The sequence below is a fragment of the Citrobacter sp. BDA59-3 genome (assembly GCF_015167655.1).
Lineage (GTDB): Bacteria > Pseudomonadota > Gammaproteobacteria > Enterobacterales > Enterobacteriaceae > Phytobacter > Phytobacter diazotrophicus.
In genome coordinates this window covers 4,365,700-4,481,042 of record NZ_CP063427.1, presented here as the reverse complement: position 1 = coordinate 4,481,042, position 115,343 = coordinate 4,365,700, and the positions used below count along the sequence as shown (strand labels likewise).

Genomic DNA, 115,343 nt, shown 5'->3' with positions numbered 1-115,343 from the left:
GCTCGCAGGTTTTGTTTTGCTGACTGCAAGCAGCGTAACGTCTTCTGGAGCACGGCCGCAGGACGTTGCAGCGGCTGAGATTTTGTCCCTGACCTGTGCCAGGTTATGCGCAATATCGTTCATGTTCCCAGGTGGCTTTATGGATATGGAAAAAATAGTGGAGCTTAGTGTAAAGCATAATGTCTCGGATCTACACCTGTGCGATCGCCGTCCCCCACGGTGGCGAAGGCAAGGACGGCTGGAAGCCGCACCGTTCGACGCGGTGGATATTCACGCGCTGCTCGCCGAAAATTTAAACACGCAGCAGCAACAGCAGTGGCAGGCGTGCGGACAGATAGATTTTGCCCTCAGTACCCCAGGGCTTCAACGCCTTCGCGCCAGTGCGTTTTTACATCACGAAGGGGTGTCGCTTGCGCTGCGCCTGTTGCCTGACACCTGCCCGACGCTGGATATGCTGGACGTGCCCGCCGTTATCCCTGAGTTACTAAGGCGCGATAACGGTCTTATTCTGGTTACGGGGGCGACGGGCAGCGGTAAATCCACCACGCTGGCGGCGATGGTGGATAACCTTAATCACCATCTCGACGGGCATATCCTGACCCTGGAAGATCCCGTGGAGTTTATCCATACGAGTAAACGTTGCCTGATCCAACAGCGGGAAATCGGCCCGCACTGCGCCTCGTTTGCGGCGGGGTTACGCGCGGCATTACGCGAAGACCCGGATGTCATTCTGCTGGGGGAATTGCGTGACAGCGAGACCATTCGCCTGGCGTTGACCGCCGCCGAAACCGGGCATCTGGTGCTGGCGACGTTACATACACGCGGCGCACCGCAGGCTATTGAACGGCTGGTGGACAGTTTCCCCGCCGAGGAGAAAGAGCCGGTGCGTAGCCAGCTTGCCGGAAGCCTGCAGGCCGTATTGTCCCAGCGGCTGGCGGCAGACAGGCAGGGCGGACGTGTGGCGCTGTTTGAGCTGCTTATCAACACACCTGCGATAGCCAACCTTATCCGTGAAGGGAAAAACCACCAGTTGCCCGGCGTGTTACAGACCGGGCAGCAGGCGGGAATGCAGACCTTCGACCAAAGCCGCCAGCAACGGCAGGCTCAAGGGCGACTTTAGCGGATATTCAGCGCGTAAACCGCCGGTAAAGCGCCTGCTGTGGCAATGATCTCCAGACGTACATTTTGCGCGGTAATGGGGATAGATAACCTGTGTTCACGCACGGAGTGGTGGTTATTTGTTTCCTCGGCCAGCAGGGTGTCATCGGCCCACAGACAATAGTGGGTGATGCAGTGCGGCGTCACCGGCAGGAAATGGCCCATCTGCACGGTTTCCATGGCGTTATCGAAATCGTTGTCCTGTACCAGTGTCAGGCTGGTGAAGGTTTGTGGCGCATCCCAGTGCCAGCGTAATACCGGTTTGACGTCATCGGCGGCAGGTACCCAGGCATTGGCCTGCTGCTCGGGGCGCAGGCGGCCATTAAGCACATTGTCGGCGCGATAGCAGCTTAACGGCTGGCTAAAACGCAACGCAGGCATTACCTGATGTGGGCGACGGCGCGGCAACCAGAAGTCAAACTCATCGACGCCATAGTCGCCATCCACCACCTGGCGGGTATGTTTGGCGACGCGGGCATTCAGGCTATTAAACACGGTCATAATGCCGGGCAGGTGGGTGTCGGTGAGGGCAATGTCCACCTGTTCACACGCTTCAAAGGCGATAAAGACATACTGATCGCGCTCGCTTTGCCACGGGAAATGGACCGTCTGCGCCTGCTCGCCCTCAATGTGCAGCGTTGTGCTGGCGTACTGATAATCGGGCGTGAAATTACCGCTGCGCGCGCTGCCCAGAAGCGAGACCTCAAGTGGCTGCTGAGAAGCGGAACGCAGGGTAAAGGTCATGTCGGGCAATGACTCCCCGGCTTTAACAGGCAGCAGCAGCGCCATTCTTTCGCCGAGCGAATGCCAGTGGCCGTTAGGGGCAAGCGTACTGAGGGCGTATTCACTGCTGGCGGTGACCGACGCGCCGAGTGTCGGGTCCTGTAACCACTGACGGGGAATGTAGCAGCCGCTGGCCTGCAACCGCTGTTGCAACTGGCCGACATTATCCCGCTGGGCCAGCTCTGCCGGGGTGATGTCGTGCGTTTTACACAGCGCGGCAGCGCGGCCGACAACTTCGCCCAGCAGACCGCAGGTGCACATCACCCGGGCGCTACCAAAGGCAACGTGAGAGGCGGAAATGAGCCGTCCGGTCAGGAAGAGATTATCCAGCGAGCGGCTGTAAAGGCTTCGCAGCGGGATGGTATAGGTGCCTTTACTGTGAAACTGGCGACAGCCATCATGGGTGCTGTAGACCCCGTCCGCCGGATGCAGGTCGATAGACCAGCCGCCGTAGGCCACGGCATCATAGTGGTCGCGCTGTTCTATGATGTCCTGCTGGCAAAGCAGGTGATCGCCCATAAAACGACGGCTTTCGCGTTTACCGGGAATGACGCCAACCCATTCGATGGTCATGTTGGCCGCTTCCGGGAACTCGCCGGAGTTTTTAATGTAATCCCACACGCCCCAGACGATTTTCCACAGCTCCCATTTAATCTCTTCACTCTGGTGAATGGTGTCCAGCCGTCCGCCCCATTCCAGCCACCACAGGTCGCAACCATTGAGGGTGGATGTCAGGCGTTTGTAGCGGGGAATAGCGGTAATATCTTTTAATGCGAACGAAGGGGGAACAAAATTCACCGGGCCGTTCGTCTGTTTGGTGTAGAAATAGATCGAGTGCCCGAGCTTGTGGCCGAAGTTGTCGCCGGGGGCCATTTTTTCCCCCAGTTCGTCCATCTCTTCGGCACCTTCGCGGTACTCTGCCCCTGCCAGAAAGCCCAGCACGCCATCCCCTGTTGCGTCGCAAAACTGGTCGGCGGTGACGATATAAAATGTCTCGTTGATGGCGTTAAAGGCGCTGACCTGGGTGAGGGTTCGCTGGTTTTTCTCCAGTTCGTAAATCGTGGTATTGAGCAGCAATGTCAGCCCTGGCTGGCTTTTTGCCATATCCAGCAGCACCAGGTCGAACATAACCGGGTTGCCCTCTTTGTTGCGCCAGAGATTCTCTTCGAGGATTTCTCCCATGATGCCGCCTTCACGCGCCCAGCGGTTATTGTTGCCCATATGCGATGTGGCGCCGTTGGCCCACAGGCGAACTTCGCTGGACGCATTGCCGCCGAGTACCGGTCGGTCCTGGATCAACACGACCTGTAACCCGTCCCTGGCGGCGGCGAGCGCAGCGCAAAGACCCGCGAGGCCACCGCCCGCTACCAGCAGATCGGCATGCAACTGTTCAGAGGGAAAGGTTCTGGACGCAGTTTGCGGATAGATGTTCATACCTTGTATCCTTCTTTACTGAACTGACGGTAAAATCGAAAATTCCTGCCACCTGAGAGATAAAGCCTGTTATGTCCTCACAACCGAACCAAAGCCTGATTGATGGCATTCGCTGCCTGCAGTACCTGGTCTCCAGCGGCCGCGCGATTGGCTGTCGCGAACTGGCGCGTCTGATGGGCATAAATACCACCCGTGTAAATCGGTTGCTGATGACGATGGCGTCCATCGGCCTGACGATGCAGGATGAGCAGCGTCGTTACCTTCCCGGCCCCGGCATTCATGCGCTCGCGGCGCAGGCGATACGCGGCTCGGCACTCTTTTCCCAGGCGCTCCCTCTGCTGGAAAGCTACGCGCCCAAAGATATCGTGGTGGCGATGGGCGTGCTCTGGGAGGATCAGGTGATTTATATCTATCACTCTGAACCCGGTAGCCAGATGAGCCAGGCGCTGGCTGGTTTTCATATGCTTCCTGCATGGCAGTCGGTCATCGGTATGTCGCTTCTGGCGGCAGAGAGCGATGAAGAACTGCAAAAACGTTTTGTCGACGAACAGTGGCAGCAACTTGCGCCGCATATCGCCCAACAACGTGAGCTTGGACGCGTGGTCTGGCATCACGATGACGGCGAGGTATCCATGGCGAAGCCTCTTGGCGCGCACTCTGCCGCGCTGGCGTTTGCCGGAATGTGGCAGGTTGACGACGCTGTCATTGATGAACGCCTGAGCGAACTTCACACCCTGGCACGGCGGCTGACACAGAAACCCTGACGCATTTAATTCCTGAACAATGTTTCTTTTATAGAAACATTAGTGAAAAAGCAAAAAGCACGCCCTGGAAATGTGAGGGGGATCGGGGGATTGCGTTTTGGGGAAGGGAGAAGGCAAAAAAGGCTGAGCGGCGCTCAGCCTGAGAATCACAGATGCTGCTCGAAGTAGCTTTCGAGGATGATAACCGCAGAGGCAGAATCAACACTGCCTTTATTCAATGCACGAAAACCGCCGCGCTCAAACAGACCCGCACGGGCTTCTACCGTACTCAGCCGCTCATCATGCAAAATAATTTTTGCGCCGAAGCGGCCATGGATTTTATTGGCGAAGTTGCGCGCACGCGCGGTCAGGGGCTGCTCTGTGCCATCCATATTCAGCGGCAGGCCGACAATAACGGCTTCCGGCTGCCACTCTTTTAACAGCTTCTCGATAAGTTTCCAGTCCGGCGTCCCGTCTTGCGCTTTCAGAGCATTCAGCGGGCGCGCCGTACCGGTCACGCGTTGTCCGATGGCGACGCCAATACTTTTGGTACCAAAATCAAAGGCCAGCAGGGTTCCGCTCATCAGGCATGTCCCGCCACGCCCGGCATGGTCGAAATATCAATGCCGATAAGTTTTGCCGCTTCCCGCCAGCGGTCAGCGATAGGCGTTTTAAACAGGATATTTTGATCCGCAGGAGCGGTAAGCCAGGCGTTATCCAGGATCTCCTGTTCAAGCTGGCCTTTTTCCCATGAGGAATAGCCCAGCGCGACCAGCACGTTCTTAGGTTGATCGGCAGTGCCCAGTGTCTCCAGAACATCGCGCGAGGTAGTAATTACGGTGTTATCCGAAACGCGAATGCTGGAAGAGAAGCTGGCAGGCGGCGTGTGCAGAATAAACCCACGATCTTCCGCCAGTGGGCCGCCAAGCAGCACGGGTTTATCCAGACGAATGGCCGGATCGCGTGCTTCCGGGTTAATTTTCAGTTTCTCCAGGACGCTTTCAACTTTCAGGTTTTCCAGCGGCTTATTGATGATAAGCCCCATGGCACCGTCTTCGTTGTATTCGCAAATATAAACCACCGATCGCCGAAAAAGGGGATCATGGAGAGCAGGCATGGCAATAAGAAAGTGATGCTGTAAATTCATTGTCAGAGGTTCTGTTTCCTGGTTCAAAAAAGCAGCAGCCTAGTATGAGGGGAAAGCTGCACGCTGTCACTAGCCAGACTTTGGAGTTTATGAGCGGGTTCCCTCCCGCCATCCCTTTATCTGCAATAATTCGCGCTGTCTGTGCCCTGGCACCATTGAGCAACCCGAATTATCGAGGGTAAATATATTTATTATTTCGCCAGGCGTTTTTCGATTGCGTCCATCAGCATGCCGGTAATAGAGATCGGGAACTCCGCCTCGATCTCGCGCACGCAGGTGGGGCTGGTGACGTTAATTTCGGTCAGACGGTCGCCAATGATATCCAGACCGACGAAAATCAGCCCTTTGGCTTTCAGCGTCGGGCCGACGCGGCGGGCAATCGCCCAGTCGCTTTCGGTCAGCGGACGCGGTTCGCCGCGGCCACCGGCGGCCAGATTACCACGCGTTTCGCCACCCTGCGGGATACGCGCCAGGCAGTATGGAACCGGCTCGCCATCCACCACCAGCACACGTTTGTCGCCATCTTTGATAGCCGGCAGATAGTTCTGCGCCATGCAGTAGCGGGTGCCCAACTCGGTCAGCGTTTCGGTGATAACCCCCAGGTTCGGATCGCCCTCTTTGACACGGAAAATCGAGGTGCCGCCCATGCCGTCCAGCGGCTTGAGGATGATATCGGTATGCTTTTGCCAGAACGCTTTAAGCTGCGCTTTATTGCGCGTCACCAGCGTTTCCGGGGTCAGGTCAGGGAACCAGGCGGTAAACAGCTTTTCGTTACAATCGCGCAGGCTCTGCGGCTTATTGACGATCAGCGTGCCTTTTTCTTCCGCACGTTCAAGGATATAGGTGGCGTAGATAAATTCGGTATCGAACGGCGGGTCCTTACGCATCAGCACCACATCCAGCGAGGCGAGTTCGATATCCTGCTCGTCGCCAAACTCGTACCATTTGTCGTAGTTTTGCTCGACGGAAAGCAGACGGGTACGCGCACGGGCTTCGCCGTTGATCAGGTAAAGATCCGCCATTTCCATATAGTGCAGTTCGTAGCCACGACGCTGCGCTTCGAGCAGCATGGCGAAGCTGGTGTCTTTTTTGATATTAATCTGCGCGATGGGGTCCATCACGATGCCGAGCTTAATCATAGGCTTCTCCGTTTAACCCAGATCGCCAAAACGCACCTGCAGCGCGGTAATGGCGGTAAGGGCAGTTGTCTCTGTGCGCAATACGCGGGGTCCCAACAGAATATCAGTAAACTGGTAGCGCGAGGTCATGGCGATTTCGTCTGTCGTCAACCCGCCTTCCGGGCCAATCAGTAATCGTACGCGTTCCACTGGCAACGGCAGAGTATTAATGCTCTGGCTGGCGCGCGGGTGAAGATTCAGCTTAAGGCCGTTCTCTTCTTCTGAACACCACTGTTCGAGATCCATTGCCGGGCGAATCTCAGGAATACGGTTACGACCACACTGTTCACAGGCGGCGATGGCGATCTTCTGCCACTGCTGAATCTTTTTATTCAGGCGCTCGGCATCCAGTTTAACGCCGCAGCGCTCAGAAAAAAGTGGCGTAATGAGGCTTACACCCAGTTCGATCGATTTCTGGATAGTAAATTCCATTTTCTCGCCGCGAGACATCACCTGGCCCAGATGAATATGCAGCGGTGACTCCCGATCGTCCACCTCTCCCTGGGTTACCTTAACGATAACGCTCTTTTTATCGGCGCGGGTGATTTCGGCGTCAAACACCTGGTTCGAACCGTCAAAGAGCTGAATAGCCTGGCCCTGGCCCATACGTAATACGCGGCCAACATGGTTTGCCGCATCGTCGGCGAGGGCGATTTCAGTGCCAGTCTGGATGAGTTCAGGGTGGTAGATGCGTGGGACGCGCATAGTTCAGATTTCCGTGTGAAGTGTGGCGCATTTCCCCCTCACCTTAACAGGTCGCGATTTGCGGCCTCTCCCTTGTAGAGAGAGGGGTGGGGTGAGGGGCAATACACCTGCAAAATTTACAATTGCCGCTAGTGTAGGTTAGCTCTTTCGCGCCATGCAAGCGCGCTGCACGTAAGGGTTATGATTCCCCTGGACCTGAGCGATACGCGACTCACGCGTACATTCCCAGTCGGTCACCGGGTAGAGTTTATCCCAGGCGGTAAAAAGCTGTGTCTGCTGGCGCGACAGGGTGAGCTGATACTGATCGCGCATATAGAAGTAGGTGCGGGCAATCACACCACGGGCGCTGGCAGGCGGCTCGGCCAGTTTGGCCTTGAAGTCGATCTTCATTTCACAGCGCCCGTACTGGCCTTCGCCACCGTTCCACTGGCCGTACATAAAGTTGCCGCGATCGGCATTCACTTCACCCACGGCGGGTTGCAGGTTGTGCATATCGCTTTCCATCTTGCGATAAACAGGGTCTTTGGCGCAGTTTTTCCGCCCGCCATCCTGCCAGCACTGACGCTGATGGCCGAATTGCCAGGCCGGGACAACATGCTCCCATTCAATACGGCTGGCGCGGTTTTCATTTTTGCGCACCTTATAACCGCAGGAGGCCAGATCGACCACCCCTTTTTTTCCCTGCCACTGAATTTTACAGCCGCAATAAAAGTCGCCCGGAACGTCGGCGTTGACTTTAACCCCGGCGGCTTTGGCCTGCGCGAAGCTATTGATGCCGTCCGCCAGTACCGGCGCGCTGAGGATAAGCAGTAAAGATGAGATAACGCGTAACATTGCAAACTCCCTGTCAACTGGAGTGCGCAACGTAGCGGAAGCGATTGTCAGATGCAATCAGTTGGCGCGGAAAACATTCTTAATGGTTCATGTAATTAGCGCTCAGGTACCAGCGTTTCGCCGCACTGTACACAGCGATAGGTAGTCTCACCGCGCACCACACGATTATGTCGCCGCACGGTCAACTGATGCTGCTGGCACTTGCAGCGGTAGGAAAAGGTATTTGGCCGCACCGACTCCAGTTCAAACTGGTGAGTACGGCGCGCAGGGACGCCGAGCACGCTTTCCATCATCCATTTCCACTCTTTACCGTGTGGCGGAACGCGGCCGAAATGTTTCCACACCAGCAAATGCGCCAGCTCGTGCGGCACCACCTCGTCGATAAACGCCTGTTGATTTTCCATCAGCAACACGGGGTTCAGGCGGATTTCATACGTATTGAGCCAGGCCGTGCCTGCCGCTGTGCCCCGTTGCTGATAAACCAGTTTGGGTTCCGGATAGTTACGCTCAAGTTTCTGATTGGCCAGGGCAAGTTTTTCCCGCAGGCTGCGCATTACTGCCTGCTGTATAGCGATGGGGAGACGGGAGGTTTTCATAATCGCAGAGGATAGGGCGGGTAGCGGGGGAGCGCAAGAAAAAGCCTCCTCCGGACAGGGAGCGAGGCTTCATTCTGGTTTACAGCGATTGCAGGAAGGTCAGCAGATCGTTGTTCAGTTGATCCTGATGGGTCACCGCAAAACCGTGCGGCGCGTTGTCATACACTTTTAACTGCGCGCCCGGGATCATTTCTGCAGCCACTTTTCCGGTCGATTCGAACGGTACGATCTGGTCGTTGCTGCCATGGATCACCAGCGTCGGCACGTCAACTTTGGCAATATCCGAACGGAAGTCGGTCTCGCCGAAAGCCGTGACGCAATCAATGGTCCCTTTGAGTGAGGCCAGCAAAGCAATGTTCAGCGTCTGGGTCAGTACGCCCTGGGAAACCGTCTGTCCGGCGTTAATGCCGTAGAACGGCGTGGCGAAATCGCTGATAAACTGCGCCCGGTCTTTGCGCAGCCCGTCGCGAATGCCCTCGAAAACGCTGGCATCGACACCCTGCGGGTAGTCCGCCGTTTTGCCGAAAATCGGTGTCACCGCACCCAGCAGGACCAGCGCTTTAACGCGCGCCGTGCCGTAACGACCGATATAGCGCGACACATCGCCGCCGCCCATGGAGAAGCCCACCAGCGTCACATCCTGCAGATCAAGCGTGGTGATGAGATCGTTAATGTCGGAGGCGAAGGTGTCATAGTTGTACCCTTCCCACGGCTGGTCGGAGCGGCCAAAACCGCGGCGGTCAAAGGCGATGACGCGATAGCCGCGCTCGGCCAGGAAATTCAACTGGCTGTCCCACATATCGCCATCCAGCGGCCAGCCGTGGCTAAACAATACCGGTTTTCCCGCGCCCCAGTCTTTGTAATAAATCTGCGTACCGTCCTGCGTTTTGATTGTGCTCATACGTAAATCCTCACTGTCGCTCTTGCTTGGGTTGATGTGGGTAACTGTTACATTATGGGTGCTATCAGATAACGTGCTTCGGGAAGATGTCCGCCGCGATGGAAGGCCTGTACCTTACTTTGAATCAGCAGGTCATTTACCGTGTGGCGCTCCAGTTGGCGTAGATGTTCAATCCAGGTGCCGACCACGAACGACTCCACGAAGACGCCGGGGCGCTGGATATCCTCATACACAGACCAGCTCAGTGCGCCGCCGCGTACCCGCACCCGGCGAATCTCCTGGATACAGACGACGAAGCGGGAGACATCCTCGGGATCGATCAGATATTCATACATCACCATGACCGGGCCACGTTCATGTGAGATATCGAGCGCCTGGGCATTACTGTCGATATCACGAATGTCCAGATTGAGGTCAGGATCTTTATTCAGTTGCCAGCGCAGCACTGTCAGGCTTGCCAGCAGCATGCCCACCGTTGCCACGCACAATGAGGCAGGAATACTAAAGTGCGATGCCAGTTGGCCCCAGATGGCGCTACCGAGCGTCATCGAACCAAAAAAGACGGTCAGATAGACCGCCAGCGCGCGGGCTTTTACCCATTTGGCGGCGCTACGCTGCGCCCCGACATTGAGGGTGGAGAGCACCGCAATCCAGGCGAAACCGGTTAAGAATTCAAACGCATTGAGCAGCCAGAAATGACGGATAAACGCCAGCGCCAGCATGCTGATCGCGAAAATCACGCTGTTAATAACCATCAGCCGGTCCGGGTTGAAGCGCTTGCGTAAACGCGGTAGCACAATCGCACCGCAAATCGCCCCCAGGCCGATACAGGCCAGCATGATGCCGTAACCGCCAGGCCCAAGGCCCAGTTCACGGCGGGCCACCAGCGGCAACAGCGCCCAGCCTGCACTGGCGAAGGTGAAGAACGCCACGGTACGCACCAGCACGTTACGCAGTACCGGAGCGGCATGCACATAGCGCAGCCCGGCGCGAACGGCGGGGAAAAAGTGCTCCGGCGGCAGGCGTTGAATCAACGGTTCTGCTTTCCAGCGCCACAGCACCCAGGCGACGCCCAGCACTGATGTCGCATTGAGGGCAAATACCACCCACGGTCCGGCAAAAGAGAGGATCAGCCCGCCCAGCGCCGGGCCGATGGCGCGGCTGATATTGATGCCGAGCGAGTTCAGCGCGATGGCCGGGGCCAGTTCGTGTTTTTCCACCAGGTCCGGCACGATGGCCTGAAACGGCGGAGAACTCATGGCCGCGCCAGTGCTTAATAAGAAGGCCGCAACCAGCAGCACCGTTGGCGTTACTAACCCGGCTAAAGAGAGCAGGGTGAGCCCGCTGGCGGCAATAAACACCCACAACTGGGAAAACAGCAGATATTTGCGTCGGTCGACAATGTCCGCCATCACCCCGGAGGGGAGGGCGAAGAGAAACATCGGCAGACTACTCGCCGCCTGAACCAGCGCCACGGAAAGCGGGTTGGCGCTTAACGTCAGCATGGTCCAGTTCACCCCCACATCGTTCATCCATGAACCGATGTTGGAGACCACCGTGGCAATCCATAGCATCCGAAATACCGGCTGGCGCAGTGGCTGCCAGGAGGACGCGCCAGCGGATGCGGCCGACGGGGTTTGTACCGTCGCCGCGTGAACATCATTGACTTGCGCCATGCCTGAACTCCTGGTTGCCCGGCATATTTACCCGCCATTTACCCGGGCCGGTTAATGCCAGCGTGGTGAAGATGATGAGCAGCAGCCAGCCAAATTGTCCTTCCGCGATACTCCATTGCGGGTGCACAGCCAGCATGGCAACCAGCAGCACGCCGATAATCGGCAGACAGGCCAGCCGCGTGCCAACACCGAAAATGATGAATATCGGACATACCACCTCTGCCAGAATGGCAGGTAGCAGGCTGAACCAGGGGCCAAAGCCGAACGGATCCTCAATGCGGGTGAGCTCTTCATGAAAATTCAGCACCTTCGGCAGACCATGCACATAGAGAAGCAGCAGCCCGCCGGTCAGGCGCAGAAAGAACAGCCCCGCATCAATACGGGGCGACATCAGCGTTGTATTTTTCATAGGCATCAGAACGCAAAGCAGCTACAGCCGAGCGCGCCCCAGAAGGCGTTATCGTCTGAAACCGGAATGGAAGATCCGCGTGCCACACCGTGCTGGTGGTTATGCACGCCGCAGGGGCCGCTACAGTGGTGTGCGGCGGGCATCATGCCGACACGTGTTTGCTGTGGCGGCGCGCTGCGGTAGTGACCCGGCACGTTGACCACCGGCGACCACTCCGGCAGCACCGGAATTGCAGGCGGGGCTTCTGAGCTGAAACCGCCCGCGGCATAGACGATATTGCCATTGACTACCGTCAGCACCGACTCAATGCCTTTGATCTCCTCTTCCGGTACGCGGAAATAGTCCTTGCTCAGCACGGCGAGGTCAGCCAGTTGGCCCACTTTAATCTGGCCTTTTTTGCCCTGTTCGCTTGAGAACCAGGCGCTGCCCTGTGTCCAGAGCATCAGCGCGGTGTCGCGATCCAGGCGCGCATTAACGTCGTACATCTGCATACCGCCGACGGTACGCCCGGAGACCAGCCAGTATAACGCGGTCCACGGATTGTAGCTGGCCACGCGGGTCGCGTCGGTTCCCAGCCCGACCGGTACGCCGGTTTCGAGCATTTTCGTCACCGGCGGCGTGTGGCGCACCGCGTCCATGCCATAACGTTCCGCGAAGTACTCACCCTGAAATGCCATACGGTGCTGCACGGCAATACCGCCGCCCAGCGCTTTGATGCGGTCAATGTTTTGCTGGGTCACGGTTTCTGCGTGGTCAAAGAACCAGTGCAGGCCATTAAACGGAATATCGCGGTTCACGCGCTCAAACACATCGAGCATGCGACTGATGGATTCGTTATAGGTGGCGTGCAGGCGGAACGGCCAGCGGTGCTCGACCAGATGGCGCACCACGCGTTCCAGCTCATCTTCCATGCCAGGCGCGAGGTCCGGGCGCGGTTCAAGGAAATCTTCAAAATCCGCGGCAGAGAACACCAACATTTCACCCGCGCCGTTGTGACGGAAAAAATCGGTGCCCTGACCCGGTGTCAGCATGTCGGTCCATTTCTCGAAATCTTCCAGCTCATGGCCGGGGCGCTGGGTAAAGAGGTTATAGGCGATGCGGATGGTCATCTGCTCTTTGGCGTGCAGTTCGCTTATCACTTCATAGTCTTCGGGGTAGTTCTGGAAGCCGCCGCCCGCGTCGATAGCGCTGGTGAGGCCCAGACGGTTTAGCTCGCGCATAAACTGACGGGTGGAGTTAACCTGCTGTTCCAGCGGCAACTTCGGCCCTTTGGCCAGCGTGGCATAGAGGATCATGGCATTTGGTCGCGCAATCAGCATGCCGGTGGGATTGCCGTTGCTGTCGCGCTGGATCTCTCCCCCTGGCGGGTTCGGCGTATCTTTGGTGTAGCCGACAACGCGCAGGGCGGCGCGGTTGAGCAGGGCGCGGTCATAGAGATGAAGGATAAAGACCGGGGTATCCGGCGCGGCGTCGTTGATCTCCTCGAGTGTCGGCATCCGGCGTTCGGCAAACTGGAATTCGCTCCAGCCGCCCACCACGCGTACCCATTGCGGTGAGGGGGTGCGCAGCGCCTGTTCTTTCAGCATCCGCAGGGCGTCCGCCAGCGACGGTACTCCTTCCCAGCGCAGTTCGAGGTTATAGTTGAGACCGCCGCGAATCAGGTGCAGGTGCGAGTCGTTAAGCCCTGGAATGGCGGTGCTGCCTTTGAGATCCACCACTTTGCTGCCGTCGCTGTGATATTCCATTACTTCGGCCTGGGAGCCTACCGCCAGGAATTTGCCGTCACGGATGGCGACCGCTTCTGCAACCGGGTTTTCCCTGTCTACCGTATGAAATTTGCCGTTGAGTAATATCAGTTCAGCTTTGCCGGGCGAGACCATAAATCCTCCTGTCTGAGACATCCGAAGCAGGCATGACGCCGCCGGACGATAAGATGCGATGCTCCGTCAGAACAGAGCGTGGAAGTGGGAGGGATTATGGTGAGCTGGCGAAAACGGCGTCTAGTTATACGAAGGTATACCTATACGAACGTATAGTTATACACAGAGATAATAGTTCTCATTTCTGACAACTCTTACTATCCGTCCCGACAGCAGCGTCCGGGACGAACCGCATTTCGCCTGTCTGAGCAGCGCGAGAATACCCCGGTCACTGTCAGCAAAACGTCCGCTCCCCTTTCACGGGAAACTGCTACTTAACGACAACGGGTATTCTTATGACCAACGCTAAGCTTGAAGTACTGACTCCCCAGAATTGCCAGATTATTTTTATCGATCAGCAGCCGCAGATGGCGTTTGGCGTGCAGTCTATTGACCGCCAGGTGCTGAAAAACAATGTTGTTGGCCTGGCGAAAGCGGCAAAAGTTTTCAACATTCCGACCACTATCACCACCGTTGAGACGGAAAGCTTCTCCGGAAATACCTTCCCTGAACTGCTGGACGTATTCCCCGAGCACGACCTTCTTGAGCGCACATCTATGAACTCCTGGGATGACCAGAAAGTGCGTGATGCACTGGCAAAAAATGGCCAGAAAAAAGTGGTGGTATCCGGCCTGTGGACGGAAGTGTGCAACAACACGTTCGCCCTGTGTGCCATGCTGGAAGGCGGCTATGAAATCTATATGGTGGCTGACGCTTCCGGCGGTACCTCGAAAGAAGCGCATGATTACGCGATGCAGCGCATGATTCAGGCGGGTGTGATCCCGGTGACCTGGCAGCAGGTGTTGCTGGAGTGGCAGCGCGACTGGGCGCATAAAGAGACCTACAACGCGGTGATGGATATCGTCAAAGAACACTCCGGCGCTTACGGGATGGGCGTTGATTACGCTTATACCATGGTGCACAAAGCGCCAGCGCGTGCCAAAGGGGCGCACCGTACTCTGGCGCCGGTGCCAGCCAATAAATAATAAATAATAAATAATGTGCAGGGGCGGCGTGTCAGCGTCGCCCGGCTATGAACCCGATAAGGGGAGAATGACCATGAGTACAGCGCTCATTTCCCTCGGCGCAGGTGTGTTTATTGGGCTGGTCTATGCTTTGCTGAACGTCCGTTCGCCAGCCCCGCCGGCGGTAGCCCTGGTGGGGCTGCTAGGCATGCTGGCGGGAGAGCAGGCGGTCTCAGCGCTGCGCTCACACCATGAACCCCAGGCTGCCATTAGTCAGCCAAAGGCCGCAGTGCAAACGGCGGACCGCCATCCAGAGGCAGGCTAACCATGTTGAAATCGTACGCAATTTCCCTGGCAACGGGCCTGTTAGTGGGTGTTATCTATGGCGCAATACAGGTTCACTCACCCGCACCACCGATCGTCGCCCTGCTGGGCCTTTTTGGTATGCTGGTCGGCGAACAACTGATTCCGCTCGCCCGTCGACTTCTGCGCCGCGAGCCGGTGACAATGGCCTGGTTTCGTCATGAATGTGTGCCCAAAATCAGCGGCACGCCACCTCCTGACGACAAACGCGCCCCTTAGCCTGAGGGCAGACAGAGGAGTACGGCATGAGGCTGTCACCGCGCATTGTCATTATTGATGATGAACGTTCCGTCCGTAGTGGATTAAGCAACCTGCTCCAGTCGGAGGGGTACGACTCTGACGCCTTCGACTCTGCAGAGGCATTTCTTCATCATGAATCTGCGCTGTCTGACGCATCTCTGCTTATTATTGATATCAAGCTCAAAGGCATGAGTGGCCTGGACCTGTATCGCTGGGTAGCTCAACTTGCCGCACCGCCGCCGGTGATTTTTATCTCCGGACATGAAGATGAAAACCTGTCGCGTTATGCTCCGGACTTCGGGGGCGTTACACTGCTGCGTAAGCCCATTAAAATCGAAACGCTGCTGGAACAGATCCGCCGCGAACTCTCTGTGTGAGGAGCGCTAATGAGCGAGAAACTTTCTGCTGCCGGTAAAATGATGGATGGTGAAGTGGTCACCTTAACCGATGACATCATTTTCACTCCGCTGACGCAGGAGGGAGGGATCGCCTGGACGCTTTGCCAGCCGCTACACTCCGGCAGCAGTTTTATTCTTGCCTGCGCGGCCGTCTCAAGTGATGAAGCCGCGTTTCATACCACCCAACGCTTAAAAAATGAATTTGCGCTGCGCAGGCGACTCTCTGGCGCATGGGCGGTAAAGCCGTTCAGCAGTACCAGTTACCATGGCCATTACGCGCTGGTCTATACGCCATTTCCTTTCCGCACGCTTGCACAACTGCCCCGCCTGCGCACCCGAAGCATTGCCGATTTTCTTTCCGTTGCCATTGGCCTGTGTGCCCCGCTACGCCAGATGCATGCGCAGGGATTAATGCACAGTGATATCAAACCCGGTCACTTTTTTATCGACCCCGGCGGCGCTTACCGTCTGGGCGGTTTTGGCCTCGCCAGCGAAGGGACGGATGCCTTTGACCCGTCTCGCCTGACGGAGCCTGGCGGTACGCTGGCATATATGTCGCCGGAGCACACCTCCCGTACGCCGGACAGGGTCGACAGCCGAAGCGATCTCTATAGCCTTGGCATTGTGCTCTACGAGTTGCTGACCGGCGAGCTGCCTTTCGATCTCAGCGAAGGCGGGCAGGCGGAATGGGCCCATCACCATATTGCCTCCGCTCCCAGACCACCCCGACAGGTACGCTCATCGGTTCCGCCAACGCTGTCGGATATTATTTTGCGACTGCTGGAAAAATCCCCGGACAATCGTTACCAGACGGTCGACGGGTTGATTGCCGACCTGCGTCGCAGCGAGGCTTCGCTGGCCAGAAATGGTGAAATTACGCCGTTTATTCCCGGCTTGCAGGACCGGATAGCCGCGCGTTTGCAGCCGGACCCGCTTTTTCTCGACCATCCGCAGCACCATCAACTGCTGACGGTATTTGACCGGGTGGTGGAAAGTGGCGCGCATGCCCTGGTCACGATCGGTGGACCGCCGGGCTGCGGTAAATCTTCGCTCATTGCCTCGGCGCTCAGGAAGCTGCAACAGCGGCAGGCATTACTCGCCGTGAGTAAGGCAGACCAGTATTCGCCGGTGCTACCTTATACGGTCATTGCCTCTGCGTTTCGCGCACTGACCCTTTGGTTACTCGGTCAGGGGGCGGAAGAGGTGGCCCGCTGGAAAATGCGTTTAACACGGGCGCTTGGCGTTCATGCCGCGCTGGCGGTCAATCTGGTGCCGGAGTTAGGTCTACTGCTTGAAAACCCACCCCTGGCTGTTGTGAATACCCAGGCGGCGGATAGCCGAATGCGTTTCAATATGATGGCGCATCGGCTGGTTGAGGCGTTTGCCAGTCCGGACCGACCGCTGGTTCTGCTGATTGATGATATTCACTGGATAGATCAGGCCAGCCTGCATCTGCTGGAGCACCTTATCAGTTGCAGCGAGTCGCTGCCGCTGCTGCTGGTGGTTTCGTACGCTGACAGCGGTGTGTTTGCGGATGCCAGCGAACAGGCGCAGTTGTCGACACTGCGCGTCGGTGCCCGCTATACCGTCGAGCTGCGGCCTGAGCCGTTGAGCGTGAAAGCGGTGTCGCGATGGCTGGCGGAACTGTTGCAGACGCGGGCCGCCTGCCTTGGCGAACTGGCGGCGCTGATCCACGAAAAAACCGGCGGTAACCCGCTCTTTACCCATGAGTTTATTCAGCGCATCGTCAAAGACGGGCTGATTACCCATCACAAACAGCACGGCAAGTTGCACTACGACGCACAGGCGATCCGTTCACGTAATTACACGGAAAATGTGGCAAGCCTGGTCCTGCAACAACTGGCGGAGATGCCCTCCCTTACGCGCAGACTGCTGGGCTGTCTGGCCTGCGTGGGGGGAAACGGTAATCCCGCGCTGCTCAGCGCGATGCAGAAGATAGCGCCGGAGCCGCTACATGAACATCTGCTGCCTGCGGTTACCGCCCGACTGATCAGCCGCAGCGGCGACCAGTATGCCTTTACCCATGATCGGGTGCAGAAGGCGGCCCAGGAATTTCTCGAAGCGGATGATATTTGTCATCTCAATTTTGCTGCCGCGCGGTTCTTTACTGAGGCCGTGTCACAAAATGACAGCAATGAAAATCTGTTTCTGGCGGTCCACCACATTGCGTCATCCATCGACTGTATTCGCGTATCTCCCGAACGCGACGATTATCGTGCGGTCTGCCGTCTTGCCGCTCAGCGCGCCCGGTTGACCGGGGATTACGCCTCGGCGGTGCGCTATCTGCGTACCGCGCGGTTATTGAAAGAAGACGCCTTGATTACCGCGCCTGATGAGGATTTCGCGCTCGCTTTTGAAGAGGCGGAGTGTGAGTTTTTGCAGGGTAATCTTCCATCTGCGCTGACCCTGTGTCATCAACTCCTGCGTGCGCCCGGCAGCCTGCAACAAAAGGCGATTACCGCAGGCATGATGGCAGAAGTGCAGATGCGACAGTCGGATATGAGCCTTGCGCTGGAGACCGCCCTGGCCTGGCTTGCGGTGTTCGGTATTCACCTGAGCCGTGCGCCGACAGATGCGGAGTGCGACGAGGGCTGGCAAATCATTGAGGCTCGTCTTGGGGATGAGCCGGAGAGCCATTTTCGCCAGCTTGCGCGGATTAATAACCCCGAGGCAGAAGCCGTCATCAACCTGATGCTCAGCGCCAGTATGTTTGCCGCGTTTACCGCTCCGCGCCTGCATTTTCTTTTACTCTGCCGGGTCATACTGATGACCCTTGAGCATGGCATTAGCGGCGCGTTTACCACGGCGATTGCCTGGTACGGCGTCATGATTGGTTGTCGCTATCACGCCTACGAAAAGGGGTACAGGTATACGCTGCTGGGGCGCGATTTGGTTGAGGAACAACCTCTAAACCCCTTTATGGGCCGTACCTTTCTGGCGGTGGATTTGTGCAGTGCCTGGGTGAAGCCGCTTAGCGTTGCGGTGGATCACGCTAAAGCGTGCTTTACGGCGGCGGTCGAGCACGGGGATTTAACCGCCGCCTGCTTTATTATCCGCCATCAGACCATGAACTTCCTGATCCGTGGCGATCACCTCGACGGGGTGCTGACGACCATTGAAGGTGGGCTGAGTTTTATCCGCAAGCTACGTTTCCCGGATGTCGAGGTCATGCTTCTCATCCAGCGCCTGTACGTTAACCATTTGCGTAGCGCCGGTTCGGGCAATTTAAGTGGTCATAACCTCTATTCCGAGGCGCTCCTGAACGCGACCAATAAGCATGAGAGTCAGCCGATACCGCTGACCATTTTCTGGTTCTGGCTCTATCAGGGAATGGCCCATTTTATGGCGGGTGAGTATGACGATGCTTTCCGTTGCCTGGAAAAGGCGGCCCCGGTAGCCGATATGGTGCCGGGCTATCTGCATCTGCTGGATTACCATTTCTACAGCGCCCTCTCGCTGGCACAGAGGGTGACGCCGACAACCGTGACGCCCGCACAGCAGGGAACCCTTGTCGCCCATTATGACGTTATCGCACGCTGGGCGGAGCATAACCCGACGACCTTTGCCGACAAAGCGGCGCTGGTGCGTGCGGAGCTGGCGAGACTGGAGCAGACCAACGATATCGCCATCGGCTGGTACGAAAACGCGATAGCCCTTTCCGCAGAGACTGAATGCCACCCGGTGAATGGGCTGGCGTGTGAACTGGCCGGGGGTTTTGCCAAAGCGATGGGCTGGCATGTCGCCGCAGACGGCTATTTCAAAAATGCTTTCTCCGCCTGGCGGCGCTGGGGGGCGGTGGCAAAACTGCGTCAGCTTGAACGCCTGTACCCCCATCTGGCCTCCTCAGGGCCACGTTCGCCTTATGACACTATCACTTTCGCGCAAAACGAAATGATGCACGATCTGGAAAGTGTTTTGCGGGCGGTACGTGCCATGACCGAGGAGATTGACCTCGACCGCCTCGTCCATACGTTGATGACGATGTTACTGGAGCGGGCGGGGGCGCAGCGTGGGCTCTTGATTCGCATCCTTGATAATACCATTCCCGAAACCCAGGCGTGGGCGGAAACATCCTCGGAAGGGGTGAAGGTACAGATTGTCCGGGAGCGCCCCTTGGCTACCGATATGCCGCTGTCGGTACTGGCGGCGGTAATGCGTACCGGGCAGGAGATTCGTATCAGCAAGTCTGAGTTGTTCGGCCCGTTCAGTCAGGATCCCTATTTGGTAACATCCGGCGCGGGCATTATGTGCGTACCGATGCATAAACAGGGCAAGCTGGTGGGGGTGCTGTATCTGGAAAATCGGGTGATGCCGGAGATTTTCACCGCCGGGCATTCGCGTATCGTCAGGATGCTGGCGGCGCAGGCGGCGGTTTCGCTGGAGACTGCGCGCCTTTATGCCGAGCGGGTCGAAGAGAACGTGCAGCGTCGCCGGGCGGAAAAAGAGCTACGCGCCAGCCAGACTTCGCTGATGCTTGGGGAGAAAATCAGCAATACCGGCACCTGGCGCTGGGAACTGGAACAGGATGTGATGTTTGTTTCCGACGAGTATGCGCGCATTCTTGGCCTGCCCGACCATCAGCGTACGTTATCAATGGCCGACTTTATGACCCTGGTGCATCCGGAGGATTTCCCACGGATCAACACGCTGGTTAACGATAGTGTGCGTAATGGCGTCTCGATGCGGGCGGAGTTTCGTATTTTCCGCCCGGACGGCGAATGCCGTTATATTCTGGGCGTAGGCAACCCGGTGGAATATGAGGCTAACGTCGCGGAGTACTTTGGCGTTATCACGGATATCACGGCACGTCGTCAGTCTGAGGATGCGGTTCGCGTGGCGCAGGCCGATCTCGCCCGTGTTTCCCGCGCGACCACCGTTGGTCAACTGACGGCCTCTATTGCCCATGAGATTAACCAGCCGCTGATGTCGATTGTGGCCAATGCGGGCGCCAGTCTGCGCTGGCTGAGCCGCGAGCCTGCGATGCTCGGTAATGCGCGCGCAAGCCTTGAGGAGATCATCAGCGAGGGCGAGCGGGCGGGTAATATTATCCGTGGCCTGCAGGCGCTGACGCGCAACCAGACCTCTGCCTGCACGCGCATTAACCTGCATCACCTTGTCTACCATATTGTGGCGCTGTCGCGCAGCGAGCTGGAACGTCAGGAGATCGCGTTGCATTACCATCTTGCGGCGCAGGATGCTGAGATTTTTGGCGATAGCGTACAAATACAGCAGGTGCTGTTAAACCTGATCGTCAATGCGATCGATGCCATGGCGGGGATAGATGATCATCCGCTAATGCTGACGGTGAGTTCAGAGAATCCGCAACCCGGTAAAATTCGCCTGGCCATCGCCGATACCGGCGTAGGCTTTACGCCCGAAGTGCAGAAGCGTCTGTTTGACCCCTTCTATACCACCAAGGAGCAGGGCATGGGGATGGGGCTGAGTATCAGCTACGGCATTATTGAAAAGCACGGCGGTAAATTGACGGCGGAACCTCGCCAGCCTTGCGGCAGTGTCTTTACCTTTACCTTGCCGACACACCCCGCTGAAGCCTGAACCTGGCGGCTATCGCCCGAGGGTTTTTTGAATATTCAGACGGTCTGCAGCCCTGACCAGATCGGTCAGGGAACGGACCTGCATTTTCTCCATCACCCGCTTTTTATGTACTTTGGCGGTGATCTCGCTGACGCCCATTTCGGTGGCGATCTGTTTATTCAGCAGGCCACCAATGGCCAGTTGAAACACCTCTTTTTCGCGCGGCGTCAGTGAGTCATAACGCGTGGTCAACGCCTGTATCTCTTGCGTTTCGTCGAGGGTTTTCTCCGCCAGTTTCAGGGCATCGGCAACGGCCTGGAGCAACAAGCCGGGGACTGCGGGTTTGGTCATAAACTCATATGCCCCTGCCTTCATTGCTTTGACCGAGAGTGGAATGGTGCCAAAACCGGTCAGGAAAATAACCGGAATTACATGCCCAAGCCGGGAAAGGGCGTCGGTGACGTCGAAACCGCTGGCGCCGGGCATATTCATATCCAGAATCAGACAGCCTGGCTGTGAGGTAAAAGGGTGGGACAGAAACGCTTGCGCTGAGGAAAAGTCGGCCACCCGATAATCCTCTGCTCGCAGCAGGCTGACCAGCGCCTGCCTGACGGAATTATCATCGTCCACAACGTAAACAATGTGATCCATGCGTGTTCCTGGCTATTAAAGAATATGCCTGTGCAAGGAAAAGACGGACGGGAAGCGACACCCGACATGTTCCTTACATTACAGTGACATACATATGTTTTTACTAAAGAATAACTGAATGTTAACACAATAATTATCATTATCATGTTTCAAATGAAAATAATAAAAATGAATGGCGTAATAACTCACGTTTCACTCTTCGGGGGCGTTGGCAGATAAAAAATGGCGTATTGGCCGCAGCAAGCGCAGGGCGGCGGAAATTTTTGCCGATATGAATGTCACCGTAGCGGGGGAGAAAATTCAGATTATTCTGCCAGAAGGTGAGCAGGCCAGCCGTCGGATGAGGACTGGCCTGCGATATCGCATGTGGAAGAGCGTGTCTGTGATTTACAGGCACACCATCAATTTAATTATGGGAACCGATTTCGCGCAGCGGGCGACCTTTCATCAGATTACGCTCGATATGCTCCAGCGAAATATGTTTAGTTTCCGGAACCAGCCACAGCGTCAGGATAATAAACAGGACGTTCAGGCCACCATAGACCCAGAAGGTATTGGCGTTGCCAAGGGAGTCCAGCATGGTGAGGAACGTGGCGCCGACAATCATGTTCGCTATCCAGTTGGTTGCTGTTGAGCAGGTGATACCAAAATCACGCCCTTTCAGCGGCTGAATTTCGGAGCACAGCACCCAGATGACCGGACCGGCACTCATGGCAAACCCGACAATAAACATCAGCAGCATGGCGACGGCAAAGTATTGTGCGCCCTGCGAGTGAATGCCCAGATGCAGCATAGTCCCCAGAACCCCCATGCCGACAGCCATCACCAGGAAGCCAAGCACCAGCGTGGGTTTACGGCCCCAGCGGTCAACAACGCCGATCGCGATAAAGGTGGCCAGGACGTTGGTCAGACCGACGATGACCGTCCCCCACATTTGCTGCGTGGTATTACTGTAGCCTGCCAGTTCGAAGATTTTCGGCGCGTAATACATGATGACGTTCATACCGGTGAACTGCTGCATCACCTGCAACAGTACGCCAAGAAAGACCGCGCGACGGAAATTGTTGTTCTCTTTAAACAGCGCCCAGCCGGTCTGTTTCACTTGCAGGCTTTCGCGAATTTCATCCAGCTCGTTTTTGGCTTCGGCGCTCGTATCACGCAGGCGTAACAGCACGCGTTCCGCGTCATGGAAACGGCGTTTGGCGGCATACCAGCGCGGGCTATCCGGCAGGAAGAACACGCCGATAAGCAGCAGGATCGCCGGGATAACAATCACGCCGAGCATCCAGCGCCATGCGCCGCTATAGCTAAATGCCGTATCCGACAGATAAGCACCGAGAATACCGATGGTGATCATCAACTGGTACATCGAAATCATACTGCCACGGATTTTTTCCGGCGCTATTTCGGACAGATAGAGCGGGGCGGTATAAGACGCGATTCCCACAGCAAGACCAAGAATAATACGGGAAATAATCAGTACTTCGACGTTAGGGGCAACGGCAGAACACAGAGAACCAATAACAAAGAGGATTGCGCCGATCATCAGGCTTTTTTTACGCCCGAGTTTCCACGACATCCATCCGCTACCCACGGCGCCGACGGCGGCACCAAACATCATTGAACTGACCACCCACTCCTGTACGTGGGAGTCAATTTTAAAGTCATTGGTGATAAAGGGCAGCGCCCCGGCGATAACACCAATATCCAGGCCAAAGAGAAGTCCTGCCAGTGCAGCAAGGAAGCAGACAAAAAAGGTCATCGCCTTGTTTGAATGTCCCTGTTTTTTATTGTCAGGCATGATGCCCTCCATTCGTTATATCAGTTTTTGCGATGGTAAACGTAGGTCAATGCCGGGCTGTTTTTTGTGATGAATGTCACGCAAGTGTAATCGGTTACATTCGACCAAAAACGGGCAGGCAAATAAAACTGATAAATATTATAGATATAAGAAATAGAGGCGAGAGGGGATGATGGTAGTTTCGGACTAAACCGAAAGGGGGATGTAACAGCGGGTCTTTAATTAATGAAGACCGGGTAATAAGCAGTATCGATAAAAGCAAAGCGGCTGTGTAATCGTTATCATTAACGTATTGAAAACGCTTTAGAAGTTTAGTCGATTTTTGTAAAAGCGCGGGATTACCGGGCTCTGAAAAGCAGCAGGCCAGCACAAGGCTGGCCTGCTAATCTCTGTCGCATCCGGGGAAACACCCCTGACGCTTAGCGGGGCTACGCCGTCCTGTTAGTTCAGGCCGGCAGCTTCGCGCAACTGAGCCGCTTTGTCGGTTTTTTCCCATGGGAAGGTTTCGCGACCAAAGTGACCGTAAGCAGCCGTTTGCTTATAGATCGGGTGCAGCAGGTCCAGCATCTGAATCAGACCATACGGACGCAGGTCGAAGAATTCGCGTACCAGCAGGATCAACTGTTCAGCAGGCACTTTCTCAGTACCGAAAGTTTCCACCATGATAGAGGTCGGTTCTGCCACGCCGATAGCGTAAGAGACCTGAATCTCACAACGGTCGGCCAGGCCAGCCGCTACGATGTTTTTCGCCACATAACGGGCTGCGTAGGCTGCGGAACGGTCAACTTTAGACGGATCCTTACCAGAGAACGCGCCGCCACCGTGACGCGCCATGCCGCCGTAGGTATCAACGATGATTTTACGACCGGTCAGGCCGCAGTCACCCATCGGGCCACCGATAACGAAACGGCCAGTCGGGTTGATAAAGAATTTGGTGGATTCGTTCAGCCACCCGGTCGGCAGGACCGGTTTGATGATCTCTTCCATTACCGCTTCTTTCAGCGATTTCTGGTCGATATCTTCTGCGTGCTGAGTAGAGAGAACGACCGCGTCGATGCCGACGATTTTGCCGTCGTCATACTGGAAAGTGACCTGGCTTTTCGCATCCGGGCGCAGCCACGGCAGGGTGCCGTTTTTACGCACTTCTGCCTGACGCTCAACCAGACGGTGTGCGTAGGTGATCGGCGCTGGCATCAGCACGTCGGTTTCGTTGGTCGCATAACCGAACATCAGACCCTGGTCGCCTGCACCCTGCTCCAGCGGATCGGCACGGTCAACGCCCTGGTTAATATCAGGAGACTGTTTACCAATTGCACTCAGTACCGCGCAAGAGTTGGCATCGAAACCCATATCAGAATGGATATAACCAATTTCACGAACGGTGTTACGGGTGATCTCTTCGATATCCACCCATGCGCTGGTAGTGATTTCACCACCGACCAGCACCATGCCGGTTTTTACATAGGTTTCACAGGCAACACGCGCTTTCGGATCCTGTTCGAGGATCGCATCAAGCACGGCGTCGGAGATTTGGTCAGCAATTTTGTCAGGATGCCCTTCTGAGACGGACTCGGACGTAAAAAGGTGTTTTGCCATATTGTGTTTTCACCCTGGAATAATACGGTTGGCTTAGACACTGTGTCAGGATGCCTTCACGGTTGTTCCGCGAGGACGTGCAGGTAGCGACACGGACTGTCTAAGTGTTAATCAGTATAGATGGATTAACATCTGGATGGCTATTCTAGGTTAATTCTTAATCCCATTGCCAGCGTTTTTTGAGCCTCCACAGGTTCTGTCTGAATTGGTTACAGAAATTTTCCCTATGGATGGCGCCAACGTAATTTTTTATTTTGCATTTTCACCCCGTTATCGGTATAAAACGCCGCGCGCGGCTCATATTAAAAGCGCACGGGACTTCTCGTGTTGCCACTTCCAGCCGGGTTAAGCAATTTATGGCTTTGGCTTGTCGCAGGTCGCAAGACGTGTGTGGAGGTGATACGAGATAATGAACCGTTGCTTTCAGCAGAATCCGTTGCGTCGTTCTGACGCGCGTTTATTCCCCGCAACCCGCATTTCAAATCTGCAAACCTGCCGATGTTATACCCATTTCGGCGCTTCTCAGGACTCCCGGGCCGGTATGGCACAGTGATGACTGAACAAGGGCTCTCCTGTTGATTCAGGGGTTTTCTCGTGGTTTCGCCGAACCGTCATATTTCGTTCGGTCACGTGTTTTACAATGTTATGAACAAGAAACCGGTCGCACAGTCGGCGTTTCAGCATCTTATGCTGCATAGCCAGACTGTTTATGGGTTGTTATCGCAACGTAACGTTGTGATAGTAGTTAACTGTTTTACACTTAATACAAAGAGTTGAGGTTCGCTATGTCTGACGACATGTCTTCATTTTCGCCTTCGTCAGCAGGCGAACACGGTGTACTACGTTCCATGCAGGAGGTTGCGATGAGCTCCCAGGAAGCCAGCAAGATGCTTCGTACTTACAATATTGCCTGGTGGGGCAATAACTATTATGACGTCAACGAACTGGGCCATATCAGCGTATGCCCGGATCCTGATGTCCCGGAAGCCCGTGTTGACCTGGCTCAACTGGTAAAAGCCCGTGAGGCGCAAGGCCAGCGTTTACCTGCGCTGTTCTGCTTCCCGCAGATCCTGCAACATCGTCTGCGCTCTATTAACGCCGCCTTTAAACGCGCGCGCGAATCCTATGGCTATAACGGCGATTACTTCCTGGTTTACCCGATTAAAGTAAACCAGCATCGTCGCGTTATTGAGTCGCTGATCCATTCCGGCGAGCCGCTGGGTCTTGAGGCCGGTTCGAAAGCCGAATTAATGGCGGTTCTGGCCCATGCGGGCATGACCCGTTCGGTGATTGTCTGTAACGGCTATAAAGACCGTGAATACATCCGCCTGGCACTTATTGGCGAGAAGATGGGCCACAAGGTCTATCTGGTCATTGAGAAGATGTCGGAAATCGCGATTGTGCTGGAAGAAGCCGAGCGCCTGAATGTGGTGCCGCGCCTGGGTGTGCGTGCGCGTCTGGCGTCGCAGGGCTCCGGTAAATGGCAATCCTCCGGCGGCGAGAAATCCAAATTTGGTCTCGCGGCGACGCAGGTTCTGCAACTGGTGGATATTCTGCGTGATGCCGGTCGTCTGGACAGCCTGCAACTGCTGCATTTCCACCTTGGTTCGCAGATGGCCAACATTCGCGATATCGCCACCGGCGTGCGTGAATCGGCACGTTTTTATGTTGAACTGCATAAGCTGGGTGTCAACATTCAGTGCTTCGACGTGGGCGGCGGTTTGGGTGTGGACTATGAAGGTACGCGTTCTCAGTCAGATTGCTCGGTGAACTATGGCCTGAATGAATATGCCAACAATATTATCTGGGCGATTGGCGATGCCTGCGAAGAGAATGGTCTGCCGCATCCAACAGTGATTACCGAGTCGGGCCGTGCGGTGACAGCACACCATACTGTGCTGGTGTCTAACATCATCGGCGTGGAGCGTAACGAATATACCGACGCGACACCTCCGCCAGAAGACGCTGCCCGCCCCCTGCAAAGCATGTGGGAAACCTGGCTGGAGATGCATGAGACCGGCAACCGCCGCTCGTTGCGCGAATGGCTGCACGATAGCCAGATGGACCTGCACGATATTCATATCGGTTACTCCTCCGGCACCTTTAATCTTCAGGAGCGCGCCTGGGCAGAGCAACTGTATCTGAACATGTGCCATGAAGTGCAGAAGCAGCTCGACCCGAGTAACCGCGCGCATCGTCCGATTATTGACGAACTGCAGGAGCGTATGGCGGATAAGATTTACGTCAACTTCTCCCTGTTCCAGTCAATGCCAGATGCCTGGGGTATCGATCAACTCTTCCCGGTGCTGCCGCTGGAAGGTTTGAATCACGCGCCGGAACGTCGTGCGGTGTTACTGGATATTACCTGCGATTCCGACGGCGCTATCGATCATTATGTGGATGGCGATGGTATTGCGACCACGATGCCGATGCCGGAGTACGACCCGGAAAACCCGCCGATGCTGGGCTTCTTTATGGTTGGCGCGTACCAGGAAATTCTCGGCAACATGCATAACCTGTTTGGCGATACCGAAGCGGTGGACGTCTTTGTCTTCCCTGACGGCAGCGTGGAAGTTGAACTGTCGGATGAAGGCGATACCGTGGCCGATATGCTGCAATATGTGCAGCTCGATCCGAAAACTTTGCTGATTCAGTTCCGCGATCAGGTGAAACAGACCGATCTGGACGATGCGCTGCAACAGCAGTTCCTCGAAGAGTTTGAAGCAGGGCTCTACGGGTATACCTACCTCGAAGACGAGTAATCAGGACTCACTTTTAACTGACCGGTTTAATCATCTAAATCGGTCAGTTTTTCATTTATAGCGTCCTGGAAAGCATGGAACGCCTGTTCGGCTTATGGATAGTGTGGAGAAGGATGTGACCGACGCGCGTAACTCGTCGCCCCGGTAAGCGCAGCGCCACCGGGGATGTTATATGTCAAATTATTTAATACCGTCCGCCGCCAGGCGATCGCGGATATGTTGCGCACGTTCAGCCGAGGCCGGGTGATCGTCAAACATGGAGCTCTGGCGACCCTCTTCGAGTTTTGCTAATTTTTCGAAGCTGGTGGCCAGCCCAATCGGGCTAATTCCGCGTTTGCGCAACAGATCATAGGAATAATCGTCCGCTTCGGACTCCTGACGCTGCGAGAACTGCGAATTCACCAGTTTTTCACCCAGGTCACCCAACTGGGATTGCGACAAATTGCCTACGACGCCGCCCGCCGATGCGGCAGCGGCACGCACGGCATTGGTGCCAAGCGCCACCTGCATGCCTTTCTTCACGTGACCGAGCGCAACGTGGCCCATTTCATGACCAATTACCGCCTCGACCTCGTTGTCATTCATCATATCCATCAGACCGCTATAAACACGGATACAGCCATTCGCCATGGCAAAGGCGTTAACATCTTTTGCTACGTAAACCTTGTAGTTCACCGGCTGGCCGTTGATATTATCGCCCAGCGCGGCGGCAATCTTGCTAAGTCTCTGATTATACTGACTGCCCGCTGGGGCTATCGTTGCTTTACTGTCCATCTGCTTACAGGCTTCGTCACTCAGGCTTTTAACCTGAGCGTCGCTCAATGTGTAGGCCTGAAAAGCTTCTGCACCGGAGGTCATAAAACCGTTGGAGTCCATATTCTGGCAACCTGCCAACAGGGTCGCTGTCGTCAGAGCAAGCAAAACCGGGCGAATTTTCATCTCTTATCTTCCACGCAGGTTAATTCATAATTCTGATAATGCGCCGCGCACAAACGAGCCGGTGCAGTTGCACAAGTATAAAGAATAGAAGGATTACGGGGCGAGTCCATTGCGCAACGACCATACACCTTCCAGAGATTTCTTAATCCTCAAAAGGATGCTCCATGTACATGACTTGCCGCTTGGGTTACATTGTTGGCACTTTTTTCCGGCGTAGCCCATAACGCGCTGTAGTCAAGTCGTTCCGGGCATGGCCTTTAACAGTCCGATCTGGAGTCAAAATGTCCTCACGTAAAGAGCTTGCCAATGCCATTCGTGCGCTGAGCATGGACGCGGTACAGAAAGCCAAATCCGGTCACCCGGGTGCCCCGATGGGTATGGCTGACATCGCCGAAGTCCTGTGGCGTGATTTCCTGAACCATAACCCGCAGAACCCGGCATGGGCTGACCGCGACCGTTTCGTGCTGTCCAACGGCCACGGTTCAATGCTGATTTACAGCCTGCTGCACCTCACCGGTTACGACCTGCCGATTGACGAGCTGAAAAACTTCCGTCAACTGCATTCAAAAACCCCGGGTCACCCGGAAGTGGGTTACACCGCAGGTGTGGAAACCACCACCGGCCCGCTGGGTCAGGGCATTGCCAACGCTGTGGGCATGGCGATTGCGGAGAAAACCCTGGCGGCGCAGTTTAACCGTCCGGGCCATGACATTGTTGACCACTTCACTTACGCGTTCATGGGCGACGGCTGCATGATGGAAGGTATCTCTCACGAGGTATGCTCCCTGGCCGGTACCCTGAAACTGGGCAAACTGGTTGCGTTCTACGACGACAACGGTATCTCCATTGACGGCCACGTTGAAGGCTGGTTTACCGATGATACCGCCGCACGCTTTGAAGCCTATGGCTGGCACGTAGTACGTGGGGTTGACGGTCATAACGCTGACTCCATCAAACGTGCAGTAGAAGAAGCGCGTGCAGTCACCGACAAACCGTCCCTGCTGATGTGCAAAACCATCATCGGCTTCGGTTCGCCGAACAAACAGGGTACTCACGACTCCCACGGCGCGCCGCTGGGCGACGCGGAAATCGCACTGACCCGCGAAGCGCTGGGCTGGAAACACCCGGCATTTGAAATCCCGTCTGAAATCTATGCTCAGTGGGATGCAAAAGAAGCAGGCCAGGCGAAAGAATCCGCCTGGAACGAGAAGTTCGCAGCCTACGCCAAAGCCTTCCCGCAGGAAGCCGCAGAGTTCACCCGCCGTATGAGCGGTGAGCTGCCGTCTGATTTTGACGCAAAAGCCAACGAATTCATCGCGAAGCTGCAGGCGAACCCGTCCAAAATTGCCAGCCGTAAAGCGTCCCAGAATGCGATTGAAGCCTTCGGCCCGCTGCTGCCTGAGTTCCTCGGCGGCTCCGCAGATCTCGCGCCTTCTAACCTGACCATCTGGTCTGGCTCTAAAGCGATTAACGAAGATACTGCCGGTAACTACATCCACTACGGCGTGCGCGAGTTCGGTATGACCGCTATCGCTAACGGTATCTCCCTGCACGGCGGTTTCCTGCCGTACACCTCCACCTTCCTGATGTTTGTGGAATATGCCCGTAACGCGGTGCGTATGGCGGCCCTGATGAAACAGCGCCAGGTGATGGTCTACACTCACGACTCTATCGGTCTGGGCGAAGATGGCCCGACTCACCAGCCGGTTGAGCAGGTGGCAAGCCTTCGCGTAACCCCTAACATGAGCACATGGCGTCCGTGTGACCAGGTGGAATCTGCGGTGGCATGGAAATACGGCGTTGAGCGTGCCGATGGCCCGACCGCGCTGATTCTGTCCCGTCAGAACCTGGCGCAGCAGGAGCGTACCGCTGAGCAACTGGCAAACGTGGCCCGTGGTGGTTACGTGCTGAAAGATTGCGCTGGTCAGCCAGAGCTTATCTTCATCGCCACCGGTTCTGAGGTTGAACTGGCGGTTGCCGCATGGGAAAAACTGACTGCCGAAGGCGTGAAGGCGCGCGTGGTTTCCATGCCGTCCACCGACGCGTTCGACAAACAGGATGCCGCCTATCGTGAATCCGTACTGCCGAAAGCCGTTTCTGCACGCGTGGCAATTGAAGCGGGTATCGCCGACTACTGGTTCAAATACGTGGGCCTGAACGGCGCTATCGTCGGGATGACCACCTTCGGTGAGTCTGCACCGGCAGAGCTGCTGTTTGAAGAGTTCGGCTTTACCGTAGACAACGTGATCGCTAAAGCGAAAGCGCTGCTGTAATTGCTATTGGATTGAGGGCTGATGCCCTCAATCTGCCCCTTTCCCGGTGGGAGAGGGGACGGATACTAAAACGGTAACCGACAGGTTACCGTTTTGTTTTTTACCTCGACGTATTCCCGCCAAAAATGTGACGCAAGTCAGATAAATGGTCGTCAGGGCTGGACATGGATTCCTTTTGTTCTGTGTTTCGCTTATTCTAGCTGAAGCGTTTCAGTCGCTTAAATGTTCGACAATTAATCAATCAAACGCAGTTTGTGACAGGCGAGGTTCCCCTGTAAAGGTTGCTGCATTACTCTGTGAGCCACCTCAAATTGGGTAACCTTGCAGGAGATCTATGAGCGTACGCATAGCGATTAATGGCTTCGGTCGCATCGGGCGCAACGTGGTTCGTGCTTTGTATGAATCCGGGCGTCGGGCGGAAGTCACCGTGGTGGCAATCAATGAACTGGCAGATGCGGCAGGCATGGCCCATTTATTGAAATATGACACCAGCCACGGGCGTTTCGCATGGGATGTACATCAGGAGCGCGAGCAGCTGTTTGTCGGTGAAGACGCGATTCGTATTCTTCACCAGCGCGATATTGCCGCGCTTCCCTGGCGTGAGCTGGGCGTTGATGTAGTGCTCGATTGCACTGGCGTGTTTGGCAGCCGTGCCGATGGCGAAGCGCATCTGGCTGCGGGGGCGAAGAAAGTGTTGTTCTCGCATCCCGGCGGTAACGATCTCGACGCGACGGTCGTTTTTGGCGTCAACCAGGATGCCTTAAAGCCTGACGATCGTATTGTGTCCAACGCCTCCTGCACCACGAACTGCATTATTCCGATTATTAAGCTTCTCGACGACGCCTGGGGAATTGAATCGGGTACTGTCACCACGATCCATTCCGCAATGCACGATCAGCAGGTGATTGACGCCTATCACCCTGATTTACGCCGTACGCGTGCAGCCAGCCAGTCTATTATTCCTGTGGACACGAAACTGGCGGCGGGTATCACCCGTATTTTCCCGCAATTTTATGACCGGTTTGAGGCGATTGCGGTACGCGTACCGACCATAAATGTGACGGCCATCGACCTGAGCGTGACGGTGAAAAATCCGGTAAAAGCGTGTGAAGTCAATGCTTTGCTGCAAAAAGCAGCACAGGGAACATTTCATGGTATAGTTGACTATACGGAATTACCGTTGGTCTCAACAGATTTTAACCATGATCCGCACAGTGCCATTGTTGATGGCACGCAAACACGGGTCAGTGGCGCGCACCTTATTAAAACCCTGGTATGGTGCGATAACGAATGGGGCTTTGCTAACCGAATGCTCGACACGACGTTAGAGATGGCCGCAAAAGGTTTCAGGTAGGGCGCACATTGCGTTCGCAAAACTTTATGAATCATTGAGAGGATTCACCATGTCTGTAATTAAGATGACCGATCTGGATTTGGCAGGTAAACGCGTTTTCATCCGTGCGGATCTGAACGTACCGGTTAAAGATGGCAAAGTGACCAGCGATGCGCGTATCCGTGCTTCTCTGCCGACCATCGAGCTGGCGCTGAAACAAGGCGCGAAAGTGATGGTTACCTCCCATCTGGGTCGTCCGACCGAAGGCGAGTACAACGAAGAGTACTCTCTGCTGCCGGTTGTTAATTACCTGAAAGACAAACTGTCCAACCCGGTACGTCTGGTTAAAGACTACCTGGATGGCGTTGAAGTTGCTGCAGGTGAACTGGTTGTTCTGGAAAACGTTCGCTTCAACAAAGGCGAGAAGAAAGACGACGAAGCGCTGTCCAAAAAATATGCTGCACTGTGCGACGTATTTGTGATGGACGCTTTCGGTACTGCTCACCGTGCACAGGCTTCAACTCACGGTATCGGTAAATTCGCAGATGTTGCGTGCGCAGGCCCGCTGCTGGCTGACGAACTGGAAGCGCTGGGTAAAGCGCTGAAAGAACCTGCTCGCCCGATGGTCGCTATCGTTGGTGGTTCTAAAGTTTCCACTAAACTGACCGTTCTGGACTCCCTGTCTAAAATCGCTGACCAGCTGATTGTCGGTGGCGGCATCGCCAACACCTTCGTTGCTGCTCAGGGCCACAACGTGGGTAAATCCCTGTACGAAGCTGACCTGGTTGACGAAGCAAAACGCCTGCTGGGCACCTGCGATATTCCGGTTCCGACAGATGTTCGTGTTGCTACCGAGTTCTCCGAAACCGCGACCGCTACCCTGAAATCTGTTTCTGACATCAAAGACGAAGAGCAGATTCTGGACCTGGGCGATGTTTCTGCGCAGAAACTGGCTGATATCCTGAAAAACGCGAAAACCATTCTGTGGAACGGCCCGGTTGGCGTGTTCGAATTCCCGAACTTCCGCAAAGGTACTGAAATCGTTGCTAACGCCATCGCTGACAGCGAAGCGTTCTCCATCGCAGGCGGCGGCGACACTCTGGCGGCTATCGACCTGTTCGGTATCGCTGACAAAATCTCCTACATCTCCACTGGTGGCGGTGCGTTCCTTGAGTTCGTGGAAGGCAAAGTGCTGCCGGCAGTCGCAATGCTCGAAGAGCGCGCTAAGAAGTAAGTATTCAATGGGCAGGGAAACCTGCCCAATTTTCAGCGCGCGTCATGCTCGCGAACTTTTTTCCAACGGTCGAAGATACAGATACAGGACTCGAAAACATGTCTAAAATTTTTGATTTCGTAAAACCGGGCGTCATTACCGGTGATGACGTACAGAAAGTGTTTCAGGTAGCGAAAGAAAATAACTTTGCGCTGCCAGCAGTTAACTGCGTGGGCACCGATTCCATTAACGCCGTTCTGGAAACCGCTGCGAAAGTGAAAGCACCGGTTATCGTTCAGTTCTCCAACGGTGGTGCTGCATTCATCGCGGGTAAAGGCGTGAAAACCGACATTCCTCAGGGTGCTGCTATCCTGGGTGCGATCTCTGGTGCGCATCACGTACATCAGATGGCAGAGCACTACGGTGTTCCGGTTATTCTGCACACTGACCACTGCGCGAAGAAACTGCTGCCGTGGATCGACGGCCTGCTGGACGCGGGTGAAAAACACTTTGCTGCTACCGGCAAACCGCTGTTCTCTTCTCACATGATCGACCTGTCTGAAGAGTCCCTGGAAGAAAACATTGAGATCTGCTCCAAATATCTGGCGCGCATGTCCAAAATCGGCATGACGCTGGAAATCGAACTGGGTTGCACCGGTGGCGAAGAAGATGGCGTGGACAACAGCCACATGGACGCTTCTGCACTGTACACTCAGCCGGAAGACGTTGATTACGCGTACACCAAACTGAACGCAATCAGCCCGCGTTTCACCATCGCCGCTTCCTTTGGTAACGTGCATGGCGTGTACAAACCGGGTAACGTGAAACTGACCCCGACTATCCTGCGCGACTCTCAGGAATATGTTTCTAAGAAACATAACCTGCCGCACAACGCCCTGAACTTCGTTTTCCACGGCGGTTCCGGTTCTACTGCTCAGGAAATCAAAGACTCCGTCAGCTACGGCGTTATCAAAATGAACATTGATACCGACACCCAATGGGCGACCTGGGAAGGTATCCTGAACTACTACAAAGCCAACGAAGCGTATCTGCAAGGTCAGTTGGGCAACCCGAAAGGCGAAGACCAGCCGAACAAGAAATACTACGATCCGCGCGTATGGCTGCGTGCAGCGCAGTCTTCTATGATTACCCGTCTGGAACAGGCTTTCAAAGAGCTGAACGCGGTTGACGTTCTGTAATCTGAGTTAGCATTTATGCCTAAAGCCCGCCTTCAGTGCGGGTTTTTTTTATTGTCTTCGGTTTTACTGATTCATAGTGTTCACAAATAGTTAATTTTGAGCAGGCTGAAAAATTGTGTTAGTTTTTTAGGTAAAGTGTTTATGATTATTCTAAAGGTGACGTTTTGTTCTGCTCTTGTGTTAAATTAATATTGTGAAATCAAAAAGTTAACTTTATGAGTTTTTTTTCAGCTAATGCTTCCAACCTAAAAAAAAGTATAATTTATTTTCTTGATACCTCTGCGCCTTTATAGTTTTGTACCATTGTTCACTAATTTTTTTGATATGGGTTGGGATGCTTTAGAGTACGCCAATTTCATTTTCATAGCTTAAAGGCCAGTGTCATGGATGAAACATTACGGAACTATTATTTAACTTCGTTGTTTTTTATTATTTTAACGATGCTAAGCAGTAAGGCATTTGCTTTTGAATGTAAAACAGCAAGCTATGCGCCGTCAAAGAATACCTCTGCAACATTTACATTTACAACGAATCCTGGGGGGGTGAATAAGGGAACCACCAGTTTAACTTTAATCGATATTGGTCCTTATATTAACTGCTTTGGTAATCCTGGTGATAGCTGGAATGATGCTCTGGGGGTAGAGTCGATAACTTTGATGTCCACTGAATTAAAAAATCTTGGGTTTCAGGCATTCGTTCAGATAAATAATGATGGAGTAGATCATACTCAAATTACTCCACAATCAATCTGTATGTGGTGGAATGCAAATTGTGGGGCTGGGCCAGGAGGTGAAAAATGGCGAACTACACTATCTACTAAAATTGGCATTAAACGGATAGTTAACTCCGGCGCATGGCGAGAGGCGATTACAATCCCTGCTGGCACCGAATTGGTCAGATTAACGGCTAGAATTCGAACGGCAGGCTGGATTAATGCGATTTATACATTTCCAATAAAACTCTCTGCCGATTTGGTTATTCCAGCGTATACCTGCAACATAGACAATTACAACAAAAAAGTGACGCTTCAGAATGCAAAACTTAGCGATATCCTTAGTCATGGTTCTGGGCGTTATACAGGAACTGTGACTGAATTTAGTTATTTATTAACCTGCGATACTGCCACCTCCGTATCCGTGAAGTTTGAAGGAACACCTTTAAGTTCTTCCTCCGGCCCTATTAGTAATGTGCTGGCGAACACTATTGCTGCAACAAAGAATATCGGCATCCAGGTGCTGTTTAACGATACGCCAATAAGCGTTTTAGCCACCGATCCGGCGATGACGGTAATCAATAGTGCTCAGACCAATGAAACGCTTAAATTTAAGGCATATTACTATTATAACGGCGACAGCGGCAGCGGCACATCTGCCGGACCTGTAAAGGCATTGGCGACAATCACTTTTGATTATTTTTAAGCGAGTATTGTACAAACCATTGAATAATGGTCTGGGCTGTGGGCTCAGGCCATTACGCTTTTCTTTAGGCTGATTCTCCCTCTTGACGAAATGTTGGCATAGCGCTGACTTTATGTTTACCCTTTAATAACCTACCGTTCTCGTGTGGGGTGGTTTGTTTTATCTGCGTTTGGCAAACATAAGGAAAAAAGAATGGAAGATCTTCACGTCGTCGACAGCATCAATAACGCAGGCTCCTGGCTGGTGAATAACCAGGCGTTGTTGCTGAGTTACGCTGTTAACATCGTTGCCGCTATTGCCATCATTATTGTGGGTATGATCGTTGCCCGCATGATTTCAAACACCGTCAATAAGCTGATGCGGGCGCGGCACATTGATGCCACCGTTGCCGATTTTCTCTCTGCGCTGGTGCGCTACGGCGTCATTGCATTTACCCTGATAGCCGCACTGGGGCGCGTGGGGGTACAAACCGCCTCAGTCATCGCGGTACTGGGTGCCGCAGGTCTGGCAATCGGTCTGGCACTACAAGGATCACTCTCAAACCTGGCCGCCGGGGTACTGCTGGTGACATTCCGCCCGTTCCGTTCCGGGGAATATGTTGATCTGGGGGGCGTCGCCGGTACCGTTCTGCAGGTGCAGATTTTCTCCACCACGCTGCGCAGCGCTGATGGCCGCATAATCGTGGTTCCCAACGGTAAAATTATCGCCGGGAACATTATCAACTTTTCCCGCGAGCCGGTGCGTCGTAACGAATTTATTATTGGCGTTGCGTACGACTCCGATATCGATCTGGTTACGAAATTGCTGACCGATATCATCCAGGCTGATGATCGTATTCTGAAAGACCGTGAAATGACGGTGCGTCTGAATGAACTCGGGGCGTCTTCCATCAACTTTGTGGTACGCGTCTGGAGTAACAGTAGCGATCTGCAAAACGTTTACTGGGATGTGCTGGAGAAAGTGAAACGTAGCTTTGATGAGCACGGTATCAGTTTCCCTTATCCGCAAATGGATGTGAATTTCAAGCGGGTAAAAGAGCCTGTCGAAGGGTAAAGAATCAGGTCGGCACTGCCGGCCTTTTTATTGCTTTCTATTATTAGCTTAGCTTATTACTCATTAAAATATTCAATTTCCGCTAATGATTCTCGCACGTTATAGTCTGCATCCAGAAAAATATGAGTGAGAATTTATTGTGCTAACCTATTATTTTCAAGGACTTATATTGGGTGCGGCATTGATTTTGCCCCTGGGGCCGCAAAATGCCTTTGTCATGAACCAGGGGATCCGTCGCCAGTACCACATCATGACGGCTTTGTTGTGTACGCTGAGCGACTTGCTGCTGATTTGCGCCGGGGTCTTCGGCGGCAGCGCCTTGTTGATGCAATCTCCCTGGCTGCTGGGGCTGGTCACCTGGGGCGGCGTCGCTTTTTTGCTGTGGTATGGCTATGGCGCGCTGAAAACCGCGTTCGGCAGTCATATAGAGCTTGCCAGCGCCGAAGCGATGAAGCAGGGACGCTGGAAAATTATCGCGACCATGCTGGCGGTGACCTGGCTTAATCCTCATGTCTATCTGGATACCTTTGTTGTACTCGGCAGTCTCGGCGGGCAACTGGAGGCAGAGCCGAAGCGCTGGTTTGCGATGGGGACGATCAGTGCGTCTGTTATTTGGTTTTTTGGCCTGGCGATGCTGGCGGCCTGGTTTGCCCCGCGTCTGCGTACGGCAAAAGCGCAACGTATCATCAATCTGATCGTCGGGGCGGTAATGTGGGTTATTGCCGCGCAACTGGCAAAAGAGGGCGTGGCCCATATGCAGGCGTTATTAAACTAAGTCTGGTCTGATAGACAAACCAACGGTATCCGCTAAGCTGTTGCCTGGCGTGCCGTTTTGTTACGGACGTAATAAGCAACATGGAGGAGCAACCGTGAAATTCAAAGTGATGGCCCTGGCGGCATTAGTGGGACTGAGTGTCATGTCGGTACAGGCAAGTGAACTGCCTGATGGCCCGCACATTATTACCTCGGGTACGTCGAGCGTGGACGCAGTGCCGGATATTGCCACCCTGGCGATTGAAGTGAACATCCAGGCGAAAGATGCTGCAACCGCCAAGAAACAGGCAGACGACCGCGTCGCCGAGTATCTCTCCTTCCTCGACAAGAATGGCGTAGCGAAGAAAGACATCAACTCCGCCAACTTGCGCACCCAGCCGGATTACGATTACCAAAACGGTAAAAGCGTGCTGAAAGGCTGGCGCGCCGTACGTACGGTGGAAGTAACCCTGCGCGATCTGGAGAAGCTCAATTCTCTGCTGGATGGGGCACTGAAAGCCGGTCTGAATGAAATCCGTTCCGTTTCGCTGGGCGTTGCGCAACCGGATTCTTACAAGGATAAGGCGCGCAAAGCCGCCATTGATGATGCGGTTCATCAGGCCGAACAACTGGCAGCCGGTTTCCACGCGAAGCTTGGCCCGGTGTATAGCGTGCGTTACCACGTTTCCAATTATCAGCCGAGCCCGATGGTTCGCATGATGAAAGCAGATGCGGCGCCGGTATCCGCACAGGAAACGTACGAACAGCCGACCATTCAGTTTGCCGATCAGGTGGACGTTGTGTTCCAGCTTGAGCCAACGCAGAGCCAGACTCAGCAGCCAGCAACAACGGACAAAACGCAGTAGTTTCAAATGAGTGGGATATATGGCCGCATCTGGGAAATCCCCGATGCGCCACGCTTACCGGGGCTACATTTTTCACGATATGTCGCCCCGGTAAGAGAATGTTTTAATCTTGCCTTAACACCTTGTGGCCGTACGCCAGCAGTGCGTCGGTGACGTTGCGCATCATGCGGCTTTCTGGCGCAAACCGGTGCCAGAACAGCATCCGGCGCTGGAAGAGACCCGGCGTCAGATCGATCAGATCTCCGGCATTCAACTCTCTTTCGATTTGCAGATGCGGGATCATACAGCAGGTCGTTCCCTGTCTTGCCAGTTGCACAAATGCTTCCGACGAGTTAACGATGTGGCAGGGTACGCTGCCCGGCGGCAGATCGAAGTTTTGCTGTAAGAAGGCCTGGTGCATATCGTCGAGATGATCAAACGCCACGGCAGGCGCTTTAAGTAACGCCGAGCGGGTTACGCCATTCGGGAAGTAACGTTCAGCAAAGGCTTTTGAACCGACAAACAGGTAATCAAGCGCGCCAAGCTGGTCAACGAGACAACTTGGCAGAGCCTGCGGCTGAATACTTACCGCACCGACCACTTCACCGCGACGCAGACGCTCCTGTGTGCGGGTTTCGTCTTCAACCTGTAAATTCAGACGAATTGGCGAGTCGGCCAGTACCGGTGCCAGCGCGGGCAGCAGCCATGTTGCCAGACTGTCGGCGTTCACCGCCAGCGACAGCAGGAGTGGGGTGGAGCCGGTTTGCTCATCACCCAGCCACTCTTCTTCCAGCAGTTCTACCTGGCGCAGCAGTGCCAGCAATTTTTGCCCTTGTTCAGTAGGGCGCGGTGGGACGGTGCGCACCAGCAGGGGCTGACCAAACATATTTTCGAGCTGTTTAATACGCTGCGATACGGCGGACTGAGTGATACACAGCTTCTGCGCGGCGCGCTCAAACCCACGTTCCCGAATGACCGCATCGAGCGCCTGTAACGTTCTGTAGTCCGGACGTTTCATCTGACTGACATACTCCTGCAAAATAATTACTCAGCACTATGACATAATTTTTTGTCTCTTACAGACGAAAATGTACCTGCTGGTAATGTGACACAGCTCACAGGGACTTTTCCCCCTTCCATGTTCTATAATGCGCTTCGAATTCCACACCATTCTCACCACAGGCGAACGACGATGACGCAGGACGAATTAAAAAAAGCAGTGGGTTGGGCAGCGCTGAAATATGTTGAACCGGGTACTATCGTAGGTGTTGGTACCGGCTCCACCGCTGCGCACTTTATTGACGCGCTCGGTACCATGAAAGGTCAGATTGAAGGGGCGGTTTCCAGTTCCGATGCCTCGACAGAAAAACTGAAAGGCCTGGGTATCACTGTATTCGATCTGAACGAAGTCGATCGTCTGGGAATTTATGTTGATGGCGCGGATGAAATCAACGGCCAGATGCAGATGATCAAAGGCGGCGGCGCCGCGTTAACGCGCGAAAAGATCATTGCCTCGGTAGCCGATAAATTTATCTGTATTGCCGATGCGTCCAAACAGGTCGAGATCCTCGGTAAATTCCCGCTACCGGTGGAAGTGATCCCGATGGCACGAAGCGCCGTAGCGCGTGAACTGGTGAAGCTGGGCGGTCGCCCTGAATATCGCCAGAATGTGGTCACCGACAACGGCAACGTGATCCTCGACGTCTTTGGCCTGGAAATTATCGATCCTGTTGCGCTGGAAAATACGATTAATGGCATTCCGGGCGTGGTGACCGTGGGCTTGTTCGCCAACCGTGGCGCGGACGTGGCTTTGATCGGCAGCGCCGATGGCGTCAAAACCATCACAAAATGATCTATATGGGGGACGTGTTCCCCCATGAAAAAAATCTCAAAGAGCAAATTTGGTGACATCTGTCACGCTTCTGGATTCGCCCTGATAATCCTTCCGCCGCTGTGGCTATTTCCAGCATATTCCTCTGCCATTTCTCACTGTATGACATTCCTTCACAGTGCCGACGCAAACGTTCATATTGCTGCAATAGTTTTTTTTGATATGTTGACTACAGCGGATGAATATCCACACAACATCAGTTATGACAAAAAACAGGGTCGGGTAAATGGCAAAGGTATCACTGGAGAAAGACAAGATTAAATTTCTGCTCGTCGAAGGGGTGCATCAGAAAGCACTCGATAGCCTTCGTGCGGCAGGTTACACCAACATCGAGTATCACAAGGGCGCGCTCGACAGTGAGCAGCTCAAAGAGTCTATCCGTGATGCCCACTTCATTGGCATTCGATCCCGTACTAACCTGACCGAAGATGTTATTGCCGCCGCTGAAAAACTGGTTGCGATTGGTTGTTTCTGTATTGGTACCAACCAGGTCAATCTGGATGCGGCGGCACAGCGCGGTATCCCGGTATTTAACGCCCCGTTCTCTAACACGCGTTCCGTGGCGGAACTGGTGATTGGCGAGCTGTTACTGCTGATGCGCGGTATTCCGGAAGCGAATGCCAAAGCGCACCGCGGAATCTGGAACAAACTGGCCGTGGGCTCTTACGAAGCGCGCGGTAAAAAATTGGGCATCATTGGCTATGGCCACATCGGTACCCAGCTTGGCATTCTGGCTGAGTCACTCGGTATGCACGTTTATTTCTATGATATTGAAAGCAAACTGCCGCTGGGTAACGCGACCCAGGTTCAGCACCTGTCCGATTTGCTCAATATGAGCGATGTTGTCAGCCTGCACGTGCCGGAAAATGCCTCGACCAAAAACATGATGGGCGCGGAAGAGCTGGCGCTGATGAAACCGGGATCACTGCTGATCAACGCCGCACGTGGTACGGTTGTTGATATTCCGGCGTTGTGCGATGCGCTTAAACGTAAACACCTGGCGGGCGCGGCAATCGACGTGTTCCCGACTGAGCCTGCAACCAACAGCGATCCGTTTAATTCACCGCTTTGCGAATTCGATAACGTGATTTTGACGCCGCATATTGGCGGTTCAACCCAGGAAGCGCAGGAAAACATCGGCCTGGAAGTAGCGGGTAAGCTGATTAAGTACTCTGATAATGGCTCAACGCTCTCTGCCGTTAACTTCCCGGAAGTGTCGCTGCCGCTGCACGGTGGTCGTCGTCTGCTGCATATCCACGAAAACCGTCCAGGCGTGCTGACCGCAATCAACCAGATCTTTGCTGGCGACGGTATCAACATCGCGGCTCAGTATCTGCAAACGACGCCCTATATGGGCTATGTGGTTATCGATATTGAAGCCGAAGAAGATGTGGCGCAAAAAGCGCTGCAGAGCATGAAGGCGATCCCGGGTACGATTCGCGCACGCCTGCTGTATTGATTTTGCAGTACTGGTGGATGGCGAGATAGATGCAAAACGGCAACCTGAGGGTTGCCGTTTTTATGTGTTCTCACTCATCCTGTGGTTTCACCAACTCCACAACCTCGACGGCGTCACCACCGCAGGGAGCGGAATATCCCACTCTTCCACTGGAAGCATATCAACATGCTGGCAATCATGTGCATAACCCACTGGCTGTAACCCGTACTGTTGCCAGTTTTGCAGCGTTCTGTCGTAAAAGCCACCGCCCATTCCCAGCCGTTGCCCCTGGCTGTCAAAGGCAACCAGCGGGGTTATCAGGACATCTAACTGCGCAAGCGGTAAAACATCTCGCACGTCCAGTTTCGGTTCCTGAATTTTCAGGCGATTGATAACCAGTTCGCTATGCGGATGGTATTGCAAAAACAGCAGATTGCCCGGGCTGAACGGATGCAGAACCGGCAGATAAACGCGTTTGCCGCTGCGCCAGAGCTGTTCGATAAGCGGTTGGGTGTCCAGTTCGCCATCGAAGGAGAGAAAAAGGGCGACGGTATGCGCCATCACGACTGGCGGATACGCCATCATGCGCGCTGCCGCTGCAATTGAAAAGTGTTCCTGTTGCCCGGCGGTAAGGGCGCGGCGACGCTGCCGTATGATTTTACGGATTTCCTGACGTGATGGGGGAAGAGCAGAAAGTTGTGTCATGGTACCAGGTAGAAAGAAGGGAATCTCCGAGATGCCGCCGCAGGCTGTAACCCTTGAACCCTTGGTTCAAGGTGAATGTGTCGTCATAGTTTTAAGGCTTCTCGGACGGACCGAGCATGCTCACCAACCATGGAGCGCCACATTCTTGTGGTATGAAATATCGGCTCAGGGGACTGGCCCGCTTGCGAACATCTCAGAGAAATTTTTTCTTCACGGTCACTCTACCATAGTTAACCTTGAAGTGTTATTCAAACTTCGGCCCCGGTCTTTCGGATATGCGACCCTGATCAAGCAATGCCTGTTCGATGGTCTGTTGTAACATCCGAATACGCTGTTCCATGCTGGATGCGTAGTCACGGGTTTTTGCCTTTTCCTGAGTCAGTTCATAGCTGATATTCAGCGCTGCGATAAAGACTAACTGCTCAGTATTTGTGACTCTAGTGCGAACTTTCAGATCTTGCAACCGCTGATTCAGATCCTCCGCGGCCTGATTCAGAGCATCTCTCTGTTCAGGCGGGCAATTCACTCGCAGTGAACGGCCAAAAATTTGGATATCGACGGGTTGTGCAGACATGCCACCTTCCTGCTGTTTGACTGCGCTCTGCCTTCACACCCGAGTCCTGGCTGCGAAGGGGCGTCACTATAGCCACCCTGGTGAGAGGATTCAAGCTCTTTGCTATACCTTAATTCACTCATAGCGCATGCAAAGGCATGTAACGTGAAGCATGACGGGTATATCACCAGGGTCCAAAGTGGTAGCATACCATGAATATTCTCCCCAACGACGATGAATGCGCATGTCTATACAGAACGAAATACCTGGTTACAACGATGTAGGCCAGTTGCTCAATCAGCAAGGTGTTGGACTGATTCCTGCGGAAATGCACGGGCTTATCGCGGGGATGCTTTGTGGCGGCAACAACGACAGCTCCTGGCAGCCGCTGTTGCATGACCTGACTAACGAAGGGCTGGCATTCGGCCATGAGCTCGCTCAGGCGCTGCGCAGCATGCATGCCGCCACCAGCGACTCACTGGAAGATGACGGTTTCCTCTTCCAGCTTTATCTGCCGACCGGCGACGACGTGAGCGTGTTTGACCGTGCCGATGCGCTGGCAGGCTGGGTTAACCACTTCCTGCTTGGGCTTGGCGTCACGCAGCCGAAACTCGACAAAGTGACCGGCGAAACCGGTGAAGCGATTGACGATCTGCGTAACATTGCTTTGCTCGGTTATGACGAAGATGAAGATCAGGAAGAGCTGGAGATGTCGCTCGAAGAGATCATCGAATATGTGCGCGTTGCGGCGCTGCTGTGCCATGACACATTTACCCGCCCGCAGCCAACGGCACCCGAAGTGCGTAAGCCAACCCTGCATTAATCTATTCCGCTCAAAGGAGATGTCATGACACAGCTTGAGTTTCTCCGACGCCGTCAGGCGTTGCTGGCGCAGATGGCGCCAGCCAGCGCGGCGCTTATTTTCGCGGCGCCGGAAGCGACCCGCAGTGCCGACAGTGAATACCCGTATCGTCAAAACAGCGACTTTTGGTATTTCACCGGTTTTAATGAGCCGGAAGCGGTGCTGGTGCTGATTAAAAGTGATGATACCCATAACCACAGCGTCCTGTTTAACCGGATCCGCGATAAGACGGCGGAAATCTGGTTTGGCCGACGCCTGGGGCAGGAAGCGGCGCCAGAAAAACTGGGTGTAGACAGGGCGCTGGCGTTTCCGGAAATAGGTAAACATCTTTATCAATTGCTCAACGGCCTGGACGCGGTCTATCACGCCCAGGGCGAATACGCGTATGCCGATGAGATTGTCTTTGCCGCGCTGGATAAACTGCGTAAAGGCTCTCGACAGAATCTCACGGCCCCGGCTACGGTGACCGACTGGCGGCCTATCGTGCATGAAATGCGTCTGTTCAAGTCAGCCGAAGAAATCGAGATAATGCGTCGCGCCGGTGAGATTTCGGCGCTGGCACATACCCGCGCCATGCAAACCTGCAAACCCGGGATGTTTGAATACCAGCTTGAAGGCGAAATCCACCACGAGTTCAACCGTCACGGCGCCCGTTTTCCGTCCTATAACACCATCGTCGGCGCCGGGGAGAACGGCTGTATTTTGCATTACACCGAAAACGAAAGCGTGATGCGTGATGGTGATCTGGTGCTGATCGACGCAGGTTGCGAATACATGGGGTATGCCGGCGATATTACCCGTACCTTTCCGGTAAACGGCAAGTTCAGCCCGGCGCAGCGTGAAGTGTATGACATTGTACTGGAATCACTCGAAACTGCCCTGCGCCTGTTCCGCCCCGGCACCTCGATTCATGAAGTGAACGGGGAAGTGGTGCGCATCATGGTAACCGGGCTGGTGAAACTGGGCATTCTTAAGGGCGAGGTTGACACGCTGGTTGCTGAGAATGCGCATCGCCCTTTCTTTATGCATGGTCTGAGCCACTGGTTGGGGCTGGATGTCCATGATGTCGGCGTCTATGGTCAGGATCGCTCGCGCATCCTTGAACCGGGGATGGTATTGACCGTTGAGCCTGGTCTCTATATCGCCCCGGATGCCGACGTACCAGAAGCCTATCGGGGGATTGGCATTCGCGTGGAAGATGACATTGTGATCACCGAAAACGGTAATGAAAACCTCACCGCCAGCGTCGTCAAAAAAGCCGATGACATCGAGGCGCTGATGGCAGCGGCACGTCGCTTATGAGTGTGATTATTGTTGGTGGCGGTATGGCAGGCGCGACGCTCGCGCTGTCGATTTCGCATTTAACCGGTGGTCGCCTTCCTGTTCATCTGATCGAAGCGACCGAACCGAGTTCTCAGGATCACCCAGGCTTTGATGCGCGCGCTATCGCGCTGGCGGCGGGAACGTGCCAGCAGCTCGCGCGAGTGGGGATCTGGTCACACATCGTCGAGAAAGCCACGCCGATTACCACCGTGCATGTCAGCGATCGCGGCCATGCCGGTTTCGTGACACTTGATGCTGATGATTATCACATTGAGGCGCTTGGCCAGGTGGTGGAACTGCACGATGTCGGTACCCGTCTTTTTAGTCTTCTGAAAAAAGCGCCTGGCGTGACGCTCCATTGTCCGGCACGGGTGAGTTTCTTCTCCAGGGATGAAGACCGCGTGGCGGTCGCACTGGAAAGTGGGGAGACGATTAACGGAACCCTGCTGGTCGCCGCGGATGGCTCCCGCTCTGCGCTGGGTGCGCAATGTGGTATTAGCTGGCAACAGGCGCCCTATCAGCAGGTTGCGGTGATTGCGAACGTTACGACATCGGTGGCGCATCAGGGGCGCGCGTTTGAGCGTTTTACCGCTCACGGCCCGCTGGCAATGCTGCCGATGTCGCACGGACGTTGCTCGCTGGTGTGGTGTCACCCGCTCGACAGACAGGAACAGATCCTGAACTGGAGCGATGAGACCTTCTGCCATGAGCTGCAAAAAGCCTTTGGCTGGCGACTGGGCCGAATCATGCAGGCGGGAGTCCGTAACGCTTATCCGCTTTCTCTCTCCACCGCCTCCTCGCCTATTTCGCATCGTACTGTGCTGGTTGGAAATGCCGCCCAGACGCTTCACCCGATTGCCGGGCAGGGCTTTAACCTGGGGATGCGCGATGTGATGAGCCTGGCCGAAACGCTGGCTGATGCCTGGACACAGCAGCAGGATGTTGGCGGTTATGGCGTGCTGACACGCTATCGCGATCGTCGCCGTGATGATAAGTGCGCTACGATTGGCGTGACAGATGGTTTAGTGCATCTTTTTGCTAATCGCTGGGCGCCGCTGGTTGTCGGGCGTAACGTCGGTTTGATGGCAATGGAATTATTTACCCCGGCGCGTGATGCGCTGGCGCAGCGTACTCTGGGCTGGGTGGCGCGTTAAGGTCTTCAGGAGCTATTTGTGCAAAACGTTGATGTGGCAATTGTAGGCGGCGGCATGGTGGGACTGGCGCTGGCCTGTGGATTACAGGGCAGTGGCCTGCGAGTGGCGGTGCTGGAACAGCATGCGCCCGTCCCCCTGAAAGAGGATGCCGCTGCACAACTGCGTGTTTCGGCGATCAACGCCGCCAGCGAAAAACTGCTGACGCGCCTGGGCGTCTGGTCATCGATTATTGCCCATCGCGCCAGCTGTTATCACGGCATGGAAGTGTGGGATAAAGACAGCTTTGGCCGCATTGCCTTTGACGATCAGAGTATGGGTTACAGCCATCTCGGTCATATTATTGAAAACAGCGTCATTCATCAGGCGTTGTGGAACAAAGCCAGGCAGTGTTCGGATGTGTCAATCCTGGCACCAGCGGAACTGCAACAGGTGGCCTGGGGTGAGAACGAAGCGTTTCTTACCCTCAAAGATGGCAATATGTTAACCGCCCGGCTGGTCGTCGGGGCCGATGGCGCTAACTCATGGTTACGCAATAAAGCCGATATTCCGCTGACCTTCTGGGACTATAATCATCATGCGCTGGTGGCGACCATCCGTACCGATGAGCCGCATCAGGCTATCGCGCGGCAGGTTTTCCACGATGAAAGCATCCTCGCGTTTCTGCCGCTGGCCGACCCGCACTTGTGTTCAATCGTCTGGTCGCTGCCGCCTGAGCTGGCTGCACAAATGCAGCAGGCAGACGAAGAGGCCTTCAACCAGACGCTGTGCATCGCATTTGATAATCGCCTGGGGTTGTGTCACGTGGAAAGCGAGCGGCAGGTCTACCCGCTGACCGGACGTTACGCGCGTCATTTTGCCGGGCATCGTCTGGCATTGATGGGCGATGCGGCGCACACCATCCATCCTCTTGCCGGGCAGGGCGTTAACCTGGGCTTCATGGACGCGGCAGAACTGGTGAGTGAACTCAAGCGGCTGCACGCTCAGGGCAAAGATATTGGCCAGCACATGTATCTGCGCCGCTACGAACGCAGCCGTAAACACAGTGCCGCGCTGATGCTGGCCGGGATGCAGGGTTTCCGGGAATTGTTTTCCGGCACCAACCCGGCAAAAAAACTGTTCCGGGACATTGGCCTGAAACTGGCGGACAGATTGCCTGGGGTAAAACCACAGTTGTTGCGTCAGGCGATGGGACTGAATGACCTCCCTCAGTGGTTGCGTTAACTGCGTCACACTTTCCCTTCCCCCTCGCGGGAAGGGATACCCTGCCTCATTTGAAAAATTCTAATTTCACGTCATTTTTCAGATTAGTTTTTCTCATCTCTCGTTTTTTTGCTGTCGGGAAAATTATCTCTTTTGTGGTGGTAAATATCGCTATCTGCGATACCTGCTATGCGGGATTGATTCTTTATGCGCCATTTTACGCTTAAGCATGGTGTAATATTCTGTTGGGGTTTTTGTGAAAAATGGTCATAAGCTAATGTGATGACCCATTTTCTCTTATGGTTAAGTGCCGCTTTCGGTGATAAGTTCAGGCGAAAGTGAACGTTTGCGTCGGCGACCGGGATCGGTGTCGACGTCTTGTCATGCGATGATTTTTTCACCGCTGAAAACGTGAAAGCCCCGCTTATTCGACGAGGAAAAGATGGCCCAGCAGACTCCTTTGTATGAACAACACACGCTTTGCGGCGCACGCATGGTGGATTTCCATGGCTGGATGATGCCGCTGCATTACGGCTCGCAAATTGACGAGCACCACGCGGTGCGTACCGATGCGGGTATGTTCGATGTATCGCACATGACGATTGTCGATTTGCGTGGCAGTCGAACCCGGGAATTCTTGCGCTATCTGCTGGCAAATGACGTAGCGAAACTCACCAAACCCGGCAAGGCGCTATATTCCGGCATGCTAAATGCGTCGGGCGGTGTCATTGATGATCTCATCGTCTACTACTTCACCGAAGACTTCTTCCGCCTCGTTGTAAACTCCGCCACCCGCGAAAAAGACCTCTCCTGGATTACCCAACACGCTGAACCTTTCGCTATTGATATCACCGTCCGTGACGATTTGTCGTTGATTGCCGTCCAGGGGCCAAACGCGCAGGCTAAAGCCGCGACTCTGTTCACTGACGAACAGCGTCAGGCAGTAGAAGGCATGAAGCCCTTCTTTGGCGTTGAGGCCGGCGATCTGTTTATCGCGACCACCGGCTATACCGGCGAAGCGGGTTATGAAATCGCGCTGCCGAACGAACAGGCAGCCGATTTCTGGCAAAAGCTGGTGCAGGCAGGCGTTAAGCCTTGTGGCCTGGGCGCGCGCGACACTTTACGCCTTGAAGCGGGCATGAACTTGTACGGTCAGGAGATGGACGAGGGCGTTTCGCCGCTCGCCGCCAATATGGGCTGGACCATTGCCTGGGAACCGGCGGACCGTGATTTTATCGGTCGCGAAGCGCTCGAATTACAGCGCGAGAAAGGCACCGAACAATTAGTCGGTCTGATCATGACCGAGAAAGGCGTGCTGCGTAACGAATTGCCGGTGCGGTTCACAGATGCCCATGGTAACGCGCAAGAAGGCGTGATCACCAGCGGTACGTTCTCGCCGACGCTGGGCTACAGTATTGCACTGGCGCGTGTGCCTGCGGGCATTGGCGACACGGCAATCGTTCAGATCCGTAATCGGGAAATGCCGGTAAAAGTGACGAAACCTATTTTTGTACGCGCTGGCAAAGCCGTCGCGTGATTCATTCTTATTTGGAGATTTAGTGATGAGCAACGTACCTGCAGAACTGAAATACAGCAAAGAACACGAGTGGCTGCGTAAAGAGGCGGATGGCACGTACACCGTCGGTATCACTGAACATGCTCAGGAACTGCTGGGTGACATGGTGTTTGTTGATCTTCCAGAAGTGGGCGCAACCGTTGCCGCTGGTGATGATTGCGCCGTCGCGGAATCCGTGAAAGCGGCTTCCGATATTTATGCGCCGATCAGCGGCGAAATCGTTGCTGTTAACGAGGCACTGGGCGATGCGCCGGAGCAGGTTAACAGCGAGCCGTACGGCGAAGGCTGGATTTTCAAAATCAAAGCCAGTGATGAATCGGAAGTTGCTGCGTTGCTGGATGCGACCGCTTACGAAGCCTTACTCGAAGACGAATAACGGTTTTCTCCCTCTCCCTCACAGGGAGAGGGGCGGGGTGAGGGAATATTCGCGCTTTCACCTCAAACCTCTTCCTGACGAAGAGGCAATTTTAAAATCACCGCACGTTTCAGGAACCATCGCTCATGACACAGACTTTAAGCCAGCTTGAAAACCGTGGCGCTTTCATTGAACGTCACATTGGGCCGGATGCTCAGCAACAGCAGGAGATGCTGAAAACGGTTGGCGCGGATTCGTTAAACGCACTGATTGCCCAGATCGTGCCGAAAGATATCCAGCTTGCCACGCCGCCACAGGTAGGTGAAGCCACGACCGAATACGCCGCACTGGCGGAGCTGAAAGCGATTGCTGGTCGCAACAAGCGCTTTAAGTCTTACATTGGCATGGGTTATACCGCCGTGCAATTACCGCCGGTTATCCTGCGTAACATGCTCGAAAACCCAGGCTGGTACACTGCCTATACGCCGTATCAGCCGGAGGTGTCACAAGGACGCCTTGAAGCCTTACTGAATTTCCAGCAGGTGACGCTCGACCTGACTGGTCTCGACATGGCCTCGGCTTCTCTGCTGGATGAAGCTACCGCCGCTGCCGAAGCGATGGCGATGGCAAAGCGCGTCAGCAAACTGAAAAATGCCAACCGTTTCTTTGTTGCCGCCGACATTCATCCGCAAACGCTCGATGTAGTGCGCACCCGTGCCGAAACCTTTGGTTTTGACGTCATTGTTGATGATGCCAGCAAGGTGCTGGATCATCAGGATGTGTTTGGCGTGCTGTTGCAGCAGGTGGGCACGACCGGCGAAGTGCATGACTACAGCGCACTGATTACCGAGCTGAAAGCCCGTAAAATTGTGGTCAGCGTAGCCGCCGATTTTATGGCGCTGGTGTTGTTGACCGCGCCGGGCAAACAAGGGGCAGACATTGTCTTCGGTTCTGCGCAGCGCTTCGGTGTGCCGATGGGCTACGGTGGCCCGCATGCGGCATTCTTTGCCGCAAAAGATGAGTTCAAACGCTCAATGCCGGGACGTATTATCGGTGTCTCCAAAGACGCGGCGGGCAATACCGCACTGCGTATGGCGATGCAGACCCGCGAGCAGCATATCCGTCGCGAAAAAGCGAACTCCAACATCTGTACTTCGCAGGTACTGCTGGCCAACATCGCCAGCCTGTACGCGGTGTATCACGGTCCGGTTGGTCTGAAACGTATTGCGAGCCGTATCCATCGTCTGGCCGATATTCTGGCGGCCGGCCTGCAGCAAAAAGGGCTTAAGCTGCGTCACGCGCACTACTTTGACACACTGTGCGTGGAAGTGGCCGACAAAGCCGCCGTGCTGGCGCGTGCGCAAGCGGCTGAAATCAATCTTCGTAGCGACATTCTGAATGCCGTGGGTATCACGCTCGATGAAACCACCACGCGTGAAGATGTGCAGAAACTTTTTGCCGTCGTGCTGGGCGATACGCACGGACTGGACATTGACGTGCTGGATAAAGAGGTGGCGCTCGACAGCCGCTCAGTGCCTGCCGCCATGCTGCGTGATGATGCGATCCTGAGCCACCCGGTCTTTAACCGTTATCACAGCGAAACCGAGATGATGCGTTACATGCACTCTCTGGAGCGCAAAGATCTGGCGCTCAATCAGGCGATGATCCCACTGGGATCTTGCACCATGAAGCTGAACGCCGCAGCGGAAATGATTCCGATCACCTGGCCTGAATTCGCCGAACTGCATCCGTTCTGCCCGGCAGAACAAGCCGAAGGCTACCACCACATGATCAACCAGCTTTCCGACTGGCTGGTGAAACTGACGGGTTACGATGCCCTTTGTATGCAGCCGAACTCTGGCGCGCAGGGGGAATATGCGGGCCTGTTGGCGATTCGTCACTACCATGAGAGCCGCAACGAAGGCCATCGCGATATCTGTCTGATCCCAAGCTCTGCACACGGTACCAACCCGGCATCCGCACAGATGGCAGGTATGCAGGTGGTGGTTGTGGCCTGTGATAAAAACGGCAACATCGATCTGGCCGATCTGCGCGCGAAAGCGGAACAACATGCGGCAAATCTCTCTTGCATCATGGTGACCTACCCGTCCACCCACGGCGTCTACGAAGAGACTATCCGTGAAGTGTGCGAAATTGTGCATCAATTTGGCGGGCAGGTTTATCTCGACGGCGCGAACATGAATGCTCAGGTGGGGATTACCTCTCCGGGCTTTATCGGTGCGGATGTGTCGCATCTCAACCTGCATAAAACCTTCTGTATTCCGCACGGCGGTGGCGGACCGGGTATGGGGCCGATTGGCGTGAAAGCGCATCTGGCACCGTTCGTACCGGGCCACAGCGTGGTGCAGATTGAAGGCATGCTGACCCGTCAGGGCGCGGTATCTGCCGCCCCGTTTGGTAGCGCGTCGATTCTGCCAATTAGCTGGATGTACATCCGTATGATGGGCGCCGAAGGGCTGAAACAGGCAAGCCAGGTGGCAATTCTGAATGCCAACTACATTGCCAGCCGTCTGAAAGAGGCATTCCCGGTTCTGTATACGGGGCGTGACGGTCGCGTGGCGCATGAATGTATTCTCGACATTCGCCCGCTGAAAGAAGAGACCGGCATCAGTGAACTGGATATTGCGAAGCGCCTGATTGACTACGGTTTCCATGCACCGACCATGTCTTTCCCGGTTGCGGGTACCCTGATGGTTGAGCCGACGGAGTCAGAAAGCAAAGCGGAACTGGATCGCTTTATTGACGCGATGCTGGCCATTCGTGGCGAGATCAACCGCGTAAAAGCAGGCGAATGGCCGCTTGCCGATAACCCGCTGGTGAATGCGCCACATACGCAGAACGAGCTGGTGGCGGAGTGGCATCACGGTTATACCCGTGAGCAGGCGGTCTTCCCGGCGGGTGTAGCGAACAAGTACTGGCCGACGGTAAAACGTCTTGATGACGTTTACGGCGACCGCAACCTGTTCTGCTCTTGCGTGCCGATGAGCGAATACCCGTAATTAGCGCTACGCTTCTACAGGCCGGGTGAACGTTCGCGTTACCCGGCCTTTTTATTGGGAGGAATTCAGATTGGCAATTGCACTGGTCACTGGCGGTAGCCGGGGAATAGGAAAGGCGACGGCGCTGCTGCTGGGCGCAGAAGGATACACGGTCGCGGTTAATTATCAGCACAATGTGCAGGCCGCGCAGTCAGTGGTTGAAACCATTATCGCGGCGGGCGGAAAAGCGTTCGCGGTTCAGGCGGATATTGGCGAAGAAGAGCAGGTCACCGCGATGTTCGCGCGCATTGATGAGGCGGATGAACCGCTGACCGCGCTGGTGAATAACGCCGGGATCCTGTTTACCCAAAGCCGCGTGGAAGCAATGACGGCGGAGCGCATCAACCAGGTTCTGCGGACTAACGTGACGGGTACCTTTCTTTGCTGTCGGGAGGCCATCAAGCGTATGGCGCTGCCCCACGGCGGAAAAGGCGGTGCGATAGTAAATGTCTCTTCGGCCGGGGCGCGTCTGGGGTCGCCCGGCGAGTATGTTGATTATGCCGCGTCAAAAGGGGCGATGGATACGCTTACCACGGGCTTGTCGGTGGAAGTCGCGGCGCAGGGTATTCGGGTTAACAGCGTTCGACCAGGCTTTATTTATACGGAAATGCATGCCTCTGGTGGTGAACCCGGGCGGGTCGAACGGGTGAAGTCGATGCTGCCGATGCAGCGTGGCGGTCAGCCGGAAGAAGTGGCGCAGGCGATAGTCTGGCTACTGAGTGATAAGGCATCCTACGTAACGGGAAGCTTTATCGAACTGGCGGGGGGTAAATAATCGACTCCCCCTCTGCCCGTCCCTTCTCCCCGATAGGGAGAAGGGCCGGATGAACAGTATCCCGGTTAGATATTCTCGCCGTTGCTGGCAATTACTTCTTTATACCAGTTAAAACTCTTTTTACGGGAGCGTGACATGTCGCCGGTGCCGTCATCATGCTTGTTCACGTAGATAAAGCCGTAGCGTTTGCTGTACTGGCCGGTGGTAAACGAGACGCAGTCGATACAGCCCCAAGGTGTGTAACCCATCAGGTCAACACCATCATATGTGACCGCTTCAACCATCTCTTTAACGTGAGCACGCAGATAATCGATACGATAATCGTCGATAATACTGCCATCTTCTTCTACTTTGTCGTACGCGCCAAAGCCATTTTCAACAATAAACAGCGGCTTCTGATAACGCTCATACAGTTCGCACAGCGCATAACGCAGACCTACCGGGTCAATCTGCCAGCCCCAGTCGGACGCTTTTACGTGCGGGTTCGGTACGCTGCCCTGGAAGCCGGAAATGGCATCACCGGTGCCGCCTTCGGCTTTTACCGCATTAGTCATGTAGTAGCTAAAGCCGAGGTAATCACAGGTCCCTTCACGCAGAGCCTGCTCGTCGCCCGCTTCCATTTTGATGTTGAAACCACGGCGTTCCCATTCGTTCAACACGTAAGACGGGTAGTAACCACGCAACTGAACATCGGTAAAGACATAGCGCTCACGCATGGATTCCTGTGCAAACATCACATCTTCTGGCTTACAGGAGAACGGATACAGCGGCACCATGGCCAGCATGCAACCGATTTTCATTTCCGGATTGATATGGTGGCCTATTTTCACCGCCAGCGCGCTGGCCACGAATTGATGGTGCAAGACCTGATACATGGTCTCTTCCGGATTTTCATGGTCGGTATAGACCACGCCAGAGCAGCAGTAGCCGAACAGTGGCGCGCGCCAGTTACGCTGGTTGTTGATTTCGTTGAAGGTCATCCAGTATTTAACCTTCGCTTTGTAGCGCTCAAACACCACTTCGGCGAAGCGGACAAAGAAATCCACGACCTTACGGTTGGTCCAGCCGCCGTACTCCTGCACCAGGTGCAGCGGCATTTCGAAGTGAGACAGGGTAATTACCGGTTCGATGTTATATTTGAGCAGTTCATCAAACATATCATCATAGAATTTCAGGCCTTCTTCGTTAGGCTGCAATTCGTCGCCCTTCGGGAAGATGCGTGTCCAGGCGATAGACGTACGGAAGCATTTGAAGCCCATTTCGGCGAAGAGTTTGATGTCTTCTTTGTAGTGGCCGTAAAAATCGACCGCTTCATGGTTCGGGTAGTATTTCCCTTCGATGACCTGCCGGGTGATTTCGCGTGGAACGCCGTGCGCGCCACCGGTGAGCACGTCACAAATGCTCGGGCCTTTTCCGCCCTGATTCCAGCCGCCTTCAACCTGATGTGCGGCAACGGCGCCGCCCCATAAAAAGTCTTTCGGTAAGGTCAATTTTTTCATCGTTGCTACTCTCGCCCTGGTAATAAAATCTGCGCCCGAGTCTAGCAAAGGGAATAAAAATGTCACGATATAACAAATTACCCTTAAGGTGATTTGTTACACCAATAAAACAATATGTTTTTTTATGCTATTTTCTTCGCCAGTTTCCGGCCAAGTGATTCCAGAATATAGATTACCGGAATTTGCGTCGTAATATCATAAACACCGGCAATGCGTGTTTGCGGGACATGCCAGGAAAGATTGAAATCCGCCAGTTTTGCCAGGCGCGAATGCTCATGGCTGGTGATGGTCAGAACTTTGCAGTGATGGAGGCTGAACTGGCTGGCGAAACGCAGGATCTCCTCGGTTTCCCCGGAGACAGACAACACGATAGCCAGTGCATTTCTGGCCATGTCATTTGTGACCGGAAAATAAGGGTCATCGATATGATTACTGAATTTTCCGACATTGGAAAAGAAGCGTGCGCCATATTTTGCCAGAGCACCGGATGTGCCTGCACCAACAAAAATAATACGCTCCGACGATAAAATAATGTCGACCGCTTTATCTAATAATGTGTCGAATTCGTCGTTATTTACACTTTTAAAAAAACTGATAATTTCGCTGGCGCCAAAATTAGCCTGCTGGGGTTCGTTTTGCTCTAAATATAATTTAAAGCGGACGCGAAATTCTGAATAACCTTCACATTGCAGTTTGCGGCAGAAACGCAGCACCGTGGTGGTTGAGACTCCAGCGCCGTCGGCCAGTTCGCGGATGGTCATGTACATCACTTTGTCACGATTTTTGACGACATAGTTGTAGACCATCATCTCAAGATTGTTGAGACTGGCGATAGCGGCGTGGGAGAACATACTCACTGTGTCAACGACTCACTTATCAGATTTATCATCAGGGAATAATAACATGCAGCCGAACGACATCACTTTTTTTCAGCGCTTTCAGGACGACATTCTGGCAGGCCGCAAAACAATTACTATCCGCGATCAAAGTGAATCGCACTTTCGCGTCGGGGATATCTTGCGCGTGGGACGTTATGAGGATGACGGCTATTTTTGCACCATCAAGGTGATTGGTACCTCAACGACCACCCTTGACAACCTGACAGAAGAACATGCGCAGCAGGAGAACATGTCCCTGCCTGAGCTCAAAAATGTCATTACCGATATCTACCCCGGACAGAACCAGTTTTATGTGATTGATTTCAAGGTTCTTTAGAAAAACAGTAACGCCTGTTAGTTTAAATTCTTATATAACTAATTGATATTTATCTGTTCATGTAAATATCATGATTTATTTAAGCGAACATGTGTGCACTGGAATCATTCTCAGTTACTCTATAGGCGCGACGTTTTATTTTGAGTTCTCCCGGAGTTAACTATGGTGGATAGACCATTAATCGCACAGGGATATACGCTGGCTGAGGAAATAGCCAACAGCATCAGCCATGGCATCGGGCTGGTGTTTGGTATTGTTGGACTGGTGCTTCTGCTGGTGCAGGCCGTTGACAGTAATGCCGGCACGCTGGCGATCACCAGCTACAGTCTCTATGGCGGCAGCATGATTCTGCTGTTTCTCGCCTCCACGCTTTATCACGCTATACCGCATCAGCGGGCAAAAGTGTGGCTTAAGAAATTCGACCACTGCGCAATCTATCTGTTGATTGCCGGAACCTATACGCCTTTTCTGCTGGTGGGACTGGATTCGCCGCTGGCACGGGGATTGATGGTTGTTATCTGGGGCCTGGCACTGCTGGGGATCCTGTTCAAGTTGACCATTGCCCACCGTTTCAAAGTGCTGTCGCTGGTGACCTACCTCACCATGGGTTGGCTGTCGCTGATTGTGGTTTACCAACTGGCGACCAAACTGTCGATTGGCGGGGTGACGTTACTGGCCGCGGGTGGGGTGGTTTACTCGCTGGGCGTGATATTTTACGTTTGTAAGCGTATTCCCTATAACCACGCTATCTGGCACGGCTTCGTGCTGGGCGGCAGCATATGTCACTTCCTGGCGATTTATCTGTATGTCGGACAGGCTTAAACGCTGAAATGCTCGCCAAAAATTCCCCGGCGGCGTGGCGCTTGCCGGGGCTACGGATAGCTGGGGTTTGGCAGCCTGGACATCAAACAGGGGGAGCGCAGCAGGCGCTCCTGTCCGTTACTCTTCTTCCAGCGAATAAGGCAGCGGCTCGATAGCCAGAGTGTTCGCATCATCACGCACGCGAAACACGCTGTCTGGTTCCATATCGTTGTTCATCACAACCTGCACCAGCAGTTTGCCGTCATCCAGTTGCGCGGCAGCCAGCACTGTACCGGTACGACGCCAGTTTTCACCCATTTTCAGTTCCAGATCTTCACCGGCTTCCGGCACCCGGCTGGCTTTCCCCGCCAGATACCACAGTGCGCGTTTATTCGCGCCACGGAATTTCGCGCGGGCGACCATCTCCTGGCCGGTGTAACACCCTTTCTTGAAGCTGATACCGCCCAGTGCCTGAATATTTGTGGCCTGGGGAATAAATTGCGCGCTGTTAACGGTGTCAATGACAGGGAGTCCCGCTTCGATATTGAGCGCCAGCCACTGCTGGCTGTTGTTAAGTTGGGCTTCGCCACGCAGGGCTTCTGTCACTTTTTCTGCGGTGGCGACATCGGTCACCAGTAAAAAACGTTCTGCCGGATGGGCAAACCAGAGAAGGGTGGTTTCACCCTCATGAACAAGCTGTTTGTCTGCATCCGGCAGGGCCGAAAACAGATTGGCCAGCGCGGCGCGAGCCTGGAACCCTGCGACACCCAGCAGGACATGTTCGTTGTCTGCTTCGATAGTGACTTTGGAGAACACGGCGTATTTTTTCAATTCTTTAAGCTGAGACTCCGCGACGCTGCGGCGTAAAATCCAGCTAAAACCCTCAGCGGTGCGGAACAGACGCAGGTTGCTCCACATTTTGCCTTTTGCATCGCAGTGCGCGGCCAGCAAATGTTGATCGTCAGTCAGTTTCGCCACATCGGCTGTAACCTGGCCTTGCAGGTATTTCTCACTGTCTGCGCCCTTGATAGTCGCCAGTGACCAGTCATCGAGAGTCATAAGCGTCAGCGGCAGTCGCGCTGATGCGATCGGCTGGCGCGGAGGAAACGGAGTAAAAGCCATAGTATTGTCCTGATTAGCCTGATGCGTATTTTCACTTAATGGTAAAAGAGCCGTTGCCCAATGCAAGCGATAAAAACAGGCGATTTGTGCCTTATAAAGAGTATGGGAAAAAGCACGCAAAATGGCTGTAATGGTTGCAATGCATGGGATTTATTCTGGAAGTCTCCTCGTAAACATAAATATTCCGCCGATGGATGATTAAAAACACGTTACAATGGCAACCCATCGTGGCTATGCAGGTTTCAGAACATGGATATTAACAACAAAGCCCGTATTCATTGGGCATGTCGGCGCGGAATGCGTGAGCTGGATATTTCCATCATGCCTTTCTTTGAACATGAATATGATTCGCTGAGTGATGATGACAAACATGTGTTTGTGCGTCTTCTGCAGAGCGATGACCCGGATTTATTTAACTGGCTGATGAATCACGGCAAACCTCAGGACGAGGCGTTGCAGCGAATGATCCAGTTAATTCAGACACGGAATCGGGAACGTGGTCCTGTGGCAATCTGATATACGCGTCTCATGGCGCTCACAGTGGCTCTCACTTTTACTCCATGGCTTGATGGCGGCTTTCGTGTTGCTGTTACCCTGGCCATTGAGCTATACGCCGCTTTGGTTACTGCTTTTGTCACTGGTGGTGTTCGATAGCGTACGGAGTCAGCGCCGCATTAATGCCTGTCAGGGAGAGATCAAACTGCTGATGGATGCACGTTTGCGCTGGCAAGGCGTGGAGTGGGAAATCGTCGGTACACCGTGGATGCTGAATATTGGCATGATTCTGCGTTTGCGTCGGGAAAAAGATGGTCGCCGACAGCATCTGTGGCTGGCCGCAGATAGCATGGATGCGCAAGAGTGGCGTGATTTGCGCCGACTGATTTCGCAACAATCGGCGCAGCGTCAGCACTAAGCTCAGGCGAACTGTCCGGCCATTTCTACCAGAATCTGTTCGCACCAGTTCTGGATACGTTCATCGCTCAGGTCATATTGATTGGTTTCGTCCAGCGCCAGACCCACAAACAACTGTCCATCGGCAATGATCGGTTTGGTGCTGGTGAATTCGTAGCCTTCTGTTGGCCAGTAACCAATGAATTTTACTCCACGCGGAGCCAGCTTATCGTGCAGCATCCCGAGCGCGTCGAGGAACCACTCGCCGTAACCGAGCTGGTCGCCCATACCGTACAGTGCGACGATTTTTCCGTCGAGATTGAGTGTATCGAGCTGATCCCAGATGGCTTCCCAGTCTTCCTGCAATTCACCAAAGTCCCAGGTGGGAATGCCAAGAATCAGAGCATCGTACTGCTCCATTAATACGGGGGCGTCGTCTTTCAGGTTGTGTAACGTCACCAGCTCCGTGCCAATGATATCGCGGATTTTTTCTGCCGCCATTTCGGTGTAGCAGGTACTGGAACCATAAAACAGGCCGATGTTCATAACGTAAACGTCTCAATTCCGGATGTGTCTTTGCGAGCAGTGTACCAGAATCACACCGCAATCAGGCATAATGCAACGATTCGAAGCAAGGAGGAGCACTGGTGGAACAAGATTTCGCACGTATCGAACAATTTCTTGATGTCCTCTGGCTGGAGCGGAACCTGGCGGAAAATACCCTCAGTGCCTATCGTCGTGATTTGCAGGGGCTTGTGGAATGGCTACATCATCAGGGGCTGTCGCTGGAAAGCGCACAGGCGGATGATTTGCAAAACCTGCTGGCGCAAAGGATGGACGGCGGCTACAAGGCAACCAGCTCAGCACGTTTGCTCAGCGCGATGCGCCGTTTCTTCCAGCATCTGTACCGGGAGAAGTTTCGTCAGGACGATCCCAGCGCATTACTTGCTTCGCCAAAACTGCCACAACGTCTTCCGAAAGATCTCAGTGAAGCGCAGGTTGAGCGGCTATTAGCGTCGCCAGCCATTGACCAGCCGCTGGAGTTACGCGATAAAGCGATGTTGGAAGTGCTTTATGCTACCGGGCTTCGCGTCTCGGAACTGGTAGGACTGACGATGAGCGATATTAGCTTGCGCCAGGGAGTTGTGCGCGTCATCGGTAAAGGAAATAAAGAGCGTCTGGTTCCGCTGGGAGAAGAGGCGGTGTACTGGGTAGAGAACTATCTGGAACATGGACGCCCCTGGCTGTTGAATGGCGTCTCAATTGATGTGCTGTTTCCGAGCCAACGTGCTCAGCAGATGACACGGCAAACATTCTGGCATCGCATCAAACATTATGCGCAACTGGCGGGTATCGACAGTGAAAAACTCTCGCCGCACGTTTTGCGTCATGCGTTTGCTACCCATTTACTGAATCACGGTGCAGACTTACGTGTGGTCCAGATGTTGCTTGGCCACAGCGATCTCTCTACGACCCAGATTTATACGCATGTCGCGACGGAGCGGCTGCGACAGCTTCATCAGCAACATCACCCGCGGGCGTGATCGTTGTTTTTTAAGGATACGTTATGAAAAAAGGTTTTATCATGTTCACCCTGCTGGCGGCAGCGCTGACCAGCACCGCACATGCGGACGATGCCGCTATCAAGCAATCGCTGGCAAAATTGGGTGTACAGAGTTCTGATATTCAGCCTGCGCCAGTTGCCGGAATGAAAACCGTGCTGACCAATAGCGGCGTGCTGTATGTCACCGATGACGGCAAATACATCATTCAGGGGCCGATGTACGACGTCAGCGGCGCCCAGCCGGTAAATGTCACCAACCAGTTGCTGACAGCGCATCTCAACGCACTGGAAAAAGAGATGATTGTCTATAAAGCGCCGCAGGAAAAGCATGTGATCACCGTCTTCACGGACATCACCTGCGGTTACTGCCACAAACTGCATGAAGAGATGGCAGACTACAACGCGCTGGGTATCACCGTGCGTTATCTGGCTTTCCCGCGCCAGGGGTTGCAGAGTCAGGCCGAGCAGGATATGAAAGCTATCTGGTGTGCGAAAGACCGCAACAAAGCCTTTGACGATGCGATGGGCGGTAAGGGTGTTAAGCCAGCCAGTTGCGATCTTGATATCGCCGATCACTATGCGCTCGGCGTGCAGTTTGGCGTGAACGGTACGCCAGCCATTGTGTTAAACGATGGCTACCTTGTGCCGGGATATCAGGGGCCGAAAGAGATGAAAGCCTTCCTCGACGAACATCAAAAACAGACTGGCGGTAAGTAATTCACGTGAAAGCCGAAATTCGACTTCGCCGCCGCGAGGCAAACGACGCGGCGGATTTACCTGCCGATCTTCCCCCACTTCTGCGTCGCCTTTATGCCAGCCGCGGTGTTTGTAGCGCGGCGGATCTGGAGCGCGGGGTGAAAGGCATGCTGCCCTGGCAGCGGCTGCATGGCATCGATAAAGCGGTAGAGATCCTCTATAACGCCTTGCGCGAGGGGTTGCGTATTGTGGTTGTCGGTGATTTTGATGCCGACGGCGCAACCAGTACCGCACTGAGTGTGCTGGCCTTACGTGCGCTGGGCGGCACTAATATCGCCTACCTGGTGCCGAACCGTTTTGAAGACGGCTACGGGTTAAGTCCGGAAGTGGTGGATCAGGCACACGCACGCGGCGCGCAACTGATCCTGACCGTGGATAACGGTATTTCGTCACATGCCGGGGTTGAACGGGCACATGAGCTGGGCATTCCGGTGGTGGTCACCGATCACCATCTTCCCGGCGAAACGTTGCCTAACGCCGAAGCCATCATCAACCCGAACCTGCGCGAATGCGATTTTCCGTCGAAGTCACTGGCGGGGGTGGGTGTGGCCTTCTACCTGATGCTGGCACTGCGAACTTTTTTACGCGACAAAGGCTGGTTTGATGAGCGCGGGCTGGCTATCCCTAATCTGGCGCAATTGCTCGATTTAGTGGCCTTAGGTACCGTTGCCGACGTCGTGCCGCTGGATGCCAACAACCGCATTTTGACCTGGCAGGGCTTAAGCCGCATTCGTGCCGGAAAGTGCCGCCCTGGCATCAAAGCGCTCCTGGAAGTCGCCAATCGCGACGCACAAAAACTGGCGGCCAGCGATTTAGGTTTTGCGCTTGGCCCACGTCTGAATGCCGCAGGTCGACTGGACGATATGTCCGTTGGCGTGGCGCTATTGCTCAGTGACAATCTTGGCGAAGCTCGGGTGCTGGCCAGCGAACTTGATGCGCTAAACCAGACGCGTAAAGAGATTGAGCAGGGCATGCAGGCAGAGGCGTTGACGCTGTGCGAGAAGCTGGAACGTAGCCGCGATACCCTGCCGGGCGGTCTTGCTATGTATCATCCCGAATGGCACCAGGGGGTAGTGGGGATTCTGGCGTCGCGCATTAAAGAGCGTTTCCACCGTCCGGTTATCGCGTTTGCGCCTGCCGGGGATGGCACTTTAAAAGGCTCAGGACGCTCAATCCAGGGCCTTCACATGCGCGATGCGCTGGAGCGTCTGGATACGCTCTACCCAAGGCTGATGCTCAAATTCGGCGGCCATGCCATGGCGGCGGGGCTGTCGCTTGAGGAGGCTCGCTTCGAGGAGTTTCAGCGCTACTTTGGCGAGCTGGTCACCGAGTGGCTGGATCCGGCACTGTTGCAAGGTGAAATCGTTTCTGATGGCCTGTTAAAACCTGATGAAATGACCCTCGATACAGCCGAAATGTTGCGCGATGCCGGCCCCTGGGGGCAGATGTTCCCGGAACCGCTGTTTGATGGCGAATTTCGTCTTCTGCAACAACGGCTGGTGGGGGAGCGCCATCTGAAAGTGATGGTTGAACCGGTCGGCGGCGGCCCGCTGCTCGACGGTATCGCTTTTAATGTCGACACCACCTGCTGGCCTGATAACGGCGTGCGCGTCGTCAATATCGCTTATAAACTGGATGTGAATGAGTTTCGCGGCAATCGCAGCGTGCAATTAATCATTGATCACCTGTGGCCAATTTAACGCCAGTATTCTCTACTAATAAGGGCTGAAATCCGGTAAAATTCCGCCCTTATGACCGCATTTTGACAAGTCCATCTAAAGAAATCAGACCATGTTTGAAATTAACCCGGTAAAAAATCGCATTCAGGACCTCACGGAGCGCTCCGACGTTCTTAGGGGGTATCTTTGACTATGACGCCAAGAAAGAGCGTCTGGAAGAAGTAAACGCCGAGCTGGAACAGCCGGATGTCTGGAACGAACCTGATCGCGCACAGGCGCTGGGTAAAGAACGTTCCTCCCTCGAAGCCATTGTTGAAACGCTCGACCAAATGAGTCAGGGGCTGGAAGATGTTTCCGGTCTGCTGGAGCTGGCTGTCGAAGCCGATGACGAAGAGACCTTCAACGAAGCTGTCGCTGAACTCGATACGCTGGAAGAGAAGCTGGCACAGCTTGAATTCCGCCGTATGTTCTCTGGTGAATACGACAACGCCGATTGCTACCTGGATATTCAGGCCGGTTCCGGCGGCACCGAGGCGCAGGACTGGGCGAGTATGCTGGAGCGTATGTATCTGCGCTGGGCAGAAGCGCGCGGCTTTAAGACCGAAATCATCGAAGAATCCGAAGGTGAAGTGGCGGGTATCAAATCCGTTACCATCAAGATTTCCGGCGATTACGCCTATGGCTGGCTGCGTACCGAAACCGGCGTGCACCGCCTGGTGCGTAAGAGCCCGTTCGATTCCGGTGGCCGTCGCCACACCTCATTCAGCTCTGCATTCGTGTACCCGGAAGTGGATGACGATATTGATATCGAAATCAACCCGGCGGATCTGCGTATCGACGTTTATCGCGCATCCGGCGCGGGTGGTCAGCACGTTAACCGTACGGAATCTGCGGTACGTATTACCCACATTCCGACCAACACGGTAACCCAGTGCCAGAATGACCGTTCACAGCACAAGAACAAAGACCAGGCCATGAAGCAGATGAAAGCGAAGCTTTATGAACTGGAAATGCAGAAGAAGAACGCTGAGAAACAGGCGATGGAAGACAACAAGTCCGACATCGGTTGGGGTAGCCAGATCCGTTCGTATGTCCTTGATGATTCTCGCATTAAAGACCTGCGCACCGGAGTTGAAACCCGTAACACGCAGGCGGTGCTGGATGGCAGCCTGGATCAATTTATCGAAGCAAGTTTGAAAGCAGGGTTATGAGGAACCAACATGTCTGAACAACAAGCACAGGGCGCTGACGCGGCAGTCGATCTTAATAATGAACTGAAAACTCGCCGCGAAAAGCTGGCATTGCTGCGTGAACAAGGCGTGCCGTTCCCGAACGATTTTCGTCGTGACCACACCTCAGACCTTCTGCACGCTGACTTCGATGCAAAAGAAAACGAAGAGCTGGAAGCGCTGAACATTGAAGTGGCTGTCGCTGGCCGTATGATGACCCGCCGCATTATGGGTAAAGCTTCTTTCGTCACCCTGCAGGATGTGGGGGGCCGTATTCAACTTTACGTTGCCCGTGACGATCTGCCGGAAGGGGTTTACAACGAGCAGTTCAAAAAATGGGACCTGGGCGATATCCTGGGCGCGAAAGGTAAGCTGTTCAAAACCAAGACCGGCGAGCTGTCCATTCACTGTACTGAACTGCGTCTGTTGACCAAAGCCTTGCGCCCGTTGCCGGACAAATTCCACGGCCTGCAGGATCAGGAAGCCCGCTATCGTCAGCGTTATCTGGATCTGATCTCTAACGAAGATTCCCGCAACACATTCAAAGTGCGTTCCAAAATCATGGCCGGCATTCGCCAGTTCATGGTGAATCGCGACTTTATGGAAGTGGAAACCCCGATGATGCAGGTGATTCCTGGCGGTGCGTCTGCACGTCCATTTATCACCCACCATAATGCGCTGGATCTGGACATGTACCTGCGTATTGCGCCGGAACTGTATCTGAAACGTCTTGTGGTTGGCGGCTTCGATCGCGTATTCGAAATCAACCGTAACTTCCGTAACGAAGGTATCTCTGTTCGCCACAACCCTGAGTTCACCATGATGGAACTCTACATGGCGTACGCGGATTACAAAGATTTGATCGAACTGACTGAATCCCTGTTCCGTACCCTGGCGCAGGATATTCTGGGTAAAACCGAAGTGCCTTATGGCGATGAAGTGTTCGATTTCGGCAAGCCGTTCGAAAAACTGACCATGCGCGAAGCAATTCAGAAATACCGCCCGGAAACGAACATGGCGGATCTGGATAACTTCGACTCAGCGAAAGCCATCGCAGAAAGCATTGGCATCAAAGTTGAGAAGAGCTGGGGCCTGGGCCGCATCGTGACCGAGATCTTCGAAGAAGTGGCCGAAGCACATCTGATTCAGCCGACCTTCATCACCGAATATCCGGCTGAGGTGTCTCCGCTGGCGCGCCGTAATGACGTGAACCCGGAAATCACTGACCGCTTCGAGTTCTTTATCGGTGGTCGTGAAATCGGTAACGGCTTTAGCGAACTGAACGATGCGGAAGATCAGGCGCAACGCTTCCAGGATCAGGTTAACGCCAAAGATGCAGGCGATGACGAAGCGATGTTCTATGACGAAGACTATGTGACCGCGCTGGAACACGGTCTGCCGCCGACTGCGGGTCTGGGCATTGGTATCGACCGTATGGTTATGCTGTTTACCAACAGCCACACCATTCGCGACGTGATCCTGTTCCCGGCGATGCGTCCGGTAAAATAAGTCGCTAAGAAGTCAAAAAGCCCCGGCGTGCAAACACGGGGCTTTTTTATTGCCTGACGCTGGCGGCAAACTCTCTGAGTTGCGCGTTTGCGTTTTCTGCCTCCAGCACCATCCACGGACTAAATGCCCAGGGTGTTGCCACCAGCGAATGGCAGAGGGCATCAAGTTCTACCCACTGGTATGCCATGACTTCCTCTGCATTGATATTCAATGGCGTGATGATTTGTGCGGCGAAGACCGGGCAAATTTCGTTTTCGACAATCCCGGATGGATCGGTCTCGCGGTAGCGGAAACCCGGAGCAATAGACGTGATGTCGATAATATCCGCCCCTATTTCATAGCGACAGCGACGAACCATTGCCTGCTCAGGCGTTTCCCCCTCTTGCGGATGCCCGCAAACGGAGTTAGTCCACACGCCCGGCCAGGCTTTTTTGCTCATGGCCCGGCGGGTCACCAGACATTCGCCGCGTGAATTGAAAAGCCAGGAAGAGAAGGCGAGATGTAGCGGGGTGTTATGGTGATGTGCGGTATACTTTTCTTCCATGCCGATGGGTGAGCCGTGCTCATCCAGTAAAATGACATGTTCTTGCATGCTTATGATTTCTCCGGATCGATATAAAACCGTATGACGCGACGCCAGTGTGACTACGGCGCAACTCCGTAGCCGGACCGGTGGCGTCGCGCCAACGGTTAAACATTATACCCGTTCTCAGGCAAACAGTTTGGCCCAGAGGGCGGAAAAGGGCATTACCAGCAAAAGGCCGGGTAGCATATTGGCAACCGGAAACGGTTTTATATTGCAGATACGCAATCCCGTTGCCACCATAATAAGGCCACCCGCACAGGAGAAATCCGCCATCATATCGGGGGTGATCATATGCAGAATGTAAACGGCAATTGTCGCCAGTGCGACCTGCACAATGATCAGCGGAGCACCAATGGTCATTACCGAAAAACCGAGCATGGTGGCAAAAATCGCAGCGGTGAAAAGATCCAGTACTGTTTTGATATACAGAATAGACGGATCACCGGTCATCCCTTCATGCATCGCTCCAAAGATCCCCGTGCCACTGGCGCAGAAGAGCACCAGAATGGCGACGAATTTTTCCGTAAACTCGTCATGCGTTAGCCCTTGTACCGGTGGGAAAACACGGTTGATCAAACCGCGCGTTGTGCCAGCCGCTTTGCCAATTTGTTTTTCCAGGAATAAGACCTCCCCAATAACCGCGCCCAATACCATGGCCAGTACGACGGCTGGCATAAATTTCACTTTAATAACCAGATTGATGCCCAGGCCAATTGAGCACAAACCAAAGGTCAGCGGTAGCGCGACTTTGACGCGATCCGGAATGCGGCTGCCAACAAGGGAACCGAGCAGGCCGCCGATAACGACAGCCGCGCCATTAACATAAGGTCCAATTAACATAGAAATTCCTGCGAAATTAAGCGCGATAAAGCAATTTTCCTTCGCCCCAGCGCGGAATGTTTTTAACATCGATATCGAACAGATCCAACGCGCGGCTGACACTATGTGTGATGATTTCGTTGGTCGTTTGCGGGCGCTGATAGAGTGCGGGAAGCGGCGGGAAAATAATCCCGCCCATCTCCGTAACAACCTGCATATTGCGAATGTGGCCCAGGTTCAGTGGCGTTTCGCGTGCCAACAGTACCAGGCGGCGACGCTCTTTAAGCACCACATCGGCCGCTCGGGTCAGCAGATTATCGGTGAGACAGTGCGCGATGGAGCCCAGGGATCGCATTGAACATGGGGCGACTATCATCCCCAGCGTCTTAAACGACCCGCTGGAAATAGAAGCCCCAAGGTTTCCGATCGGATGCACCACATCCGCCAGCGCCATTACCTCATCCAACTGATAATCCGTTTCCAGTTCGCAGGTTTTTTCCGCCCCTTTTGTCACGACCAGATGGACTTCGAGATCCTGCCCACGTAAAAGCTCCAGCGCTTTCACGCCATACTGAAAACCGGAAGCACCGCTGATGCCGACAATGATGCGTCGTGATATGGTCACCTTCATCCCCTTATTCGAAGTCTGGCAGAAAACGTTTCACATCCACCTCTTTGAACTTCGAACGTTCAAAGTGGCTTTTCAGATGGAACGGTACAGTACAGTCGAAGATCGTTTTGCAGGATGTGCCCTGTTGCAGAATGCTCGGGCTGTATTCCGGGATCTGTGACGGATCGAGCGGGTGGCAGCGAACGCCGGGGATAGTAATCGTATCCACATCGCCCTGGTAGCGGGTTTGCATCGCCCACAGCACGTCGTCACTGTCGAAGATGTCCACGTCTTCATCCACCAGAATCACATGTTTCAGCTCAGGGAACGCAGCGAACGCGAGCAGTGCAGCCTGGCGCTGACGGCCTTCATCCACTGCAACCGCTTTCTTAAATTGCATCATGGCCAGTAGCTTGCCGCCGCCTGCGGAGTGCGCAAACACATTCAGTAATTTGCCCGGCATTGCACGGCCCACCATATCCAGGATGCTGGCTTCGGTCGGGATGCCCGCCATGTTGACGTGTTCTTCGCCTGGCCCTACGGTAGTGCGCCAGATAGGGTTGTAGCGATGGGTGACGGCTTTCACTTTGATAACCGGCAGGGCGTTTTTGGCTTCGCCGGTATAGCCCGGGAATTCAGGCATCGCTTTACCGGTATTGGTATTCTGGTCTTCGCGAAGACGCACGTTTGGCAGCAGTTCGCCTTCAATGACGATTTCTGCATGGGCGATGGCTTTTTCGTTGATGGTTTTACACTGCACCATATCCACTGCATGGCCACGCAACGCACCCGCAACACTCAGTTCGTCATAGCCCAATGGGGTTGTTGGCGGCTCGAAGCAAGCCGCGATTTCGATGGCCGGGTCGACGCCAATGCTGATAGATATTGGCAGTGGTTGGCCTGCGGCTTCTGCTTTCATGCGGAACGCATCGATATGACGGCCCGGGGTCAACCACATAGATAACTCATCACGGCTCTGTACACACAGGCGGTGAATGGTAATGTCGGATTCTCGGGTTTCCGGATCGGAGGCATAGCACAGCCCCATCGTGATGTACGGGCCTGCATCCTCTTCGGTATTGGTTGGTGCAGGTAATAATTTGCGCAGATCGAAATCAGCGTCGCTGGCGAGATGTACAACCTGCTGGCAGACGGCATCATCCTGGCTCAGTACCGGCGGAATCGGGTTTTGCACGGAGTCTTTCAGCAGGTGGCCAAGTTTTTCCTGCGGGCAGTTGAGAAAGTGGCTGACGCGTTTGCGTGAACCATTGAGACCAATTGCCACACTGATATCGTGAAAGCCTTTAATTTTGTTAAATACCATAACCGGGCCGTTTTTACGCGTCGGGCGCTGGCAGGTACCGCCCGCACCAACGTAGCGATACACGCCGGACAGCTCGGCATGTGGATCTACCTCAGTATCAGTTTCCACATATTCGCCGGGTAAGGTTTTTAATAATTCAAGCGCTGAACGTAAATCGTGAACGTTGCTGGTAGGTTTTTTTTCTCTATTTGACATAGCCTGTTCCATCTCAGGAAAGATAATTAAGGTCTGCACCTACCTTATTTTCCTGATGCTTTTTAAACAAATACCGTTTTCCTGATTCTCTCCATATCAAAAAAGTACTCTTTACACAGTTGTTAAATATTTAAGTCAAAAGTGAAATAATTAACGCGCTTTTCCTTTGGTTCGCTAAGTGTGATACTGAGTGCCTGAATGCTGCGGAGTATAATTGTATGGATTTGAAAAGATTGCGTTATTTTTGTCGCGTGGTGGAACAAGGCTCCGTAAGCCAGGCTGCAAAAGTGTTGAATATGGCACAACCCCCGCTCAGTAAACGTATACAGGAACTTGAAGAAGAACTGAATGTGTCATTGTTTACACGGCAGGGAAATCGCATTGAACCTACTGATGCAGGTTATTTTCTTTATCGTAAAGCTTGTGAGATATTACGGCAGGTAGAAGATACTGCCCGAGAAACAGTGGCGATTGCTAATAAAGAAAAATTCCAATTAAGAATCGGCTTAACTCATCTTTTTCAATCCTATTTTAAACCGCTGCTTCTCGAGTTATATAAGCGTCATCCGCAGGCTGAAATAAATATCTCTGTTACCGATTCCAGCCATTTAGAGACGATGCTCAATGAGGGGACTATCGATCTGGCGCTGATTCAACGTCCTTATCGTAGCGAAGGGTTCGATTTTGTCTCTTTCGACCCGGTCAGGCTGGTGGCGGTGATCAGTAAAAAATGTCTGCCGCTGGTACCGCAAAGTCCCTTTGATTATCAGGCACTGGAGACATTCCCGCTGGTGCTGTTGCACCGGGCGAAAGATTCCGGCACCTATGAAATGTTGATTGATTTATTCCGCAAAGCCGGGGGTAACCCGAAGGTCATCATGCATATCACCCAGCCGGGAGTCATCCTGGAATGGCTGGAGTCCGGGCTGGCGGCGGCAACGTTACTACCCTCCTCGGAGGTGGACGCATCGAAGCTGACAAACTGTCACGTGGTGGATGTTTTTCCCTCGCCGCAGGTCTTTTACCCGGCGCTGGTGAAAATCCCGGCAACGAACTGGCTACCTGAAATCATGGAGATTATTGCTCACGGCTACCCCTTTATCGCCAGTGAGCGGTAAGTGGTTGGCATCCTGGCGTTGCCTGCCTAGAATAAGGGGTCATTCATTTTTACAGAGGATCTGTTTTGCGTGCAGGAAGCCTGACAAGAAACCCATTCCACATTGTCATTTGCCTGGCCGTGGCGTTATTGCTGGCGGGGTGTTCTGGCAGCAAATCGTCTGATAGCGGCAATGTTTACACGGTAAAACGTGGGGATACGCTATACAAAATTTCGCGCCAGACGGGCACCAGCGTGAATGACCTTGCCCGGCTTAACGGGATTTCCCCGCCGTACACCATTGAGGTCGGTCAACGTCTGAAACTGAATGGCGCGTCGAAATCGTCCTCTGCAAAAGGCGGCACCCAAACGGCTAAAGTTGTGCCTTCATCGGCTGTGCCGCTCTCTTCCTGGCCGCCCGTTGGGCAGCGCTGCTGGCGCTGGCCGACCACTGGCAAGGTGATCAGACCCTATTCCACATCCGAAGGCGGTAATAAGGGGATTGATATCGCAGGCTCTCGCGGGCAGGCGGTTTACGCCGCCGGAGCAGGGAAGGTGGTCTATGCCGGGAACCAATTGCGCGGTTATGGCAACCTGATCATGATTAAGCACAGCGACGAGTACATCACGGCCTATGCGCACAACGACACTATCCTCGTTAATAACGGGCAGAGTGTGAAGATTGGGCAAAAAATTGCCACGATGGGCAGCACTGATGCAGACGGAGTACAGTTGCACTTCCAGATCCGTTATAAGGCAACAGCTATTGATCCGCTGCGTTATCTGCCGCCACAGGGTAGCTCACCTAAGTGTTAAGATTTGCGCTAAGCGATTAATTTATGGTCAGTTAGTCGTTTAGCGTCTTGCCAGTCGGTGTTTAAGGTTTATAATGCCTGTCACACCACAAGGCGGGTGTAGTTCAATGGTAGAACGAGAGCTTCCCAAGCTCTATACGAGGGTTCGATTCCCTTCACCCGCTCCAGACTCCTTTCTTTCAGATTCAGCTTAGTTTACCTCTATAACACTAAAAGCGATGTTTTATAGAGAATATCCCTATAATCCTACGGCTCATCAATCAGAAAAAGCCGGGCTGCAACACAAGTTTTAGCGGCTTATGAATGCGATTCCACATGAATAAGAATTGTTTATGGTCTGGATTGAGCCGTAATGAGGCCACGTTAATAAGCACTTCATTTCGTAGAGCGCTGATGAATGAGAGATAATGATAAATCCTGGCCTCTGCCCCGGCGAAAATCGCCAGGGCAGAGGCCGCAGAACTGCTTTCCTGGCGTTAAATCATAAAGAAAAGCACTCTTTTGGGTGTTTAATTTTAGTATATTAAATCTCGAACCCTAATTCCTTGACAAGGTTACAGAGTTTTTTCGCACCATTAAAATTTAAATGGTCCGAATCATAAAAATCTTCTGGGGTAAATGCTTTATGTGTGGACAAATCAGTCATGAAAACATTATTGTCATTAACAATGCTTTTAATATATGCCAGCGTTTCATTTTTAAGGGTTTTATCGAAGTTTTCAACGTAAAACTGAGTGAACGGCATAACGATAAAATGAAGGTTTGAATTTGTTTCATTAATTAACGATAGTAAAGAGGAGAGGATTTTTTTATTATTTTCATAGCTATGCTTTCTTTGGCAATTCTTTGCCAGCGCTTTTACGCGCTTGAGAATATCAACTGATGAATAAAAAAAGTCAGTGGAATAGTTTCTTGTGTTAATAAATTCGACGGATTTTTGCACTGTTGCTTCATCAAGCAATAAACTGTTTAACCTTGATAACTCTTCATCATTAAAATAATGAGGATGGTTTTTTTTACAGATCTGCTGAACGAGTAAATCCAGAGGCCCCAGGATAGAATGATTGTCCGTTTCGCTTTTCGGCTTTTCAACTTTGCTTCTGAAATTATATTCAATATTATGGCTTTTGCAGAAATAGCGAGACACTGGAAATGTTGTTGCTTCGCCCATTGAAAGTTCGAAAAAAACATCATAAAGGCCAATGCATACAATAAAGTTTCTTGTGTTTGTTATTTCGGTTATTTTTTTAATTAGACTATAAGATAAAGTAAAGTCACCCGAAAATAGTGATAGATTTACGCTGTTCGCTAATAGTTCCTGAGGGAACCCCTGGTATGCATATGATGAACCTAATATTACACTCTTAATATCTGGTTCATTGATGAGCTTTTCATAACGCGAGTTGAGAAGCGGAATATATCCAATATCTGTATGAAAACGGCTTGTGTTTTTTTCCGGGAATTGAAGCGCCGTCAGTATATCAGGGAATTGTATGTTATTCCTTTTGAGGAAGTTAAATCCAATATAATCGGTGACAACTATTGGCACTAATGTATCGTCATCCAGATCCACATGTATGTCTTCTGGATCTGTTTCCATATTAACCACAAATGAGGTGACTCTTTCCATATTGAATGGAAGGAAAAGTGCGTTGCGTTGATATGAATTCCAGTCTTCACCTACAAAAATAACGTGAAATGATTGTGTTGAAAAATAGTGTATAAAAAAGGAATTTAAATGCGATAGTAGTTTTTCAACATCTTCTGGCGTGACGTTTTTTTCAGCACAATAAATAAGCTCATTGATAAAAGATGCAGTATTCTCATCGTCATGCAAAAGACCACTATTTGTAATAAACAAATCCTTCAACTCATCAATGACCGAATCACTTTCAATCCAACTGAGTTTTTGTGCAAGGAAATGAATGTTTTTAAGGAAAAGAGCTGTGTTATTCATTATTTTACCTGGTAGCCAATAAAAATAATCAAATTATAACGAGCGCATTTGTTTTACTTGGTTGTGAAGTATACAGGAGGCGATCGGATATGGAAATATTGAAGAATTAACTATAGTATGTTTGGAAAAAGGAAAGTTGTATATAATAAGCGTGCTATTTAATCAAAGGGTCCACATGAGGAACTGATACGCCATTATGGGGAGCGCTGCTATGTAACGGCAACGTGCGATTGCGGGTCCGATTGCGGAGCAAGTTTGCTGTTGCTGATGCGTTCAACAAAGTTAGTTGAATGTCGCGAGATATCTGTCTGGTTAAAATAACAGGCAATAAAAAACCGGGGTGCATATACAAACCCCGGTAAAAGGTGGATCGATTATCAGGCTACACGTGCTCCCGATCAGTTTCTTATTGCTTTAAATTGCCTTGTGGTCTCAGTTAATGCTATTTCAGTCGGCAGACGCTCCATAGAGCTGGCGCCATAGAAGCCGTTACACTCCGGGCAGCTCTCTAAAATGAATTTCGCATCCTCTGGTGTCGCAATGGGGCCGCCGTGACAAAGGACGATAACATCCGGACGCACTGCTTTTGCCGCTTTCGCCCAGTCATTAATTAATGGCACGCAGTCTTTCAGGGTGAGAGCCGTTTCCGCGCCGATATTCCCCCCTGTGGTTAACCCCATATGCGGCACAATAATGTCTGCACCAGCTTCGGTCATCGCAATGGCATCATCGCGGCTAAAGACATAAGGCGTCGTGAACAGGCCTTTTTCATGCGCCAGACGAATCATATCCACTTCTAAGGCGTATCCCATTCCGGTCTCTTCGAGGTTGGCACGGAAATTACCGTCGATCAGCCCCACGGTTGGGAAGTTTTGTACGCCTGCAAAGCCAATCGCTTTAATATCATCCAGAAACTTATCAAACTGGCAGAAGGGATCGGTACCGTTTACACCCGCCAGGACAGGCGTTTTCTTGGTGACCGGCAGCACTTCTTTTGCCATATCCATAACAATTTCATTGGCGTTGCCGTAAGCCAGCAGACCGGCTAATGAACCACGGCCCGCCATGCGATAACGACCAGAGTTATAGATAACAATCAGATCGATGCCCCCGGCCTCTTCGCATTTTGCCGACAAACCTGTGCCCGCTCCGCCGCCGATGATGGGTTCCCCCCGGGCAATCATCTGATGAAATTTTTGCAATAATCCTTCACGCGTATGTTTCATGGCTTTAATTCCGTCTTTAGTGGATTAATTCTTTATGTAAATTTATAAGTAGCTGATTAAATTCGGCAGAATTGATGTGGTGTGGGCTGACGATCAGTTTACGGTGCGGCGTTTCGATAAATGTTGCCTTAAACGCATCGAGAAAAGCCCGATCTGCTTCTGGATCCCAGAAATCCCCGCCAACGTTGTCCAGGGCAGAAAAACCGCCCATGGGGATAACAAATCTGACTTCTCCTTCACATCGATTTAAACGCTCGGCAATCCATATCCCCATCTTGCCGTTTTCCTCTGGTGTTGTGCGCATCAATGTTACTTGTGGGTTGTGCTGATAAAGCCGACGACCCCGATAGTGCTCGGGTACCGAAGATCGGGACCCAAAATTAACCATATCAAGTGCCCCGCAAGAGCCGATATACGGGATTTTAGAGCGGGCGATCGCGCCGAAGCGGTCATCACTACAGGCCAGAACGCCGCCAAATAAGAAGTCGCATACTTCGGTGGTGCTGATATCCAGTACGCTGTGTAATAAGTGGCTATCTGCCAGCTTTTCCATGGCCTTACCCCCGCTACCGGTGGCATGGAAAACCAGACAGTCATAATCGTTTTCTAATTTTTGTGTGATTTGCTGTACGCAGGGCGTGGTGACGCCGAACATCGTCAGACCAATGGCGGGTTTATCCGTGACGGCTTCGCTGTCGTCCTGATAGAACACCACCGCACCGGCAATCTGGTTAGCTGCGCTTTTTAATACTTTGCGGGATATTCGGTTTAAGCCTGAAATATCGGTGACGGAGTTCATAATGGCGATATCGCTGGCACCGATATAACCGGACACGTCTCCGGATGCCATGGTTGATACCATCAGTTTGGGAACGCCAATGGGCAGGGCCTGCATGGCAGGCGTAATTAACGCGGTATTGCCAGACCCTCCTAAGCCGATTATCCCAAGCACATCTTCACGGCTTTTTAAGAACAGTTCAAAGGCGAGAGACATTGCGGTGATAGCTTTTCCTCTGTCACCACAAAAGACAGCACTTTCTCCCTCAGGGTGAAAGCGGGCCACGGTTGTTGCTGAAATATCCGCACCCCTTGCGGAGCTATCAGCCACTGTCGTCAGGTCAACGATAAGGGCATCGGCGCCTGTTTTTTTTATTAACGACTTAACGTAAAAAGCTTCCGTGCTTTTCGTGTCAAGAGTTGTTACGACGTATATGTAGCCATTGTCTTTGCTCACGTGTTCTCCTTAACTAAACTCACTTTTGTAACGAGTATTTCAGATTCGGAAGAGTGAAATGCATTTGGTGTGACAACGATTGAGACTGCCGTCTCAAAAAATGTAGCAGTGATTGAGACTGTCGTCTCAAAAAAACTAGCATAAATGAGACGGTTGTCTCAAATAATTTTCAGTGTTAAAATTAACCACATGTTTTTAAAGGTAATTAATTTCTTAGCCGATCATGATTTTGCATTTCGCACCGCCTGGATGGGCGAGTGTTGATTTGCTATGTTTGTGTTACAACGGGTGTGGTTGGGAAAGTCATGATGTATGGAGAGGAAGCTTTGGAGCCATCTGTAACACGCAAGAAAACGTATGATTTGCTAATGAATAAAGCGTTATTTTTGTTTGAAAAAGGGGAGATCCCCTCCATTTCAAGACTAGCCACCGAAGCAGGTGTTTCACGGGCGACGGCTTACCGTTACTTCCCCACGCAAAGCGATCTTATTGCCGCTGCCGTTGGCGCGAGTCTGGAAACCATTCGGGAATGGAAACCCAAAAGCGATGATAAAGTTGGTGAGCGTATTGCCGAGTTGTTTGATTTCGCGTTCCCGGAAATGTTTCGCCATGAAGGTGCTTTGCGCGCCGCGCTGCTTGTTTCATTGCAGCAATGGGCGCTTGAGCGTCACTCCCCGGATAAAATGGAAAAAAAGCTGGTCCGTGGTAATCGTAAAGCGACGCTCGCTCGCGTAATGGAACCGGTGAAGGACAAATATTCCCCCGAGATGTATCGCAAAGTTATTGCCGCCTTTTCGTTATTGTACGGTTCGGAAGTCTTTCTGGTGATGAAAGATATCTGGGGCATGGACAATCAACAAGTCATTGATAACGTGCAATGGATGGCAAAAGCTATTATAAATCAAGCGAATATCGAATCCTCTCATGAGGATCATGCCGGGTAAAACTGGTTTATCTCGCCGCTTGCCTTATAAGTAAGGGAGCAATAGCCCCCTTACTTAACCAAAATAACCCACCGCTAATTGAAGCGTATATAAAAATGCAATTCAGCATCTCTAAAATATCAATTTAAAATAAGCATTATAATTTGCATTAAGGTTTGATTTTATTTTCTCTAGGTCTGGATGCTTCTGTTAATTGATGCTCAGAATGATAAGCAATCTTAGTTTTTTTAAATGAAAATAATTGTCGTAGATTATAGAACTAGCATTTTCTGGTGATAAAATCTGTTTGTGAACTATGCTGAGATCAATGGCTATTTTATTTCAATAGCATAATTTTATTGCGTTTATCTCGATTCTTTCAACATAACGACAGGCCTTCAATATAAATTAAACTCTCTTAAGCTTTATGGGGAATACATTCTATGCGTGAGAATCACCCTGTAACACAGCAAGAACGCATTTTTGATAATGATGCGACGTTAATGTCTACAACAGATCCTGAGAGTTATATTAATTACGCTAATGATGCCTTTATTGAGGTGTCTGGTTTTTCGCTCAGTGAACTTGAGGGGCAACCGCATAATCTGGTTCGTCATCCTGATATGCCGCAGCACGCATTCGCAGATATGTGGTTTACCCTTAAGCAGGGAGAACCATGGAGCGGACTGGTAAAAAACCGCTGCAAAAATGGCGATCATTATTGGGTTCGCGCCAACGCAATCCCGATCATCCGCAAAGGGAATGTGAAGGGATATATGTCGGTACGCACCAGGCCTGATGCCGACGAAGTCGCCAGTGCAGAAACGCTGTATCGTCAGTTTCGTGAGGGTGGGACAAACAGTAAGCGCCTTTTCAAAGGGTTGATCATTCGCAAAGGATTTATGCGCTGGCGCTCGTTGTTTGTGACTATGCCATTACGCTGGCGGCTTCGATCGGCGTTAATGACGACCTTTTTATTGAGTATTCTCGTCGGGATGTTATGTCAGTTAGCGCCCGGACAAATGGGCATGTTTACCGGGGCGATGGCCGTCCTGCTTCTGGCGTTGATGGCATGGCTGGAAAGACAAATTGTGCGCCCCGTCGAGCGTTTGTGTCATCAGGCCCTGCAGGTGGCAACGGGGGAAACGCAGCAGGTTGAACAACCGAAACGCATCGACGAAGTCGGCGTTACTCTGCGGGCTATCGGCCAGCTTGGGCTGATGTTCCGATGGCTGATCAACGATGTCAGTAGTCAGGCCGTGAGCGTGCTGAATGCAGCGGATGCCTTATGTAAAGGAAACGATAGCCTGAGTCGCCAGACGGATCAGGCAGCGGCGAATGTGCAGCAAACAGCCGCGACAATGAACGAACTGGCGGCCACCGTAAAAAGCAATACCCTTACCGCCGCAGAAGCCAGTGCCTTATCGCAGGGGGCGCGTGAAGCGGCGGAGCAGGGCGGCAAAGTGATGAGCGGCATGATAGAAATGATGGGCAACATTGGCTCCAGCTCCGATCAAATCGCCAGTATTACCAGCATTATCGACAGTATCGCCTTCCAGACGAACATCCTCGCACTGAATGCCGCAGTGGAAGCCGCCCGCGCGGGGGAGCAGGGAAAAGGTTTTGCCGTGGTCGCTGGCGAAGTACGTATTCTCGCCCAGCGTAGCGCCAGCGCAGCCAGCGAAATCAAAGCGCTGATAGAGTCCAGTGTGACGCAGGTTCGCTCCGGTAGTCAATTGGCCGATGATGCAGGGAAAGCAATGCAGGAGATTGTCGGTAAGGTTAAACATGTCACCCAGTTGATCGAGCATATCAGTCAGGCGACATCTGAACAGGCGTCGGCAATAAGCCAAATGAGCCTGGCGGTAGAAGAACTCGATAAACTCACCCACCAAAATGCCGACCGTGTTCAGGAGGGCGCAGAAGCGTCAGATCGGTTGAACAGTCAGGTGACACGCCTGGCGGAAGCCATTTCTGTATTCCGCTAATAACCACAATGTCCGCCCCGCCAGGTGAGGCGGGGCTTTTAAACGCAAGATCAAAACTGGCACTCATCTGTCGAAATCAGCGTAACGAACGGGCCGCTGAGCGTTCTGTTGTGATGATCAGGATTGTGTTGTCGCATTAAACGTTTCATACAGCGACGTTATAAAAATTTGCTAGCGCATTAACGGGATAAGTATTGAAGACCCAGGGGAACTCAGAGACGGAGAAGGTCATCTGCCGCAAGGGGCGCTACCCTTCTACGCCACCTTTGCGAGAGAGGTCAGGCAAAGACCGCCAGGTGTTCCAGCAAAATGGTGCAGCCGATGCCGATCAGCACTACGCCCCCCATCACTTCGGCCCACTTACCCATCGCGGCACCCAGAAAACGGCCCAGCAGCATCCCTGTCGTGGCCATAATGGTGGTGGCGAGACCTATCAGTAAGGCGGTGGTGACAATGTTCACCTCCAGAAAAGCCAGCCCCACGCCGACAGCCATAGCATCCAGGCTGGTGGCGATAGCGGTGGTGACCAGTAACCAAAAGCCGTGCCGTCTGGGCGCATTTACCGGTTCCTGCCCGTCTTTTTTCATCCCCTCAACTACCATACGCACGCCGAGCAGCATCAGCAGAGCAAAGGCAATCCAGTGATCCCAGCGCAGAACATACTGGCTGGCGGCCAGGCCAATCCCCCAGCCAATCACCGGAGTGATGGCTTCGACCACGCCAAAGATGATGCCAGTGCGCAGCGCTTCTCTCAGCGGCGGGCGATAAAGTGCCGCCCCTTTACCGATGGATGCCGCGAAGGCATCCATAGACATCCCAAATGCCAGAATGAGGAGTGCGTAGAAACTCATGTGCGTACCTTTCAATACCCGTCAGTGTCGAAACGGGTCAAATGCATCAAATATCAGAGAGTGTCATGCTGCCATGTAAATATTATAAATGCAAAAAAATCTTATAAATCAATAATATATAGTATTGGCTATGTTTTATTGCACTGGCTATGTTTGGTTTTATCGTTGCAGAATGAAGGCGTTGCGTTGGGCTGATGTGACGTAAGCTCGTGGTGTCGTGCCGCTTCATTTATGTGGATGTATTCGGGATGTGAATGTTCCTTTCTTGCCTCCCGGCAAAAAACATTGAACAATGCATGCAAGGTGATGGCGTTCCACCTTACCCAACCGCTTCCCAGCGAAGCTGATGACGCCTGGTATGACTCTTTTAATGGAGGCATGTCGGGCGCTTATCTTTTTCCCTCCTGCATGCCTCGGACACTTTTATTTTGTTGAGGAAAACATGCTGAAATCTCTCATTGCCGTCATTTTCGGTGGTTCGGCTGGCTGCGTGATCCGCTGGCTGCTCTCAGTGCGCCTGAATGCGATCTTTCCGAATCTGCCGCCCGGCACGTTGCTGGTGAACCTGACTGGCGGGTTTATTATTGGCGGGGCGCTGGCGTTCTTTACGCGACAGCCACATCTGGATCCGACCTGGCGATTATTGATTACCACCGGGCTGTGCGGGGGAATGACCACGTTTTCAACATTTTCGCTGGAAATTTTTTCTCAGCTACAGATGGGCAATTATCTGTGGGCCATCACGTCGGTGATGGTGCATGTGTTTGGCTCATTGCTGATGACCGCACTGGGGTTCTTTGTCATCAACATGCTGTAAAAAAGCCCGCAGGTTTACGCCTGCGGGCCTTGTATGAATCACTATGGATTAACGCACCATGCAAGGACGTTTGTTGTCGAACGTCCAGCCGGGGATAAGGTACTGCATCCCCATTGCATCGTCGCGCGCGCCCAGACCGTGTTTCTGATACAGCTCGTGCGCCTTCATCACCTGATCCATATCCAGCTCCACGCCAAGACCCGGCGTTGTCGGCACCTGCACCATCCCGCCTTTAATCTCAAACGGCTCCCGGGTCAGACGCTGGTTGCCTTCCTGCCAGATCCAGTGGGTGTCGATGGCGGTGATTTTACCCGGCGCCGCGGCCGCCACGTGGGTGAACATCGCCAGCGAGATGTCGAAGTGGTTGTTGGAGTGGGAGCCCCAGGTCAGGCCGAACTCGTGGCACATCTGCGCCACACGCACGGAGCCCTGCATGGTCCAGAAGTGCGGGTCCGCCAGCGGGATATCCACCGACTGCAGGGAGAGCGTGTGCCCCATCTGACGCCAGTCGGTGGCAATCATGTTGGTGGCGGTCGGCAGGCCGGTGGCGCGGCGGAACTCCGCCATCACTTCACGCCCGGAGAAGCCCTGCTCCGCACCGCACGGGTCTTCCGCATAGGCCAGCGAGCCTTTCAGGTACTTACCGATTTTGATGGCTTCGTTCAGGGACCATGCGCCGTTCGGGTCGAGGGTGACGCGGGCCTGCGGGAAGCGCTTCGCCAGGGCGACAATGGATTCCGCTTCTTCTTCGCCGGCCAGTACGCCGCCTTTCAGTTTGAAGTCATTGAAGCCGTATTTTTCATACGCGGCTTCCGCCAGACGCACCACGGCATCCGGGGTCATCGCCTCGTCATGACGCAGGCGGTACCAGTCGCATTTGTCATCCGGCTGGCTCTGGTAGGGCAGCGGCGTCGCCTTACGGTTGCCGACGAAGAACAGGTAGCCGAGCATTTCCACTTCGCTGCGCTGCTGGCCGTCACCGAGCAGGGAGGCGACGTTGACGCCCAGGTGTTTGCCCAGCAGGTCGAGCATTGCGGCTTCAATGGCGGTGACCACGTGGATGGTGGTGCGCAGGTCAAAAGTCTGCAGGCCGCGGCCCGCAGCGTCGCGGTCAGCAAAGGCGCAGCGCACCTCATTGAGGACATTTTTGTAGGCGCCGAGGGTTTTGCCGACAATCAGCGGCGTCGCGTCTTCCAGAGTCTGGCGGATTTTTTCGCCGCCGGGGACTTCGCCGACGCCGGTGTTGCCGGCGTTGTCGGTGATAATAACGATGTTACGGGTGAAGAACGGCGCATGCGCACCGCTCAGGTTCATCAGCATGCTGTCATGCCCGGCGACCGGGATCACTTTGACGGATGTTACGACTGGAGTTGAAGACTGGCCTGACATAATTCCTCCTGCGGATAGATGGTAACCGAATACCGACGTCATAAACGGTCATCTGCCATGGATATAAAACGTGGCGCTGAATTGCGTGTTGCCAGGATTCTATGACTTTCATTCCAACAAAAATAGACTGACTGAGTGCTTTGTTAATTCAATAATTGAATCAATAAAAATGAAGTAATTCTTTAATTATTAAAAGGTTATATTATTTTCAAACTGTGTAGTGTCATTAAAATGTGATCATGTGCAGATAGGGAAAGAAATGAAAATGAACGTGGTTGAGGGGATAAAATTTGCCGTAAAACATCGGCAAATTAACCAAATTATAGGTATTTTTATGCGCTTTTTCGCTGTGCTTTTGCCTGTTTTTATACCCTGGAATAAAGGTATTTTTCTGTCTTTTGCCCAGTTTAGCGCGACGGTATTCACGAAATACAACGCCAAAGTAATATTTGCGTTAAAACAGGCGCTGGTGAGCCCCTCAGATCATTCACAAATGGTCATAGATGCTTTGGGTTATCTTCTTGATGAAAATCTGAAAGCAGAACTTTCCCGCCGTGTACATGGCCGAAATAGCAGGGCTTATAAAAGCTGCCATTTTGGAAAACAAATGCGAAAGGAGTCACGAAATTTTCGTTTTGGGAGGCTGGTTGCCCGAACGGAACGGGCGGTAAAGGAGGGAAAACGCACATCAGCGCTCGCGAATTGTTGCTCTGCAAAACTCCCGGCATCTTTTTGAACCGAAAACGTTTCTTCACGGGCGTTAAATGCCTCGGCACTAGCAGGATGGGTGAAAAATCGTCTGCGTAGCGAAATTGTGCTTGAGTAATAGCTTAGCGTTTACGCTCAGTCTGTTTCGCCTGTGAATAAACACCATCAGGATATATCACCTGGTGGTGTTTATTTTTATGCCGTTATTAAAAGCAAGATCAACTGATGTATTTTAGTATCAGTAATAGCAAACAAAATCCCAGCACACCCCAGGACATATGACGACCAGAACGATATACAGGATTCGCGCTGGTGGTTTTACTTTGACTATTCTCGATACCCATTAGAATTTACTTTCAGATTAGCGTTAATAAATCGTAACCACCGCAAGGGCTTGCGGTGAGCCAAAAGAACGGATAGGAATATAAATCCGCTGTGGATACCGGGTGGGTTAATCAACAAAACGTCTTTCTCTGAATGTTCGACGGACTAAATACAAATTGTTGACTAAACCTAAACTGGATAATAACCGTTGAAATCGAAAAATCCATGAGAAAAAAGATTTTCTTTAAATTTATTTATATAAACAGATGCTATCTATCATTAATAAAGAGGTGGGTAGGTTTGTATAAATAAATTGATGGCTGAATAAGAGAGACAATGAAATAATAGTTGAATTGGTGGTGGTATTCATTCAAAAAAAGAGGGTAAATTTTCGTTTACCCTCGTGATAAGTGCTTATACTCCGGCGAGCTATGAGTTTTCGCTGGATTTATGCGCCTGCGTCGGGTTTAGCGGCGGTTTTTTTCTTTCCAGATACATCACGTGCTCGCTGTTGTTCATCATCTCCAGCAGGTTGCCGTGTCTGTCCGGATCGTACTCCACGATGCCGTAAGAATAGTGTAGCCGGAAATTTTTCATTGATTTTTCATTAAGATCATCAATTTTTGACTGCAAGCTGAACAGGAAGGTGTCCACATCCCGATCATCGTCATGGCCCAGCAGGATGACAAATTTGCCTCCTTCCAGACGTGCGGCAACGTCATTCTTTTTCAGGCAGCGCAGAAGCACCGAGGCAAATTTTTTGAGCGTATTGTCGCCTTCGTTATGACCGAAAAATTCATTAATAGCGGTGATGTTTTCAACATCTAAGTAAATAAGGCTAAACGATCGTTTATTATCAGTTAACCATGAGAAGCGTTTATCACCCAGTTTGTAAAAACCACGCTTATTGGGCAATTCGGTCAATGTGTCCGTCATCGCCATGCTGATGATATGGAACTCGTCCTCGACAATGGCACCCAGATCGAGCAACGCGTTGATATTTTCCGGCGTAAAGTCGCGCGGTTTGTCATCAATAATACATATTGTTCCGGCGATCGAGCCATCTGGCAGGCGGACCGGGCAGCCTGCGTAAAAACGTATATGCGGCTCACCAATAACAAATGGGTTATCGTGAAAACGCTCATCCACGCTGGTATCTTTCACAATAAAAATCCCCTGTGCCAGGATCGCATGTGCACAGAAGGATATATTGCGAGATGTCTCACGGACTTTCACTTCGCCGCTGCAGGAAACCAGCCATTGCCGATCGCGATCTAACAAGCTGATTATGCCTATTGGAACGTCAAACGCCGTTTTTGCCAGACGAGTCAGGCGATCTAAGCGCTCGTCATCCTTTTTATCGAGCAGGTCCATCATATAAAGAGATTTAAGACGCTCGGTTTCGTTTTCTGGTATTTCAGGAAATTTCATAGTGAGGCCTCATTAGCTATAGATTTACTATATCAGAGGTTTCTTATTTAGGTAGCGCCTCAAGACTCACCTTTACGTTGTATGAGAAATATTCTCCTCGTGTAGCATGGCACAGATTACGCTGTTGCCTCTGGCGGCGCCGTCCTACAATGTGTTCACTTATCACCCAGGAGGTATTCCATGTCTCAACCCACGCTTACTTATCGTCTTGGCGACCGCGAAGTTGGTCGTCTTGGCTATGGCGCAATGCAACTGGCCGGTCCCGGCGTGTTCGGGCCGCCGGCTGACGAAGCGAAGGCGATTCAGGTGCTTCGTGACGCCGTGTCGGCTGGTGTTAATCATATCGACACCAGCGATTTCTATGGTCCGCATATCACTAACCAGATCATCAAAAAAGCGCTGCACCCGTATCCGGCCGATCTGTGCATCGTGACTAAAGTTGGGGCGCGTCGGGATGACAAAGCCAACTGGCTGCCTGCGTTTAGCGCCGAAGAACTGACGCGCGCGGTAGAAGATAACCTGCGTAATCTTGGCCTCGACGCTATAGAAGTGGTCAACTTGCGCAGTATGCATGGTGTGCACGGGCCTGCGGAAGGTTCGCTGGAAGCTGAACTGGAAACACTGATTACCCTTAAAGAGCGCGGACTGATCCGGCATATCGGGCTGAGTAATGTGACGGCGAAGCAGGTTGCTGATGCGCAGGCGATGACGCCGATTGTCTGCGTTCAGAATATGTATAACGTGGCAAACCGTGAAGATGATGCGCTGATTGATGTGCTGAACGCACAGGGCATTGCCTATGTGCCGTTCTTCCCGCTGGGTGGCTTTACGCCGCTGCAATCCGGGGAACTGAACGCGGTGGCGCAACGTTTAAATGCCACACCAATGCAGGTTGCGCTGGCATGGCTGCTGCAACGTTCGCCCAATATCCTGCTGATTCCGGGCACCTCGTCGCCTGCGCATCTGCAGGAAAACCTGGCCAGCGCGCAACTGACACTGCCAAATGATGTGCTGGATATCCTCAACGGTATCGATAAGCGCTAAGTCGTATTGCCCCTCACCCTGAGCCTCTCCCTCAAAGGAGAGGCGTTGTAGCCCCGGTCAGCGCAGCGCCAACGGAGAAGGTCAATGCCGTTACGCCAGCGCCTGCTGCCAGTCGGCAATCAAATCATCCGCCCCTTCGATGCCCACTGATAACCGAATCAACTGCGGCGTAATGCCATTCGCCAGCCGCTGCTCCAGCGGAATAGAGGCGTGCGTCATGCTGTAGGGCTGGCTCACCAGACTCTCCACACCGCCCAGACTCTCGGCGAGCGTAAACAGTTTTAGCTTACTGATAATCGCAGTGGCGTACTGGTCATCGCCTTTCACTACCACCGAAATCATCCCGCCGGGCAGCGCCATCTGCTTACGCGCCAGCGCATGATGCGGATGCGAGGACAACCACGGGAACCACACTTTTTCCACCTGCGGCTGCTGCTCCAGCCACTGGGCGAGGGCCAGCGCGTTACTGCTGTGGCGCTCAATACGTAGCGCCAGCGTGCGGATCCCGCGTAGCGTCAGGAAACTGCTGAACGGGTCAAGCACGCCGCCAACGGCATTTTGCAAATAGCCCAGTTTTTCTGCCAGCGCCGGGTTATCACCCACCACCGCCAGCCCGGCCACCACGTCAGAGTGCCCGTTCAGGTATTTGGTGGCGGAGTGCACCACAATATCGAAACCCAGTTCAATCGGGCGATGAATCACCGGCGAGGCAAAGGTGTTATCCGCCACGCTCAGGATCTTATGCCGTTGCGCGATGGTCGCAATCGCTTCCAGATCTGCCAGCTTAAGCAGTGGGTTTGTCGGTGTTTCAACCCAGATCATTCGCGTGTCCGGGCGGATGGCGGCCTCCAGCCCTGCCAGATCGTCGGGCTTCACCCAGCTCACCCGCAGGCCGGTGCTGCGCTTACGCACATTTTCGATAAGCCGGTAAGTGCCGCCGTATACATCATCAACCGCGACAATATGGCTATCCTTATCCAGCAATTCCAGCACCGTGGAAATCGCCGCCAGCCCGGAGGCAAAGGCATAACCACGCGTGCCGCCTTCGAGTTCGGCAATCGCGGTTTCCAGCGCGTGACGAGTCGGGTTACCGCTACGGGAATATTCATAACCGGTATGCTGACCGGGCGCAGGCTGTGCAAAGGTGGACGTGGCATAAATCGGCGGCATCACCGCGCCGTGCTGGTCGGTAAAGGTGCCACTGTGCACGCTCAACGTATTCAACGTTTTCATCTGTACTCCTTTATTGTTCCAGGCGGTTACGCCAGGTGGTCAGAACATCGCTGCGGGTAATCAGGCCAAGAAAGCGGTCATTGTCGGCAATCACAGCCACCAGGCCCCGGTCAAAAATGGCTTTCAGTGCGCTTTCCGGCGCGTGCTTGTCGAGGGTTTCCACGTTGCGGGTCATCGCCTCTTTCACCGGTGATGAAAAACGCGCGCTATCACCCTGTACGTGGCTTATCAGATCCCACTCATCGACAATGCCGACGACCCGGCCATTTTCCAGCACGGGAAGCTGCGAGAAATCATACAGGCGCATGCGCGCCAGCACGGCGGCCAGGGTGTCATCCGGCGCGGCGGTGACGGTGGCCCCTTCGTCGTGGCGCAGGGCAATGAAATCGGTCAGGTCGCCGCGTGTCGGGCGGCTTAACAAGCCTTGCTGGCGCATCCAGTCATCGTTAAACATTTTGGAGAGGTATTTATTGCCGCTGTCGCAGGCGAGCGTTACCACTCGTTTGGCGGTCGTCTGCGCCTGGCAATAACGCAGCGCGGCACTGAGCAGCGTACCGGTTGAAGAACCGGCCAGCACGCCTTCGGTTTGTAGCAGAGCACGCGCGGCGGCAAACGCTTCAGCATCGGTAACCCGGTAGGCCTTATGCACGCCGTCGATATGCGCCAGCGGTGGGATAAAATCCTCACCGATGCCTTCGACCAGCCAGGAGCCGGGCTCACCGTATTGCCCGGTTTCAACCTGATCGGCAAGAATGGAACCTGCCGGGTCGGCGAGGATAAATTCGGTTTTCGGCGAGTGTTCGGCAAACCATGCCTGCAACCCCCCCAGCGTGCCGCCGGAACCGACGCCAACGACAATCGCGTCGATATCACCATCAAGCTGGGCGTAAATTTCCGGCGCGGTGGTACTAAAGTGCGCCAGCGGATTGGCTTCGTTATTAAACTGGTCAATATAAAACGCACCCGGCGTCTCTTGCGCCAGGCGGCGGGCATAATCCTGATAATAGGCCGGGTGCCCTTTGTTGACATCAGAGCGCGTTAAAACCACTTTCGCCCCCAACGCCCGCAGGTGGAAGATCTTCTCCCGGCTCATTTTGTCCGGCACCACCAGAATCAATGAATAGCCTTTTTGCGCGGCAATCAGCGCCAGACCAAGGCCAGTATTGCCCGCCGTCGCCTCTATGATCGTTCCGCCTGGCTGTAAATGGCCCAGCCGTTCGGCTTCGTTAATCATCGACAGCGCAACGCGGTCTTTGATAGAACCACCAGGGTTCTGGTTTTCCAGCTTCAGAAACAGGCTGCAGGGGCCAGTCTCCAGTTTATGCAACTGGAGGAGCGGAGTCTGGCCGATAAGTTCACTAATCGAATGCAATACTGACATGCTTAATCACCCACAGATAAACGTGACGAGCGGATGATAGGTCTGTCAATTTGCCTGTTTAAAGAACGTTTATCCGGCGATTAGAACAAAAAGAAATATGAAGTGCTATTTAGACATCAGGAGGGAAAGGCGGTTAGCCGTCCGGATGTGTCGATTGCCAGAATTTGGCATTTTTGCTGTGTTTTTAGCCACTTTGCCGGCAACCTTTCTGCGTATTATGCGTTTAGCAGATAACCATTGCTGAATTTAGTCATTAGACAGAATAGCGAGAATCGCCGCCTCTTAGCGCCGAAAGTTATATCTAATGTCTATTTAGTTATTTGAATTATATTCATGACTGATTATTATCGTTTGGACTTCCATACTGCTAAACCGCCAAACGGAAAAGTAATGCAATGATCGTTCTCAGGAATATTTCTAAGATTTTCGACCAGGGAAAGGCGTCGATTACCGCCGTAGACAGCGTCAATCTGTCGGTTGAGCAGGGGCAAATTTACGGGATTATCGGCTACAGCGGCGCCGGAAAAAGTACGCTGATTCGTCTGCTGAACGGTCTGGAAAAACCGACCTCCGGCAGCGTGGTGATAAACGGTCAGGACATCTCTGCGGCAAAGGGCGAGCAATTGCGCCAGGCCCGGCTGAAAATCAGCATGGTCTTCCAGCACTTCAACCTGTTGTGGTCACGCACGGTGGCAGAAAACATCGCCTTTTCCATGCAGATTGCCGGTGCGCCAAAAGCGAAAATCAATGCCCGCGTGGCGGAGTTGATTGAGCTGGTGGGGCTGAAAGGCCGTGAAAATGCTTATCCGTCGCAATTGAGCGGTGGGCAAAAGCAGCGCGTGGGGATTGCCCGTGCGCTGGCAAACAACCCGGATGTGCTGCTGTGTGATGAGGCGACATCGGCGCTGGATCCGCAAACCACCGATCAGATCCTCGATCTGTTGCTGGACATTAACCGTCGTTTCCAACTGACGATTGTGCTCATCACCCATGAAATGCATGTGGTGCGCAAAATCTGTGACCGCGTGGCGGTGATGGAAAACGGCAGTGTGGTGGAAGAGGGGGATGTGATCAGCGTCTTTACGCATCCTCAGCAGCCGATCACCCGCCAGTTTGTGCGCCAGATTAGTCAGTATGAAGAAGCAGAGTTTAACCCTGAGCTGAACGCGGGTCTCGACGGTACCGTCATCAAGCTGACTTTTACCGGGCATAACACGCATCAGCCTGTCGTCGGTGAACTGACGCTGCGCTACGGCCTGCCGTTCAACATTTTGCATGGAAAAATGACCCAAACCGCTCATGGCGTGTTTGGTCAACTGTGGGTGCACGTCGTCGCCACAGAGGAACAGATAAACAATATCCTCGCGGATTTACGCCATAGCGATATTGAAGGCGAGGTGATTAAACATGCTTGAGACACTATTTCCACACCTGAAACTGGCCCAACTGTGGGCGGCCACGCAGGAGACGCTCTACATGACGGCACTCTCTGGCGCGGCGACTTTTGTGCTGGGGATCATTCTTGGACTGGCGCTGTTTTTGACTGCCCGCGGCGGGTTATTTCAAAACCGCGTGCTCTATAGCCTGATTTCGATTGTGGTGAACGTGTTTCGCTCGATCCCGTTCATCATTCTGATTGTTCTGCTGATTCCGTTTACCAAAACGCTTGTCGGCACCATCCTCGGGGCGAACGCCGCGCTGCCTGCGCTGATTGTCGGAGCCGCGCCGTTTTATGCCCGCCTGGTGGAGATTGCCCTGCGTGAGGTGGACAAAGGGGTTATCGAGGCGACCCGTTCGATGGGGGCACGCCTTAGCACACTGATTTTTCGGGTTTTACTACCTGAATCATCGCCTGCACTGGTTTCCGGAATCACGGTGACGCTGATTGCTCTGGTGAGTTACAGCGCTATGGCCGGGGTTATCGGTGCGGGTGGCTTAGGAAATCTGGCTTATCTGGAAGGATTCCAGCGCAACCATGGCGACGTCACGCTGGTAGCGACAGTGACCATTTTGATTATTGTCTTCATCATCCAGTTCTGCGGCGACGCACTGACTTCTCTGTTAGATAAACGCTAATAAAATTAGGGAAACACATCATGAAAAAAACACTGACACTGATTGCCGCCATGACTTTGGGTGCAATGAGCTTCTCCTCCTGGGCCGACAAACTGACCGTGGGCGCTTCTAACGTGCCGCACGCTGAAATTCTGGAGCAGGCGAAACCGATTCTCGCAAAACAAGGTATCGATCTGGAGATCAAACCGTTCCAGGATTACATTCTGCCGAACACCGCGCTGGCTGGCCGTGAAATCGACGCCAACTACTTCCAGCACATTCCGTACCTGAACAGCGTACTGAAAGATCACGCGGGCGATAAAACCTATGATTTCGTCAGCGCGGGCGCAATCCACATTGAGCCGATTGGTATCTACTCCAAAAAATACAAGTCGCTGAAAGACCTGCCGCAGGGTGGCAAAATCATCATGCGTGATGCGGTATCCGAAGAAGGCCGTATCCTCTCTATCTTTGAAAAAGAGGGCGTGATCAAGCTGAAACCGGGCGTGGATAAAGTCTCTGCGCGTATCAGCGATATCGTTGAAAACCCGAAAAAACTGCAGTTCCAGCCGAACGTAGAAGCGGCGCTGCTGCCGCAGATGTATAACAACGACGAAGGTGACGCTGTGGTGATCAACGCCAACTACGCCATCGACGCAGGTCTGGACCCGGTACACGATCCGATTGCGGTTGAAAGCGGCGAAAACAACCCGTACGCCAATATCATTACCGTACACCGTGGCGATGAGAAGAAAAAAGACATCGTAGCGCTGGTAAACGTGCTGCACTCTAAAGAGATTCAGGACTGGATCCGCACCAAATACAAAGGTGCGGTAATCCCGGTAAACAACTGATTACTGCTGTTTCTGTGCGACGGGCAAGCCCGTCGCACCTCCTTTCCCGAACCTGTTCTTGCCCGCCTGTGTGATGAATCTCACCGATTTTAAACAATTGCGATAATACTTGATAACAACGTACTACTATTGCCTGGGTCAATTTGCGCTGAGGTAGAAATGAAAGATGTCGTTATCGTGGCTGCGGTTCGCACGCCTATCGGCTGTTTTCAGGGGGCGCTATCGCACCATTCTGCCGTTGAGCTGGGAAGTTATGTCGTTCAGGCGCTTCTCGATCGCAGCGGGATTCACCCCCAGACCGTTGATGAAGTCATTTTAGGCCAGGTGCTTACCGCAGGCGCCGGGCAAAACCCTGCCCGCCAGTCGGCGATTAAAGGCGGGCTGCCCATGACGGTTTCGGCTATCACTATTAATGATGTGTGCGGGTCAGGGCTGAAAGCGCTGCATCTGGCGTCGCAGGCGATTCAGTGCGGCGAAGCCGATGTGGTTATTGCGGGCGGCCAGGAGAATATGAGCCGTGCCCCCCATGTGCTGACTGACAGCCGTACCGGGGCGCGACTGGGTAATAGCCAACTTATCGACAGCCTGGTTCATGACGGATTATGGGATGCCTTCAACGATTACCATATGGGCGTGACCGCAGAAAACCTGGCGCGGGAGTACGGCATCAGCCGTGCCCGCCAGGATGACTGGGCGCTCCGTTCGCAGCAAAAAGCGCGCGCCGCTATTGATTCCGGACGTTTTCGCGATGAAATCGTGCCGGTGAAAGCGCTATCCTCCGACGGGCGACCATTACTGGTTGATACCGATGAGCAACCGCGCACCGACGCCAGCGCAGAAGGGCTTGCGAAACTCTCCCCGGCATTTGAACTGACGGGGTCGGTCACCGCGGGTAACGCCTCGTCCATTAATGACGGCGCCGCCGCTGTGATGATGATGAGTGAAGCCAAAGCGCAGGAGCTGAATTTACCGGTGATGGCCCGTATTCGTGCTTTTGCCAGCGTAGGCGTCGATCCTGCCCTGATGGGCATCGCACCGGTTTATGCCACCCGTCGCTGCCTTGAGCGCGTGGGCTGGCACCTGGATGACGTCGATCTGATTGAGGCCAATGAAGCCTATGCCGCCCAGGCGCTGTCTGTCGGTAAAGTGCTGGAGTGGGATGAAAAGCGGGTGAATGTGAACGGCGGTGCCATTGCGCTTGGCCATCCTATCGGTGCATCCGGCTGCCGTATTCTGGTCTCGCTGGTGCATGAAATGAAAAAACGTAATGCCCGTAAAGGGCTGGCGACCTTATGTATCGGTGGCGGGCAGGGTGTGGCGCTGGCGATAGAGCGTGACTGAGTCCTTCTTGCAGATAACGTCCATTCCCCCCTAAAAAAAAGCCCTCCGTTAAGGAGGGCAAGGCCAGTTACAGAAACACTAACTCAAACGTCCCCGGGCAACGCGCCACGCTACCCTGTTGTTTCTTTGTCGATACTTCCCTGGTGTATACGCATTCATTTTTGTGCCGCTATACACGCCATCAACATTTCAAAAATTCAGTGTTAATTTATCAAAACATCGTTTTACTTTTTGTGACGACCTGCGCAGTTTAAAAGAAAACGTAGCGCTTCGCATCCTGAAAAACGCGATAACGTTGCGATATCAACAAGGATCTTAGATTTCGCGCAGTAAAAATGCCTGCAGACTGTTAAAACTTCAAGATGTTATTAACTATTTGTTTGTTATCATTAAATTCTGTTCTCATGCCCAATGAACCGTCCCTCCTCCTCGTGTAAATGCCAGACGTTCGTGATCGCAGCTACAATTTTAGAAATATATTACGAAAAAAATGAAACGTTGTTTTATATAACATTGAAAACGTGTTTTAGCCGGGATAAGATGTGCCCATACTGCAAAACGGAACGTTTTTTATTCGCTCCGTTACGTGCGATTCGAATGAAACATTGACTGCGGAGGTAAATGTGGACGTAAGACAAAGCATCCACAGTGCGCATGCGAAAACGCTGGATACCCAGGGACTGCGCAATGAATTTTTGGTTGAAGAGGTATTCGTGGATGACGAATACACCATGGTCTATAGCCACATCGACCGTATTATCGTCGGTGGCATTAAGCCGGTCGCCAAAACTGTCTCTGTTGGCGGCGAAGTGGGCAAGCAACTGGGCGTAAGCTACTTCCTGGAACGCCGTGAATTGGGCGTTATCAATATCGGCGGCCCGGGCACCATTACCGTTGATGGTCACTGCTATGAAATCGGCCATCGCGACGCGTTATATGTCGGCAAAGGGGCGAAAGAAGTGGTGTTCGCCAGCGTCGATACCGCGACACCCGCGAAGTTCTACTACAACTGCGCACCGGCACATACTACTTACCCGACCAAAAAAGTGACGCCTGCGGATGTTTCTCCGGTCACGCTGGGTGACAACCTCACCAGCAACCGTCGCACCATCAATAAATACTTCGTGCCGGATGTGCTGGAAACCTGCCAGTTGAGCATGGGGCTGACCGAACTCGCGCCGGGTAACCTGTGGAATACCATGCCGTGTCATACCCATGAGCGCCGCATGGAAGTCTACTTCTACTTCAATATGGATGAGGACGCATGCGTGTTCCACATGATGGGGCAGCCGCAGGAGACCCGCCATATTGTGATGCATAACGAACAAGCGGTGATTTCGCCGAGCTGGTCTATTCACTCAGGTGTGGGGACGAAGGCGTATACCTTTATCTGGGGTATGGTCGGTGAAAACCAGGTCTTTGATGATATGGATCACGTCGCGGTTAAAGATCTGCGCTAAGCACCACAGGCATAACAAAAATATGCCTGCGGGTGCAGGCGTTGAAAGATTAAGGAACCAACATGATTCTGGATGCATTCTCTCTTCAAGGTAAAGTGGCTGTCGTTTCCGGGTGTGATACAGGTCTGGGCCAGGGCATGGCGCTGGGTCTGGCGGAAGCGGGTTGCGATATCGTGGGTATCAACATTGTTGAACCGACCGAAACCATCGAGCGCGTTACGGCGCTGGGCCGTCGTTTCCTGAGCCTGACGGCTGACCTGCGTAAAATCGACGGTATCCCGGCACTGCTGGACCGTGCGGTGGCCGAGTTCGGCAAAATCGACATTCTTGTCAATAACGCTGGCCTGATCCGTCGCGAAGACGCGATCAATTTCAGCGAGCAGGACTGGGATGACGTGATGAACCTGAACATCAAAAGCGTCTTCTTTATGTCCCAGGCGGCGGCGAAACACTTCATCGCTCAGGGCAATGGCGGCAAGATCATTAATATCGCCTCCATGCTCTCGTTCCAGGGCGGTATCCGCGTGCCGTCTTATACCGCTTCTAAAAGCGGCGTGATGGGCGTGACCCGTCTGCTGGCGAACGAATGGGCGAAACACAACATCAACGTCAACGCCATCGCGCCGGGCTATATGGCGACCAATAACACCCAGCAATTGCGTGCTGACGAAGAGCGTAGCGCGGCTATTCTTGACCGTATTCCGGCGGGGCGCTGGGGTTTACCGAGTGACCTGATGGGGCCGATTGTTTTCCTCTCCTCCAGTGCATCTGATTACATTAACGGCTATACCATCGCGGTCGACGGCGGTTGGCTGGCGCGTTAATTCGCCTGATTTACCAAAAACCTGCTTTCGGGCAGGTTTTTTTATGCCTGTAGGGTGGTTGAAACTCCCCCCTGAGTTTGCTTGACTGAGTGCTTACTCAGAGGGAGAGGCACAATGAAAACGATTGGACTGTTGGGTGGTATGAGCTGGGAATCTACCATTCCGTATTACCGCCTGATTAATGAAGGGGTGAAGGCGCAATTGGGTGGTCTGCACTCTGCCAGCCTGCTGCTGCACAGCGTAGATTTTCATGAGATTGAAGAGTGCCAGCGCAGCGGCGAATGGGAAAAGGCCGGGGATATCCTGGCCGATGCGGCCGTCGGGCTACAAAACGCCGGTGCGCAGGGTATCGTGTTGTGTACGAATACCATGCATAAAATCGCCGGGCAGATTGAAGCACGCTGTGATGTGCCTTTCTTACATATTGCCGATGCCACCGGGCGGGCGATAGTGGCGCAGAAGCAATCCAAAGTGGCGCTGCTTGGCACGCGCTACACCATGGAGCAGGATTTTTATCGTGGTCGTCTGAGTGACGCGTTTGGTATTGAAACGCTGATTCCGGGTGAGTCAGACCGCGTGCGGGTCAATCAGGTTATTTTTGACGAACTTTGCCTCGGTACGTTTAGCGATGTTTCGCGTGCCTATTATGTCAGTCTGATTGCGCAACTGGCGGAGCAGGGGGCGCAGGGGGTGATTTTCGGTTGCACTGAAATTGGCCTGCTGGTTTCACAAGATCAGTCGCCGATCCCGGTATTTGATACGGCTGCCCTGCATGCCGCCGATGCCGTAACGTTTATGCTCTCTTAAACGGCGTTCAGCACTGCGTTCAGTGGACCGGTAATCAACGGCATCGCCTCTTGCAAATGGCGACTGAATGCCTCGACCAGCGCCGAAGAGGGGCGATGCAACGGGCGAATCAGGCTCACCGTGAAGGGAACATCAATACTAAAACGGCGCACTACCACCCCGCTGGCGGCGTAATCGAGCGCGGTCAGCGGGTTGACCACCGAAATTCCCACCCCGGCGCGAACCATCGCGCAGACTGACGCCGCGCTGTGCGTTTCCAGCACCATACGGCGTTTCACCTGATGTTCATTGAACAAAGCATCGAGCAATTGCCGGTAGCTGTCGGTGCGCGACAGGCTAATGTAATTCTCGCCATGAAAATCTCCTGGCGTAAGCTGTGCTTTATGCGCCAGTCGGTGGTTTTCCGGCAGGACACACACTTCGTTAAAAATCAGCAGTGGCGTGCGCTCCGTCCCCGCAGGCGTGCTGATTGTTTCCGTAAGTCCCAGGTCATGACGCTGGGCGGAGAGCCACTCTTCCAGCAGCGGCGACTCTTGCGGCACGATATTGAGGCTAACGTCCGGGTAGCGGACCAGAAAAGGCTGCAACAGTAGCGGTAAAAATGACTGGGAAAAGACCGGCAGGCAGGCAATCGACAGCTCACCCTGACGGAATTCGCGCAGGCTTTCGGCGGCGCTGACAATGCGATCCAGCCCGTACCAGGAGCGCTGTACTTCCTCAAAAAGACGTAACCCTTGCACCGTAGGATGCAGACGCCCGCGTGCGCGTTCAAATAACTTCAACCCCAGCACTTTTTCAAAGCGCGCCAGCTCCCGGCTGACGGTAGGTTGCGAGGTATGCAGCAACTGAGCGGCTTCCGTCAGATTCCCGGTGGTCATCACGGCATGAAAAATTTCAATGTGGCGTAAGTTTACGGCGGGCATGGCGGCATCCTGGTAAGAGAATCCATATCATTTTTGCATAGACTCACGATAAAACGATATTTTTTATTCCTCCTGGCCTGTGGCGTAATCATAAAAAAACGTTTTCGGAGTCTGCTATGCCACGCCCACTGACACAAACCACAACCGACCTTAATGCCGCTAATCTTCTTCGGTTGCCTGCTGAATTTGGCTGCCCGGTCTGGGTTTATGACGCGCAAATTATTCGCGACCAGATTGCCCGCCTGACGCAGTTTGATGTGATCCGTTTCGCGCAAAAAGCCTGCTCGAACATTCATATCCTGCGCCTGATGCGTGAGCAGGGTGTGAAGGTGGATTCCGTGTCGTTAGGGGAAATTGAGCGTGCGCTGGCCGCAGGTTACGACCCGAAAACACATCCGGAGGATATTGTTTTCACGGCGGACGTGATTGATGACGCGACGCTGGCCCGCGTGAGCGATTTGCGCATTCCGGTTAATGCCGGGTCAGTGGATATGCTGGAACAACTGGGGCAGGTTTCGCCCGGTCACCCGGTCTGGCTGCGCATTAACCCCGGCTTCGGTCATGGCCATAGCCAGAAAACCAATACCGGTGGCGAAAACAGCAAGCACGGCATCTGGTATAGCGACCTGCCTGCCGCGCTGGAAGTGATGCAGCGATTTAACCTCAAACTGATCGGCATTCATATGCATATTGGTTCCGGGGTGGATTACGGCCACCTTGAGCAGGTGTGCGGCGCGATGGTGCGCCAGGTGGTGGAATTTGGCCAGGATCTGCAGGCTATTTCGGCAGGCGGCGGTCTCTCCATTCCTTATCATGAAGGGGAGGAGGGGGTGGATACGGACCACTATTACAGCCTGTGGAATGCCGCACGTGAACAGGTGGCGAAACATCTGGGTCATCCGGTAAAACTGGAGATCGAACCGGGACGCTTCCTGGTGGCGGAATCCGGGGTGCTGGTGGCACAGGTGCGCAGCGTGAAAGAGATGGGCAGCCGCCACTTTGTACTGATTGACGCTGGTTTTAACGATCTGATGCGCCCGTCCATGTACGGCAGCTATCACCACATTACCGCACTGGCGGCGGACGGGCGTGATTTAACCACCGTGCCGCGTATCGATACCGTGGTGGCCGGGCCGCTGTGCGAGTCTGGCGATGTGTTTACCCAGCAGGAGGGCGGTAAAGTGGAAACCCGCGCACTGCCTGCCGTGACGCCAGGGGATTACCTTGTGCTGCATGATACCGGGGCTTATGGTGCCTCGATGTCGTCGAACTACAATAGTCGTCCGCTGCTGCCGGAGGTGCTGTTTGATAAGGGCGTTGCACGGCTGATTCGTCGCCGTCAGACCATTGAAGAACTGCTGGCACTGGAGCAGGTATAAGTCCTGCCTCGCCCCGAGGGGCGAGGGTATCAACGGTTTTCAACAACGTAACCCGAATAAGGCGCATCCGGGAATAACCCCGGTGGCGCGGACGCTTACCGGGGCTACGGCTGGTGCGTTGGGTAGATACTGTGAACGTCTTCAACCTTGTTAGTCACGGCTGACTCGTTTTCCCGCATGACAACCACTGCGACATCTTTGTGCCACCCTGGCACGTTCACGGGTTCTGTCGCGACAGAAAACAAGGAACATAAGGTGAACGGAATGACCATCAGAGCCGCATTTTCCCCCTCACCCTGACCCTCTCCCCAAAGAGGAGAGGGGACCGATCGTGCTCGCATTTTTGTGGGGATTCCTCAGCCCCGGGGGAGAGGGAGAAAACCGGTCGTAGCCCGGATCAGGCGCCGCCGCATCCGGGGAAAAATGGTCCGGGGGCGACTGAATCACGCAGCACCAGGATGCCGGTAAACGGCGGGATCGCTTCGATCGATTCTTTGTTCGCCAGCCGAATAGCCTGATCGATGGCGGTGGTGATCATGGTTTCAATCGGCAGATAGACCGTCGACAGACCCGGCTCCAGCCAACGGGCACTGGGGGCATCATCGAAGCCAAACAGTGAAATATCCTGCGGAATACGTAACCCCGCCTGATGCAGCGCCTTAGACGCACCCAGCGCCATATCGTCATTACAGGCAAACAGCGCGCTGACTTTAATGCCCTCTTGTAAGATCTCCTGGCACAGTTCATAGCCGCGCGACATGGTTGAATCGCCGTATTTCACTTTGTCCGGATCCCAGCGAATACCGTGTTTTTCCAGCGCCTTGCGATATCCCATCAGGCGGGCTTTGCCTGTTGGCGTATGGATAGGGGCGGTGATACAGGCAATATCGTGATGACCCTGGTTTACCAGATAATCCACCGCCTGAAACGCCGCATCCTGCTGTTCAAAAAAAACGCATTTATCGTGGGCCTGAAACACTTCGCGGTTAATGACGATAAGCGGCATCGGGGTGGTATCGATCAGGCGGATGATCGCTTTCTCGCTCATAAAGCGGGTGTAAAGAATAATGGCGTCGCAGCGTCTGTCGGCCAGCATCTGCACCGCTAACTCTTCGCGTTCCGGGGCATCGTGCCCGTCGGTCACAATGAGCTGTTTGCCATAGGCTTCCGCCTGGCGCGATGCCTGCTGTAACAGGCGGCCAAAATAGAAACCGTTAAAACTGGAAACCACCAGGCCAATGTTATTACTGGTGCGGGTTGCCAGCGACTGGGCAAGAAAATTAGGCCGATAGCCCAGCTCTTCCATCGCCTGAAAAACCCGTTTACGGGTGCTCTCTTTTACCTGACCTGTGTCGTTTAACACGCGCGATACCGTAGCCTTGGAGACACCCGCGCGCAGTGAGACATCCAGCATTGTCGCCATGACCTGATCCTGTATCACATGAAGGCCGCTATTTTATCACATTCATCAAAGCGCAGCGGGGCAAGGGAGAGACAATAACCGGGCCGATCACGCTTTTGATGCAACGGGAAGAAAACCCTGGTTTATTTATGGTGGTATGCCAAATTTGCTAAATATGGCAAATCTGGAATACCAAATGCCACGTTGCGACCTTAATCACAGAACTATTTTCCAGTGATAGCTATTTTTGGTATGCCAAAAGGTATTGAGCTGTATACCTGACACGATAAAAAGCCCTTTTACTGAGGTACCTCTAATGGCTCTACAGGAAAAGTTAATCGATTCTCTGGGTAGCTTCGCGACCAAATTCAACAGCTATCGCTACATCATGGCGATCAAGGCTTCGTTTATTACCCTGATGCCGGTCATCATCGTCGGCGCCTTCTCCGTGCTTATCTCCAATATGGTGCTGGATCCGAAAAACGGCCTCGCCAGCTTTGACGCGCTATCGTTCCTGGCCGCGCTCAAGCCAATTACCAGCGCTATCAACTACGCCACGCTCAACTTTTTGAATATCGGCGCGGTATTCCTGATTGGTATTGAGCTTGGGCGTATTAACGGCATCAAAACCCTGTTTCCCGGTTTGCTGGCGGTCATCTGCTTTATTTGCGTGACGCCAACCACGGTGGAAATGCTGGTCGATGGCCAAATGCACGTGGTGAAAGATGTGCTGCTGCGCCAGTTCTCGGATACCCGTAGCCTGTTCCTCGGCATGTTTATCGCGATTCTCTCCGTTGAGATTTACTGCTGGCTGGAAAACCGTGAAGGGCTGAAAATCAAAATGCCGGATACAGTGCCGCCTAACGTCTCGGCCTCGTTCTCTGCATTGATCCCTGCCATTATCACCACCACGGTTATCGCGACTTTTGGTTTTGTCTTCCATCAGATCACCGGCATGTACCTCTATGATGCCGTTTATCAGGTGGTGCAACAGCCGTTAGAGCGCGTGGTGCAAAGCCTGCCGGGTATCCTGCTGTTGATGTTTGTCGCTCAGTTGTTTTGGGTTATCGGCATTCATGGCAACCAGATGATCAAGCCGATCCGCGAACCCCTGCTGCTTGGTGCGATCACGGTCAATATGAGCGCATTTGAGCAGGGTAAAGAGGTGCCGAATATCATCACCATGCCGTTCTGGGATGTGTATATGAGTATCGGCGGCTCCGGTCTGACCATTGGCCTGCTGATCGCGGTGATGATTGCCACCAAGCGCAAAGAGATGAAAGAGATCGCCAAGCTCTCCATCGGCCCTGGCATCTTCAATATCAATGAACCGGTGATATTCGGCATGCCGATCATGCTCAATCCGATCCTCGCGATCCCCTTTATCATCACCCCGCTGGTGACCGGCTCAATCGGTTACTTTGCTACGGTTACCGGCTTTGCGGGCAAGGCCGTGGTGATGGTGCCATGGACCACGCCGCCGCTGATTAACGCCTGGCTTTCCACCGCCGGTTCGATGGGGGCGGTAGTGACACAACTGGTGTGTATCCTGGCCTCGATCCTTATTTACCTGCCTTTTGTGAAGATTGCATCCCGCCGTGCGGAGCAGGCGCAACTGCAGGCTGAATCCACTGACATGGCGAAAAATGCCTAAAGGAGCCTGACGTGAGCACAAAAATACTCACCATCCCGCCGTCGTTTATGCTTGGTGCGGCGGCCTCAGCCTGGCAGACCGAGGGCTGGAGCGGCAAAAAAGAGGGGCAGGATTCATGGCCCGATCTTTGGTACAAAAACGACAGGCAGGTCTGGCATGAGGGCTATGGCCCGGCGGTGGCGACTGACTTTTATCACCGTTTTCGCGAAGACGTACAGTTGATGAAGCAGGCTGGCCTGACCCACTACCGCACCTCCATTAACTGGTCGCGCTTTCTGACCGACTATGAAAATGGCGTCGTAGATGAAGAGTATGCGGCCTATTACGACCAGCTCTTTGACGAGATGGCGCGTAACCGCATTGTGCCGATGATCTGCCTTGAACATTACGAATTGCCCGGTTACCTGCTGGAAACTTACGGCGGCTGGGCATCGAAAAAAGTGGTCGAACTCTATCTGCTTTACGTCGAAAAGGTCTTTGAACGGTTTCACCAAAAAGTGACGCGCTGGTTCACTTTTAACGAGCCCATTGTGGTGCAAACCAGAGTTTATCTGGATGCGCTGCGCTGGCCGTATGAGCAGAACACCAGCACCTGGATGCAGTGGAATCACCATAAGAATCTTGCCACGGCGAAAGTGGTGAAACTGTTTCGCGAGAAAGGGTACGCGGGAACGGTGGGGTGCATTCTGAACCCGGAAGTGACCTATCCGCGCTCCCGTGCGCCGCACGATGTTCATGCGGCAGCCATGTATGATCTCTTTTATAACCGCGTCTTCCTCGACCCTATGGTAAAAGGGGCGTACCCGCCGGAGCTGTTTACCCTGCTTGATAAGCATCAGGTGAGCTGGGACTACACCGACGACGAACTGACGATCATTCGTGAAAATACCGTGGATGAATTGGGCATTAACCTCTATTACCCGCATCGGGTAAAAGCCCCTTCCCGCGCCTGGCACCCCGACACGCCGTTCCACCCGGCTTATTACTACGAACCCTTTGAGCTACCGGGCCGGCGCATGAATAAGTCGCGCGGCTGGGAAATCGGGCCGTTTATCATTTATGACATGGCGATGCGGATTAAAAACGAGTACGGCAACATCCCGTGGTTTGTGGCGGAAAGCGGGATGGGAGTTGAGAACGAAGGGCAGTTCCGCAATACCGATGGGGTGATTGAAGACAATTACCGCATTGCGTTTATTGGTGAGCATCTGTACCAGACGTTGCGCGCGCGGGAGGATGGCGCCAACTGTCACGGTTATATGCTCTGGGCGTTTACGGACAACGTATCGCCAATGAATGCCTTTAAAAATCGCTACGGGCTGGTGGAGATCGATTTGGACCACAACCGTGACCGGCGGGCGAAAAAGTCGCTCTCCTGGTATCGCCGGTTAAGCGACGAACGCCAGCTTACGATCTCTTTTGATGATGAATGGAAATAAGGAGCTGTGATGAAACGTATTGTCCTGTGTTGTTCTGCCGGGATGTCTACATCACTGGTGGTCACAAAGATGGAAAAAAACGCCGCCGAGCGCGGTCTTGAACTGAAAATCTATGCCATTGCTGAGCAGGCGCTACGCGATGAATTAGACAACCACAGCGGCGAGATTATCGCTGTACTGTTGGGGCCGCAGGTGCGCTTTAAACTCGCGGAAAATAAGAAACTTACCGACCAATATGCTATCCCTATTGATGTGATCGATCCGGTGGCATATGGCACCTTAAATGGCGCGAAAGTTCTCGAACAGGCACTAAATTTGGTAAGATAGCGCGCCCAAAGGCCGGGGTTCTCCGGCCTGAGCTTCAACTAAAGGTCTGTACAGGTAATGGTGATATTGTGGAAAAAGCTGTAATCCCGCCGGAAAAAAAACAGTACCAGGAGATTGGCGAAGATTTACGCGCGCAAATAATCCAGGGGCATTACCCCGTGGGGTCCCGCCTTCCACCTGAGCGCAATATTGCCGAAAAGTATGGCGTCAGCCGTACTATTGTCCGTGAAGCTCTCTTAATGCTTGAACTCCAGGGCACCGTCGACATTCGCCAGGGCTCCGGCGTCTATGTGATGCGTATTCCTCAGGAGCATGAAAACGAAGAAGAGCGCTTTCTCAGCAGTGATGTCGGCCCGTTTGAAATATTGCAGGCTCGTCAGTTGCTGGAGAGCAACATCGCCGCCTTTGCCGCCAAAATGGCGACGCGGGCGGATATCGATAACCTGCGCCGCATCCTCGAGCAAGAACAACGCGCGATTGCCCTGAACGACACCAGCCAGGACAACAGCAAAATGTTTCATCTGGTGCTGGCGGGGGCCTCGCAAAACCAGATGCTACTGGCAACAGTAGAAAGCGTCTGGCACCACATGGACAGCAGCCCGCTGTGGCAGCAATTCAACGTGCACATTACCAGCCGTCCTTATCGCCTGAAATGGCTTGGCGACAGGCAGACACTGCTCGCTGCCCTGCGCCGTCGCGATGTGATGGGCGCCTGGCAGGCCATGTGGCAGCATCTTGAAAACGTAAAAAAGAGTTTGCTGGAGCTCTCGGACGAGGATGCCCCGGATTTTGACGGCTATCTGTTTGAATCCGTACCGATTTTTCAGGGGAAATTAATGTGAAAGTGGTTCCGTTATACGACGCGCCACAGCATGCCGAACAGGTGACCGAGTGGCTCTGGCGCGAGTTTGGTGACTCGCTGCCGCGCGCGTTCTTCGAAAGCATTATTGACCACAGCCAGACGCCGGGCAATCTGCCGCTGACCTTTGTGCTGGTGGATGACGATACGCTGCTTGGCACCGTAGGGTTGTGGCGTTGCGATTTGATAAGCCGCCAGGATCTGTTCCCCTGGCTGGCGGCGCTCTATGTTGATGAATCCGCACGCGGGCAGGGGCTGGCGCGTACTTTACAGCAGCATGTGATTGAGTCTGCGCGGGAAATGGGGTTTAGCGAGCTTCATCTTTACTCCGCCTGCCGTGATTTTTATGAGCGCTTTGGCTGGCACTATATCGGCGACGGCCTCGATTACCCGGACACGACCGTCCACCTCTATCGCTTTACCCTCTAGTTGTCCTGCGGCGTCACAACCGAGTGGCGTCTTACCAGCGTCGGGTTAAACACATGCGTGACATCCGGTAGCGGACGGTTTTCTGCCAACGCCAGTGCCAGTTCCGCTGCCTGTGTCGCCATCGTCACGATGGGATAGCGCACCGTGGTCAGCCGCGGGCGGACATAGCGTGATATCAGCACATCGTCAAAGCCAATCAGCGAGATCTCATCTGGCACAGTAATGCCATTATCGTTGAGCACCCCCATTGCGCCCGCTGCCATCGAGTCGTTATAGCAGGCGATCGCCGTAAAATTCTTGCCACGCCCGAGCAGTTCGGTCATTGCCTGTTCACCGCCGCTCTCGTCCGGTTCGCCGAAGGTGACCAGACGCTCATTACACGGCAGACCGTTTTCTTTGAGGGCGTCGTAATAACCCTGCAGGCGATCTTCGGCATCGGAAATCGCGTGGTTGGAACACAAATAGCCTATCCGGGTATGGCCCTGCTGTATGAGGTGGCGCGTTGCCAGCCAGGCACCGTAGCGGTCATCCAGCGACACGCAGCGCTGTTCGAAACCGGGCAGAATGCGGTTAATCAGTACCATGCCGGGGATCTGTTTCATCAACGCAATGAGTTCAGCATCCGGCACCATTTTGGCGTGGACAACCAGTGCCGCACAGCGGTGGCGAATCAGTTGCTCAATCGCATTACGTTCTTTTTGCTCATTGTGATAACCATTGCCAATGAGCAGGAAGTTGCCAGTGCTGGAGGCGACCTGTTCAACCGCCTTTACCATGGCGCCAAAAAAAGGATCAGAAACATCTCCGACCACCAGACCGACCGTTTCCGTCGACTGCTGCGCCAGCGCACGGGCATTGGCGTTGGGGTGATAGCTCAGACTCTCCATGGCGGTCTGGACCGCCAGCCGTGAGGCTTCGCTGGCTTTTGGGGAGTCGTTAATTACGCGAGAAACTGTAGCGACAGAGACACCTGCAAGCCGGGCTACATCTTTTATTGTCGCCATTGAGCACCTTCATTTAGGGGTAAGCGTTTACACACCCACTTATGTTACGGGAATGCGCTGGCTAATCAAGGTTGTCGCCAGAGCACTTTCCGCAAACGTGAACTGACGCGGTGAAATGACGTGAAAACGTTACATGGAAAATATATCCGGAAATATACAGTTCGAACCTTTAGTTACACTTTGCGAAAGGCTGTTTCTATTGTCTGCTGGAGAAGCATTTGGCCGGATTGCTACAGTAGCAATCCCAGAGGTATTGATAGGTGAAGTCAACCTGAGGGTTGAACACTTGAATTGCACCAACCTGCGCAGATGTGCAGGTTTTTTTTGCCATTAAGTCAATGTGTAACAAGCTGGATGATTAGAAACACCTCGTTGCACTTAGGCTCATTCGCTTGCTTTTTACTGCTGGCGAGCTAACGCGCCGCCAGTCACAATCAAGATCCCAGAGGTATTGATTGGTGATTATTTCGGTACGCATTTCGTACTTAATTTCTTGCACCAACCTGCGCGGATGCGCAGGTTTTTTTTCGCCCGCATTTCGCCGCCCCCCACTTCTCGTGTAATCTGCCACAATTTATTCATAACCTGTCGAATTGACTAACAAAAGGAGTTGAAATGTTATTTGGCTTTTTTCGTGGCCTCTTTCGCGTCCTGTTCCGTGTGCGACTCACGGGCAATACACAGGCGTTGCACGGCGAGCGCGTGCTGATTGTCCCCAACCATGTCTCCTTTATAGATGGGATTTTGCTGGCGCTCTTTCTTCCTGTTCGCCCGGTCTTTGCGGTTTATACCTCCATCAGCCAGCAGTGGTACATGCGCTGGCTGAAACCGATCATCGATTTTGTGCCGCTGGATCCGACGAAGCCGATGTCCGTCAAACACCTTGTCCGCCTGATTGGCGAAGGGCGTCCGGTAGTGATTTTCCCGGAAGGGCGCATTTCGGTATCCGGCTCGCTGATGAAAATCTACGATGGTGCGGGATTTGTGGCGGCGAAGTCGGCGGCAACCGTCGTACCGCTGCGTATAGAAGGGGCGGAGCTGACCTTTTTCAGCCGCCTGAAAGGGCTGGTTAAACAGCGGTTATTCCCACAGATTCATCTGCATGTTCTGCCGCCAACGCAACTGCCAATGCCGGAAGCGCCGCGCGCCCGCGACCGCCGTAAGATTGCCGGTGAGATGCTGCATCAGATTATGATGGAAGCCCGCATGGCGGTGCGTCCGCGCGAAACCTTATTCGACGCCTTCCTTGCCGCACAATATCGTTACGGCGCAGGCAAGCACTGCGTAGAAGACATTAATTTCACCCCGGACACTTACCGTAAGTTGCTGACCAAGACACTGTTTGTCGCCCGTATTCTCGACAAATACACGGCACAGGGCGAGAAAATCGGCCTGATGTTGCCGAACGCCGGTATCAGCGCCGCGGTGATTTTTGGCGCCATCGCCCGTGGGCGCATTCCGGCGATGATGAACTACACCGCCGGTGTTAAAGGGCTGACCAGCGCCATTACCGCGGCGGAAATCAAAACGGTATTTACCTCGCGTACCTTTATGGACAAAGGGAAGCTCTGGCATCTGCCGGAACAGCTAACCCAGGTGCGTTGGGTCTATCTGGAAGATTTAAAAGGCAGTGTCACGCTGGAAGATAAGCTGTGGATCTTTAGCCGCGTGCTGATGCCACGTCTGGCGCAGGTGCCGCAAAAACCCGAAGATGCGGCGATCATACTCTTTACCTCCGGTTCTGAGGGCAATCCGAAGGGGGTTGTCCACAGTCATAAAAGTATTCTGGCGAACGTCGAGCAAATCCGCACCATTGCCGATTTCACCGCCAATGATCGCTTTATGTCGGCGCTGCCGCTGTTCCACTCTTTTGGTCTGACAGTGGGGCTGTTTACGCCGCTGTTGACCGGGGCAGAAGTGTTCCTCTACCCAAGCCCGCTGCACTATCGCATTGTGCCGGAGCTGGTGTACGACCGGAACTGTACCGTGCTGTTCGGCACATCGACATTCCTGGGGAATTACGCCCGCTTCGCCAATCCGTATGACTTTTTCCGCCTGCGTTATGTGGTAGCAGGGGCTGAAAAGCTCCAGGACAGCACCCGTCAGCTTTGGCAGGACAAATTTGGTCTGCGCATTCTGGAGGGCTACGGGGTAACAGAGTGCGCGCCAGTGGTGTCAATCAACGTGCCGATGGCGGCGAAGCCCGGTACCGTTGGGCGTATTCTGCCCGGTATGGACGCGCGCCTGCTTGAAGTGCCGGGTATTGATGACGGTGGCCGGCTGCAACTGAAAGGACCGAACATCATGAACGGTTATCTGCGCGTGGAGAAACCCGGCGTGCTGGAAGCGCCTGCGGCAGAAAATGCCCAGGGTGAGCTGGAAAGCGGCTGGTATGACACGGGCGATATTGTGCGCTTTGATGAGCAAGGCTTCGTGCAGATTCAGGGTCGTGCCAAACGCTTTGCCAAAATTGCCGGTGAGATGATTTCGCTGGAGATGGTGGAGCAACTGGCGCTGGCGGTATCGCCTGAGAAGATGCATGCCACGGCGATCAAATCCGACGCCAGCAAAGGCGAGGCGCTGGTCCTGTTCACCACCGATGAACAACTGACGCGCGAGAAACTCCAGCAGCAGGCGCGTGCGCAAGGCGTGCCGGAACTGGCGGTTCCGCGCGATATACGCTTCCTCAAACAGTTGCCGTTACTGGGCAGCGGGAAGCCTGACTTTGTGACGTTAAAAGGCATGGTTGAAGAGGCGGAAACCCAAAATGCATGAGTCAGTACCCACTAACACTTCACTGTGGTCGAAGGGGATGAAAGCGGTCATTGTCGCCCAATTCCTGTCGGCCTTTGGTGATAATGCGCTGCTGTTTGCCACCCTGGCGCTGTTGAAAGCGGAGTTCTACCCCGACTGGAGTCAACCGATCCTGCAGATGGTGTTTGTGGGCGCTTACATCCTTTTTGCCCCCTTTGTCGGGCAGATCGCCGATAGCTTCCCCAAAGGGCGCGTGATGATGGTCGCCAACGGACTCAAGCTGTTGGGGGCGGCCAGCATTTGCATCGGCATCAATCCTTTCATCGGCTATACGCTGGTGGGCGTGGGAGCGGCGGCCTATTCCCCGGCGAAATACGGTATCCTGGGTGAACTGACAACCGGCGACAAACTGGTCAAAGCGAACGGGCTGATGGAGTCCTCAACGATTGCCGCGATCCTGTTGGGTTCCATGGCGGGCGGTATTCTGGCTGACTGGCACGTGCTGGCTTCGCTGGGCGTCTGTGCGCTGGTCTATGCAGGCGCGGTGGCGGCAAACCTGATGATTCCACGCCTGTCGGCTGCGCGTCCGGGGCAGTCCTGGCGTTTCACCCCGATGACGCGCAGTTTTTTCTCTGCCTGTTCATTACTGTGGCGCAATGGTGAGACGCGTTTTTCACTGGTTGGTACCAGCCTGTTTTGGGGCGCGGGCGTAACGCTGCGTTTTCTGCTGGTACTGTGGGTGCCCGTTGCGCTGGGCATTACGGATAATGCCACGCCGACCTATCTCAATGCCATGGTGGCAGTGGGCATTGTGGTAGGGGCCGGGCTTGCCGCAAAACTGGTTACACTTGAGACGGTGGCGCGTTGTATGCCCGCCGGGATTTTGATTGGCGTGGCAGTAACCTTCTTTTCGTTACAACATGCAGTACTTCCGGCTTATGGAATCTTAATGCTTATCGGCATGCTGGGTGGTTTTTTCGTGGTGCCACTTAATGCGCTGTTGCAGGAGCGGGGTAAGCGTTCTGTTGGCGCAGGAAACGCTATTGCGGTACAGAATCTCGGCGAGAACACCGCCATGCTGTTGATGCTGGGACTCTACTCCCTGGCGGTCAAAGTAGGTGTGCCGGTGGTTGGTGTCGGTGTCGGGTTCGGCGTACTGTTTGCGCTGGCAATCGCGGCACTGTGGATTTGGCAACGCCGCCGCTAAGAGACAGGCCGGGTTACCCGGCCTGATTCATATTAGGGTGCCGGGTAGGTATAGACCTGATGCACCGCTTCAATTTCGGCGAGCACCTCTTCGCTGAGCGTAAGATGCAGACTTTCCACATTCGTTTTTAGCTGTTCCATTGTTGTTGCGCCCAGAAGGGTGCTGGCAACGAACGGCTGACGACGCACAAATGCCAGCGCCATCTGCGCCGGATCCAGATTGTGGCGTTTGGCGATATCGACGTAGGCAGCAACCGCTTTTTGCGCCTGCTCGCCACTGTAACGGGTAAAGCGGCTGAACAGGGTGTTGCGGGCACCTGCGGGTTTTGCACCGTTCAGGTATTTCCCGGTGAGGGTGCCGAACGCCAGGCAGGAGTAAGCCAGCAGCTCAACCCCTTCATATTGCGTCACCTCAGCCAGACCCACTTCATAGCTACGGTTAAGCAGGCTGTAGGGGTTTTGAATGGTGACGATGCGCGGTAATTCGTGTTTTTCCGCCAGTTGCAGATAGCGCATCACGCCAAAGGCCGTTTCATTCGACACGCCGATATAGCGAATTTTGCCCGCGCGCTGGAACTCGGTCAGCGCCTCCAGCGTTTCCAGTAGCGTGACGACAGGGGCAGATTCCGTCCACTTATAGCCCAGCGTACCAAAACAGTTGGTAGGGCGCTGCGGCCAGTGCACCTGATAGAGATCGAGATGATCGGTTTGCAGACGTTTCAGGCTGGCTTCAAGCGCGAGGCGGATATTTTTACGATCCAGCGCCTGGTTTGGTCGAATGCTATTGTCATTATTGCGCGAGGGGCCGCTAACCTTCGAGGCGAGGACCACTTTCTCACGATTGCCGCGCTTCGCCAGCCAGTTACCGACATAGGTCTCCGTCAGCCCTTGTGTTTCCGGGCGTGGTGGGACGGGATACATCTCTGCGACATCAATCAGGTTGATCCCCTGGCTGATGGCGTAATCAAGCTGTGCGTGGGCGTCGGCTTCGCTGTTCTGTTCACCAAACGTCATTGTGCCCAGCCCCAGGGTACTTATTTCAAGTGAACTGTGGGGGATACGGTGATAATGCATAGCCGGCTTCCTTTAACTTACTTCACTGCGTCAGTTGTCCTGACAAAGGAATATAAACATGGCAGAGGGCAGAACAAAGGGAAAGAGGGGAGACCAAAAAAGGTCAGCAGGTTACTGACCTTTTTAAAGATTTTTAGCGCTCGAGGATCTGAGAAACATCATCACGGTTGATCTGCATCTTATTGCCTTGCTGGTCATGGTAACTAACCAGGCCGGTTTCATCGTCAATTTCTGGCTTACCGTCAGTCAGGATCATCCTGCCATCTTTGGTTGCCATAACGTAATCACTACTACAACCTGAAACTGCAAATGCCAATCCAACTGCAGAGATAATCACTGCCCATTTTTTCATCGTTCTGTCCTCATTTGGCTCGTGTCTCACATCAGTCTAGTAATAACCTGATGTATCAGTGCAAAAAAGGGGGAAAATCTTAAAGTGTGGGCAGGGACAAAAAGACGGGGAAAATAGCTTCCCCTTGCGGGGAAGCCTTGTATTACGACGGGTTTTTCTTACCGCGCATCAAGTTGAGCGTCTCAACTGTGATAGAGAAGAACATCGCGAAGTAGATATACCCTTTCGGTACATGAATCGAGACGCTTTCCAGAATCAGAGTAAAGCCCACCAGAATCAGGAAGGATAACGCCAGCATTTTCACCGAAGGATGGCGATTCACAAACTCACCGATAGGGCGTGCGGCAAACATCATCACGCCAACCGAAATTACCACTGCCGCCATCATAATAAACAGATGGTCGGACAGGCCAACCGCAGTAATGACGGAATCGAGACTGAAAATAATGTCCAGCAGCATAATCTGTACGATTGCACCGAGGAACGAGTGGACATTGGTTTTCAGATCCTCTTCATCACCTTCGATCGTTTCGTGGACCTCTTTACTGGCTTTCCAGATTAGGAACACACCGCCACAAAACAGGATCAGATCGCGCGCTGATACCGCATGATCCAATACGCTAAACAGCGGGGTGGTCAGTTTTGTCAGCCAGGCGATTGAGGCCAGCAGCAGCAATCGCATGACCATCGCGGCAGCCAGACCGAGCCTTCGGGCGTGGTTACGCTGCGCGGTGGGCAGCTTCGCCACAACCAGTGAGAGGAAAATAATATTGTCGATCCCAAGCACAATCTCCAACAGCGTTAGCGTGCCAAGGGCAAGCCAGGCATTGGGATCGGTAATCCATGCAAATAACATCTATAAAGTCCTGCCAAAAAAGAAAGGCTGATTATAAGCGCCAGCCGCGCGGAGGTAAAAGTTAATCCCCTGGCACCAGGAAATGTCGGGCGAGTAACGCGCCGGTGAAGTTCTTTTTCAGATAGAAACCACGCGGCAGCGTCAGGATAGGTTCTCCATGTGCGCCGACGGCTTCGGTCAGCGCTTTGCTGTTTGCCGCTTTCGGGCGCAACTGCAATACCTCGCCGTGACGCGCTGTAATACGCTCAACCTGGCCAAGCACAATCAAGTCCATCAACTCTTCCCAGTCCATGCGCAACTGGGCTTCTTCCTCTTCACTGGGACTCCAGAGCAGCGGCGAGCCTACGCGGCGCTCGGCAAGGGGAATGTCGCGCGAACCTTCAATGGGGATCCATAACACGCGGCGCAATTTATGACGTACATGGCTGGTTTCCCACACCACCCCTGTATTGCCTGTTAGCGGGGCGACGCAGACAAATGTCGTCTCCAGCGGCCGGCCCGCGCTATCGATGGGGATCGTTTTCAGCTCTACGCCCAGCGCTGCGAAATCCTGCTCCGGTTTACTGCCTGCACTGGCGCCGAGCCACTGCTCCAGCAGGATTCCCGTCCAGCCTTTATCGCGTTTCAGATCGCGAGGAATGGGCAATCCGGCAAGCCGGGCAAGTTCGCCCAGGGTGTAGCCTGCGAGATGTTGCGCCTGGGTAAGCAACTGAATTTCAGACTCAGGAGACGAGAGTAAAGGTCGTATGGCGGACATGCTAAAACCTTGATTAAAAAATGAACTGCAATTATGCACATCGTCGATGGCTGCGATCTTTTTCCACCTGTCCTGATAAAAGGACTGATTCATAAGATAATTTTCCGTGAAAAAGGTGGTGTTGCGCAACTCGCTATGCGGTTGTTCAAATCTGGTCACTGACAATGAACAGGATCTTACACCATGTTATCCACAGAAAAATGGGATAACTGGGTAAAAGTGTCACTACTGTTTCGATTTACAGCCTTGACGTGCGACGAAAATCGAATTTCTGCACAAAATGTGCCTAAGTTATTGGCATAATCTGTGGATAAAAACGACGTTGCTCGATCTTTCATCAGCACAAGGATCACTATAGTGACGATCATCACATTATGTGATGCAAATACAGAAATAAAGCTATTAACTCAATGAATTTAAGGTAATTATTCACTGGGTTGATTGTTAGCATATTCAGACTACTCCGGGTTTTCCAATGTTAAATCTCCGGTTCTTCACAAGTCTATCCACAGAAAAGGTGAATAAAACCGGGAAGGTGAGGGGGCGTCTGTTTATAACTTTGCCGATAATTGTGAGTTATTCAAATGTTATCCGTTTGTTCCGTCGTAATTGAGTGGTTTACCGTTTTCCACGAGTGTGAAACAATCGATTAATTCAGGTTTATTTTGAGGTAGTCCGGTGATTGATGACGATGGCTACCGCCCAAATGTGGGTATCGTAATCTGTAATCGACAGGGCCAGGTCATGTGGGCCAGACGCTTCGGGCAGCACTCCTGGCAGTTTCCCCAGGGGGGAATCAACCCAGGCGAGTCTCCGGAGCAGGCGATGTTCAGAGAGCTGTTCGAGGAAGTGGGCTTAAATCGTAAAGATGTTCGAATCCTTGCTTCTACCCGTAACTGGTTGCGTTACAAGTTACCGAAACGTTTGGTGCGTTGGGATACAAAGCCGGTCTGTATCGGCCAGAAACAAAAATGGTTTCTTCTGCAATTGGTCAGCAGTGATGCTGATGTCAATATGCAAACCAGTAGTACCCCTGAGTTTGATGGCTGGCGCTGGGTGAGCTACTGGTATCCTGTTCGTCAGGTAGTGTCGTTCAAACGCGATGTCTACCGACGGGTGATGAAAGAGTTTGCAGGGGCCGTGATGGCGCTTCAGGAGATTCCGCCTAAGCCACAAAGCGCACCTGCCTGGCGACGTAAAAGAGGTTAAGCCACGCACATTATGCTCACCCGCTTGCGAGAAATCGTTGAAAAAGTTGCCAGCGCGCCGCGACTGAACGAAGCGCTGGAAATACTGGTCACAGATATTTGCGAGGCGATGGAGACGGAAGTTTGCTCCGTCTACCTCGCAGACCATGACCGGCGTTGTTATTACTTAATGGCGACTCGCGGTTTAAAAAAGCCGCGCGGGCGTACGGTCACTCTCGCATTTGATCAAGGTATCGTCGGCCTGGTAGGCAGGCTGGCGGAACCTATTAACCTTGCTGATGCGCAAAAACACCCCAGTTTTAAATACATCCCTGCCGTAAAAGAAGAGCGTTTTCGCGCTTTTCTCGGCGTGCCGATTATTCAGCGTCGTCAGCTTCTCGGTGTTCTGGTTGTTCAGCAACGTGAATTGCGCCAGTACGATGAAAGCGAAGAGTCCTTCCTGGTTACGCTGGCCACTCAAATGGCAGCCATTCTCTCTCAGTCGCAGCTAACAGCGCTGTTTGGTCAGTATCGCCAGACGCGTATTCGCGCGCTTCCTGCGTCATCCGGCGTGGCCATTGCCGAAGGCTGGATGGATGAAACGTTGCCGTTGATGGAACAGGTTTATGAAGCCTCGACCCTCAACACAACGCTTGAGCGTGAAAGGCTGACCAGCGCGCTGGAAGAGGCGGCGGGGGAGTTTCGTCGTTATAGCAAGCGCTTTTCTGCGGGGGCGCAAAAAGAGACGGCGGCGATTTTCGATCTTTACTCGCATCTGCTTTCCGATGCGCGTCTGCGTCGTGAACTGTTTGCCGAGGTAGATAAAGGTCTGGTCGCTGAATGGGCGGTCAAAACGGTCATTGAACGATTCGCCGAGCAGTTTGCGGCATTGAGTGACGGTTATCTGAAAGAACGCTCTGGCGATTTACGCACGCTCGGCCAGCGCTTACTGTTCCATCTCGATGATAATATTCAGGGCCCCAATACCTGGCCGGAACGCTTTATTCTTGTTGCCGATGAATTATCTGCGACAACGCTGGCGGAGCTTCCGCATGACAGGCTCGCGGGTGTCGTGGTGCGCGATGGCGCATCCAACTCCCATGCGGCAATCATGGTTCGTGCGCTCGGGATCCCGACGGTTATGGGGGCGGATATTCAGCCTTCTGTGCTGCATCGTCGCACGCTGGTGGTGGACGGCTATCGCGGTGAGCTGCTGGTGGATCCAGAGCCCGTTCTGTTGCAGGAATACCAGCGACTTATCACCGAAGAGAATGAATTAACCCGACTTGCCGAAGATGATGTGAACCTCGCCGCGCAGCTTAAAAGCGGTGAGCGCATCAGAGTGATGCTCAACGCGGGGCTCAGTCCGGAGCATGAAGAGAAGCTCGGTAGTCGTATTGATGGCATCGGGCTTTATCGCACCGAAATTCCCTTCATGTTGCAAAGTGGTTTCCCGTCGGAGGAAGAGCAGGTCGCGCAGTATCAGGGCATGCTGCAGATGTTTAACGATAAGCCGGTGACCCTGCGTACGCTGGATATCGGCGCGGATAAACAGTTGCCGTATATGCCGATAAGCGAAGAGAACCCGTGCCTGGGCTGGCGTGGCATCCGGATTACACTCGATCAGCCGGAAATCTTCCTTGTGCAAGTGCGCGCAATGCTGCGTGCGAATGCGGCCACCGGAAATCTCAGCATCCTGCTGCCGATGATCACCAGCATTGATGAGGTGGATGAAGCAAAACGGCTGATTGAACGTGCCGGGCGTGAAGTCGAAGAGATGATTGGTTACGCCATTCCGAAACCGCGTATTGGCGTGATGATTGAAGTGCCGTCAATGGTGTTTATGCTCTCGCACCTGGCGAATCGGGTCGACTTTATCTCTATCGGCACCAATGACCTTACTCAGTATATTCTGGCGGTCGATCGTAACAATACGCGTGTGGCCAGTATGTATGACAGTCTGCATCCTGCCGTGTTGCGCGCGCTGGCGATGATTGCCAGAGAAGCCGAACAGGCGGGCGTCGATCTGCGTCTGTGCGGTGAAATGGCGGGAGATCCCATGTGTGTGGCGGTGCTGATTGGCCTTGGCTTTAGCCATCTGTCGATGAACGGTAAGTCGGTAGCGCGTATTAAATATCTGCTACGACGTATTGATTTTGCTGAGGCGCAAACGCTGGCCAACCGTACGCTTGAGGCGCAACTGGCAACCGAAGTACGACATCAGGTCGCGGCATTTATGGAGCGACGCGGTCTGGGTGGACTTATTCGCGGTGGGTTGTAGAGGCAAGTTCCCGGGAGTACAGACAACTCTGTGACCGGGGCGCGCTGGGGAAGCCAACGCACCTGCGGCGTGAAGGATGGCGGGTAATACCCTAAATCATTTGCGTTGCAGGAAGGCGGCAAGCCAGCAAGTTCCCGGGAGCATAGATAACTATGTGACCGGGGCGCGCTG

At 53.4% G+C, this 115,343-nt stretch carries 102 protein-coding genes, 1 tRNA gene, 1 other RNA gene, 1 pseudogene and 1 riboswitch (1 of these 106 running past the window's edge); of the genes and pseudogenes, 61 read left to right on the top strand and 44 right to left on the bottom strand.

The window, feature by feature from the left end:
* On the bottom strand, nt 1-123 hold the start of the coding sequence (locus tag IP582_RS21040; RefSeq protein WP_071195983.1) for a YggS family pyridoxal phosphate-dependent enzyme. The gene continues 582 nt to the left of window position 1, outside the view; only the first 123 of its 705 coding nucleotides appear in the window; it begins with the start codon at nt 121-123; its stop codon lies beyond the left edge, outside the window.
* A 16-nt stretch (nt 124-139) separates the two neighbouring features.
* Here IP582_RS21040 and IP582_RS21035 point away from each other — a divergent pair, with 16 nt between their 5' ends.
* Nucleotides 140-1,120 carry a type IV pilus twitching motility protein PilT gene (locus IP582_RS21035; RefSeq protein ID WP_193794351.1) on the top strand — a complete coding sequence of 327 codons (981 nt, stop codon included), beginning with the start codon at nt 140-142 and terminating at the stop codon, nt 1,118-1,120.
* On the opposite strand, the gene IP582_RS21030 is transcribed toward IP582_RS21035, so the two are convergent.
* Entirely contained in the window at nt 1,117-3,375 is a 2,259-nt protein-coding gene (locus IP582_RS21030) for an FAD-dependent oxidoreductase (protein ID WP_193794350.1), read from the bottom strand. The two genes, IP582_RS21035 and IP582_RS21030, sit on opposite strands and share 4 nt — an antisense overlap.
* A gap of 71 nt (nt 3,376-3,446) precedes the next feature.
* On the opposite strand from IP582_RS21030, the gene IP582_RS21025 reads away from it, so the two are divergent.
* Complete coding sequence (locus IP582_RS21025) at nt 3,447-4,139, top strand: hypothetical protein (protein ID WP_039078018.1); 693 nt, start codon at nt 3,447-3,449, stop codon at nt 4,137-4,139.
* Between the two features lie 146 nt (nt 4,140-4,285).
* Here IP582_RS21025 and ruvX read toward each other — a convergent pair whose 3' ends face one another.
* The 10 genes from ruvX to IP582_RS20975 form a co-directional block, all read right to left on the bottom strand.
* The gene (ruvX, locus tag IP582_RS21020; RefSeq protein ID WP_039078017.1) at nt 4,286-4,702 is read right to left on the bottom strand and encodes a Holliday junction resolvase RuvX; all 417 of its coding nucleotides are present in this window, start codon (nt 4,700-4,702) and stop codon (nt 4,286-4,288) included.
* The gene (locus tag IP582_RS21015; RefSeq protein ID WP_193794349.1) at nt 4,702-5,265 is read right to left on the bottom strand and encodes a YqgE/AlgH family protein; all 564 of its coding nucleotides are present in this window, start codon (nt 5,263-5,265) and stop codon (nt 4,702-4,704) included. Before IP582_RS21015 ends, ruvX begins: the two co-directional genes overlap by 1 nt.
* Nucleotides 5,266-5,456: 191 nt before the next feature.
* Nucleotides 5,457-6,404, bottom strand: coding sequence for a glutathione synthase (gshB, locus tag IP582_RS21010; protein ID WP_071195986.1), 948 nt, complete (start codon nt 6,402-6,404; stop codon nt 5,457-5,459).
* Between the two features lie 12 nt (nt 6,405-6,416).
* Complete coding sequence (gene rsmE, locus IP582_RS21005; RefSeq protein ID WP_193794348.1) at nt 6,417-7,148, bottom strand: 16S rRNA (uracil(1498)-N(3))-methyltransferase; 732 nt, start codon at nt 7,146-7,148, stop codon at nt 6,417-6,419.
* A gap of 138 nt (nt 7,149-7,286) precedes the next feature.
* Entirely contained in the window at nt 7,287-7,982 is a 696-nt protein-coding gene (gene endA, locus IP582_RS21000) for a deoxyribonuclease I (RefSeq protein WP_039078013.1), read from the bottom strand.
* A 95-nt stretch (nt 7,983-8,077) separates the two neighbouring features.
* Entirely contained in the window at nt 8,078-8,578 is a 501-nt protein-coding gene (locus IP582_RS20995; protein WP_193794347.1) for a SprT family zinc-dependent metalloprotease, read from the bottom strand.
* Between the two features lie 79 nt (nt 8,579-8,657).
* Nucleotides 8,658-9,479 (bottom strand): alpha/beta fold hydrolase, encoded by an 822-nt coding sequence (locus tag IP582_RS20990; protein ID WP_071195988.1) that lies wholly within the window; start codon nt 9,477-9,479, stop codon nt 8,658-8,660.
* Between the two features lie 47 nt (nt 9,480-9,526).
* Nucleotides 9,527-11,155 carry an MFS transporter gene (locus tag IP582_RS20985; RefSeq protein ID WP_108700648.1) on the bottom strand — a complete coding sequence of 543 codons (1,629 nt, stop codon included), beginning with the start codon at nt 11,153-11,155 and terminating at the stop codon, nt 9,527-9,529.
* Nucleotides 11,139-11,564, bottom strand: a complete 426-nt coding sequence (locus IP582_RS20980) for a DoxX family protein (protein WP_107223496.1) — start codon at nt 11,562-11,564, stop codon at nt 11,139-11,141. The genes IP582_RS20985 and IP582_RS20980 overlap by 17 nt, the downstream gene beginning before the upstream one ends.
* 5 nt (nt 11,565-11,569) lie before the next feature.
* Entirely contained in the window at nt 11,570-13,444 is a 1,875-nt protein-coding gene (locus IP582_RS20975; protein ID WP_193794346.1) for an amidohydrolase, read from the bottom strand.
* Nucleotides 13,445-13,779: 335 nt separating this feature from the next.
* On the opposite strand from IP582_RS20975, the gene IP582_RS20970 reads away from it, so the two are divergent.
* The 5 genes from IP582_RS20970 to IP582_RS20950 all read left to right on the top strand — a co-directional run bounded on the left by IP582_RS20970 (nt 13,780) and on the right by IP582_RS20950 (nt 21,026).
* Complete coding sequence (locus IP582_RS20970; protein ID WP_039078007.1) at nt 13,780-14,469, top strand: hydrolase; 690 nt, start codon at nt 13,780-13,782, stop codon at nt 14,467-14,469.
* Between the two features lie 73 nt (nt 14,470-14,542).
* Nucleotides 14,543-14,773: a DUF1427 family protein gene (locus IP582_RS20965; protein WP_193794345.1), complete on the top strand. Its 231-nt coding sequence runs from the start codon at nt 14,543-14,545 to the stop codon at nt 14,771-14,773.
* A gap of 2 nt (nt 14,774-14,775) precedes the next feature.
* Complete coding sequence (locus tag IP582_RS20960; protein WP_193794344.1) at nt 14,776-15,030, top strand: XapX domain-containing protein; 255 nt, start codon at nt 14,776-14,778, stop codon at nt 15,028-15,030.
* A gap of 26 nt (nt 15,031-15,056) precedes the next feature.
* Nucleotides 15,057-15,428, top strand: coding sequence for a response regulator transcription factor (locus tag IP582_RS20955; protein ID WP_193794343.1), 372 nt, complete (start codon nt 15,057-15,059; stop codon nt 15,426-15,428).
* A 9-nt stretch (nt 15,429-15,437) separates the two neighbouring features.
* Entirely contained in the window at nt 15,438-21,026 is a 5,589-nt protein-coding gene (locus IP582_RS20950) for an ATP-binding sensor histidine kinase (protein ID WP_193794342.1), read from the top strand.
* Between the two features lie 9 nt (nt 21,027-21,035).
* On the opposite strand, the gene IP582_RS20945 is transcribed toward IP582_RS20950, so the two are convergent.
* From IP582_RS20945 to metK, 3 genes are all read right to left on the bottom strand, one after another.
* Nucleotides 21,036-21,656 (bottom strand): response regulator transcription factor, encoded by a 621-nt coding sequence (locus tag IP582_RS20945; RefSeq protein ID WP_071195995.1) that lies wholly within the window; start codon nt 21,654-21,656, stop codon nt 21,036-21,038.
* Nucleotides 21,657-22,062: 406 nt separating this feature from the next.
* On the bottom strand, nt 22,063-23,457 hold the full coding sequence (locus IP582_RS20940) for a sugar porter family MFS transporter (RefSeq protein WP_039078001.1): 1,395 nt from the start codon (nt 23,455-23,457) through the stop codon (nt 22,063-22,065).
* 441 nt (nt 23,458-23,898) lie between these two features.
* Entirely contained in the window at nt 23,899-25,053 is a 1,155-nt protein-coding gene (metK, locus tag IP582_RS20935; protein WP_193794341.1) for a methionine adenosyltransferase, read from the bottom strand.
* A 645-nt stretch (nt 25,054-25,698) separates the two neighbouring features.
* Here metK and yqgB point away from each other — a divergent pair.
* Both yqgB and speA read left to right on the top strand, forming a co-directional pair.
* A complete protein-coding gene (gene yqgB, locus IP582_RS20930; RefSeq protein ID WP_132438713.1) occupies nt 25,699-25,830 on the top strand; it encodes an acid stress response protein YqgB in 132 nt (43 codons plus the stop codon).
* A gap of 8 nt (nt 25,831-25,838) precedes the next feature.
* The gene (gene speA / locus IP582_RS20925) at nt 25,839-27,815 is read left to right on the top strand and encodes a biosynthetic arginine decarboxylase (protein WP_072039714.1); all 1,977 of its coding nucleotides are present in this window, start codon (nt 25,839-25,841) and stop codon (nt 27,813-27,815) included.
* A gap of 180 nt (nt 27,816-27,995) precedes the next feature.
* On the opposite strand, the gene IP582_RS20920 is transcribed toward speA, so the two are convergent.
* Entirely contained in the window at nt 27,996-28,754 is a 759-nt protein-coding gene (locus IP582_RS20920) for a M48 family metallopeptidase (protein ID WP_193794340.1), read from the bottom strand.
* A gap of 281 nt (nt 28,755-29,035) precedes the next feature.
* Between IP582_RS20920 and tkt the strand changes: the two genes are divergently transcribed.
* The 8 genes from tkt (at nt 29,036) to IP582_RS20880 (ending at nt 38,862) form a co-directional block, all read left to right on the top strand.
* Nucleotides 29,036-31,027 (top strand): transketolase, encoded by a 1,992-nt coding sequence (tkt, locus tag IP582_RS20915; protein ID WP_071195997.1) that lies wholly within the window; start codon nt 29,036-29,038, stop codon nt 31,025-31,027.
* Between the two features lie 334 nt (nt 31,028-31,361).
* Entirely contained in the window at nt 31,362-32,381 is a 1,020-nt protein-coding gene (gene epd, locus IP582_RS20910) for an erythrose-4-phosphate dehydrogenase (protein WP_071195998.1), read from the top strand.
* A gap of 49 nt (nt 32,382-32,430) precedes the next feature.
* Nucleotides 32,431-33,594 (top strand): phosphoglycerate kinase, encoded by a 1,164-nt coding sequence (pgk, locus tag IP582_RS20905; protein WP_039077995.1) that lies wholly within the window; start codon nt 32,431-32,433, stop codon nt 33,592-33,594.
* 98 nt (nt 33,595-33,692) lie between these two features.
* Entirely contained in the window at nt 33,693-34,772 is a 1,080-nt protein-coding gene (fbaA, locus tag IP582_RS20900; RefSeq protein WP_103281732.1) for a class II fructose-bisphosphate aldolase, read from the top strand.
* 383 nt (nt 34,773-35,155) lie between these two features.
* Entirely contained in the window at nt 35,156-36,190 is a 1,035-nt protein-coding gene (locus IP582_RS20895; protein ID WP_193794339.1) for a fimbrial protein, read from the top strand.
* Nucleotides 36,191-36,382: 192 nt separating this feature from the next.
* Entirely contained in the window at nt 36,383-37,243 is an 861-nt protein-coding gene (locus IP582_RS20890; RefSeq protein WP_193794338.1) for a small-conductance mechanosensitive channel MscS, read from the top strand.
* A gap of 139 nt (nt 37,244-37,382) precedes the next feature.
* A complete protein-coding gene (gene argO / locus IP582_RS20885) occupies nt 37,383-38,018 on the top strand; it encodes an arginine exporter ArgO (RefSeq protein WP_193794337.1) in 636 nt (211 codons plus the stop codon).
* 94 nt (nt 38,019-38,112) lie between these two features.
* Complete coding sequence (locus tag IP582_RS20880) at nt 38,113-38,862, top strand: oxidative stress defense protein (RefSeq protein WP_193794336.1); 750 nt, start codon at nt 38,113-38,115, stop codon at nt 38,860-38,862.
* A gap of 103 nt (nt 38,863-38,965) precedes the next feature.
* Here the strand turns inward: IP582_RS20880 and argP are convergent, their stop codons facing one another.
* On the bottom strand, nt 38,966-39,859 hold the full coding sequence (gene argP, locus IP582_RS20875) for a DNA-binding transcriptional regulator ArgP (RefSeq protein WP_193794335.1): 894 nt from the start codon (nt 39,857-39,859) through the stop codon (nt 38,966-38,968).
* A 174-nt stretch (nt 39,860-40,033) separates the two neighbouring features.
* Between argP and rpiA the strand changes: the two genes are divergently transcribed.
* A complete protein-coding gene (gene rpiA, locus IP582_RS20870) occupies nt 40,034-40,693 on the top strand; it encodes a ribose-5-phosphate isomerase RpiA (protein WP_039077990.1) in 660 nt (219 codons plus the stop codon).
* Nucleotides 40,694-40,958: 265 nt separating this feature from the next.
* Nucleotides 40,959-42,191: a phosphoglycerate dehydrogenase gene (gene serA, locus IP582_RS20865; RefSeq protein ID WP_039077989.1), complete on the top strand. Its 1,233-nt coding sequence runs from the start codon at nt 40,959-40,961 to the stop codon at nt 42,189-42,191.
* An 87-nt stretch (nt 42,192-42,278) separates the two neighbouring features.
* On the opposite strand, the gene IP582_RS20860 is transcribed toward serA, so the two are convergent.
* The 3 genes from IP582_RS20860 to zapA all read right to left on the bottom strand — a co-directional run bounded on the left by IP582_RS20860 (nt 42,279) and on the right by zapA (nt 43,449).
* Nucleotides 42,279-42,875 (bottom strand): 5-formyltetrahydrofolate cyclo-ligase, encoded by a 597-nt coding sequence (locus tag IP582_RS20860; protein ID WP_125123903.1) that lies wholly within the window; start codon nt 42,873-42,875, stop codon nt 42,279-42,281.
* A gap of 19 nt (nt 42,876-42,894) precedes the next feature.
* Nucleotides 42,895-43,078, bottom strand: a non-coding RNA gene (gene ssrS / locus IP582_RS20855) — 6S RNA.
* A gap of 41 nt (nt 43,079-43,119) precedes the next feature.
* On the bottom strand, nt 43,120-43,449 hold the full coding sequence (zapA, locus tag IP582_RS20850) for a cell division protein ZapA (RefSeq protein WP_039077987.1): 330 nt from the start codon (nt 43,447-43,449) through the stop codon (nt 43,120-43,122).
* 223 nt (nt 43,450-43,672) lie between these two features.
* Here zapA and IP582_RS20845 point away from each other — a divergent pair, with 223 nt between their 5' ends.
* The 8 genes from IP582_RS20845 (at nt 43,673) to IP582_RS20810 (ending at nt 53,732) form a co-directional block, all read left to right on the top strand.
* Entirely contained in the window at nt 43,673-44,251 is a 579-nt protein-coding gene (locus IP582_RS20845) for a YecA family protein (protein WP_125123904.1), read from the top strand.
* A 24-nt stretch (nt 44,252-44,275) separates the two neighbouring features.
* Nucleotides 44,276-45,592, top strand: coding sequence for a Xaa-Pro aminopeptidase (gene pepP, locus IP582_RS20840; protein ID WP_193794334.1), 1,317 nt, complete (start codon nt 44,276-44,278; stop codon nt 45,590-45,592).
* Nucleotides 45,589-46,767 carry a 2-octaprenyl-6-methoxyphenyl hydroxylase gene (ubiH, locus tag IP582_RS20835; RefSeq protein WP_039077984.1) on the top strand — a complete coding sequence of 393 codons (1,179 nt, stop codon included), beginning with the start codon at nt 45,589-45,591 and terminating at the stop codon, nt 46,765-46,767. The genes pepP and ubiH overlap by 4 nt, the downstream gene beginning before the upstream one ends.
* Before the next feature lie 18 nt (nt 46,768-46,785).
* Nucleotides 46,786-47,988 (top strand): FAD-dependent 2-octaprenylphenol hydroxylase, encoded by a 1,203-nt coding sequence (ubiI, locus tag IP582_RS20830; protein ID WP_193794333.1) that lies wholly within the window; start codon nt 46,786-46,788, stop codon nt 47,986-47,988.
* Between the two features lie 421 nt (nt 47,989-48,409).
* Nucleotides 48,410-49,504 carry a glycine cleavage system aminomethyltransferase GcvT gene (gene gcvT, locus IP582_RS20825; protein WP_193794332.1) on the top strand — a complete coding sequence of 365 codons (1,095 nt, stop codon included), beginning with the start codon at nt 48,410-48,412 and terminating at the stop codon, nt 49,502-49,504.
* Nucleotides 49,505-49,529: 25 nt separating this feature from the next.
* Nucleotides 49,530-49,919, top strand: coding sequence for a glycine cleavage system protein GcvH (gene gcvH, locus IP582_RS20820; RefSeq protein WP_039077981.1), 390 nt, complete (start codon nt 49,530-49,532; stop codon nt 49,917-49,919).
* 125 nt (nt 49,920-50,044) lie between these two features.
* The gene (gene gcvP / locus IP582_RS20815; protein WP_193794331.1) at nt 50,045-52,918 is read left to right on the top strand and encodes an aminomethyl-transferring glycine dehydrogenase; all 2,874 of its coding nucleotides are present in this window, start codon (nt 50,045-50,047) and stop codon (nt 52,916-52,918) included.
* Between the two features lie 70 nt (nt 52,919-52,988).
* Nucleotides 52,989-53,732, top strand: coding sequence for an SDR family oxidoreductase (locus tag IP582_RS20810; RefSeq protein WP_193794330.1), 744 nt, complete (start codon nt 52,989-52,991; stop codon nt 53,730-53,732).
* A gap of 65 nt (nt 53,733-53,797) precedes the next feature.
* Here the strand turns inward: IP582_RS20810 and IP582_RS20805 are convergent, their stop codons facing one another.
* Entirely contained in the window at nt 53,798-55,231 is a 1,434-nt protein-coding gene (locus IP582_RS20805; protein ID WP_193794329.1) for a 6-phospho-beta-glucosidase, read from the bottom strand.
* A 122-nt stretch (nt 55,232-55,353) separates the two neighbouring features.
* Nucleotides 55,354-56,082: a MurR/RpiR family transcriptional regulator gene (locus tag IP582_RS20800; protein WP_039077977.1), complete on the bottom strand. Its 729-nt coding sequence runs from the start codon at nt 56,080-56,082 to the stop codon at nt 55,354-55,356.
* A 52-nt stretch (nt 56,083-56,134) separates the two neighbouring features.
* On the opposite strand from IP582_RS20800, the gene yqfB reads away from it, so the two are divergent.
* Together yqfB and IP582_RS20790 are read left to right on the top strand one after the other, a co-directional pair.
* Nucleotides 56,135-56,446, top strand: coding sequence for a N(4)-acetylcytidine aminohydrolase (gene yqfB / locus IP582_RS20795; RefSeq protein ID WP_193794328.1), 312 nt, complete (start codon nt 56,135-56,137; stop codon nt 56,444-56,446).
* A 162-nt stretch (nt 56,447-56,608) separates the two neighbouring features.
* On the top strand, nt 56,609-57,268 hold the full coding sequence (locus IP582_RS20790) for a hemolysin III family protein (protein ID WP_039077975.1): 660 nt from the start codon (nt 56,609-56,611) through the stop codon (nt 57,266-57,268).
* A 117-nt stretch (nt 57,269-57,385) separates the two neighbouring features.
* Here IP582_RS20790 and ygfZ read toward each other — a convergent pair whose 3' ends face one another.
* Complete coding sequence (ygfZ, locus tag IP582_RS20785; protein WP_193794327.1) at nt 57,386-58,369, bottom strand: tRNA-modifying protein YgfZ; 984 nt, start codon at nt 58,367-58,369, stop codon at nt 57,386-57,388.
* Nucleotides 58,370-58,618: 249 nt separating this feature from the next.
* Between ygfZ and sdhE the strand changes: the two genes are divergently transcribed.
* Both sdhE and IP582_RS20775 read left to right on the top strand, forming a co-directional pair.
* Nucleotides 58,619-58,885: an FAD assembly factor SdhE gene (gene sdhE, locus IP582_RS20780; protein WP_193794326.1), complete on the top strand. Its 267-nt coding sequence runs from the start codon at nt 58,619-58,621 to the stop codon at nt 58,883-58,885.
* Complete coding sequence (locus tag IP582_RS20775) at nt 58,866-59,282, top strand: protein YgfX (RefSeq protein WP_039077972.1); 417 nt, start codon at nt 58,866-58,868, stop codon at nt 59,280-59,282. The genes sdhE and IP582_RS20775 overlap by 20 nt, the downstream gene beginning before the upstream one ends.
* A 2-nt stretch (nt 59,283-59,284) precedes the next feature.
* Here the strand turns inward: IP582_RS20775 and fldB are convergent, their stop codons facing one another.
* Complete coding sequence (gene fldB / locus IP582_RS20770) at nt 59,285-59,806, bottom strand: flavodoxin FldB (RefSeq protein WP_193794325.1); 522 nt, start codon at nt 59,804-59,806, stop codon at nt 59,285-59,287.
* Nucleotides 59,807-59,907: 101 nt separating this feature from the next.
* Between fldB and xerD the strand changes: the two genes are divergently transcribed.
* The 5 genes from xerD (at nt 59,908) to lysS (ending at nt 65,997) form a co-directional block, all read left to right on the top strand.
* A complete protein-coding gene (gene xerD / locus IP582_RS20765) occupies nt 59,908-60,804 on the top strand; it encodes a site-specific tyrosine recombinase XerD (protein ID WP_193794324.1) in 897 nt (298 codons plus the stop codon).
* 23 nt (nt 60,805-60,827) lie between these two features.
* Nucleotides 60,828-61,541 (top strand): bifunctional protein-disulfide isomerase/oxidoreductase DsbC, encoded by a 714-nt coding sequence (gene dsbC, locus IP582_RS20760; RefSeq protein ID WP_193794323.1) that lies wholly within the window; start codon nt 60,828-60,830, stop codon nt 61,539-61,541.
* A gap of 5 nt (nt 61,542-61,546) precedes the next feature.
* Nucleotides 61,547-63,280 (top strand): single-stranded-DNA-specific exonuclease RecJ, encoded by a 1,734-nt coding sequence (gene recJ / locus IP582_RS20755; protein ID WP_193794322.1) that lies wholly within the window; start codon nt 61,547-61,549, stop codon nt 63,278-63,280.
* Between the two features lie 91 nt (nt 63,281-63,371).
* A protein-coding gene (prfB, locus tag IP582_RS20750) for a peptide chain release factor 2 (RefSeq protein ID WP_103245268.1) occupies nt 63,372-64,470 on the top strand; the annotation gives its coding sequence in 2 pieces (ribosomal slippage) (nt 63,372-63,446 and nt 63,448-64,470; 1,098 coding nt in all).
* Nucleotides 64,471-64,479: 9 nt separating this feature from the next.
* The gene (lysS, locus tag IP582_RS20745) at nt 64,480-65,997 is read left to right on the top strand and encodes a lysine--tRNA ligase (protein ID WP_039077966.1); all 1,518 of its coding nucleotides are present in this window, start codon (nt 64,480-64,482) and stop codon (nt 65,995-65,997) included.
* Between the two features lie 46 nt (nt 65,998-66,043).
* On the opposite strand, the gene idi is transcribed toward lysS, so the two are convergent.
* From idi to IP582_RS20725, 4 genes are all read right to left on the bottom strand, one after another.
* A complete protein-coding gene (gene idi, locus IP582_RS20740) occupies nt 66,044-66,589 on the bottom strand; it encodes an isopentenyl-diphosphate Delta-isomerase (RefSeq protein WP_039077965.1) in 546 nt (181 codons plus the stop codon).
* Nucleotides 66,590-66,706: 117 nt separating this feature from the next.
* Complete coding sequence (locus IP582_RS20735) at nt 66,707-67,423, bottom strand: DUF554 domain-containing protein (protein ID WP_193794321.1); 717 nt, start codon at nt 67,421-67,423, stop codon at nt 66,707-66,709.
* A 16-nt stretch (nt 67,424-67,439) separates the two neighbouring features.
* Complete coding sequence (locus tag IP582_RS20730; RefSeq protein WP_193794320.1) at nt 67,440-68,033, bottom strand: UbiX family flavin prenyltransferase; 594 nt, start codon at nt 68,031-68,033, stop codon at nt 67,440-67,442.
* Nucleotides 68,034-68,037: 4 nt separating this feature from the next.
* Entirely contained in the window at nt 68,038-69,531 is a 1,494-nt protein-coding gene (locus IP582_RS20725) for a UbiD family decarboxylase (RefSeq protein WP_193794319.1), read from the bottom strand.
* A 218-nt stretch (nt 69,532-69,749) separates the two neighbouring features.
* Between IP582_RS20725 and IP582_RS20720 the strand changes: the two genes are divergently transcribed.
* The 3 genes from IP582_RS20720 to IP582_RS20710 all read left to right on the top strand — a co-directional run bounded on the left by IP582_RS20720 (nt 69,750) and on the right by IP582_RS20710 (nt 71,609).
* A complete protein-coding gene (locus IP582_RS20720) occupies nt 69,750-70,649 on the top strand; it encodes a LysR family transcriptional regulator (RefSeq protein ID WP_193794318.1) in 900 nt (299 codons plus the stop codon).
* A 65-nt stretch (nt 70,650-70,714) separates the two neighbouring features.
* On the top strand, nt 70,715-71,443 hold the full coding sequence (gene actS / locus IP582_RS20715) for an amidase activator ActS (protein WP_193794317.1): 729 nt from the start codon (nt 70,715-70,717) through the stop codon (nt 71,441-71,443).
* A 92-nt stretch (nt 71,444-71,535) separates the two neighbouring features.
* Nucleotides 71,536-71,609 (top strand) — tRNA-Gly (locus tag IP582_RS20710).
* Nucleotides 71,610-71,965: 356 nt separating this feature from the next.
* On the opposite strand, the gene IP582_RS20705 is transcribed toward IP582_RS20710, so the two are convergent.
* The 3 genes from IP582_RS20705 to IP582_RS20695 all read right to left on the bottom strand — a co-directional run bounded on the left by IP582_RS20705 (nt 71,966) and on the right by IP582_RS20695 (nt 75,859).
* Nucleotides 71,966-73,399, bottom strand: coding sequence for a hypothetical protein (locus IP582_RS20705; protein ID WP_193794316.1), 1,434 nt, complete (start codon nt 73,397-73,399; stop codon nt 71,966-71,968).
* 398 nt (nt 73,400-73,797) lie between these two features.
* Nucleotides 73,798-74,625 (bottom strand): phosphoenolpyruvate hydrolase family protein, encoded by an 828-nt coding sequence (locus IP582_RS20700; RefSeq protein ID WP_193794315.1) that lies wholly within the window; start codon nt 74,623-74,625, stop codon nt 73,798-73,800.
* Nucleotides 74,626-74,641: 16 nt separating this feature from the next.
* Entirely contained in the window at nt 74,642-75,859 is a 1,218-nt protein-coding gene (locus IP582_RS20695) for a Tm-1-like ATP-binding domain-containing protein (protein WP_193794314.1), read from the bottom strand.
* Between the two features lie 305 nt (nt 75,860-76,164).
* On the opposite strand from IP582_RS20695, the gene IP582_RS20690 reads away from it, so the two are divergent.
* A complete protein-coding gene (locus IP582_RS20690) occupies nt 76,165-76,803 on the top strand; it encodes a TetR/AcrR family transcriptional regulator (protein ID WP_193796323.1) in 639 nt (212 codons plus the stop codon).
* Nucleotides 76,804-77,225: 422 nt separating this feature from the next.
* Nucleotides 77,226-78,770 (top strand): PAS domain-containing methyl-accepting chemotaxis protein, encoded by a 1,545-nt coding sequence (locus tag IP582_RS20685; RefSeq protein ID WP_193794313.1) that lies wholly within the window; start codon nt 77,226-77,228, stop codon nt 78,768-78,770.
* A gap of 278 nt (nt 78,771-79,048) precedes the next feature.
* On the opposite strand, the gene mntP is transcribed toward IP582_RS20685, so the two are convergent.
* Nucleotides 79,049-79,621 carry a manganese efflux pump MntP gene (gene mntP, locus IP582_RS20680; protein WP_193794312.1) on the bottom strand — a complete coding sequence of 191 codons (573 nt, stop codon included), beginning with the start codon at nt 79,619-79,621 and terminating at the stop codon, nt 79,049-79,051.
* 293 nt (nt 79,622-79,914) lie between these two features.
* A riboswitch (Fluoride riboswitch) is annotated at nt 79,915-79,984 on the top strand.
* A gap of 79 nt (nt 79,985-80,063) precedes the next feature.
* Between mntP and crcB the strand changes: the two genes are divergently transcribed.
* Nucleotides 80,064-80,438, top strand: coding sequence for a fluoride efflux transporter CrcB (gene crcB, locus IP582_RS20675; RefSeq protein ID WP_193794311.1), 375 nt, complete (start codon nt 80,064-80,066; stop codon nt 80,436-80,438).
* Nucleotides 80,439-80,486: 48 nt separating this feature from the next.
* On the opposite strand, the gene gudD is transcribed toward crcB, so the two are convergent.
* Complete coding sequence (gudD, locus tag IP582_RS20670) at nt 80,487-81,827, bottom strand: glucarate dehydratase (protein ID WP_193794310.1); 1,341 nt, start codon at nt 81,825-81,827, stop codon at nt 80,487-80,489.
* A 259-nt stretch (nt 81,828-82,086) separates the two neighbouring features.
* Here gudD and IP582_RS20665 point away from each other — a divergent pair, with 259 nt between their 5' ends.
* Nucleotides 82,087-82,563: a hypothetical protein gene (locus IP582_RS20665; protein ID WP_193794309.1), complete on the top strand. Its 477-nt coding sequence runs from the start codon at nt 82,087-82,089 to the stop codon at nt 82,561-82,563.
* Between the two features lie 725 nt (nt 82,564-83,288).
* On the opposite strand, the gene IP582_RS20660 is transcribed toward IP582_RS20665, so the two are convergent.
* Nucleotides 83,289-84,290, bottom strand: coding sequence for a sensor domain-containing diguanylate cyclase (locus tag IP582_RS20660; protein ID WP_193794308.1), 1,002 nt, complete (start codon nt 84,288-84,290; stop codon nt 83,289-83,291).
* Between the two features lie 180 nt (nt 84,291-84,470).
* Here IP582_RS20660 and IP582_RS20655 point away from each other — a divergent pair, with 180 nt between their 5' ends.
* Complete coding sequence (locus tag IP582_RS20655) at nt 84,471-85,334, top strand: aldo/keto reductase family oxidoreductase (RefSeq protein ID WP_193794307.1); 864 nt, start codon at nt 84,471-84,473, stop codon at nt 85,332-85,334.
* Nucleotides 85,335-85,424: 90 nt separating this feature from the next.
* Here IP582_RS20655 and IP582_RS20650 read toward each other — a convergent pair whose 3' ends face one another.
* Both IP582_RS20650 and IP582_RS20645 read right to left on the bottom strand, forming a co-directional pair.
* On the bottom strand, nt 85,425-86,567 hold the full coding sequence (locus tag IP582_RS20650; protein ID WP_193794306.1) for a PLP-dependent aspartate aminotransferase family protein: 1,143 nt from the start codon (nt 86,565-86,567) through the stop codon (nt 85,425-85,427).
* 10 nt (nt 86,568-86,577) lie between these two features.
* The gene (locus IP582_RS20645) at nt 86,578-87,948 is read right to left on the bottom strand and encodes a pyridoxal-phosphate dependent enzyme (RefSeq protein ID WP_039077134.1); all 1,371 of its coding nucleotides are present in this window, start codon (nt 87,946-87,948) and stop codon (nt 86,578-86,580) included.
* A gap of 395 nt (nt 87,949-88,343) precedes the next feature.
* Between IP582_RS20645 and IP582_RS20640 the strand changes: the two genes are divergently transcribed.
* From IP582_RS20640 to IP582_RS20610, 7 genes are all read left to right on the top strand, one after another.
* Nucleotides 88,344-89,363: a methionine ABC transporter ATP-binding protein gene (locus IP582_RS20640; RefSeq protein WP_193794305.1), complete on the top strand. Its 1,020-nt coding sequence runs from the start codon at nt 88,344-88,346 to the stop codon at nt 89,361-89,363.
* Nucleotides 89,356-90,024, top strand: a complete 669-nt coding sequence (locus tag IP582_RS20635) for a methionine ABC transporter permease (protein WP_193794304.1) — start codon at nt 89,356-89,358, stop codon at nt 90,022-90,024. The genes IP582_RS20640 and IP582_RS20635 overlap by 8 nt, the downstream gene beginning before the upstream one ends.
* 20 nt (nt 90,025-90,044) lie before the next feature.
* On the top strand, nt 90,045-90,857 hold the full coding sequence (locus IP582_RS20630) for a MetQ/NlpA family ABC transporter substrate-binding protein (protein WP_039077131.1): 813 nt from the start codon (nt 90,045-90,047) through the stop codon (nt 90,855-90,857).
* A gap of 159 nt (nt 90,858-91,016) precedes the next feature.
* Nucleotides 91,017-92,198: an acetyl-CoA C-acetyltransferase gene (locus tag IP582_RS20625; RefSeq protein WP_193794303.1), complete on the top strand. Its 1,182-nt coding sequence runs from the start codon at nt 91,017-91,019 to the stop codon at nt 92,196-92,198.
* Between the two features lie 623 nt (nt 92,199-92,821).
* Nucleotides 92,822-93,658 (top strand): 5-dehydro-4-deoxy-D-glucuronate isomerase, encoded by an 837-nt coding sequence (gene kduI, locus IP582_RS20620; protein WP_193794302.1) that lies wholly within the window; start codon nt 92,822-92,824, stop codon nt 93,656-93,658.
* 62 nt (nt 93,659-93,720) lie between these two features.
* Nucleotides 93,721-94,482, top strand: a complete 762-nt coding sequence (gene kduD, locus IP582_RS20615; protein WP_039077128.1) for a 2-dehydro-3-deoxy-D-gluconate 5-dehydrogenase KduD — start codon at nt 93,721-93,723, stop codon at nt 94,480-94,482.
* 114 nt (nt 94,483-94,596) lie between these two features.
* On the top strand, nt 94,597-95,289 hold the full coding sequence (locus tag IP582_RS20610) for an aspartate/glutamate racemase (protein WP_039077155.1): 693 nt from the start codon (nt 94,597-94,599) through the stop codon (nt 95,287-95,289).
* Here IP582_RS20610 and IP582_RS20605 read toward each other — a convergent pair.
* Nucleotides 95,286-96,212 (bottom strand): LysR family transcriptional regulator, encoded by a 927-nt coding sequence (locus tag IP582_RS20605; protein ID WP_193794301.1) that lies wholly within the window; start codon nt 96,210-96,212, stop codon nt 95,286-95,288. The genes IP582_RS20610 and IP582_RS20605 overlap by 4 nt on opposite strands.
* Before the next feature lie 116 nt (nt 96,213-96,328).
* Between IP582_RS20605 and lysA the strand changes: the two genes are divergently transcribed.
* Nucleotides 96,329-97,591 (top strand): diaminopimelate decarboxylase, encoded by a 1,263-nt coding sequence (gene lysA, locus IP582_RS20600; protein ID WP_193794300.1) that lies wholly within the window; start codon nt 96,329-96,331, stop codon nt 97,589-97,591.
* Between the two features lie 397 nt (nt 97,592-97,988).
* On the opposite strand, the gene IP582_RS20595 is transcribed toward lysA, so the two are convergent.
* Entirely contained in the window at nt 97,989-99,014 is a 1,026-nt protein-coding gene (locus IP582_RS20595; RefSeq protein ID WP_193794299.1) for a LacI family DNA-binding transcriptional regulator, read from the bottom strand.
* Nucleotides 99,015-99,309: 295 nt separating this feature from the next.
* On the opposite strand from IP582_RS20595, the gene IP582_RS20590 reads away from it, so the two are divergent.
* The 5 genes from IP582_RS20590 (at nt 99,310) to IP582_RS20570 (ending at nt 103,701) form a co-directional block, all read left to right on the top strand.
* A complete protein-coding gene (locus IP582_RS20590) occupies nt 99,310-100,647 on the top strand; it encodes a PTS sugar transporter subunit IIC (protein ID WP_039077121.1) in 1,338 nt (445 codons plus the stop codon).
* 11 nt (nt 100,648-100,658) lie between these two features.
* Nucleotides 100,659-102,086, top strand: coding sequence for a glycoside hydrolase family 1 protein (locus tag IP582_RS20585; RefSeq protein ID WP_193794298.1), 1,428 nt, complete (start codon nt 100,659-100,661; stop codon nt 102,084-102,086).
* Between the two features lie 9 nt (nt 102,087-102,095).
* A complete protein-coding gene (locus IP582_RS20580) occupies nt 102,096-102,413 on the top strand; it encodes a PTS sugar transporter subunit IIB (RefSeq protein WP_193794297.1) in 318 nt (105 codons plus the stop codon).
* Nucleotides 102,414-102,481: 68 nt separating this feature from the next.
* Nucleotides 102,482-103,255, top strand: coding sequence for a GntR family transcriptional regulator (locus tag IP582_RS20575; protein WP_039077118.1), 774 nt, complete (start codon nt 102,482-102,484; stop codon nt 103,253-103,255).
* On the top strand, nt 103,252-103,701 hold the full coding sequence (locus IP582_RS20570) for a GNAT family N-acetyltransferase (RefSeq protein ID WP_079498509.1): 450 nt from the start codon (nt 103,252-103,254) through the stop codon (nt 103,699-103,701). Before IP582_RS20575 ends, IP582_RS20570 begins: the two co-directional genes overlap by 4 nt.
* Here the strand turns inward: IP582_RS20570 and galR are convergent.
* Nucleotides 103,698-104,705, bottom strand: coding sequence for an HTH-type transcriptional regulator GalR (galR, locus tag IP582_RS20565; RefSeq protein ID WP_071193776.1), 1,008 nt, complete (start codon nt 104,703-104,705; stop codon nt 103,698-103,700). The genes IP582_RS20570 and galR overlap by 4 nt on opposite strands.
* Nucleotides 104,706-105,320: 615 nt before the next feature.
* On the opposite strand from galR, the gene aas reads away from it, so the two are divergent.
* Nucleotides 105,321-107,480 (top strand): bifunctional acyl-ACP--phospholipid O-acyltransferase/long-chain-fatty-acid--ACP ligase, encoded by a 2,160-nt coding sequence (gene aas / locus IP582_RS20560; protein ID WP_193794296.1) that lies wholly within the window; start codon nt 105,321-105,323, stop codon nt 107,478-107,480.
* Nucleotides 107,473-108,666 carry a lysophospholipid transporter LplT gene (gene lplT, locus IP582_RS20555; RefSeq protein WP_193794295.1) on the top strand — a complete coding sequence of 398 codons (1,194 nt, stop codon included), beginning with the start codon at nt 107,473-107,475 and terminating at the stop codon, nt 108,664-108,666. Before aas ends, lplT begins: the two co-directional genes overlap by 8 nt.
* 32 nt (nt 108,667-108,698) lie before the next feature.
* Here lplT and IP582_RS20550 read toward each other — a convergent pair whose 3' ends face one another.
* The 5 genes and pseudogenes from IP582_RS20550 to IP582_RS25420 form a co-directional block, all read right to left on the bottom strand.
* Nucleotides 108,699-109,739: an NADP(H)-dependent aldo-keto reductase gene (locus tag IP582_RS20550; RefSeq protein ID WP_039077113.1), complete on the bottom strand. Its 1,041-nt coding sequence runs from the start codon at nt 109,737-109,739 to the stop codon at nt 108,699-108,701.
* Nucleotides 109,740-109,872: 133 nt separating this feature from the next.
* Nucleotides 109,873-110,091, bottom strand: a complete 219-nt coding sequence (gene ygdR / locus IP582_RS20545) for a lipoprotein YgdR (protein ID WP_039077112.1) — start codon at nt 110,089-110,091, stop codon at nt 109,873-109,875.
* Between the two features lie 142 nt (nt 110,092-110,233).
* Nucleotides 110,234-110,947: a TerC family protein gene (locus IP582_RS20540; protein ID WP_193794294.1), complete on the bottom strand. Its 714-nt coding sequence runs from the start codon at nt 110,945-110,947 to the stop codon at nt 110,234-110,236.
* A 61-nt stretch (nt 110,948-111,008) separates the two neighbouring features.
* The gene (gene mutH, locus IP582_RS20535; RefSeq protein WP_193794293.1) at nt 111,009-111,704 is read right to left on the bottom strand and encodes a DNA mismatch repair endonuclease MutH; all 696 of its coding nucleotides are present in this window, start codon (nt 111,702-111,704) and stop codon (nt 111,009-111,011) included.
* 151 nt (nt 111,705-111,855) lie between these two features.
* Nucleotides 111,856-111,930 (bottom strand): annotated as a pseudogene (locus IP582_RS25420) (hypothetical protein); the annotation flags it as partial.
* Nucleotides 111,931-112,382: 452 nt separating this feature from the next.
* Here IP582_RS25420 and rppH point away from each other — a divergent pair.
* Both rppH and ptsP read left to right on the top strand, forming a co-directional pair.
* The gene (gene rppH, locus IP582_RS20530; protein ID WP_039077110.1) at nt 112,383-112,913 is read left to right on the top strand and encodes an RNA pyrophosphohydrolase; all 531 of its coding nucleotides are present in this window, start codon (nt 112,383-112,385) and stop codon (nt 112,911-112,913) included.
* 12 nt (nt 112,914-112,925) lie between these two features.
* On the top strand, nt 112,926-115,172 hold the full coding sequence (gene ptsP, locus IP582_RS20525) for a phosphoenolpyruvate--protein phosphotransferase (RefSeq protein ID WP_039077109.1): 2,247 nt from the start codon (nt 112,926-112,928) through the stop codon (nt 115,170-115,172).
* Nucleotides 115,173-115,343 lie beyond the last annotated feature (171 nt).

Bases quoted from the DNA above. Each gene is read 5' to 3' on its own strand.
- IP582_RS21035 (WP_193794351.1), top strand. From the start codon at position 140: ATGGATATGGAAAAAATAGTGGAGCTTAGTGTAAAGCATAATGTCTCG.
- IP582_RS21030 (WP_193794350.1), bottom strand. From the start codon at position 3,375: ATGAACATCTATCCGCAAACTGCGTCCAGAACCTTTCCCTCTGAACAG.
- IP582_RS21025 (WP_039078018.1), top strand. From the start codon at position 3,447: ATGTCCTCACAACCGAACCAAAGCCTGATTGATGGCATTCGCTGCCTG.
- ruvX (WP_039078017.1), bottom strand. From the start codon at position 4,702: ATGAGCGGAACCCTGCTGGCCTTTGATTTTGGTACCAAAAGTATTGGC.
- IP582_RS21015 (WP_193794349.1), bottom strand. From the start codon at position 5,265: ATGAATTTACAGCATCACTTTCTTATTGCCATGCCTGCTCTCCATGAT.
- gshB (WP_071195986.1), bottom strand. From the start codon at position 6,404: ATGATTAAGCTCGGCATCGTGATGGACCCCATCGCGCAGATTAATATC.
- rsmE (WP_193794348.1), bottom strand. From the start codon at position 7,148: ATGCGCGTCCCACGCATCTACCACCCTGAACTCATCCAGACTGGCACT.
- endA (WP_039078013.1), bottom strand. From the start codon at position 7,982: ATGTTACGCGTTATCTCATCTTTACTGCTTATCCTCAGCGCGCCGGTA.
- IP582_RS20995 (WP_193794347.1), bottom strand. From the start codon at position 8,578: ATGAAAACCTCCCGTCTCCCCATCGCTATACAGCAGGCAGTAATGCGC.
- IP582_RS20990 (WP_071195988.1), bottom strand. From the start codon at position 9,479: ATGAGCACAATCAAAACGCAGGACGGTACGCAGATTTATTACAAAGAC.
- IP582_RS20985 (WP_108700648.1), bottom strand. From the start codon at position 11,155: ATGGCGCAAGTCAATGATGTTCACGCGGCGACGGTACAAACCCCGTCG.
- IP582_RS20980 (WP_107223496.1), bottom strand. From the start codon at position 11,564: ATGAAAAATACAACGCTGATGTCGCCCCGTATTGATGCGGGGCTGTTC.
- IP582_RS20975 (WP_193794346.1), bottom strand. From the start codon at position 13,444: ATGGTCTCGCCCGGCAAAGCTGAACTGATATTACTCAACGGCAAATTT.
- IP582_RS20970 (WP_039078007.1), top strand. From the start codon at position 13,780: ATGACCAACGCTAAGCTTGAAGTACTGACTCCCCAGAATTGCCAGATT.
- IP582_RS20965 (WP_193794345.1), top strand. From the start codon at position 14,543: ATGAGTACAGCGCTCATTTCCCTCGGCGCAGGTGTGTTTATTGGGCTG.
- IP582_RS20960 (WP_193794344.1), top strand. From the start codon at position 14,776: ATGTTGAAATCGTACGCAATTTCCCTGGCAACGGGCCTGTTAGTGGGT.
- IP582_RS20955 (WP_193794343.1), top strand. From the start codon at position 15,057: ATGAGGCTGTCACCGCGCATTGTCATTATTGATGATGAACGTTCCGTC.
- IP582_RS20950 (WP_193794342.1), top strand. From the start codon at position 15,438: ATGAGCGAGAAACTTTCTGCTGCCGGTAAAATGATGGATGGTGAAGTG.
- IP582_RS20945 (WP_071195995.1), bottom strand. From the start codon at position 21,656: ATGGATCACATTGTTTACGTTGTGGACGATGATAATTCCGTCAGGCAG.
- IP582_RS20940 (WP_039078001.1), bottom strand. From the start codon at position 23,457: ATGCCTGACAATAAAAAACAGGGACATTCAAACAAGGCGATGACCTTT.
- metK (WP_193794341.1), bottom strand. From the start codon at position 25,053: ATGGCAAAACACCTTTTTACGTCCGAGTCCGTCTCAGAAGGGCATCCT.
- yqgB (WP_132438713.1), top strand. From the start codon at position 25,699: ATGAACAAGAAACCGGTCGCACAGTCGGCGTTTCAGCATCTTATGCTG.
- speA (WP_072039714.1), top strand. From the start codon at position 25,839: ATGTCTGACGACATGTCTTCATTTTCGCCTTCGTCAGCAGGCGAACAC.
- IP582_RS20920 (WP_193794340.1), bottom strand. From the start codon at position 28,754: ATGAAAATTCGCCCGGTTTTGCTTGCTCTGACGACAGCGACCCTGTTG.
- tkt (WP_071195997.1), top strand. From the start codon at position 29,036: ATGTCCTCACGTAAAGAGCTTGCCAATGCCATTCGTGCGCTGAGCATG.
- epd (WP_071195998.1), top strand. From the start codon at position 31,362: ATGAGCGTACGCATAGCGATTAATGGCTTCGGTCGCATCGGGCGCAAC.
- pgk (WP_039077995.1), top strand. From the start codon at position 32,431: ATGTCTGTAATTAAGATGACCGATCTGGATTTGGCAGGTAAACGCGTT.
- fbaA (WP_103281732.1), top strand. From the start codon at position 33,693: ATGTCTAAAATTTTTGATTTCGTAAAACCGGGCGTCATTACCGGTGAT.
- IP582_RS20895 (WP_193794339.1), top strand. From the start codon at position 35,156: ATGGATGAAACATTACGGAACTATTATTTAACTTCGTTGTTTTTTATT.
- IP582_RS20890 (WP_193794338.1), top strand. From the start codon at position 36,383: ATGGAAGATCTTCACGTCGTCGACAGCATCAATAACGCAGGCTCCTGG.
- argP (WP_193794335.1), bottom strand. From the start codon at position 39,859: ATGAAACGTCCGGACTACAGAACGTTACAGGCGCTCGATGCGGTCATT.
- rpiA (WP_039077990.1), top strand. From the start codon at position 40,034: ATGACGCAGGACGAATTAAAAAAAGCAGTGGGTTGGGCAGCGCTGAAA.
- serA (WP_039077989.1), top strand. From the start codon at position 40,959: ATGGCAAAGGTATCACTGGAGAAAGACAAGATTAAATTTCTGCTCGTC.
- IP582_RS20860 (WP_125123903.1), bottom strand. From the start codon at position 42,875: ATGACACAACTTTCTGCTCTTCCCCCATCACGTCAGGAAATCCGTAAA.
- zapA (WP_039077987.1), bottom strand. From the start codon at position 43,449: ATGTCTGCACAACCCGTCGATATCCAAATTTTTGGCCGTTCACTGCGA.
- IP582_RS20845 (WP_125123904.1), top strand. From the start codon at position 43,673: ATGTCTATACAGAACGAAATACCTGGTTACAACGATGTAGGCCAGTTG.
- pepP (WP_193794334.1), top strand. From the start codon at position 44,276: ATGACACAGCTTGAGTTTCTCCGACGCCGTCAGGCGTTGCTGGCGCAG.
- ubiH (WP_039077984.1), top strand. From the start codon at position 45,589: ATGAGTGTGATTATTGTTGGTGGCGGTATGGCAGGCGCGACGCTCGCG.
- gcvT (WP_193794332.1), top strand. From the start codon at position 48,410: ATGGCCCAGCAGACTCCTTTGTATGAACAACACACGCTTTGCGGCGCA.
- gcvH (WP_039077981.1), top strand. From the start codon at position 49,530: ATGAGCAACGTACCTGCAGAACTGAAATACAGCAAAGAACACGAGTGG.
- gcvP (WP_193794331.1), top strand. From the start codon at position 50,045: ATGACACAGACTTTAAGCCAGCTTGAAAACCGTGGCGCTTTCATTGAA.
- IP582_RS20805 (WP_193794329.1), bottom strand. From the start codon at position 55,231: ATGAAAAAATTGACCTTACCGAAAGACTTTTTATGGGGCGGCGCCGTT.
- IP582_RS20800 (WP_039077977.1), bottom strand. From the start codon at position 56,082: ATGTTCTCCCACGCCGCTATCGCCAGTCTCAACAATCTTGAGATGATG.
- yqfB (WP_193794328.1), top strand. From the start codon at position 56,135: ATGCAGCCGAACGACATCACTTTTTTTCAGCGCTTTCAGGACGACATT.
- IP582_RS20790 (WP_039077975.1), top strand. From the start codon at position 56,609: ATGGTGGATAGACCATTAATCGCACAGGGATATACGCTGGCTGAGGAA.
- ygfZ (WP_193794327.1), bottom strand. From the start codon at position 58,369: ATGGCTTTTACTCCGTTTCCTCCGCGCCAGCCGATCGCATCAGCGCGA.
- sdhE (WP_193794326.1), top strand. From the start codon at position 58,619: ATGGATATTAACAACAAAGCCCGTATTCATTGGGCATGTCGGCGCGGA.
- fldB (WP_193794325.1), bottom strand. From the start codon at position 59,806: ATGAACATCGGCCTGTTTTATGGTTCCAGTACCTGCTACACCGAAATG.
- dsbC (WP_193794323.1), top strand. From the start codon at position 60,828: ATGAAAAAAGGTTTTATCATGTTCACCCTGCTGGCGGCAGCGCTGACC.
- lysS (WP_039077966.1), top strand. From the start codon at position 64,480: ATGTCTGAACAACAAGCACAGGGCGCTGACGCGGCAGTCGATCTTAAT.
- idi (WP_039077965.1), bottom strand. From the start codon at position 66,589: ATGCAAGAACATGTCATTTTACTGGATGAGCACGGCTCACCCATCGGC.
- IP582_RS20735 (WP_193794321.1), bottom strand. From the start codon at position 67,423: ATGTTAATTGGACCTTATGTTAATGGCGCGGCTGTCGTTATCGGCGGC.
- IP582_RS20730 (WP_193794320.1), bottom strand. From the start codon at position 68,033: ATGAAGGTGACCATATCACGACGCATCATTGTCGGCATCAGCGGTGCT.
- IP582_RS20725 (WP_193794319.1), bottom strand. From the start codon at position 69,531: ATGTCAAATAGAGAAAAAAAACCTACCAGCAACGTTCACGATTTACGT.
- IP582_RS20720 (WP_193794318.1), top strand. From the start codon at position 69,750: ATGGATTTGAAAAGATTGCGTTATTTTTGTCGCGTGGTGGAACAAGGC.
- IP582_RS20705 (WP_193794316.1), bottom strand. From the start codon at position 73,399: ATGAATAACACAGCTCTTTTCCTTAAAAACATTCATTTCCTTGCACAA.
- IP582_RS20700 (WP_193794315.1), bottom strand. From the start codon at position 74,625: ATGAAACATACGCGTGAAGGATTATTGCAAAAATTTCATCAGATGATT.
- IP582_RS20690 (WP_193796323.1), top strand. From the start codon at position 76,165: ATGATGTATGGAGAGGAAGCTTTGGAGCCATCTGTAACACGCAAGAAA.
- IP582_RS20685 (WP_193794313.1), top strand. From the start codon at position 77,226: ATGCGTGAGAATCACCCTGTAACACAGCAAGAACGCATTTTTGATAAT.
- mntP (WP_193794312.1), bottom strand. From the start codon at position 79,621: ATGAGTTTCTACGCACTCCTCATTCTGGCATTTGGGATGTCTATGGAT.
- crcB (WP_193794311.1), top strand. From the start codon at position 80,064: ATGCTGAAATCTCTCATTGCCGTCATTTTCGGTGGTTCGGCTGGCTGC.
- gudD (WP_193794310.1), bottom strand. From the start codon at position 81,827: ATGTCAGGCCAGTCTTCAACTCCAGTCGTAACATCCGTCAAAGTGATC.
- IP582_RS20665 (WP_193794309.1), top strand. From the start codon at position 82,087: ATGAAAATGAACGTGGTTGAGGGGATAAAATTTGCCGTAAAACATCGG.
- IP582_RS20660 (WP_193794308.1), bottom strand. From the start codon at position 84,290: ATGAAATTTCCTGAAATACCAGAAAACGAAACCGAGCGTCTTAAATCT.
- IP582_RS20655 (WP_193794307.1), top strand. From the start codon at position 84,471: ATGTCTCAACCCACGCTTACTTATCGTCTTGGCGACCGCGAAGTTGGT.
- IP582_RS20650 (WP_193794306.1), bottom strand. From the start codon at position 86,567: ATGAAAACGTTGAATACGTTGAGCGTGCACAGTGGCACCTTTACCGAC.
- IP582_RS20645 (WP_039077134.1), bottom strand. From the start codon at position 87,948: ATGTCAGTATTGCATTCGATTAGTGAACTTATCGGCCAGACTCCGCTC.
- IP582_RS20640 (WP_193794305.1), top strand. From the start codon at position 88,344: ATGATCGTTCTCAGGAATATTTCTAAGATTTTCGACCAGGGAAAGGCG.
- IP582_RS20635 (WP_193794304.1), top strand. From the start codon at position 89,356: ATGCTTGAGACACTATTTCCACACCTGAAACTGGCCCAACTGTGGGCG.
- IP582_RS20630 (WP_039077131.1), top strand. From the start codon at position 90,045: ATGAAAAAAACACTGACACTGATTGCCGCCATGACTTTGGGTGCAATG.
- IP582_RS20625 (WP_193794303.1), top strand. From the start codon at position 91,017: ATGAAAGATGTCGTTATCGTGGCTGCGGTTCGCACGCCTATCGGCTGT.
- kduD (WP_039077128.1), top strand. From the start codon at position 93,721: ATGATTCTGGATGCATTCTCTCTTCAAGGTAAAGTGGCTGTCGTTTCC.
- IP582_RS20610 (WP_039077155.1), top strand. From the start codon at position 94,597: ATGAAAACGATTGGACTGTTGGGTGGTATGAGCTGGGAATCTACCATT.
- IP582_RS20605 (WP_193794301.1), bottom strand. From the start codon at position 96,212: ATGCCCGCCGTAAACTTACGCCACATTGAAATTTTTCATGCCGTGATG.
- lysA (WP_193794300.1), top strand. From the start codon at position 96,329: ATGCCACGCCCACTGACACAAACCACAACCGACCTTAATGCCGCTAAT.
- IP582_RS20595 (WP_193794299.1), bottom strand. From the start codon at position 99,014: ATGGCGACAATGCTGGATGTCTCACTGCGCGCGGGTGTCTCCAAGGCT.
- IP582_RS20590 (WP_039077121.1), top strand. From the start codon at position 99,310: ATGGCTCTACAGGAAAAGTTAATCGATTCTCTGGGTAGCTTCGCGACC.
- IP582_RS20580 (WP_193794297.1), top strand. From the start codon at position 102,096: ATGAAACGTATTGTCCTGTGTTGTTCTGCCGGGATGTCTACATCACTG.
- galR (WP_071193776.1), bottom strand. From the start codon at position 104,705: ATGGCGACAATAAAAGATGTAGCCCGGCTTGCAGGTGTCTCTGTCGCT.
- aas (WP_193794296.1), top strand. From the start codon at position 105,321: ATGTTATTTGGCTTTTTTCGTGGCCTCTTTCGCGTCCTGTTCCGTGTG.
- lplT (WP_193794295.1), top strand. From the start codon at position 107,473: ATGCATGAGTCAGTACCCACTAACACTTCACTGTGGTCGAAGGGGATG.
- IP582_RS20550 (WP_039077113.1), bottom strand. From the start codon at position 109,739: ATGCATTATCACCGTATCCCCCACAGTTCACTTGAAATAAGTACCCTG.
- ygdR (WP_039077112.1), bottom strand. From the start codon at position 110,091: ATGAAAAAATGGGCAGTGATTATCTCTGCAGTTGGATTGGCATTTGCA.
- IP582_RS20540 (WP_193794294.1), bottom strand. From the start codon at position 110,947: ATGTTATTTGCATGGATTACCGATCCCAATGCCTGGCTTGCCCTTGGC.
- mutH (WP_193794293.1), bottom strand. From the start codon at position 111,704: ATGTCCGCCATACGACCTTTACTCTCGTCTCCTGAGTCTGAAATTCAG.
- ptsP (WP_039077109.1), top strand. From the start codon at position 112,926: ATGCTCACCCGCTTGCGAGAAATCGTTGAAAAAGTTGCCAGCGCGCCG.